The sequence below is a fragment of the Chitinophaga sp. Cy-1792 genome, assembly GCF_011752935.1.
Lineage (GTDB): Bacteria > Bacteroidota > Bacteroidia > Chitinophagales > Chitinophagaceae > Chitinophaga.
Genome location: NZ_VWWO01000002.1, coordinates 1,441,021 through 1,556,363, shown reverse-complemented (window position 1 = coordinate 1,556,363; position 115,343 = coordinate 1,441,021). Strand labels below are relative to the sequence as shown.

Annotated in this window: 96 protein-coding genes and 2 tRNA genes (2 of these 98 only partly in view); 43 read left to right on the top strand and 55 right to left on the bottom strand. The window is 45.1% G+C overall.

The window, feature by feature from the left end:
* From F3J22_RS20560 to F3J22_RS20535, 6 genes are all read left to right on the top strand, one after another.
* Positions 1-1,419 carry the 3' portion of a RagB/SusD family nutrient uptake outer membrane protein gene (locus F3J22_RS20560; protein WP_167019813.1) on the top strand. Its footprint begins 291 nt before the window's first position, so only the last 1,419 of its 1,710 coding nucleotides appear in the window; the start codon falls outside the window, past its left edge; the stop codon is at positions 1,417-1,419.
* 173 nt (positions 1,420-1,592) lie between these two features.
* The gene (locus F3J22_RS20555; RefSeq protein ID WP_167019812.1) at positions 1,593-2,651 is read left to right on the top strand and encodes an alpha/beta fold hydrolase; all 1,059 of its coding nucleotides are present in this window, start codon (positions 1,593-1,595) and stop codon (positions 2,649-2,651) included.
* A 369-nt stretch (positions 2,652-3,020) separates the two neighbouring features.
* Positions 3,021-5,339 (top strand): PSD1 and planctomycete cytochrome C domain-containing protein, encoded by a 2,319-nt coding sequence (locus F3J22_RS20550; RefSeq protein ID WP_167019811.1) that lies wholly within the window; start codon positions 3,021-3,023, stop codon positions 5,337-5,339.
* Between the two features lie 54 nt (positions 5,340-5,393).
* On the top strand, positions 5,394-6,848 hold the full coding sequence (locus F3J22_RS20545) for a DUF1501 domain-containing protein (RefSeq protein WP_167019810.1): 1,455 nt from the start codon (positions 5,394-5,396) through the stop codon (positions 6,846-6,848).
* Between the two features lie 13 nt (positions 6,849-6,861).
* Entirely contained in the window at positions 6,862-7,887 is a 1,026-nt protein-coding gene (locus tag F3J22_RS20540; protein WP_167019809.1) for a 6-bladed beta-propeller, read from the top strand.
* A complete protein-coding gene (locus F3J22_RS20535; RefSeq protein WP_167019808.1) occupies positions 7,884-10,043 on the top strand; it encodes a c-type cytochrome domain-containing protein in 2,160 nt (719 codons plus the stop codon). The genes F3J22_RS20540 and F3J22_RS20535 overlap by 4 nt, the downstream gene beginning before the upstream one ends.
* Positions 10,044-10,173: 130 nt before the next feature.
* On the opposite strand, the gene F3J22_RS20530 is transcribed toward F3J22_RS20535, so the two are convergent.
* The 7 genes from F3J22_RS20530 to F3J22_RS20500 all read right to left on the bottom strand — a co-directional run bounded on the left by F3J22_RS20530 (position 10,174) and on the right by F3J22_RS20500 (position 21,661).
* Positions 10,174-11,364, bottom strand: coding sequence for a thioredoxin family protein (locus F3J22_RS20530; RefSeq protein WP_167019807.1), 1,191 nt, complete (start codon positions 11,362-11,364; stop codon positions 10,174-10,176).
* Positions 11,365-11,382: 18 nt separating this feature from the next.
* Positions 11,383-12,837, bottom strand: a complete 1,455-nt coding sequence (locus tag F3J22_RS20525; protein ID WP_167019806.1) for a RagB/SusD family nutrient uptake outer membrane protein — start codon at positions 12,835-12,837, stop codon at positions 11,383-11,385.
* A gap of 14 nt (positions 12,838-12,851) precedes the next feature.
* The gene (locus F3J22_RS20520; RefSeq protein ID WP_167019805.1) at positions 12,852-16,403 is read right to left on the bottom strand and encodes a SusC/RagA family TonB-linked outer membrane protein; all 3,552 of its coding nucleotides are present in this window, start codon (positions 16,401-16,403) and stop codon (positions 12,852-12,854) included.
* Positions 16,404-16,521: 118 nt separating this feature from the next.
* Positions 16,522-17,667 carry a FecR family protein gene (locus F3J22_RS20515; RefSeq protein WP_167019804.1) on the bottom strand — a complete coding sequence of 382 codons (1,146 nt, stop codon included), beginning with the start codon at positions 17,665-17,667 and terminating at the stop codon, positions 16,522-16,524.
* A gap of 84 nt (positions 17,668-17,751) precedes the next feature.
* Positions 17,752-18,327, bottom strand: coding sequence for an RNA polymerase sigma factor (locus F3J22_RS20510; RefSeq protein WP_167019803.1), 576 nt, complete (start codon positions 18,325-18,327; stop codon positions 17,752-17,754).
* Between the two features lie 207 nt (positions 18,328-18,534).
* Positions 18,535-19,146: a tetratricopeptide repeat protein gene (locus F3J22_RS20505; RefSeq protein WP_167019802.1), complete on the bottom strand. Its 612-nt coding sequence runs from the start codon at positions 19,144-19,146 to the stop codon at positions 18,535-18,537.
* A 130-nt stretch (positions 19,147-19,276) separates the two neighbouring features.
* Complete coding sequence (locus tag F3J22_RS20500) at positions 19,277-21,661, bottom strand: ABC transporter permease (RefSeq protein WP_167019801.1); 2,385 nt, start codon at positions 21,659-21,661, stop codon at positions 19,277-19,279.
* A 250-nt stretch (positions 21,662-21,911) separates the two neighbouring features.
* Between F3J22_RS20500 and F3J22_RS20495 the strand changes: the two genes are divergently transcribed.
* Positions 21,912-22,604, top strand: coding sequence for a response regulator transcription factor (locus F3J22_RS20495; RefSeq protein ID WP_167019800.1), 693 nt, complete (start codon positions 21,912-21,914; stop codon positions 22,602-22,604).
* The gene (locus tag F3J22_RS20490; RefSeq protein WP_167019799.1) at positions 22,601-23,854 is read left to right on the top strand and encodes a HAMP domain-containing sensor histidine kinase; all 1,254 of its coding nucleotides are present in this window, start codon (positions 22,601-22,603) and stop codon (positions 23,852-23,854) included. The genes F3J22_RS20495 and F3J22_RS20490 overlap by 4 nt, the downstream gene beginning before the upstream one ends.
* A gap of 152 nt (positions 23,855-24,006) precedes the next feature.
* Here the strand turns inward: F3J22_RS20490 and F3J22_RS20485 are convergent, their stop codons facing one another.
* From F3J22_RS20485 to F3J22_RS20475, 3 genes are read right to left on the bottom strand one after another with little or no spacing between them, the layout of a single operon-like run.
* The gene (locus F3J22_RS20485) at positions 24,007-25,440 is read right to left on the bottom strand and encodes a metallophosphoesterase (RefSeq protein ID WP_167019798.1); all 1,434 of its coding nucleotides are present in this window, start codon (positions 25,438-25,440) and stop codon (positions 24,007-24,009) included.
* 16 nt (positions 25,441-25,456) lie between these two features.
* Positions 25,457-26,869 (bottom strand): hypothetical protein, encoded by a 1,413-nt coding sequence (locus F3J22_RS20480; protein ID WP_167019797.1) that lies wholly within the window; start codon positions 26,867-26,869, stop codon positions 25,457-25,459.
* 9 nt (positions 26,870-26,878) lie between these two features.
* Positions 26,879-29,674: a TonB-dependent receptor gene (locus F3J22_RS20475; protein ID WP_167019796.1), complete on the bottom strand. Its 2,796-nt coding sequence runs from the start codon at positions 29,672-29,674 to the stop codon at positions 26,879-26,881.
* Between the two features lie 482 nt (positions 29,675-30,156).
* Between F3J22_RS20475 and F3J22_RS20470 the strand changes: the two genes are divergently transcribed.
* Positions 30,157-30,825 (top strand): hypothetical protein, encoded by a 669-nt coding sequence (locus tag F3J22_RS20470; protein WP_167019795.1) that lies wholly within the window; start codon positions 30,157-30,159, stop codon positions 30,823-30,825.
* Here F3J22_RS20470 and F3J22_RS20465 read toward each other — a convergent pair.
* The gene (locus F3J22_RS20465; RefSeq protein ID WP_167019794.1) at positions 30,822-31,790 is read right to left on the bottom strand and encodes an AraC family transcriptional regulator; all 969 of its coding nucleotides are present in this window, start codon (positions 31,788-31,790) and stop codon (positions 30,822-30,824) included. The genes F3J22_RS20470 and F3J22_RS20465 overlap by 4 nt on opposite strands.
* Before the next feature lie 78 nt (positions 31,791-31,868).
* On the opposite strand from F3J22_RS20465, the gene F3J22_RS20460 reads away from it, so the two are divergent.
* The 5 genes from F3J22_RS20460 (at position 31,869) to F3J22_RS20440 (ending at position 35,921) form a co-directional block, all read left to right on the top strand.
* On the top strand, positions 31,869-33,014 hold the full coding sequence (locus F3J22_RS20460) for an NAD(P)/FAD-dependent oxidoreductase (RefSeq protein WP_205195473.1): 1,146 nt from the start codon (positions 31,869-31,871) through the stop codon (positions 33,012-33,014).
* Between the two features lie 36 nt (positions 33,015-33,050).
* Positions 33,051-34,226: a macrolide family glycosyltransferase gene (locus tag F3J22_RS20455; RefSeq protein WP_167019792.1), complete on the top strand. Its 1,176-nt coding sequence runs from the start codon at positions 33,051-33,053 to the stop codon at positions 34,224-34,226.
* A 117-nt stretch (positions 34,227-34,343) separates the two neighbouring features.
* Entirely contained in the window at positions 34,344-34,919 is a 576-nt protein-coding gene (locus F3J22_RS20450) for a Crp/Fnr family transcriptional regulator (RefSeq protein ID WP_167019791.1), read from the top strand.
* A 151-nt stretch (positions 34,920-35,070) separates the two neighbouring features.
* On the top strand, positions 35,071-35,430 hold the full coding sequence (locus F3J22_RS20445; RefSeq protein ID WP_167019790.1) for a DUF1801 domain-containing protein: 360 nt from the start codon (positions 35,071-35,073) through the stop codon (positions 35,428-35,430).
* Positions 35,431-35,435: 5 nt separating this feature from the next.
* Positions 35,436-35,921 carry a DUF4199 domain-containing protein gene (locus F3J22_RS20440; protein WP_167019789.1) on the top strand — a complete coding sequence of 162 codons (486 nt, stop codon included), beginning with the start codon at positions 35,436-35,438 and terminating at the stop codon, positions 35,919-35,921.
* 95 nt (positions 35,922-36,016) lie between these two features.
* On the opposite strand, the gene F3J22_RS20435 is transcribed toward F3J22_RS20440, so the two are convergent.
* The 13 genes from F3J22_RS20435 to F3J22_RS20375 form a co-directional block, all read right to left on the bottom strand.
* Positions 36,017-37,495: a S41 family peptidase gene (locus F3J22_RS20435; protein WP_167019788.1), complete on the bottom strand. Its 1,479-nt coding sequence runs from the start codon at positions 37,493-37,495 to the stop codon at positions 36,017-36,019.
* A 62-nt stretch (positions 37,496-37,557) separates the two neighbouring features.
* Positions 37,558-38,877: a DNA mismatch repair protein gene (locus F3J22_RS20430; protein ID WP_167019787.1), complete on the bottom strand. Its 1,320-nt coding sequence runs from the start codon at positions 38,875-38,877 to the stop codon at positions 37,558-37,560.
* Positions 38,874-40,187 carry a DNA mismatch repair protein gene (locus F3J22_RS20425; protein ID WP_167019786.1) on the bottom strand — a complete coding sequence of 438 codons (1,314 nt, stop codon included), beginning with the start codon at positions 40,185-40,187 and terminating at the stop codon, positions 38,874-38,876. The genes F3J22_RS20430 and F3J22_RS20425 overlap by 4 nt, the downstream gene beginning before the upstream one ends.
* Positions 40,188-40,221: 34 nt before the next feature.
* Positions 40,222-42,546 (bottom strand): Gldg family protein, encoded by a 2,325-nt coding sequence (locus tag F3J22_RS20420; RefSeq protein WP_167019785.1) that lies wholly within the window; start codon positions 42,544-42,546, stop codon positions 40,222-40,224.
* Positions 42,546-43,481, bottom strand: a complete 936-nt coding sequence (locus F3J22_RS20415) for an ABC transporter ATP-binding protein (protein ID WP_167019784.1) — start codon at positions 43,479-43,481, stop codon at positions 42,546-42,548. The genes F3J22_RS20420 and F3J22_RS20415 overlap by 1 nt, the downstream gene beginning before the upstream one ends.
* A gap of 29 nt (positions 43,482-43,510) precedes the next feature.
* Positions 43,511-44,296 carry a hypothetical protein gene (locus tag F3J22_RS20410; protein ID WP_167019783.1) on the bottom strand — a complete coding sequence of 262 codons (786 nt, stop codon included), beginning with the start codon at positions 44,294-44,296 and terminating at the stop codon, positions 43,511-43,513.
* A 6-nt stretch (positions 44,297-44,302) separates the two neighbouring features.
* Complete coding sequence (locus F3J22_RS20405; RefSeq protein ID WP_167019782.1) at positions 44,303-45,751, bottom strand: RagB/SusD family nutrient uptake outer membrane protein; 1,449 nt, start codon at positions 45,749-45,751, stop codon at positions 44,303-44,305.
* A gap of 10 nt (positions 45,752-45,761) precedes the next feature.
* Entirely contained in the window at positions 45,762-49,061 is a 3,300-nt protein-coding gene (locus F3J22_RS20400) for a SusC/RagA family TonB-linked outer membrane protein (RefSeq protein WP_167019781.1), read from the bottom strand.
* Positions 49,062-49,290: 229 nt separating this feature from the next.
* A complete protein-coding gene (locus F3J22_RS20395; protein ID WP_167019780.1) occupies positions 49,291-50,499 on the bottom strand; it encodes a FecR family protein in 1,209 nt (402 codons plus the stop codon).
* 63 nt (positions 50,500-50,562) lie between these two features.
* Positions 50,563-51,150, bottom strand: coding sequence for an RNA polymerase sigma-70 factor (locus F3J22_RS20390; protein ID WP_167019779.1), 588 nt, complete (start codon positions 51,148-51,150; stop codon positions 50,563-50,565).
* A gap of 70 nt (positions 51,151-51,220) precedes the next feature.
* On the bottom strand, positions 51,221-52,081 hold the full coding sequence (locus F3J22_RS20385) for an RNA polymerase sigma-70 factor (protein WP_205195465.1): 861 nt from the start codon (positions 52,079-52,081) through the stop codon (positions 51,221-51,223).
* The gene (locus tag F3J22_RS20380; protein ID WP_167019778.1) at positions 52,078-52,653 is read right to left on the bottom strand and encodes a carboxymuconolactone decarboxylase family protein; all 576 of its coding nucleotides are present in this window, start codon (positions 52,651-52,653) and stop codon (positions 52,078-52,080) included. The genes F3J22_RS20385 and F3J22_RS20380 overlap by 4 nt, the downstream gene beginning before the upstream one ends.
* 114 nt (positions 52,654-52,767) lie before the next feature.
* Complete coding sequence (locus F3J22_RS20375; protein WP_167019777.1) at positions 52,768-53,466, bottom strand: hypothetical protein; 699 nt, start codon at positions 53,464-53,466, stop codon at positions 52,768-52,770.
* A gap of 242 nt (positions 53,467-53,708) precedes the next feature.
* Between F3J22_RS20375 and F3J22_RS20370 the strand changes: the two genes are divergently transcribed.
* A complete protein-coding gene (locus F3J22_RS20370) occupies positions 53,709-54,134 on the top strand; it encodes an EthD family reductase (protein WP_167019776.1) in 426 nt (141 codons plus the stop codon).
* A 105-nt stretch (positions 54,135-54,239) separates the two neighbouring features.
* Here the strand turns inward: F3J22_RS20370 and F3J22_RS20365 are convergent, their stop codons facing one another.
* Both F3J22_RS20365 and F3J22_RS20360 read right to left on the bottom strand, forming a co-directional pair.
* Entirely contained in the window at positions 54,240-55,361 is a 1,122-nt protein-coding gene (locus tag F3J22_RS20365) for an agmatine/peptidylarginine deiminase (RefSeq protein ID WP_205195463.1), read from the bottom strand.
* A gap of 90 nt (positions 55,362-55,451) precedes the next feature.
* Positions 55,452-56,285 carry a GyrI-like domain-containing protein gene (locus F3J22_RS20360; protein WP_167019774.1) on the bottom strand — a complete coding sequence of 278 codons (834 nt, stop codon included), beginning with the start codon at positions 56,283-56,285 and terminating at the stop codon, positions 55,452-55,454.
* A gap of 223 nt (positions 56,286-56,508) precedes the next feature.
* Between F3J22_RS20360 and F3J22_RS20355 the strand changes: the two genes are divergently transcribed.
* On the top strand, positions 56,509-56,760 hold the full coding sequence (locus tag F3J22_RS20355) for an MBL fold metallo-hydrolase (RefSeq protein WP_167019773.1): 252 nt from the start codon (positions 56,509-56,511) through the stop codon (positions 56,758-56,760).
* Entirely contained in the window at positions 56,750-57,379 is a 630-nt protein-coding gene (locus tag F3J22_RS20350; protein WP_167019772.1) for a hypothetical protein, read from the top strand. Before F3J22_RS20355 ends, F3J22_RS20350 begins: the two co-directional genes overlap by 11 nt.
* A gap of 106 nt (positions 57,380-57,485) precedes the next feature.
* Here F3J22_RS20350 and F3J22_RS20345 read toward each other — a convergent pair whose 3' ends face one another.
* On the bottom strand, positions 57,486-57,872 hold the full coding sequence (locus tag F3J22_RS20345; protein ID WP_167019771.1) for a helix-turn-helix domain-containing protein: 387 nt from the start codon (positions 57,870-57,872) through the stop codon (positions 57,486-57,488).
* Between the two features lie 140 nt (positions 57,873-58,012).
* Here F3J22_RS20345 and F3J22_RS20340 point away from each other — a divergent pair, with 140 nt between their 5' ends.
* Positions 58,013-58,933: a ClpXP adapter SpxH family protein gene (locus F3J22_RS20340; RefSeq protein ID WP_167019770.1), complete on the top strand. Its 921-nt coding sequence runs from the start codon at positions 58,013-58,015 to the stop codon at positions 58,931-58,933.
* A gap of 278 nt (positions 58,934-59,211) precedes the next feature.
* Here F3J22_RS20340 and F3J22_RS20335 read toward each other — a convergent pair whose 3' ends face one another.
* The 7 genes from F3J22_RS20335 to F3J22_RS20305 all read right to left on the bottom strand — a co-directional run bounded on the left by F3J22_RS20335 (position 59,212) and on the right by F3J22_RS20305 (position 66,519).
* Positions 59,212-60,339: a TlpA disulfide reductase family protein gene (locus F3J22_RS20335; RefSeq protein ID WP_167019769.1), complete on the bottom strand. Its 1,128-nt coding sequence runs from the start codon at positions 60,337-60,339 to the stop codon at positions 59,212-59,214.
* Between the two features lie 658 nt (positions 60,340-60,997).
* A complete protein-coding gene (locus F3J22_RS20330) occupies positions 60,998-61,321 on the bottom strand; it encodes a hypothetical protein (protein ID WP_167018491.1) in 324 nt (107 codons plus the stop codon).
* A 233-nt stretch (positions 61,322-61,554) separates the two neighbouring features.
* Positions 61,555-62,001 carry a hypothetical protein gene (locus F3J22_RS20325; RefSeq protein ID WP_167019768.1) on the bottom strand — a complete coding sequence of 149 codons (447 nt, stop codon included), beginning with the start codon at positions 61,999-62,001 and terminating at the stop codon, positions 61,555-61,557.
* 311 nt (positions 62,002-62,312) lie between these two features.
* Positions 62,313-62,531: a hypothetical protein gene (locus tag F3J22_RS20320; protein WP_167019767.1), complete on the bottom strand. Its 219-nt coding sequence runs from the start codon at positions 62,529-62,531 to the stop codon at positions 62,313-62,315.
* A 45-nt stretch (positions 62,532-62,576) separates the two neighbouring features.
* Positions 62,577-62,987, bottom strand: coding sequence for a hypothetical protein (locus tag F3J22_RS20315; RefSeq protein ID WP_167019766.1), 411 nt, complete (start codon positions 62,985-62,987; stop codon positions 62,577-62,579).
* Positions 62,988-63,876: 889 nt separating this feature from the next.
* A tRNA-Lys gene (locus F3J22_RS20310) sits at positions 63,877-63,949 on the bottom strand.
* 152 nt (positions 63,950-64,101) lie between these two features.
* Positions 64,102-66,519 (bottom strand): glutaminase family protein, encoded by a 2,418-nt coding sequence (locus F3J22_RS20305; RefSeq protein WP_167019765.1) that lies wholly within the window; start codon positions 66,517-66,519, stop codon positions 64,102-64,104.
* Positions 66,520-66,633: 114 nt separating this feature from the next.
* Between F3J22_RS20305 and F3J22_RS20300 the strand changes: the two genes are divergently transcribed.
* The 6 genes from F3J22_RS20300 to F3J22_RS20275 all read left to right on the top strand — a co-directional run bounded on the left by F3J22_RS20300 (position 66,634) and on the right by F3J22_RS20275 (position 70,847).
* On the top strand, positions 66,634-67,155 hold the full coding sequence (locus F3J22_RS20300; RefSeq protein ID WP_167019764.1) for a hypothetical protein: 522 nt from the start codon (positions 66,634-66,636) through the stop codon (positions 67,153-67,155).
* 239 nt (positions 67,156-67,394) lie between these two features.
* On the top strand, positions 67,395-67,520 hold the full coding sequence (locus F3J22_RS20295) for a cytochrome c oxidase subunit 2A (protein ID WP_167019763.1): 126 nt from the start codon (positions 67,395-67,397) through the stop codon (positions 67,518-67,520).
* 12 nt (positions 67,521-67,532) lie between these two features.
* Positions 67,533-67,988: a cytochrome C oxidase subunit II gene (locus tag F3J22_RS20290; RefSeq protein ID WP_167019762.1), complete on the top strand. Its 456-nt coding sequence runs from the start codon at positions 67,533-67,535 to the stop codon at positions 67,986-67,988.
* A 3-nt stretch (positions 67,989-67,991) separates the two neighbouring features.
* On the top strand, positions 67,992-69,671 hold the full coding sequence (locus tag F3J22_RS20285; protein ID WP_167019761.1) for a cbb3-type cytochrome c oxidase subunit I: 1,680 nt from the start codon (positions 67,992-67,994) through the stop codon (positions 69,669-69,671).
* 2 nt (positions 69,672-69,673) lie between these two features.
* A complete protein-coding gene (locus F3J22_RS20280; RefSeq protein ID WP_167019760.1) occupies positions 69,674-70,327 on the top strand; it encodes an SCO family protein in 654 nt (217 codons plus the stop codon).
* Positions 70,317-70,847: a c-type cytochrome gene (locus tag F3J22_RS20275; protein WP_167019759.1), complete on the top strand. Its 531-nt coding sequence runs from the start codon at positions 70,317-70,319 to the stop codon at positions 70,845-70,847. The genes F3J22_RS20280 and F3J22_RS20275 overlap by 11 nt, the downstream gene beginning before the upstream one ends.
* A gap of 83 nt (positions 70,848-70,930) precedes the next feature.
* Here F3J22_RS20275 and F3J22_RS20270 read toward each other — a convergent pair whose 3' ends face one another.
* Positions 70,931-73,213 (bottom strand): family 20 glycosylhydrolase, encoded by a 2,283-nt coding sequence (locus F3J22_RS20270; RefSeq protein ID WP_167019758.1) that lies wholly within the window; start codon positions 73,211-73,213, stop codon positions 70,931-70,933.
* Positions 73,214-73,361: 148 nt separating this feature from the next.
* Here F3J22_RS20270 and F3J22_RS20265 point away from each other — a divergent pair, with 148 nt between their 5' ends.
* From F3J22_RS20265 to F3J22_RS20255, 3 genes are all read left to right on the top strand, one after another.
* Positions 73,362-74,159 carry an MBL fold metallo-hydrolase gene (locus tag F3J22_RS20265; RefSeq protein ID WP_167019757.1) on the top strand — a complete coding sequence of 266 codons (798 nt, stop codon included), beginning with the start codon at positions 73,362-73,364 and terminating at the stop codon, positions 74,157-74,159.
* Between the two features lie 79 nt (positions 74,160-74,238).
* Entirely contained in the window at positions 74,239-75,066 is an 828-nt protein-coding gene (locus tag F3J22_RS20260) for an AraC family transcriptional regulator (RefSeq protein WP_167019756.1), read from the top strand.
* A 65-nt stretch (positions 75,067-75,131) separates the two neighbouring features.
* Complete coding sequence (locus tag F3J22_RS20255) at positions 75,132-75,869, top strand: SDR family oxidoreductase (protein WP_167019755.1); 738 nt, start codon at positions 75,132-75,134, stop codon at positions 75,867-75,869.
* A gap of 187 nt (positions 75,870-76,056) precedes the next feature.
* On the opposite strand, the gene F3J22_RS20250 is transcribed toward F3J22_RS20255, so the two are convergent.
* The 3 genes from F3J22_RS20250 to F3J22_RS20240 all read right to left on the bottom strand — a co-directional run bounded on the left by F3J22_RS20250 (position 76,057) and on the right by F3J22_RS20240 (position 79,917).
* Positions 76,057-78,456 (bottom strand): glycoside hydrolase N-terminal domain-containing protein, encoded by a 2,400-nt coding sequence (locus tag F3J22_RS20250; RefSeq protein ID WP_167019754.1) that lies wholly within the window; start codon positions 78,454-78,456, stop codon positions 76,057-76,059.
* Positions 78,457-78,725: 269 nt separating this feature from the next.
* Complete coding sequence (locus tag F3J22_RS20245; RefSeq protein ID WP_167019753.1) at positions 78,726-79,148, bottom strand: MarR family winged helix-turn-helix transcriptional regulator; 423 nt, start codon at positions 79,146-79,148, stop codon at positions 78,726-78,728.
* A gap of 13 nt (positions 79,149-79,161) precedes the next feature.
* Positions 79,162-79,917, bottom strand: coding sequence for an SDR family NAD(P)-dependent oxidoreductase (locus F3J22_RS20240; RefSeq protein WP_205195461.1), 756 nt, complete (start codon positions 79,915-79,917; stop codon positions 79,162-79,164).
* Positions 79,918-80,134: 217 nt separating this feature from the next.
* Between F3J22_RS20240 and F3J22_RS20235 the strand changes: the two genes are divergently transcribed.
* The 5 genes from F3J22_RS20235 to F3J22_RS20215 all read left to right on the top strand — a co-directional run bounded on the left by F3J22_RS20235 (position 80,135) and on the right by F3J22_RS20215 (position 84,676).
* A tRNA-Lys gene (locus F3J22_RS20235) sits at positions 80,135-80,207 on the top strand.
* Between the two features lie 338 nt (positions 80,208-80,545).
* Positions 80,546-81,004, top strand: coding sequence for a hypothetical protein (locus F3J22_RS20230; RefSeq protein WP_167019752.1), 459 nt, complete (start codon positions 80,546-80,548; stop codon positions 81,002-81,004).
* Positions 81,005-81,445: 441 nt separating this feature from the next.
* Complete coding sequence (locus tag F3J22_RS20225) at positions 81,446-81,877, top strand: SMI1/KNR4 family protein (protein ID WP_167019751.1); 432 nt, start codon at positions 81,446-81,448, stop codon at positions 81,875-81,877.
* A gap of 571 nt (positions 81,878-82,448) precedes the next feature.
* Positions 82,449-82,889 (top strand): hypothetical protein, encoded by a 441-nt coding sequence (locus F3J22_RS20220; RefSeq protein WP_167019750.1) that lies wholly within the window; start codon positions 82,449-82,451, stop codon positions 82,887-82,889.
* 452 nt (positions 82,890-83,341) lie between these two features.
* Positions 83,342-84,676: a DNA/RNA non-specific endonuclease gene (locus F3J22_RS20215; RefSeq protein ID WP_167019749.1), complete on the top strand. Its 1,335-nt coding sequence runs from the start codon at positions 83,342-83,344 to the stop codon at positions 84,674-84,676.
* A 323-nt stretch (positions 84,677-84,999) separates the two neighbouring features.
* Here the strand turns inward: F3J22_RS20215 and F3J22_RS20210 are convergent, their stop codons facing one another.
* Positions 85,000-86,019, bottom strand: a complete 1,020-nt coding sequence (locus tag F3J22_RS20210; RefSeq protein ID WP_167019748.1) for a hypothetical protein — start codon at positions 86,017-86,019, stop codon at positions 85,000-85,002.
* A gap of 482 nt (positions 86,020-86,501) precedes the next feature.
* On the opposite strand from F3J22_RS20210, the gene F3J22_RS20205 reads away from it, so the two are divergent.
* Positions 86,502-87,440: a proline dehydrogenase family protein gene (locus F3J22_RS20205; protein WP_167019747.1), complete on the top strand. Its 939-nt coding sequence runs from the start codon at positions 86,502-86,504 to the stop codon at positions 87,438-87,440.
* 205 nt (positions 87,441-87,645) lie between these two features.
* Entirely contained in the window at positions 87,646-88,479 is an 834-nt protein-coding gene (locus F3J22_RS20200; protein ID WP_167019746.1) for a hypothetical protein, read from the top strand.
* A gap of 253 nt (positions 88,480-88,732) precedes the next feature.
* Here F3J22_RS20200 and F3J22_RS20195 read toward each other — a convergent pair whose 3' ends face one another.
* Positions 88,733-89,596 carry an SDR family NAD(P)-dependent oxidoreductase gene (locus F3J22_RS20195; protein WP_167019745.1) on the bottom strand — a complete coding sequence of 288 codons (864 nt, stop codon included), beginning with the start codon at positions 89,594-89,596 and terminating at the stop codon, positions 88,733-88,735.
* A 4-nt stretch (positions 89,597-89,600) separates the two neighbouring features.
* Positions 89,601-90,110: a VOC family protein gene (locus F3J22_RS20190; RefSeq protein WP_205195454.1), complete on the bottom strand. Its 510-nt coding sequence runs from the start codon at positions 90,108-90,110 to the stop codon at positions 89,601-89,603.
* Between the two features lie 180 nt (positions 90,111-90,290).
* Here F3J22_RS20190 and F3J22_RS20185 point away from each other — a divergent pair, with 180 nt between their 5' ends.
* Together F3J22_RS20185 and F3J22_RS20180 are read left to right on the top strand one after the other, a co-directional pair.
* Positions 90,291-90,635 carry a helix-turn-helix domain-containing protein gene (locus F3J22_RS20185; RefSeq protein WP_167019744.1) on the top strand — a complete coding sequence of 115 codons (345 nt, stop codon included), beginning with the start codon at positions 90,291-90,293 and terminating at the stop codon, positions 90,633-90,635.
* 125 nt (positions 90,636-90,760) lie between these two features.
* Positions 90,761-91,681 (top strand): phosphotransferase family protein, encoded by a 921-nt coding sequence (locus F3J22_RS20180; RefSeq protein ID WP_167019743.1) that lies wholly within the window; start codon positions 90,761-90,763, stop codon positions 91,679-91,681.
* A gap of 130 nt (positions 91,682-91,811) precedes the next feature.
* Here the strand turns inward: F3J22_RS20180 and F3J22_RS20175 are convergent, their stop codons facing one another.
* Positions 91,812-92,849 (bottom strand): ABC transporter substrate-binding protein, encoded by a 1,038-nt coding sequence (locus tag F3J22_RS20175; protein ID WP_167019742.1) that lies wholly within the window; start codon positions 92,847-92,849, stop codon positions 91,812-91,814.
* Between the two features lie 101 nt (positions 92,850-92,950).
* The gene (locus F3J22_RS20170; RefSeq protein ID WP_167019741.1) at positions 92,951-93,781 is read right to left on the bottom strand and encodes a helix-turn-helix transcriptional regulator; all 831 of its coding nucleotides are present in this window, start codon (positions 93,779-93,781) and stop codon (positions 92,951-92,953) included.
* An 87-nt stretch (positions 93,782-93,868) separates the two neighbouring features.
* Here F3J22_RS20170 and F3J22_RS20165 point away from each other — a divergent pair, with 87 nt between their 5' ends.
* Entirely contained in the window at positions 93,869-94,435 is a 567-nt protein-coding gene (locus F3J22_RS20165) for a Crp/Fnr family transcriptional regulator (protein WP_167019740.1), read from the top strand.
* A 76-nt stretch (positions 94,436-94,511) separates the two neighbouring features.
* Positions 94,512-95,261, top strand: coding sequence for an SDR family NAD(P)-dependent oxidoreductase (locus F3J22_RS20160; RefSeq protein WP_167019739.1), 750 nt, complete (start codon positions 94,512-94,514; stop codon positions 95,259-95,261).
* Between the two features lie 70 nt (positions 95,262-95,331).
* Here the strand turns inward: F3J22_RS20160 and F3J22_RS20155 are convergent, their stop codons facing one another.
* The 7 genes from F3J22_RS20155 to F3J22_RS20125 form a co-directional block, all read right to left on the bottom strand.
* Positions 95,332-96,759: a Gfo/Idh/MocA family protein gene (locus tag F3J22_RS20155; protein ID WP_167019738.1), complete on the bottom strand. Its 1,428-nt coding sequence runs from the start codon at positions 96,757-96,759 to the stop codon at positions 95,332-95,334.
* 195 nt (positions 96,760-96,954) lie between these two features.
* Positions 96,955-97,314 carry a TfoX/Sxy family protein gene (locus tag F3J22_RS20150; protein ID WP_167019737.1) on the bottom strand — a complete coding sequence of 120 codons (360 nt, stop codon included), beginning with the start codon at positions 97,312-97,314 and terminating at the stop codon, positions 96,955-96,957.
* Positions 97,315-97,442: 128 nt separating this feature from the next.
* Positions 97,443-97,949, bottom strand: a complete 507-nt coding sequence (locus F3J22_RS20145; RefSeq protein ID WP_167019736.1) for a cupin domain-containing protein — start codon at positions 97,947-97,949, stop codon at positions 97,443-97,445.
* 78 nt (positions 97,950-98,027) lie between these two features.
* Positions 98,028-98,597, bottom strand: coding sequence for a Crp/Fnr family transcriptional regulator (locus F3J22_RS20140; protein ID WP_205195447.1), 570 nt, complete (start codon positions 98,595-98,597; stop codon positions 98,028-98,030).
* A gap of 40 nt (positions 98,598-98,637) precedes the next feature.
* Positions 98,638-100,650 (bottom strand): serine hydrolase, encoded by a 2,013-nt coding sequence (locus F3J22_RS20135; RefSeq protein ID WP_167019735.1) that lies wholly within the window; start codon positions 100,648-100,650, stop codon positions 98,638-98,640.
* 149 nt (positions 100,651-100,799) lie between these two features.
* Positions 100,800-101,777, bottom strand: coding sequence for an NmrA/HSCARG family protein (locus tag F3J22_RS20130; RefSeq protein WP_167019734.1), 978 nt, complete (start codon positions 101,775-101,777; stop codon positions 100,800-100,802).
* Positions 101,778-102,035: 258 nt separating this feature from the next.
* Entirely contained in the window at positions 102,036-103,052 is a 1,017-nt protein-coding gene (locus tag F3J22_RS20125; RefSeq protein WP_167019733.1) for a hypothetical protein, read from the bottom strand.
* Between the two features lie 203 nt (positions 103,053-103,255).
* Here F3J22_RS20125 and F3J22_RS20120 point away from each other — a divergent pair, with 203 nt between their 5' ends.
* The 4 genes from F3J22_RS20120 (at position 103,256) to F3J22_RS20105 (ending at position 107,882) form a co-directional block, all read left to right on the top strand.
* Positions 103,256-105,094: a glycoside hydrolase family 35 protein gene (locus tag F3J22_RS20120; RefSeq protein WP_167019732.1), complete on the top strand. Its 1,839-nt coding sequence runs from the start codon at positions 103,256-103,258 to the stop codon at positions 105,092-105,094.
* 170 nt (positions 105,095-105,264) lie between these two features.
* Positions 105,265-106,710 (top strand): sulfatase-like hydrolase/transferase, encoded by a 1,446-nt coding sequence (locus F3J22_RS20115; protein ID WP_167019731.1) that lies wholly within the window; start codon positions 105,265-105,267, stop codon positions 106,708-106,710.
* Positions 106,711-106,893: 183 nt separating this feature from the next.
* Positions 106,894-107,526 (top strand): hypothetical protein, encoded by a 633-nt coding sequence (locus F3J22_RS20110; protein WP_167019730.1) that lies wholly within the window; start codon positions 106,894-106,896, stop codon positions 107,524-107,526.
* A gap of 38 nt (positions 107,527-107,564) precedes the next feature.
* Positions 107,565-107,882, top strand: coding sequence for a hypothetical protein (locus F3J22_RS20105; RefSeq protein ID WP_167019729.1), 318 nt, complete (start codon positions 107,565-107,567; stop codon positions 107,880-107,882).
* A 10-nt stretch (positions 107,883-107,892) separates the two neighbouring features.
* Here the strand turns inward: F3J22_RS20105 and F3J22_RS20100 are convergent, their stop codons facing one another.
* From F3J22_RS20100 to F3J22_RS20080, 5 genes are all read right to left on the bottom strand, one after another.
* Positions 107,893-110,274, bottom strand: a complete 2,382-nt coding sequence (locus F3J22_RS20100) for an ABC transporter permease (RefSeq protein WP_167019728.1) — start codon at positions 110,272-110,274, stop codon at positions 107,893-107,895.
* Positions 110,275-110,441: 167 nt separating this feature from the next.
* On the bottom strand, positions 110,442-111,410 hold the full coding sequence (locus F3J22_RS20095; RefSeq protein ID WP_167019727.1) for a dimethylarginine dimethylaminohydrolase family protein: 969 nt from the start codon (positions 111,408-111,410) through the stop codon (positions 110,442-110,444).
* A 125-nt stretch (positions 111,411-111,535) separates the two neighbouring features.
* On the bottom strand, positions 111,536-112,651 hold the full coding sequence (locus tag F3J22_RS20090) for a glycoside hydrolase family protein (protein WP_205195445.1): 1,116 nt from the start codon (positions 112,649-112,651) through the stop codon (positions 111,536-111,538).
* A gap of 63 nt (positions 112,652-112,714) precedes the next feature.
* The gene (locus tag F3J22_RS20085) at positions 112,715-114,247 is read right to left on the bottom strand and encodes a sulfatase (protein ID WP_167019726.1); all 1,533 of its coding nucleotides are present in this window, start codon (positions 114,245-114,247) and stop codon (positions 112,715-112,717) included.
* A 128-nt stretch (positions 114,248-114,375) separates the two neighbouring features.
* Complete coding sequence (locus tag F3J22_RS20080; protein ID WP_167019725.1) at positions 114,376-114,951, bottom strand: RNA polymerase sigma-70 factor; 576 nt, start codon at positions 114,949-114,951, stop codon at positions 114,376-114,378.
* 123 nt (positions 114,952-115,074) lie between these two features.
* On the opposite strand from F3J22_RS20080, the gene F3J22_RS20075 reads away from it, so the two are divergent.
* Positions 115,075-115,343 carry the 5' portion of a FecR family protein gene (locus F3J22_RS20075; protein ID WP_167019724.1) on the top strand. It continues 748 nt past the right edge of the window, so only the first 269 of its 1,017 coding nucleotides appear in the window; the start codon lies at positions 115,075-115,077; the stop codon falls past the right edge of the window.

Genomic DNA, 115,343 nt, shown 5'->3' with positions numbered 1-115,343 from the left:
GTGCCCAGCTATTTTATTCCCCAGGGCATCTGGACAGCCTATTACAAGATCATCACGAATGCAAACGTTATCATTGCTGAAGCCGGCAAATCCAAGCAGCTGAGTGATGCAGATAAAAATAGTTTTCTCGGACAGGCATTGTTCTTCAGGGCCTATTCCTATAATATCCTGGCCAATCTCTTTGGTGGTGTACCGATAGAGCTAAACGAACTTTCCGCGCCGCGCTATGATTATACGCGCGCCAGCAGGGATTCTGTTTATCTCCAGTGCAAAAAAGACCTGCAGCAGGCCATTACTTTATTGTCTGACATCAACCAGGTACCGGATGGAACTGTCAACAAACAAATCGCCAAACATGTGCTGACAGAAGTACTGATCTCTTTAAAAGATTATGATGGCGCCATCCAGAGCGCAACGGATGTCATCAGCTTTCCTGGCGTGTCGCTGATGACCGGCAGGTTTGGAAGAAGAGCTAATTTACAGGGAGATGTTTACCGCGATCTGTTTGAATACAATAACCAGAACTACAGTACCGGCAACCACGAAGGACTGCTGGTCATTCAAACTACGCTGAACAACTCCGCCTCCGTTGGCGACCAGACCGCCTGGGCAGTGGTTCCCAGCTTAACAGGGGTAAGAATTGTGGAATCGGTTACCAAAACTAAGATGTCGGTGCTCTTCAATGCTAAATTTGTAGACAGTACTTCTTCCAATGGTATTGGCTGGATAAGACCTACCTCGCATTTTTTCTATGAGATCTGGACACCGGGAGATATCCGCAATTCTCCCAATAATATAGTAAGAGATATCCGCATTTCCGGTGTACCATCCACTTCTCCAGACTATGGCAAATGGTACGTAAAAGATGGCTACAAGGATAAAGTACAACCGGCAGATTACAGGGATACTATCCGTAATTTCTATCCGGTGATCAGGAAAACGTCGCCATCAGCAGGAGACTTCGTTGCTGTTGCCGGACCTTCTGTGCTGACCAATACCACCAATCCTTTCGGCGGTATATTATTGAATGGCGCTTCCCGGTTGTTTATGCAGAAGTATATGGCACGACTGGCAGAAACCTACCTATTAAGGGCAGAAGCCTATCTTAAAAAAGGCGATAACCAGAAAGCAGCAGATGATATCAACGTTATCCGTAACAGGGCACAAGCCACACCAGCTACCGCCGCTGAAATGAATATCGACTATATCCTGGATGAGCGTCTCCGTGAGTTGTATATGGAAGAATTCAGGGCGGTAACCCTTACCAGGATGGGCCTGCTCTATGACCGTGATAAAAGGTACAATCCTAAATCCGGTTTGTCCATAGAGACCTACCACAACCTCTGGCCTATTCCTTCTACCGAGATCACCCAGAATACCGGTGCCGTGCTGACGCAGAATACCGGCTACACCAACTAATAATACGCATCAGGAATATACCGGCCCGTCTCTATGCTGTAGAGACGGGCTTCTTTTTTCCCTCCCTGCCATGCCGGAATCACCCCCTTATTTGTCCGGTTCAGCGGGTTCGGTAGGGATGACATGCCCGCTCCCAGGTACTTTTACATCATCACAGTAAAACACCCTTTATCATGTCATCAGCAAATACATACAACCGTCGTAACTTCCTCAGCAGCGCAGCAAAATTCCTGGTAGCATCAGAACTGGCCCTGTTCGGACTGCCAGTTGCGGCAAAAGCAAATACCGCTACAGCAGCAACAGAAAAGACCAATAACAGCAACAACAGTGGTGCATCTTTCCAGCATATAAAACAGATAAATGCCGGTGTACTGAATGTAGGCTATGCCGAAGCTGGCCCGGCGAATGGTCCTGTGGTATTGTTGTTGCATGGATGGCCATACGACATCCATACCTATGCGGAAGTGGCACCTATCCTTGCAGCCAAAGGCTATCGCGTGATCGTTCCTTATCTCAGGGGTTACGGCAGTACTACCTTCCTTTCTGAAAAAACAATGCGTAATGGCCAGCAATCAGCGATTGCTGCCGATATCATCGCACTGATGGATGCCTTAAAGATAGAGCGGGCTATCATCGGCGGCTGCGACTGGGGCGCAAGAACAGCGGATATTATCGCAGCCCTATGGCCGGAGCGAACCAAAGGGCTGGTATCCGTCAGCGGTTACCTGATCGGAAACAGGGATACAGCCGGCACACCATTATTGCCTGCGGCAGAACAGCAATGGTGGTACCAGTATTATTTTGCTACAGCAAGAGGAAAAGCAGGATACACACAGCATACCAATGAATTTGCAAAACTCATCTGGCAAACGGCCTCTCCGAAATGGAACTTCGATGAGGCCACCTTTAACAGAAGTGCGGCAGCATTCAGTAATCCGGACCATGTGGAGATCGTGGTACATAATTACCGCTGGAGATTAGGACTGGCGGATGGAGAAACCCAGTACGATGCACTTGAACGCAAATTAGCCACTGCTCCTGCTATCAACGTACCAGCCATTACGCTGGAAGGCGATGCCAACGGGGCGCCACATCCACCTGAAAATTCCTACGCAGGAAAATTTACCGGTAAATATCTTCATAAAACACTAACGGGAGGCATCGGCCATAATCTGCCGCAGGAAGCGCCAGCGGCTTTTGCAGCAGCAATTATGGAAGTAGACAGGTTCTAGTTTAATAACCATATACTATGCTATAATGGATTGGGCAATCCGATACCTTCGGTATCAGCAGGAAGCCCCGCGCTGCGCGCGGGGCTTCCTGCTGATACTATCTTTTGAGAGATCCTCCTGGCAGGCTTCTCTCTGTTTTCTGACTACCGTTCATCAAAAAAATATCCCCTTTCGCCTGAATTGCAAATTGAACCGTTATATTTGTTTATGTTCATACATATGAACTTATTGTTGGCTAGCTAGAAAGTGAGAAGAAAACATCAACCAGGGGACAAAATAACATAGCTCCCTCCGACACCAGGACCGCGATACCAGAACAGGACGAAGTATTATATTAAGATTCATAGTGAACAATCATCTACAGCTATTATGTTCCAGCGTTATGTACAGGCAGCAGCCTGCATCCTCACCCTTTGTACCGCCTGTAACCACCCGGCGGCAAAGGATAATTCGGCAGAAACAATGCCGGAGATCGTGGATTACAACTTCCACATCCGGCCTATTCTGTCCGACAAGTGTTTTGCATGTCATGGCCCCGATGCCAACAAACGCGAAGCAGGGTTACGTCTCGATATTGGCGACAGCGCCTACAAAGCGCTGCGCGATGCGCCTGGCGCCCATGCCCTGGTACCGGGAAACCCCATGGCCTCCGCGGTATTCCAGCGCATCAGCTCCACAGACACCTCCATGCGTATGCCACCCCCATCTTCCAATATGGCGCTCAGCAGTTTTGAAGTGAAGCTGATAGAAAAGTGGATCAAACAGGGTGCGAAATACAAGCCTCACTGGGCTTTTGTAGCGCCGGTGTCGCCAGCGATACCAGTGGTGACAGACCCTAAATGGGCCCGCAATGAAATAGATGCCTTTACGCTGGCGAAAATGAAGGAAAAAGGGCTCTCCCCCAATCCCGTTGCCGACCAGGAGCGACTGCTCAAACGCCTCTCCCTTGACCTTACCGGACTACCGCCCACGGCTGAACGAATGGAGCGCTTTGCCCGCGATACCAGCGCCAATGGCTATGAACGAATGGTAGATGAACTGCTGCAGGACAGCGCCTACGGCGAAAAAATGGCTGTCCACTGGATGGACGTAGCCCGCTACGCAGATTCTCACGGGTACCAGGACGATAACTACCGCAGTATGTGGCCATGGCGCGACTGGGTAATACACGCTTTCAATACCAACCTCTCCTACAAGGATTTTGTGACCTGGCAGATCGCCGGGGATATGATGCCCAACGCTACCCGGGAACAACTGCTGGCATCCGCCTTTAACCGCAACCATAAAATTACGGAAGAAGGTGGTGTGATAGATGAAGAATACCGTATCGAATACGTGACAGACCGCACCAATACCTTCGGGAAAAGTCTGCTCGGCGTAACCATAGAGTGCGCCCACTGTCACGATCATAAATATGATCCTTTTTCACAAAAGGAATACTACCAGCTTTTTGCCTTCTTCAATAACGTAAAGGAAGTAGGACTGGAATCTGTTGTTGGCGGCCCTGAAACCTATGCTAAAAAGCCTTTTATGGAGATTTCAAAAGAAGATCTTCAGGGTGTACTGCATTTCCTCAACAAGCAGGATACCAACCGGCTGATTGTATCAGTGATGGGCGAAAGAGATACCACCAGGAAAACGTATATCCTTGGCCGTGGCAACTACGACAACCCTACCATTGAAGTAATGCCAGGCACGCCAACGGCTATACTGCCTTTCAGCAATACGGCTTATCCGGCTAACAGGCTGGGCCTCGCCTACTGGTTGTTTGACGCTAAAAACCCACTGACAGCACGTGTATACGTGAACCAGTTATGGCAGGAATTTTTTGGCAGAGGCATCGTGAAAAGTACCGGCGACTTCGGCATGCAGGGCGACCTGCCTACCAATCCCGCCCTGCTCGACTGGCTCGCAGCGGACTTTGAGCAACATGGCTGGAATATAAAAAGACTGGTGAAACAATTGGTGATGTCGGCCACCTACCGGCAGTCTGCCGTTATCACCCCGGAAAAATTGAAAGCCGACCCGGAGAACATCTATCTTTCCAGGGGGCCGCGTTTCAGGCTGCCGGCAGAAACCGTGCGTGATATTGTACTACAAAGCAGCGGGCTACTGGTACACGAGGTTGGTGGGCCCAGCGTAAAACCTTACCAGCCTAAAGGACTCTGGGAGCAGGCTACCTCCGGCCGCGGACAGCTGGCCACCTACCGGCAGGACCATGGCAAAAGCCTATACCGTCGCGGACTGTACACCTTCATTAAAAGAACAGTACCACCGCCTTCCATGATGATATTCGATGCCAGCAACCGTGATCAGTGCGAAGTGAAACGCGCTGCCACCAACACACCACTGCAGGCACTGATGATGCTCAACGACCCTACCGTCCTGGAAGCCTCCAGGGTACTGGCTTCCAGCCTAATGCAGCAGGGCGGCGCCACCCAGCAGCAGATTCAGCAGGCCTTTCATCTGATTGTTTGTCGCACCGCACAACCATCCGAAACAGCCACCCTGCTGAAATACTACCAGCAACAACAGGACTATTATAAAAAGCAGCCCGCAAATGCTGCCAAACTATTGCACCACGGAGAATACCCGATGGCAACGAACCTGGACCAGGCCTCCTGGGCGGCCATGATGCAGGTTATCACCACCATTTATAACCTGGAAGAAACATTGTCCAAGACATAAGCTGGTGATGATCTTATTCGCTACACCATCATTTTCTATTAAAAAACTGACACGATGAAAAACGAATTCCTGGAGCATCACCTGAACATGAACCGCCGTAAATTCCTGTCGCGGCTAAGTTTAGGCATCGGAAGCGCGGCCTTAGGTTCTTTGCTGATACCTGGCCTGTTTAACAGCAGCAGTGCGGAAGAGGCGCCCTTCATTCCCGGCATGCCACATTTTGCACCCAAAGCCAAAAGGATTATTTACCTCTTCCAGAACGGCGCACCTTCGCAACTGGAGAGCTTCGACTATAAACCCAAACTACGCGAAATGATGGGCCAGGAGTTGCCGCCATCTATCCGGATGGGGCAAAGACTTACCGGCATGACCGCCGGCCAGTCGTCGTTTCCGCTGGTAGGCTCTCATTTCGATTTTAAACAATATGGAGAAGCCCGTGCATGGGTAAGCGATATCTTCCCGCATACGGCTAAAATTGTCGATGATATCTGCATCGTACGATCTATGTTTACCGAGGCGATCAACCACGACCCTGCCCTTACTTTTTTCCAGACAGGTGCACAGCAGGGAAACCGTGCCAGCTTTGGTTCCTGGATGAGTTATGGCCTAGGCAGCGAAAACAAAAACCTGCCGGCATTCTGTGTGTTACTCTCGCGCGGTAAAGGCAATGGCCAGGGCGTGTATTCCAAACTATGGTCCAATGGCTTCCTCGACAGCATTCACCAGGGCGTACAATTCAGCAGTGGCGATAACCCTGTGTTATACCTCAATAACCCTGATGGTATCGACATGGCTAACCGCCGCCAGATGCTCGATCAGTTGGCAGCACTCAATGATCAATCGTACAAAGACTTTGGTGACCCTGAGATCAGCACCAAAATCCAGCAATATGAGATGGCCTACCGTATGCAGACAGCAGTTCCGGAACTCACCGATCTCTCCAAAGAATCTGACGATATCATCAAACTATATGGCCCCGAATGTCTTGTTCCCGGCACCTTTGCAGCCAATTGCCTGCTGGCAAGAAAGCTGTCGGAAAATGGTGTACGCTTCGTACAGCTCTACCACCAGGGATGGGACCAGCATGGCAACCTGCCTAACGACATGGCCGGGCAAGCCATGGACGTAGACCGCGCCTCTGCTGCACTCATCACAGACCTTAAGCAACGCGGCCTGCTGGATGAAACACTGGTAATATGGGGCGGTGAATTTGGCAGAACAAATTATTGCCAGGGTAAAATAACAACAGACAACTACGGCCGTGATCACCACCCACGCTGCTTTTCCATATGGATGGCCGGTGGTGGCGTAAAACCAGGTATCGTATATGGAGAAACCGACGAGTTTGGCTACAATATCACCAAAGACCCCGTGCATGTACACGATTTTCATGCCACCGTACTACATCTTATGGGACTCGACCACGAAAAGCTCACATTCAAACACCAGGGGCGCCGTTACCGCCTCACAGATGTTGCCGGGAAAGTTATACCGGGACTGATGGCCTAATAAATAAATATTAATGGAGAGAAGAAAATTCATACAGTCGTCAGCGTTAGTTGCTGCATCATTCTATATTTCCCGCGACCTCTTTGCGCGTCCGAAAGGCCCTGTTTACGGCCACCAGGGCATGCGCTACACACTGGACACCAGCTGGGGAAACCTCGACAGCAGCCGCCATCCGGTGAAAGACTGCCACGAGATGGTACAGGACAAAAAAGGCCGCATCATCCTGCTCACCAATGAAACAAAAAACAACATCCTCATCTACAATAAATCCGGTAAACTACTGGAATACTGGGGACATGAATTTCCCGGTGCACACGGACTAACGCTCAGCAACGAAAATGGCACAGAGTACCTGTTCATCACCGATACAGATAAACACCAGGTGTATAAAACCACGATGGACGGGAAAATCCTGATGACCATCGACTATCCCGTCGAAACAGGTTTCTACAAAAAGAAAGAAGAATTTGTACCGACAGAAACGACGATAGCCGACAACGGCGACATTTACATCGCCGATGGCTATGGCGCGCAATACATCATGCATTACGACCGCAATGGCAAGCTGCTGCATACTTTCGGTGGAAGAGGCGAAGGAGATGCACACCTGGATAATGCCCATGGCATCTGCATCGACAAGCGCAACGGCGCTCCTACCCTGCTTATCACCGACCGTACCCGTAACTGCTTCAAGCGTTTCAGCATGGATGGACAATTACAGGAAGTAATAGCATTGCCAGGTGCATGTGTTTGCCGGCCGGTGATCAAAGGCGATCATCTGTACGCTGCCGTATTACGCTCTCCTGATATGAATATCAGCGGCAGCGGTTTTGTTACCATTCTCGACAAAAACAACCGTGTGGTATCCAACATAGGCGGTACTGCGCCGGTATATAACGGACAGCAGCTGCAACCGATGCAACAGGCGGAAAAAATCTTTGTTCATCCGCATGACGTATGCGTGGATAATGATGAAAACCTTTACGTGGCACAATGGGCCGCCGGTAAAGTGTATCCATATAAACTCAGGAGGGTATGATGAAATGGAATCGTATCCGATGGCAGGATGCCGGCAGTCAGCTTCTATTTGCTGCCAATAGCTTTGCACTGGTGTTATTTATTGCAGGCAGCAACATCGCTGTACCAGCCTGGTTACAGGTGATGGGGCGCATGCACCCGCTGGTACTACATTTCCCGATTGTATTACTCATGCTGGGCGCCCTGTTATTGTTCATACAACTCCGTGACCCCGCTGTCAACCAGTGGAAAATACAGTTCACTTCCTGGCTGCTCCTGGCGGCGGCGCTCAGTACATGCGTTACCGTTATCATGGGGCTGCTCCTCGCCCGGGAAGATGGGTATACCAGCGATGGAAATATCCAATGGCATAAATGGGGCGGCATGACCGTTTTATGGGCTGCTTCGGCGCTGTACTGGCTGCGTGGATATGCAAAGGCCTGGCTACCGAAAACCGGCGCCATACTAACGGTTATATTGCTGCTCCTGACCGGCCATTGGGGCGCCGACATCACACATGGCAATAACTTCGTGCTTGCTCCGGTGACACCGCGCAATAGCACCGTGCCTTTCGGGAAAGCCCTCGCCTATGAACATCTTGTAAAACCCATCCTGCAAGAGAAATGCATGAATTGCCATAATGCCGGCAAAGCAAAAGGTGGTCTCTCCATGGAATTACCGCAACAGCTGCTGGCAGGCGGCAAAAGCGGAAAATTGTTTATTCCGGGCAACCCTGCGGTAAGCCTGCTGATAGAACGCCTGCATCTACCTACAGATGATAAAAAACATATGCCTCCTGCCGGTAAGTCGCAGCTCACCGATGAAGAGGTTAATATCCTTTATTACTGGATCAGGGATGGTGCAGATTTTAAAGCAGCTGTTGCGTCACTGCCAGCGCATGATAGTCTGCGAATGCTGGCCACCACCCGCTTACAGCCATCTGCTTCTCCAGAACCAGTATATGATTTTGCTGCCGCAGATGATAAACTGGTACAAAAGCTGAGTAATAATTACCGCGTCGTATATCCGATATCGTTACATGCCGCTCCGCTGGTAGCGAACTGGTACAACAAAGACAAATTCAATATTCAGTCTGTCAGTGAGTTGTTACCGCTGAAGGCGCAGCTGATAGAAATGCACCTGCAGAAAATGCCGGTACAGGATGCTGACCTGGATATACTAGCTCAATTCAAAGAATTGCGGGTGCTCAACCTGAGCTTCACCAATATTACAGGGAATACACTGGCAGCACTGGCTAAGCTGCCTCATTTGAAAAGTCTTTCCCTATCCGGTACGCCGGTAACACAGCAACAGTTGCAGCAGTTGAAGTCTGCTCCTGCTTTACAGGAGCTTTTCCTGTGGAACACCAGCCTGTCGGCAAATGATTTCGCGCAGGTACAAAAAAACTTCAGTAAGGTAAATATCGTAAGAGGGTTTACCAACGACCAGGGGGAACAACTGAAACTCAATCAGCCTGTAGTACTGAATACAGCAGCGGTTTTCAGGAATACCATGACGTTAAAAATGCAGCATCCGGTAAAAGGAGTTGAAATACGTTATACTACTGACGGCACCCCACCTGACAGTACGCAGTCGCCGGTATTTAAAGATAGCCTGGTGATTACGGATAATATGACCATACGTGCTATTGCCTGCAAGAAGGGCTGGTATGCCAGTGATCCGCTGCAGCTGTCGTTCAGCAAAACGACTTATGTTCCGGACAGTGTGCTGCTGCTCAATCAACCGGAAGGTACCTATCTCGCCGAAGGCGGCAAGACACTGATTGATGGACAGAAAGGCGGTACAGACTTCGGCAATGGTAAATGGATCGGCTATACGAAAAACAAACTGGAAGCAATGGTTAGCTTTCCACAGCAAGTACCTGTCAGATCAGTGACCATAGGCACTATCCATAACATTAATTCCTATATCTTCCTGCCACAACAGGTGGAAATATGGGGTGGCAGTGATGCACAGCATCTACGGTTGCTGAAGAAGGTGATTCCTGCTCCGAATAAAAAAGATGATCCTGTTACGGCCATGAATATAGATTGCACGTTTGCGACTACGCAGGTATCTTGTATGAAGATAGTGATGACACCAGTTGTTATTCCGGCCTGGCATCCGGGAAAAGGCAAGCATGCGTGGGTCTTTGCAGATGAATTTTTATTCAATTAAAAAATGCGGAGGTCTCTATAATAATTTTATTTTTTGCAACCGATACCTTCGGTATCGGTTGGTCTGTTCCGCGCTGCGCGCGGTGGGCTATCACCCGTTAATATATGAGACCTCCGCTTCTATATAAGTATTACAACGCTTCCAGCTTAGCGATCAGCTTATTCACCAATCCCTCTATTTTGGTGGTACCTGCAAGGCTATACGCAATTTTTGCAGCAGCGAGTCCTTCTTCTTTTTTCCTGGTAGTCAGACAAAGCTGCGCCAGTGTACTCTGGGTACTATATTCTCCCGGTTGCAGTACTACTGCACGTTTCGCCATTTCATAGGCGATCTGCTGTACGGCAGGCTGTCCTTCACCTTTATACTCTGCCCGGCGTGCAAGGAAACTAAGTTTATCCGCATCATCTTTCAGCAGGCCTTTCAGGGACCTGGCTGCGAGTTTATTGAAATCGGCATAACGCTCACGGGCCAGCAGGTATTCTGCTTCCTGCATCACACCATCTTTCTGGCGACTCAGCATTTTCGATCCGGTGAAATATTTCACGCGGCGAAGAAATGCACTGTCGTTATTATTACGTACATAGCTATACAACTGATAGGCGACCATTCTGTCTGACAGCGAGTCGATAGCGCCTTTGGAGGCAATCGTTTTGAAGTCGCCCTGGTGTTGCATAAACCATGCACCCAGTCTGTCTTCTGCACTATACGCTGTTTTCTGTATGGCTTTCCAGCCAACAGGAGTGGCCAGGTATTTCTCCGGGAAGGTGGCATTGATTTCTGTTCCCAGCTGCGAAGCGGCCTGGCGATCGTTATCCTGCAATACATCGAAGTAGTCGAGCATGAACTGCATTTCCCTGTTACCGGCATCATACTTTTCACGCATGGCAGCGAGGCTCTTCGCCGGGTTACCGGCATTTTCTCCTACTGCCATAAATTCTGCAGCCGTCATGCGGGAGCCCGACCTGTATACCAGTTTACCTGTGGCATCGATAAACAGGTAGGTAGGAAAAGAACTTACGTTATACTGTTTGCGGAGTTCAGGCCCCTCACCTTTCTCCATATCAAAACGTGCGTTGATAAATTTCGCGTTGTATTGCGCTGCCACTTCCGGCAGCGTAAATACGTTCTGGTCCATCCATTTGCAGGGTGCGCACCAGGAAGTATAGCAGTCAATAAAGATCAGCCTTTTCTCTGCTGCGGCTTTTGCCTTCAAGTCGGCAAAACTCATATTATTAAACTGGATACCTTCCTGTGCCAGGGCGGAAACGCTGATCAGCAGCAGCAACAGCGGCAGGAATATCCGGATATTCTTCATCTTCATAAAAATATTTTATAGCGATTATCTTTCGTACAATGGCATGTCGTGGTTAAACTCCAATACTTTTGGTGGTACCGGCAGGATATATTTATTATCGTTAGGCGCCAGTGTATAGGTTACCGTTCCACGTTTATGCGTCACCGTTTTAGCGAAACGGGGATCTTTGTTCAAACGTTTCAAGTCGATCAGGCGGGTGCATCCTACCAGGCACATTTCACGGCGGCGCTCATCCAAAGCCAGTTGCAGGGCCTCGTCTTTAGAGGCTGCCACCAGCGGCTGATTATTTTTGATACGCTTGTTACGGATAGCATCCAGGTATTTAAGCGCCTGGTCTTTATCGCCAACACGTGCCTCACATTCTGCCGCTACCAGGTAAATCTCGCCGCTGCTTAATCCAAGATTAAAATCTATATACGGCGCATACAGATGACGGCCCGGGAATTTCACTACATCCAGTCCGAAGGCACTTTGTCCATGACAGAAAAACAGCTGCCAGCGCATATCCGTGGCATTAGCGGGCAGATTACGGCCAAAAGCCTGCTGCAGGTCGTCGCTTGCATATACTGCTGCATTCACGGAAGAAGATGAGGCACTTCCAAGCTTTACCCAAATGCTTTCAGAACTGAGATTGGCGTCCGGGAAACGTTGGGTGTTATCGCTGGTCAGGCAAACGCGCCCGAAGGTTATACCATCGATATTGGTATACAGCGTGTAGTCGAGCAGGTTATTATTGAGTGCCAATGCCGACCTGGCATTACTCAGGGCATCATCATACCTGCCCATATACAGGTACATGCGGCTCAGGAAGGAATAACCCACACTTTTAGACGGACGAAAGATGTTCTTAGGCTTTGTAGGTAAGTCTTTCAGCCCTTCTTCCAGGTCAGCTTTGATTTTATCATATACTTCCTGTACGGTATTTCGTTTATACGATGCGTTTATATCTTCGCTCAGCACCAATGGAATACCGTAATCAGTAGCAGCGGTGGCGGGATCATAATGTTTTGCATAGGCATTGACGAGGTTGAGAAATTCCAATGCGCGTCCTACCAACGCTTCCGCCCTTAATTGCTTTTTATCACCATCGGTAGCATCCGGTACTGCCATGATATTATTTATCACGATATTGTAAGTATAGATATGGCTGTAAGCGGGCTCCCACAGCGGATCCATGCTGCCGGCAGAAAATACGGCGCCCGGCTGAAAGGAATATAATGCCTTTTTATAGTCGGACATATCCAGGTAGCTGGCGCCTACTGTCACATCATTATCCTCTCCTGCTGCTGCATCATCCGTCAGGTAGTTGGGGTATGCAGCGGATACTCGTACCAGGTCCATGCTGTTCATCAGCTTGGCATAGTCTTCATAATACTGCGGTATCGTGTAGCCTTTGGGTTTAATATCGAGAAACTTATGACAGGAAGAAAGTCCCGCCACAACGCTAATAGAAATCAATAATATTACTATCTTCTTCATAGATCATTACTTTTTTAAAAATTCGCAGAAAGGCCAATGGTATACGTTGCCGGTGGAAGAATACCACGGGTAGAAGATAACGTAGTACCATCCCATACTTCAGGATCAAGATGCTGAGGATTGTTAGTCCAACGCCATGCATTCTGGACCTGACAACTTAGCTTCACGTACTGGAATGCTGCTTTGTGCACGAGCTTTGCAGGCAGTATATAGCTCAGTGTTATGTCTCTTAACTTGACATAGTCTGCTTTACGGACATGCTTATCTGCTGCATCCCATAGGAAGGTAGTTACATACGAAGCACCGCGCTGGTAAGCCGGGCCCATATCAGGATTCTTTTCATCCCCTGGTTTCTTCCAGTAATTAAGCGTATTGCGCTCCATGTTATACGTATAGTTCAGCTCCGGCAACATGTTGAGATAGGTGGTTTTCACGTCTCTCATCACACTACCACCATAATAGGTGAACATAAAGAACAGCTCAAATCCTTTGTAACCAATGGTATTCAGCAGGGAAGCGGAATATGGCGGCACGGAAGTTCCTTCATACTTAAGATCCTTAACAGTGAGGTCCTGTAAAGACTTCACGATCTTTCCGTCAGCTGTATATGCCTGCGGGCGGCCGTTTTCATCAAGGCCGGCATAGCGTATGCTGTACAAGGACCCCATTGGTTTACCGATCCTGTTCTGTGGGCCGTTCAGGTAGTAGTAGATATCGTTCAGTGAATTTTCTAAATTGGTAAGTTGATTTTTATTGTAGTTGAAGTTGACCGTTGTATTCCAGTAATAATCTTTTGTACGCAGTATGCGGCCAGTCAGGTTCAGGTCTACCCCACGATTAAACATACTTCCATAGTTAACGGTAATAGCGTCCCATCCGATGGTTGGGTCAGCGGTCAGGTCACCTAACAGGTCTTTGGTACTTTTATTATAGAAATCAATGGAACCGCTGAGCTTTTTCTCCAAGACAGAGAAGTCGATGCCGATGTTGGTCACATTCGTTTTTTCCCAGCGCAGGCCTGAATTTGGCGGACTTACAACATACGACTGAAATTCATTTGTCCAGTAGTTTGTTTGTTTATCGTCTTTTGTAATCAGGTATGGGCCGCCTTTTTTGGCGATATTACCATTGATACCATAGGTTGTTCTGACAGCGAGCCTGTCGAGCCAGCCATAGGCATCTTCCTTCACTACATACAACAAGCCGGCAGACCATAGCGGTTTATACTGATAGCGGGGGTCGGTGCCAAAAAGGTTAGACTGGTCCATGCGGATACTTCCGGTGGCAGTAATTTTCCGGTCGAAGGTATAGGAAGCATTTCCATAGAAAGATACAAACCTGTCGTCCGCAACAGAGAATCCTTTTTCAGCGCGGGCCAGATTGAATTGTTTGAACAGGGCCTGTGTATTATAGATATAGGTGCTCAGCAGCAGTTCATCTACCGGCTTATAGTTCAGGTTATAATCATCATAGCCGTATTTGTAAATATCGGTGCCGGTTTTAGCGATCTTTCTTCTTTCTGCACCGGCGATGATATTCACTTCATGTTTATTGCGGAAGATATTGGCATAGTTCAGCTGGCCGCGCATGGTATAGGAGTTCATGTCGTTGCGGATTTCGCTTACCTGGCCACCAACAGGGATATAGTTGATCACCTTGCCGGTATTATCTATCACCGTGGCGTCGTTGATCTGTGTTTTTACGGTGAGTGCGTCTTTGGAAAAGTACTGTTTCGTATATCCTTCTGTTCTTTCCGTCTGGTAGCGCAGTTCCAGGTTCAGGTGCGGCGCCAGGCTGAACTGTGCACCGATGTTCAGGTTCGTATATTTCGTATTGGCATAGCGGTGAGTCCTGCCAATTTCATTCAGCGGACGATAGGTTTCATCCTGGAGCCTCAGGCTATTCAGGCGATCAATCTCATACTGTGATTTGGCGCCAATCCATTGTGCGGGTGTACCATCGGCATTGCGTAGCATATAGTAAGATGCCTTAGTTCTGTTTAGTCCGCCAACAAGGTTATTATACCCGGAGAATCCATTATTATAATCTTCACGGGTATAGCTTCCCAGTAAGCCAACGTCCATTTTAAACCATTTGGTCAGGTTGAACTGGTTACGGAGATTGTAGCCATAACGGGAAGGGTTACCCTGTGTTTTTTCATATGGGCTATTGCCCAGATAATTTCCGGAGAGATTAAATTTATATTTTTCTGATCCCCCGGAGATGCTGATGTTATGTTGATGTTGCAGACTTACCTTACGTACGAGTTCGTCCAGTACCTGATCGTAACGATCCTGGTTTCTATAGACGTCGAGCTGTTGTTGCAGCTGTTCTTCTGAAATGGTACCGGCTTTACGTTTATACAACAACGCATATACGTCGTTCATGCCTTTACGTGGATCTATAGCGCTCGGGCTGCCGGAGTTATAGTTAAACATTTCCTGCTGAAAATCCACCAGCTCTCTGCTGGACATCAGGTTCATATAGCTTCTGCCGGGCAATGGCGTCATTTTAAGGGTACCATTGTATGAAATGGTAGTGGCGCCTGTTTTACCCTTTCTTGTAACGATAACGATTACACCGTTTGCCGCTCTTGCACCATAGATAGAAGCTGCGCTGGCATCTTTCAGGATATTGACACTTTCGATATCAGCGGGGTTGAGCGCAGCCATGGAGCCTTCATAAGGCACACCGTCTACCACATATAACGGGGCACTGTTACCATTTACAGTAGATACGCCACGTACCTGCGGGGTGCCACGATAAGTGGTGAGTCCGGGGGCCATACCTTCGAGGCGCTCCATGATATTGGTCTGGAGCTTGCCGTTCAGATCATCAGCCGATACAGTGGAGAAGGAACCTGCGGCACGTTCCCGCTGGATGGTCTGGTAACCGGTACTCACTACCGCTACGGCATTGAGCTGATTCACCAGGCTTACCATCACGATACGCATAGGCTGTCCGCTGGCGTCCAGCCTGATTTCCATCGGGCGGAAGCCCAGGCAGGAAACCTGGTAGGTATGGTTACGCCAGGCAGAAGTAATTCTGAAATTCCCTTTATCGTCAGAAAACCAGGTCATGCCGGTTTCCTTATCGCGGATAGTGGCCGCTGGTACTGGTTTTCCCTGTTCGTCGGTCAGTACGCCGTTTACCGGCGCCAGGCTATCCGTCAGCATGGGCACAGCGAGTACACGTAACGGTACCTTTGCGCGGGAAAGGGAAATATTATTTCCTACGATCTCCCAGGAGATCGGTTCTTTCCCGAACAGCAGCGACAGGAAACTGTTTACGGGCATAGCATGGACATCTACCGTAACAGGTCTGATACCCGACAGGATGTCTTCGTTGTAGAACAGGACGAGTCCTGTCTGACGTTCTACTCTCTCAAAAACTTTCTTCACCGACAGGTTACTGCAGGAAAGCGTAACTGTCTGGGCGGCAGTTCTGGCATGGACCTGTAAGCATCCAGCAAGAAGGAAGCCGGCAAGGAATCTCATAAACAACACGTTTTTGCGCGACAATAGCATTACACCGGGAGAATATTTCTCCCTTGGCCTTAATTTCATAGATTTGTTAAGGTTTTGGTTAATAAAAGCTGTATCTGGTTTTTATACCTGGACTCCGCCGTTTCAGCTCTCACCCTGGAACGGCTTTGTTTTTTCAGGCAAAAAATTTTATGTGTATTTATTTCATAATAATTAGCCTGTTGTCTGTTAGTCTGAATTTGAGTTCTGCTCTGCTGAGGATATGTAACAAATCATGGAGGGAGGCATTGCGAGTTACCTTTCCGCCGAAATGGATATCAGGAATTCCATTTTCATATATCACGGTAATGTTATACCATCTTTCTATCTGGCGCATGGCTTCCGGCAGTGACATGCCGTCGAAGCTGAATACACCTTCTTTCCAGGCAACAGACTGGTAGAGGTCAGCGGTTGTACTGACCTGGAGTTTATCACTGAGTGTGGCCTGCTGTCCGGGCTGTAATGTTTGTGTTTCGTTGTCGGCGGTTACTTTTACTTTTCCGCTGATCAGTGTGGTAGCCTGTACCTGCTCATTTTTATATGCCTGTATATTGAAGCTGGTACCAAGTACCGCTACTTTCATATTATCGGCGACTACCGTAAAAGGCTGGTGTGCGTTGGCATTTACTTCAAAGTAAGCCTCACCAGAGAGCGTGACCTCTCTGTGGCCATCGGTGAAGGCTGTTGGGAAACGCAGGCTGCTGGCAGCGTTGAGCCATACTCTTGATCCGTCCGGCAGCATCAGCGTGTATACGCGGCCGTTGGGGGTGGTCATGGTATTATAGACTACGGTGGCGTTATTGGCGGTAGCATCGTATTGGAGCTGGCCATTTTTTATGACCACCTGTGTACCTGCCTGGTTAGCTACGACGCCGTTGCCCATACTATCCAGCACTACCTGGGAGCCATCGTCGAGGGTGAGGATGGCGCCGGCATGGCCGGGAGCTATGTCTTTTGGCGCTAATTCAGCCACAGGCAAATGTTTGGGTGAAGCTGGCCATAGCAGCCATGTGCCACCAATGAGTAGTGCCACTGCCGCAGCGGCCGCCCACCAACGGTAAGGCCTCATCGTGCGGGAAGGAGTAATCTGATGGCTGCTGGCCAGGATCTGTTGTAAGACAGTCTCCAGCTGACTATCATAAGGCTTTATAGTGGCCGGATCAGTTGTCATGCTGCTGAAAACAGCCACGAAAGCCGCCTCATTGGCATCATCTGCCATCCAGAGACGGAGTTCTTCCTGTTCCTGTTCATTCATATTTCCTGCTATATATTGCTGTAGCAGGTAATTTATCCGGTCATACTGCATGAATAAAAAATTAGCCTTCCACTACTTAACCCTGGTAGTGAACTGCTTGTACTTATCTCTTTAAAAAAAAATTTCAGCGGATTTTCAGAGGAAAAACGATGGCAGGTATTTACCTGCATTACGGAGCTTTTCTCTTATTTGTTTGTTGGCGGTGCTGAGCGCATTCCGGACATAGCTATGCGATAGCTGTAGTCTGGTGGCTATTTCTAAACTGGTAAGTCCTTCGTACCTGTTTAACAGGTATATCTGCCGGCGTTGATCCGGTAATTCATTGATGGCACTGTTGAGTATTTGCTGCGACTCTTTAAAGGCGAGCATTTCTTCTGCTTCGTTTTCGTTGTTCAGCTGTTCGGGGGCCGGTGGCAGATGTTTCTCCCTTAGCAAACGCTTTTGCAGCAGGGTAAAGCATCTCCGGGCCGCAATCTGTTTAATATAGGCCAGCAGGAATTCAATAGCAGGTAGCCGTTCCCGTTGGAGCCACACACGCATAAATGTTTCCTGTAATACTTCAAGCGTGTCTTCTTCCTCTTTTAAAATGGTGAAAATATGCGCACGGATCAACGGGGCTGTTTCCCGGAAGAATACCGCAAAAGCCTGTTCATCACCGCTGGCGATGCGCTGAAGCAGGTCATTATCCTGATATGTAAGAATAGTAGGCAAATCCTATATCTGGCAAATTGTTGGCTGCTGCAGCGTATTACTGATGACTGATTGCTCACTGCGGTTGACTTCCTGTTGGTATGTACCTCCTGATTAGTTGCTGACAGCACTTATAACACGACAAATATAGGGAATGGATTAAGAAAAGTAAAGGATCTTGAAAAGTTCGTAGGGTGGTAAGGGTTAGCACGCCTTATGAAACGGGCGTCACCAGCTGCTTAACTCGTTCAGCTGCTCCTCGGCCTGCTCGTGCCCGAAGTGCTTTGCCTTCTCAAAATAGTACCTTGCCCAGCGGGTAGATTGTTTGACACCATCCCCCCACTTATAACAAAGTCCCAGGTTATATAAGGCTTTGGCATCATTTTTCTGCCCCGCACGTTTATACCAGTAAACAGCTGTCTGCTGGTTTTCCTTTACTCCTTCGCCATAAAAGTAGCAGTAGCCTAAATCCCGCTGTGCTTCGGTATCTCCCTGGACAGCTGCCAATGTGTACCATTTGACCGCCTTTTTGTAATCCTTCGTTCCCAGATCTCCGTTTTTATAAAAAAAGCCAATATTGAATTGGGATTCCATATGCCCTTGCCGGGCAGCTTTCAAATACCAATTGAAGGCCTCCTGAAGGTCTTTTCTGACTCCATTTCCGTGGTCGTAGCAGGTACCTACATAAAACTGGGCCCTTTTATGGCCGCTGCGGGCAGCTTCCATCCATGATGCAAATATGTTGTTCCAGTTTTTTCTTTTGGTGGTGGAGTTAAAAGCGAGATTATATCCCAGATAAAAATATCTGTCTTGCTCAATTTTGCTGAGATACCTGATCATCTTCTTAAAAATATAGGGATTAAATATATAGTTGTTCCAGGGTCTACAACAAATATACAAATAATTCTACATACGCAAGGCGGCCATTAGCCGCCTTGTCAACTCACTGAAATATTACACAAAAAATTATTTATGACTCCTGCCGCAATGCCAGTGCCGGATTCAGCAAGGCAGTGCGGTATACCTGTACCCCAATCGTCAAAAAGCATACAACGGCCAGACTGCTGATACAAGCCACATAAATGGCGATGCCCGGTGTAGCATGCCAGGTGAAAATATGCAGGAATAAGGATCCCAGCACGGTGCCCAGTGGCAAACCTATTAGGGTGGCAATGATGATCAGCTTCACAAAACTCCAGGACAACAGCCGCATCACCTGTACAATGCCTGCTCCCATTATCTTGCGTATCACCACCTCTTTGGCGCGCTTTTCTGTGGTATGGGTTACTACGCCCAGCATACCCAATGAAGCGATCACAAAAACGATCATAATGATGATACCAAAGAGTTTCAGGTCTTCATTCTCCATATAGCGGTCATACAGCTGTTGTTCGTACCAGCTGTACTGGAAAGGTTCGTATGGGTACAGGCGCTTCCAGATATTTTGTAAAGATGCCGTGATGGCCTCCTTCGGCGTTCCAGCCTGTACCAGCAGGGATAATGTTTTGAAAGCAGCAGGATCATATTGCAGCACCAGTGGCACCACCGGCATTTCGTAGCGCATGAAGTTGAAATTCTTTACTACGCCGGCAACGATTTTTTCGGTACTGTCGAGCAGGATCGTTTGTCCGATACTGCTTTTAGCATCGGTTAACCCCAGCGACTGTACGGCCTTTTCATTGATGACTACAAAATGTCCTTTAGCGGTATCCATATCATTTTCCGGCAGGTTGCTACCTGCTACAAAAGAGAGTTTCATATTACGGATAAAGCCGGCATCTACCGAATAGGTATAGGCATCCAATGGGTCCATGCCTGCTTTGGTGCGGCTGTTGCGCGTGAGCTTCGTACGGGCCGCTCCTTCGTTTAATGGCGCCGAAGTGGCACCGATACTGCTTACCCCAGTCAAATGAGCCACCTCATTATGTAGCAGCCGGTAGTTGGTACCATCTGCCAATGGTATATTGAGGATACCTTTACGGTTGAAATTGTCATTATCTGTAGCCATATAACGGAACTGGCTATACATAATGGCGGTAAATACCATGAATACGAGGGAAACTACGAACTGGGTTACGATAAGGGCTTTACGTAATCCTATCTTCCCGAAACCCGCAGGCCCGAGTGTTCCTTTAAGAATGGCCACCGGCTTAGCCGCCGACATGATCCTGGCCGGGGCAGTACCCGCTATCAGTCCGGTGAAAAGTGTAAAACCTGCGAACGACAGCCATAATACTGCAGGATGCTGCACTTCCCAGATCATCCAACGGGCATGAATAAACGATTTCATGGTGTACAGTCCAAGTACACCTATCAGCAATGCACAAAAGGCAATCAGCGTGCTTTCTGTCAGAAACTGCATGATCAGCTGCCAGCGGGTAGCGCCGGCCACCTTACGTACACCAACTTCCCGGGTCCTGCTTAAAGAACGTGTAAGCGTCAGGTTGATATAATTAAATATGGCCAGGGAGATGATCACCAACACCATAATCGCATTTACCAGGAGCTTAAACCAGGGTTCTACACCGGGATTATTGATCAGCCCCCGGAAATCAGGAGAGATATCCTTCAGCCGCTGGTACTCAAAATGGTGATCTTTATAGGCAGTAAAATCAACATGTTTTCTATTATCAGCCCGTACCTCCGCCAGGATGTTGTCCAGCTGGGAAACCGGCGTTCCTTTGTTGAGCAATACGTACGTATAGGCGTTATAGTTTAACCAGTCGTCCTGCGCCTGGGTGGGGTTAAGCAAGGGCCAGGTAGCCATCGATGCTACGATATCCGCATCCAGGTGGGTTTGTTTATTGCCTAGTGGTGCAAACACACCACTCACCGTAAATACGCCCTGGTCTTTCGTTTCGAGGGTTTTACCCACCGGATCGGCATCACCGAAGAATTTTTCGGCTGTTTCATGCGACAATACAACTGTATAGGGCGCAACAGCAGGTTGCCCCTTTTCCAGCGGAAAACCGAATACCTTGAAATAATCCGGGCTTACATAATGTCCCCAGGCAGGCAAAGACTTCACCCGGTTACTGAAAGAACCACCAAACCCACGGATTACCTGGGCCACGGCTGCTATCCCACTCTGCTCTGTCATTAGCTTTTCAGCCAATGGCTGCGGCGTACTGGCCAGTGAATAGGTTTTATCATCTTTGGCAGTAACGTCCGTGAGTATACGATAAGTGCGGTCCGGGTAAGGGTGAAACCCATCCCGCTCAAAGCCCGCCTGTATCTGAATGATGATCAGCAGACACATCGCCATAGCCAGGCCCAGGCCGATAACATTTATCACTGAAAACAACCGGTGCTTCCAGAGATTCCGCCATGCTATTTTAAAGTAGTTGCGTAGCATAATGCCAGTATTTACAAAAGGTATTTCCAAAGAAAATGCCTCCATATAATGCCATTCTATCTAACTAATTAAAAATTAAATAAAAACGCATATGTCCATTCCCGGTACAAAAGGATGTTCGCTATCGGACATTCCGGCATTGGTTTCTCCAGAAATTCTACCATAAAATTTCATGCTAACTTAACATATTCCTACTGCTTATTTACCCAATTTTGTATTTGCTGCAAATGCAGCTTTACGCCTACACACCATGAGATTACTAATAATTGAGGACGAGCAGTCGCTGACCAAAAGTATACATAGTTACCTCCAGCAAAGCAACTTTTTTTGTGATGTTGCCTATAACTACAACGAAGGACAAGACATGCTGTCCAGTAGCGACTATGACTGTATTGTACTGGACATCAACCTGCCAGGTGGCAGCGGGCTGGATTTACTACAAGTGATGAAAAAACGAAAAATCGGGGCCGGCATTATTATTATCTCCGCCAGAAATTCACTGGATGATAAAATCAACGGCCTGCAACTGGGAGGGGATGATTACCTGACCAAGCCCTTTCATCTTGCCGAACTGACTGCCCGCATCAACTCTATCATCCGCAGGAAAAACTTCGATGGAAACAATGCAGTCACATTCGATAAAATAACAGTTGATCTCCTCGACAAAACAGTAAAAGTAGGTACAACAGATATTCATCTCACTAAAAAAGAATTTAAACTACTACTCTACTTCATCAGCAACAAAAGTCGTATCATCACCAAAGAAGCCATCGCAGCGCATCTTTGGGAAGATTACGCCTCGCTGGGATATAGTTACGATTTCATCTACACACATATCAAAAATCTCCGGAAAAAACTCATGGAAAAAGGTTGCCCGGATTATATCAAGGCCGTTTATGGCATGGGATATAAATTCATCGTGGATGAAACGCTGCCCGCATGAAGCTGATCGTACATTATAACCGGCATAACTTTATCGTTCTCACCCTGCTCTTTATTCTCTCCGGTATTGCCAGCTATACGCTGACGAAAAAAGTGTTGCTGTATGAACTGGATGAGAGCCTGGGTTATGCCATGGAGCAGACTAACGCTTACGTACAAACGCACCATGCCCTTCCGGCGCCTTCTCCGTACGACAATACACAGGTTTCGATCGTACCATCCAACGAACCTGTTGCAGCGCCCAGAATTACCAATGTAGAAAATGGCATCAGCGTTAAAGGCAGGAAACATATCGGACATACCCTCACCTTTTTTGTCGCCCTTGATCAGCAACACTACAAGATCATCATCAGTAAGCCTGTGGAAGGTATCAGGCACATCACCTATACCGTCATGCTGCTAACCATGGCCATGATACTGGTGCTGTTACTGATGCTGGCCATTGTAAACCGGTTTGTTGTATCGCGTTTGTGGCGGCCGTTTTACAGTACGCTCAACAGCTTAAAAAATTTCAGACTGAATAACACCAGCGCAGTAGAGTTCAAAAAAAGTAATATCGAGGAGTTCAGTATTATGAATGAACAGCTGCAACTGGTAACAGCCAATGCCAGCAAGGAATACCGGCTACTGAAGGAGTTTACGGAAAATGCTTCCCACGAATTCCAGACACCATTGGCTATCATACGCTCCAAGCTGGATGTACTGATTCAGCAGGACAACCTCACCGAAGAACAAACAGAACTGGTGGCAGAAGCCTATAGCGCAGTTACACGACTCTCGGGATTAAGCCGGTCGCTATTGCTGCTTACAAAGATTGAAAACAACCAGTTCAGCGATCAGCAGGAGCTTTCACTGCACCACACGGTACAACGAAAAGTTAGTCAGTTTGAAGAGCTCTGGGAAGATAGTGATATTTCGTATAGCCTGGTAGTATCACCGGTTTTTATAAAGATGAATGGTGATCTGCTGGAGATCCTGCTCAATAATATTTTCAGCAATGCCAGCAGGCATAACAGGCCAGGTGGAATGATCCGTATCGTGCAGGAAAGTAATGTACTGCATGTCTCCAATACCGGCAACGGCGGGGCTTTAGACAGTGAAAAGCTTTTTTCCAGGTTTTATAAAGATGCAGTCAATAATGACAATAATGGTTTAGGCCTATCTATTGTAAAGCAGATATGTATCGCCTCAGGTATCTCTCCCTATTATGAATATAAGGAAGGACTCCATACCTTTTCATTTCATTGGTAAAATAAGGATGTCTCAACCATAACCTGACTGGCGCCCCCGCCGTCTCTATTTAATAGAGAGAACCCAACAACCGATCTCTACTGAGCAGAGATCGGTTGCAAAGGCAAAAAATGTAGGCTATAATGGAATTCCCGTCGAGACACCCTCATTCATTATTTCGTAATGGTAAAGGTATCCAGTTCCTTTCCTTCTTCAGAAATCTGGCGGAAGGTCAGTTTACCGCCATTGACATCTGCCACGGTGAAAGAGTGAATGGAAGAAATAAACTTATAGGTAAATTTCTGCCATGAGTCAGTATCTTCCTGTTGATCTTCGTTGTAGAGTTCCTGTCCGCCGGCGCCTGTTACCAGGTATATAATGCCTTGTGGTTTTGTTTGCGTATGTCCGTCGAAGTTATGGTCCAGTGTCCATTTGCCAGGCACTACGCGGCCACGGATGGTTTTATTATCTTTCCCTCCTACGAGTAAGGTTCCTTTTTTCTCCGGTGCGAAGTGCATCGGGAAACTGCGCTGATAGTTATGTACGTGGCCATTCAGCACAACATCTACCTGACCCGCTTCCAGGATGGGTGATAACAACCGCATCTGCTGTTGTTCGAAATGGTCTCTGGAAGAGCTGAAGCCCGGATGGTGAAATACGACGATCTTCCAGGTAGCGTCTTTCGCTGATTGCAGGTCGTTGGCCACCCATTTCAGCAAAGCGCTGTCTGTCCAGTCTACATAGGTATCTGAATCGATAAAAGTCCAGTGTATGTTACCATAGTTAAAGGAGAAATTGCTCATTACCGGGTAGGCTTTGCCAGCAGCGGTTTCGAACGCTTTTTTATTCTCCGGCGTTGCTTTGATGAAAGGTACTACGGCACTGCCTTCAGCAGCCTGTAATCCGTTCAGCGGCTGATCCCAGAAAGCATAGTAGGCCAATGCATCCGGGTAGCTGTTGAGATCCCTGGTATCGCCGTCGTGGTTGCCCATTGCCGCTACGAACGGAATGGAACGCATCAGTGGTGCACCTTCGGTGTTAGCAGCATCTGCATTATATACCGGCCAGAAATTAGTTCTGTATTCAGATATTAACCCTCTCTCATAAACGATATCTCCCGGTACCACCACCAGGTCAGGTTTAGCTTCATAGGCGCGCAGTGCCAGCGCTTTTGCGCTGGGTGTGCCGGCACCGATATCACCGAAAGCCACGAAACGGAAAGACTGGTCTTTTTCTTTCGGCGCTTTACCTGTAGCGGTGAATACCACCTTTTTATTTTTCAGTACACGGTAATCGAAATCATTACCGGCAGGAAGGCCGGCCACCAGTGTTCTGTATACGAAGTGTGTACCGATATTGGCCACCGCCACGCGGGTAGCTTCCGGGCGGGCAGCTTTCTTCCAGCTGGTGGTACCGGCTGTTTTCAGTTCCACATCCCAGGCCGCGCTGCTGTCGGCGCTGTGCCAGAGCAGCTCCATAGATCCCGGAGCAGGCTGGTAGCCTATCTGCAGGTAAGGTGGTGCAATAAAAGGTTTGTTGTCCTGGGCTTTGATACCCTGGGTATACAGGGCTAATCCCAGCAATAAAAAACATGTATTCTTCAGCATGATCAATAATTTAAAATCAATGTTTATTTCCGTAACCGTTTAACTGATAGCAGCCCATATCTTTTCCCGGCGGCGTAATTTCTGTAGCGCCATATACTGGGTCTACCGGCACGTCTGCTCTTGGGGAAAAGCCGATATAACCTTTACCGATACAAGGAGAGGTTGGCTTCAGGTGGAAATCATAGGTCCCTACAAAGGAAATATCGCGGAGATTGAGTCCTGCCGGCATCGGGCAAGGTCCGTTCACGAACTGCGGGTTATTGGCACCGAGGATAGCGGCATTGGCCGTATAGGCGGTACCAGGTGTCCAGCCGGCAGGTAAAAACGTTGCCGGTGAAGGGATGTCGGTAGCTGGTGCTTTACTGATACATACGCTGATAGCCAGGGACGGATAGATGTTATTGGCCACAGCAGCAGAATCCGCGTACGTATAGTTGTAACCGTAGCTCAGGTTGGCGGTATCAGCGATAGGGTTCTGTACCACGCGTACACCGAATTTACAGTTAACGATCAGGTTATTGTAAGCCATACCACCAGCGCCCTCTTCAAAGTTGACAGAGCCGCCACGACCTGCAGAAGACCTTCTGTAGCCGCAGTTGATGATCGTATTGTTATACATTCTCATGTTGCTGTTAGGCACGCCCGCAATAGCGCCGGCATTCGACAGCTTAGGGCCGTTGGTAGCCATGCCGATACAGAGGTTATAGGCAAAGTCGCCTCTTAACCCTGCTTTACCATTCATCGCCTCACCACCGGTATAACCACATTTTTCAAAGGTATTACGCATGATAGACACCTTACCGCCAAGGATACGCAGCGGGTCGTCCACACTGCCATAAATCCAGGAATCTTCCATTACAAAAACACCGTTCGGGTTCTGGAAGAACAGCGGATAAGGACTGGTATATATCTGACGGATACCACTCGCTGCCGGAATAGCGGCACCACCGAATTCGATACGCGTCCATTTCATCACCATCAGCGGACAGGTAGGCCCGCCGATGATACCGATCCATTTACCACGCAACGCAGGGTCTGCGTTGGGATCAGCGCCATAGGTATCCGTTTTCTGTATACCAGGATAAGTGAAGAGGTTAGGTTTCTGCTGGGTACCCAGTGAAATCAGGGTGCCACGTACGCCCAGTCCGTAGTTGCCCATAAACTTGATGGTCACCCCTTCCTGAATGATCAGTGTGTCATGTTCGTTCACAAAGATATCTCCGCATACGGTATAGGTTTTACCTGCCAGCATAGTGCCTTTGATGGCGTTGTTCAGCGGATCGGAGCCCAGGCAGGCGGTATCGCTCACAGGTGCAGCGATAGCCAGCGGAGCTTTATATAATTCTTTATTATCTGCCACCTTGTTACATGCAGCTGCACCAATCAGCATAGCTGCGAGAGGAATGATATTAAAAATGCGATGTTTCATACAGCTGTATTAGAGTTTGTATCTGAAGCCAAATAAGAAGGATGTTTTATAATAGTCTTTCTGCACAACAATTTTGCTATCAGGGCTTGACTGCTGGCTCAAAGGCACGCTGGTTTTGGCCAGGTAGCTGTTGTAAGGCAGGTGCATAGCCATAACGGTAGGTGTATTCGTCAGGTTATTGATTTTACCGTAGAAGGTCAGTCTCCTGTACAGGCGTTGCTCGAAAGACAGGTCCAGCTGCGTAGTTGGTTGCAGCCAGTAATGCAGTCCGGCGTAGGTATTCAGGATAGCGAGTCTTTCGCCGGTATACACCATCGCCACCTGGATGTCCGTACCTGTTTTCGTGTTTTTGTACAACAGGGAAAGATTGCCGATATGGTTGGCCTGTCCCTGCATAGGCCTGGTTTCAGCGATATATTTATCGGTGATACCTAACTGCGGGTCTCTGTACTTATACAGCATGCTGTCGTTGGTAATGCTGGAGTGCGTATAGGTATAGTTGGCAGAGATACCGAAGGAACCGATGTATTTAACGAATACCGCTTCAAAGCCGTAGTTGGTAGCCGCAGTACCGATGTTCACCGGTTCAAAGACCTGTGAGTTGTAACCAAATTTTCTTACCGACAATTCGATCGGGTCATCTATTCTTTTGTAGAATACGCCCAGTAACAGTTGCTCTGCTTTGCCCGGGAACAGTTCATATCTGAAGTCGAAGTTATGTGCGGTAGAGTGCTGCAACCCTTCAGGGTTACCTCTTTCCTTGAACAGCTCGTAGTTGTCCGGGCCATCAGGGATCAGTTCAGAGAACTGTGGCCTTGCGATGGCTTTGTAATAAGAGAGACGTAATGTCTGGTTATGCTGCAGCTGATATTTCAGTTGCAGACTAGGCAGCAGGTCGGTATAGGTAATGGTACCGTCTTTGTAGTCGGCAGTTGGAGGCAGTTGTGTATTGTAATGCTGGCGGGTATGTTCTACTCTTAAACCACCCAGTGCTTCCAGGGCTGTTGTCAGTTGCCATTTGCCCTGCAGGTAAGCTGCGGTGATATCTTCGTTGAACGTATAGTTGTTACCGTTCAGCTGTGCGGTAGCGTCTGTACCGATGAAAGTAAACTTAGCTGAGTCCACGGAAGTATATAACTGGTTGTTACCATTGATACGCAGCGGATTCAGGGTATAGTAGTTGTAGAAGTTATCACGGGTTTTGTGACGGTATAACACCCCTCCTTTCAATTCAAAAAACCGGTTCAACAATCTTGTTTCTTTGGTATAGTTGGCATAAAAGGACAGGTCCTTATCGCTGTTTTGCATCCAGCTGCGGTTCATGGCATTCAGGATATCGTCGCCGTTGAGTTTCACTTCTTTGCCTGTTCTGTCTACACTGAGTCCGCCGTGTGCGAAGGATGTCTGATCAGGAATTGAATTTTTTGCGATGGAGTAAACAGCAGACCAGTCCAGTTTTGAAGACCCTGTCAGCTGATGCTCCCCTTGCAGTGTAGCGTTGTAGATAGATTGATATTGCCAGGTGCTTCTGGTAGAATAAGAGAGCGTCTGGTTGATGGCGTTGGTAGTATCATACGACAGACGAACCTGTCTGTCGTCCAGGTGGACATAGGTAGAGAACAGGGAGATTTTATTCCGTTGGTTGAAGTGGTAGTCGACTTTACCGCTTACGCCTATACGTTGTGTCAGGGTAGAATATTTTCTTTCTCTCAGGTATTCGAATGAAGGGATGTTATCGACATTTGGCGTGGTGGCGGTGCTGAACACGGAAGTGGCGGTACCGCGGTATTGGTTCTGGTAGCTGCCGGAGAGGATGACGCCCAGCGCTTTATTTTTACCAAAGCGGTTACCGATGGTGATGCCGGCAGTGGTATTGATGGGGCCTGATTTAGGCGTATAGTTCATGTGACCGAGCGGGAATTCAGCTTCCTTTGCTGCATAGGTAGCACCGTTGATCTGGTTGGGAGAACGTTTGTTCATGGTGCTGGTAGAGAAGGATTGAAAAGGCTGGTCAGCGAAGATATTATTATATCCTCCGGAGAAGTTCACCTGGAGTAATTGAGAAGCGGGCGCATCTTTCATGACCAGGTTGATGGTACCGCCGATGGCATCCCCTTCCATCGAAGGTGTCAGGCTTTTACTTACTTCCAGTCGTTCCAGCAGTTCCGATGGAAAGAGGTCCAGCGGGATGAAGCGGCTTTTATTATCCGGGCTGGGGATTTTGATATTATTTACCAGCGTGTTGATATAACGCTTATCCATACCCCTGATAATTGGGTAGCGACCTTCTCCTGAGCTACCTTTTTCAATGGTAACGCCGCTTACACGCTGAAGGGCGTTGGCGACGGTGATATCCGGCAGCAGTTGCAATGTTTTGGACGACAGGATATTCACCACCTGGTTGGATTTCTGTTCCAGGTTCCTGGCGCCGGACTCCCCATGCTGGCTACCGAGCACCGAAATACCGGAAAGGTCGCTTTGCAGGGGTTTTGCAGCCATGTCAACTACCTGGAAATCATTGTCTCCTTTGACATGCACCGGGCCTGCCTTGATAACAGTATAGCCGTAACAGGTAGCCATCAGTTCATAATCTCCCGGTTTCAGGTTTTTGAACTGGAATGTTCCGTCCAGCTTCACAACAGCTTTCGCGGAGGCGCCTTTCAGTACCACGGTAGCGCCTACCAGTGGTTCACCGGTGGTGGCATCCGTTACACGACCTTTGATCGTTTGCGCGGAGGCCTCCAGCGCAACAGTTGCAAGAAATGCTGAAAAAAATAGTTGGGTAAAATTTTTTGCAGTGGCCATAAATAATTTTTAGCTCTGCAAATTTGAATAGGAATTTCCTTAGAACACAGTGTAGACAATGGATTTCACGGAAAGGTAATTATTAAATCATAGTAGGTTAACAATTTCACCAGAATGTTGACAGAATTAAAAAGTATAGAAATATAAGGGTAACGTTAAATGGTTAACACTACGCAACTTAGGACAACCGGAGCATTTATTTCTCTCTAATAATATGTAGAAAAAATTCTATATCAATGATTTAAAATCTGCTGGATAAATTCTTTTAATTTGTCTGTTCCTGCAATTTGAATTTATGATTTTTTCTCCCTAAACTTGAATTAATTGCATTTCAGCTAATGCAATTTTATATAGTGAACAATAGTTAAAACCAGTTACCTGGCAGGCATTCCTGCACACTTAATTTCTATTCATTACATCATATGTTGGCAGCGTTATGGCGCATGGCTGTATGCATGTACTGACTGGTAATGCTCTTTTTTATGCAAGTAAAAATCATTCTCCTGTTCCTGCTCTTAGTAGCGGGCCTGCCATCATTTGCCCAAAAGGAAGATGTATCGGTAAGATTGGCAATTGTCAGAGACTATACAGACACCGCCAATTTAAAACGGACCTTTCTTGGTCTGACCATCATTAATAATACAGATCGCGACCTGTATATTCCGGGAATCATCGCTGGCAGGTCCAAACGGTTCGATAACTCCGGCATCGATCTTCCGCTCCGGATGTACAAAAACGAACCGGATACAGTGATAGCCTGTACTGTCGTTGACTGGTCACGCATTCCTTTTGTTGAACAATTGCACCAGGTAGAAGCAGAAAAAAACATTCAGGCGTACCAGGTTTTAATGCCATATATTGCCAGCCTGCAGGTTAGCAAAACGGCTAAATATTATCTCCAGATGCTACAGCCATTTTTTCTGAAAGCCCACAGCTCCGCTGTAAATGCAAACGTATATAATATTTCCAAAGTCACCTACCAGGGTAAAAATCCAAAGGAAATTCTATTGAGAGGCAATTTTACTATATACTATCAGCATAACAAGCCGGTAGATTCTCTTTTATCCATGCTGCCTGATAACTGGAATGGCTATATGAAATATGCACCTGACAGTATTGTTTCCAATGTGCTCTATTTCGATGGTTATTAGCTGACCGGGGATGCAGCATACTTCTTTGGCTTAATACCGATATGCTTTTCAAATACCCTTGAAAAATGACTGAGATTGGTAAATCCAAGGTGGTAGCCCACTTCGGATACGTTCATTTTTTTCTCTTTTAATAAAATTGCTGCTTCATTCATTCTGGCCGACTGATAATACTCGAAAACGCCCTTGCCAAATATCTGTTTAAAAATCTTTCTTAATTTGGGTTCGCTCATACCTGCTTCTCTGGCCAGTTCAGCAATTTGTGGCGATGTATCCAGGTGCCGCAGCAAATGATCTTTGATGGCATATATCGCCTTTATATCATCCATGTGTATACTACCCGATGGTACTTCCTCCCGCTGCATCAACATGGCAACCACATAACACAATAATTCTTCGCATTTCAATCTATAAAAATGGCTTTCCATTTCCACCGGAATGGGCTGTGCCAGCATCTCTCCTGCTGTTTTAATAATCTGTGATGTCATACCCGTTTCCATAATGAAGTTTTCACCGGCGGTCAACAGATCTGAAACGATAGGATGGGAAATACTTCCAAACATTTGATGTAGCTGTTCCCTGGATATTGCAATCGTTATACTGCCAAAAATGGTATTGGCAGGCATTGCCAGCACAGAGGAAACGGCATGTCTGCAAATCATGATGCTGGCCGTTTCAGGCATTAACGACCTGTCTTGTTGCTTCAGCGCCGGAAACACCCCACTCAACAGGAATACCATATCCTCCTGCCCTTCTGCCAGTTTATTTGTTCTTTCGATGATCACATCTTTTTTCAGATGGTAATAACGGATCATCATACGTAAATCTCTCCCCCATGAAAAACCGGTGATATAGCCGGATCCCTTACTGGCAGGGATATAGATAAACCTTCCCTCAACAGTAGCACCAATAGCCCGGGCAAATTCCCTGGTTATCCCTGATCCTGTATCTACAATGGATAATTTCATTTACGACTATTTTTATATCAAAAACGGTTATTTTATACATAAATGTACATCTACCTTTGCAATTATAAATCACACAATATGTTAACTGACAATAAAAATATTGCTATAATAGGTGGTGGCCCGGGCGGACTATTACTGGCAAGATTGCTACAGATGAAAGGCGTTTCCGTTAAGGTGTATGAAAGAGACGAAAATGAAGCGGCACGGGTGCAGGGCGCCACGCTCGATCTCCACTACCACGGTGGTTTACGGGCGATGAAAGCGGCAGGTCTCTTACCCGCTTTTAAAGCGTACTACCGGCCAGGCGCTGAAAAAGGCCGTGTTATAGACAAAGATGGCAACATCCTGTACGACGAGCATAATAATCCGGCCACCGGTACTGATTTCGACAGTGAATATGCCAGACCGGAAATAGACCGCGGCGATCTGAGAAATATCCTGCTGGCCGCTCTTCAACCAGGCACAGTAGCGTGGAATAAGCAATTTCAAAGTATGTCGGCAGCCGGCAACCAATGGCTGTTACAATTTAAAGATGGCAGCACTGACATGGCCGATATCGTTATCGGTGCGGATGGCGCTAATTCCAGGATAAGGCCTTATCTCCTCACAACACCTCCCGTTTATGCAGGCACTATCATTTTTCAGGGCAATGTACCTGATGCTGCCAATACTATTCCGGAAGTGAACCAGTTATTAAAAGGCGGGAAAATCTATGTTTATGCAGATGAGAAATTTCTGCACATATCATCCAAAGGTGATGGTAGTATAGATTTTTATGTCAGTATGAAAAAACCGGAAGACTGGCGACCAGATATCTCAGATAAAGCTAAGTCCTGTGCCTGGTTTACCACTGAATTCCCTGGCTGGAACCCGCTCTGGCTATCGCTCGTTGAAAACATGCAGCTACCTATGCTCATGCGTCCGCAATACTGCATGTCGTTGGAAGAAAATCTGCCCTCTTTCGCAAACCTTACCCTGCTGGGCGATGCAGCACATGTTATGCCGCCATCCGGAGAAGGCGTCAACCTCGCCATGCTGGATGCGCTGGAGTTATGCGGGCACCTCACCGGTGATAAGGATAACGATTTAAAGGCTGCCTTAGCAGCATATCAGCACGCGATGCAACATAGGGCTAAAGAAGAAGCCATATTGTCCATGGAAATGTTGCACTGGATGCATGAGGAACATGCCGGGCAGGTATTCCTGGAGAAATATTGCGGGTAGCCAAAATATTGCTGCCTGACGTTCGTCATCAATAATATGTCGAACGTATTATTCTTAGGTATGCCCACACACGGGCACATCAATCCTACATTAGGACTCGTACATGAATTAACCCGCCGCGGCGAAAAGGTATATTATTTTGCATCGGAATATTTCCGCGCGAAACTCGAAGCGGCCGGCGCCATTTTTTTCGCCTACAATGAAGACCTCGATATATTCAAGGGTGGCGGCAAATCCAGCTCCGGCGGCGGTTTATTGAGTGTAACAAGCAAAGCTCCTTCCGTTATTGCAGATATATTAACCCAGACGACGGGGATAAAATTCGATTACCTTATCCATTCTGCGGCATTTCCTTTTACAGCGGCCATGGTGCAGATGCTGGGAATACCTTCCGTTTCTTCGCTGGCCGTCTTTGCAGGACTGGACCGGTTCAGGAACATGCCAGCCAGTATACTCCCACCCGATATATCAGAAAATTACAACGCGGTATCGAGGCAGTTGAAAGAAGCCTTTGGCATTACCATGCCGGAGAATCCGATGGAAATGATGCTCTATAACAGTCCGTTAAAACTCGTATATACCTCCCGATATTTTGCCCCACCATCAGCTTACCTGGATGAGAGCTGCCGTTTCGTTGGGCCACCGGTTTTTGAAAGACAGGAAGATCTCCATTTCCCATTTGAAAAACTGTCTGGCAAACGTGTGCTGTATATCTCCCTGGGAACCATTTTCGGCGTATATGACACCAGTTTGTACGAACAGTTCCTGGCAGCTTTCAGGGATTGGAACGGAATAGTTGTAATGACAGCCCACGGTGCCAGCCTGGATACCATGGCGTTTCCGGACCATTTCATCGTGCGGGACTATGTACCACAGAATGCATTGCTCAAACACACGACTGTGGCCATCACCCATGCCGGCATGAACAGTATGAGTGACCTGGTAAGCAATGAAGTGCCGTTTGTCTGTCTGCCGTTAGGCGCAGACCAGCCCTTACTGGCGGCACGCGCTGCATCGCTGGGCGCTACTATCAACCTGGATGTACAACAGCTTACGCCCGATCTGCTGAAAAATGCGGTAAATGAAGTCATAGCCGATCCCGCATATTGCGAAGCGATCCAAAAGATCAATGCATCATTTAAAGCCGCTGGTGGGTATAGGAAAGCGGCAGATGAGATATTTTCGTTTATGGGCAAGGCAGGAAATAAATAAGTCTGGCCGGGGATTTAAACGTGTGTCGTATTCTCCCCACTTTTTGTCGGCTTAGCCTTCATCTATTGCTGGTATTTCCTGGAGATTTGTATTATATTTTAATACAATCAGCGATTTATGAGTAAGGAGATTTTCTTTCAGCAAATCCGGAAATACTACCCCATATCAGCCGAGGCAGCAGCAGACTGGGATGCATTGCTGCGGCCACGAATTTATGGGAAGCATGATTACCTCATCAAAGAAGGTCAGGTACCGGGCAAGGTATCTTTTATCTGTAAAGGGCTTGCCTATCAATCCTACTTTCCGGATGAAGGTGAAATGATAATAAAATATTTCTTCCCGGAAAACAGGTTTGCAGCCTCTGTGGTAGCCACCATGACCCAAACTCCCAGCCGATTCTCTATTATAGCGATAGAAGAAACGGAAGTACTGGAATATGATTTTGCCAGTTTCAGAAAACTGGTAGAGCGTCATAACGACCTCGCACTTTTTTATATTAACTATCTCGAAAAACACTGGGTAATCGAAAAAGAACCACTGGAGATTTCCTTTCGCACGGACACTGCCGCTAAGAGATATGAAGGTTTCCTGGAAACCTACAAGCCCATCCTTTCCCGTTTAAAAAAATATCATATAGCATCTTACCTTGGCATAACCGCCACACAGTTAAGCCGGATAATTGCAGGAAAGTAATTCCTCCATTTCAACATTTGTAAATTTTTTTGTCCCCACTGCCAGCTAATTTCGTTCTTACCTGAACCGGACAGCTTTCTGGAAGTCTGTACTGACCTATATTATTTTCAACACGGCAATTCCGGTTATTGCTGACATAAACGATTTTATTATGGCAAAGACAATTAAAGCAGATGATTTCTTCTCCGACCTCAATCATCCGAAAAAACAAGAAATGAAGGCTCTCCGACAACTCATCCTGGAGGTGGACCCTTCCATTACCGAAGAAGTTAAATGGGGTGGTCCCAGCTTTTACTACAAAGGCGACATAGCGACCATCAGTCCCCGCGTTAAAGAACAGGCAGTACTGGTATTTCATCAGGCTGATATACTGACAGGCCATCCTATACTCGAACCTGCTCCTAAAGGAAAGGCCTATGCCAGGTTTGGCAGCATGGCAGAGGTAAAAGCCAAAAGTAATGACCTGAAGGCGGTTATAAAAGAATGGATGCAAATAATGGACAAAAAATGAGACCTATGGCAACCTATAAAATTGAAGGCAAATGGGCGGTGATATTTTTTGCTATGTATCTTGCATGGATTACATTGGAAAAGACACTAGGATTTCATTCTACCCGAATCGCCTATCAGCCTGTGGTTTCGGTAATGGTGCTGATCCCTTCATTTCTCCTTTATCGCTCCGCCATCATAGACAAAAGAAAGAAATATTTTCATGACAGCATTTCCTTTAAGCAAGCGTTTAAATCAGGCATGATATTAACCTTCTTCGTCATCCTGCTTAGTCCGCTTAGTCAGATGATCGCCATGAATCTATTATCGCCGGATTTCTTTACAAATATGCGCAATTTTGCAATTAACACGCAGGGAATGAGTGAGCTGGAAGCTAATACCAGGCTGAACATCCGTGCTTATATTATCGCAAGTATTTTCGGTGGCCTGATTACCGGACTGATTTTTTCACTGCTCATCGCTGCATTTGTCAGGACAAAAAAATCAACGTAGCTGGCATAAAAAAGCCTCGAAAGAAATTTCTTTCAAGGCTTTTTCATCTAAGTATTGGTTATCAGGAGGGGGGGCTGGGGTAATAATTTCGGCTTTTACTTTCCGGCTTTGATGAGATCCATCGTATACTGAATCTCCGGATCTTTGCCGGCACGGATATACTGCTGAAACGCTTCAAACGTCAGCTCCTTATCGGGCAGGCAACCCCGCCCGTTATCCTGTTTAGCCTTCATAAAATATATTTCACTCATAGGTACGGTTAACTTACTTTTTGTTTTAGGCAGTGTATAGGTATTGAACCATGCTGCGGTCGTAGAAGCCTCACCGCTGCCGGTTTCGGAGCCTACCAGTATGCCACGGCCATTGTTCTTCACCAGAGCAGCAAAATAGGTGGCCGCACTTACCGTTCCTCCGCTGGTCAACACATAGACGTTACCTTTAAAATTATTTTTATCCGGTGGATAATTGGATATAGAACCTTCTGTCAGCCGTGCATTACCATAGTAAAATCCGGCGGCACTATCGTAATCGAAACGTTGCCTGAGGAAGTTAGCGGTTTGCGTTACCTCTTCTTCACTCATCTTGGTACCATATCCATTCAACAGGTTTTCGGAATCGTGCAGTTCGATGTTTTTTGTCCGGTAATTGAAAACATTATCGAACGGACGTAAGGCCACAAAGGAATACAGCAGTGCCGACATATTCGGATTACCTCCACCATTGGAACGGATATCGATAATAACGTTATTGATATTGCGTTTCTTTACTTCTGCAAAAAAATCACTCAACTCCTTATACATCGCATTTTCCTGCAGCATGAATGTGAGTACGGTGAGGATTGCGGTAGATTCCTTGTCCTGGTATTCTTTGGTAACATAGGCACGTTTCAGGAAGGAATTAAAAGGCAGCTCTCCCAGGCTTCTGTTATGGTACCCGGTTTTAGCGTCAACGGCTTTTAATTGTATGGTATTGGTAGTTTTAGCGCCATATTCCTTATATACGACCTCATAGCTGGTAGATTCGGGAAAGACAAGGCTGATGAACAAGCTCAGGTTTGTTGTTGTGCGCTCCGCCCCTGTTTTGATAAAACCATCGCTATAGGTAGCATAGTTGATTTCACTCAGAATTTTGGTGGCAGGCATCTTATTAATACTCAGGATCTCTGCACCAAATGGGATTACTTCTCCTTTGGCATTCACAATGATCCTGTCTTTAAACGTAGTGGTAGCCAGTGGAAAATGGTTAATACCATAGAAAATACCAATAACACGCTCCTCCTCGTAATCCAGCTTCAGGTGCACATCATTGAATAACTGTACAGGCGAATACCGTAAAGCACTTAACAGAGAAGGGTCCTTATCCAGGCGGTTCATCAGGGAGTCCATCTTTCTGTTAAAGGTGGTAGTGTCGGTAAATTTGTATGGATTGGGATGTTGTTTCTTCAACAGCTCCACCGCATATTTAAAATCGTCTTTCAGGTCTTGCCTGGAAAAGCCCGTAAATGGCTGTACCTGAGCCATGGCAGTAGTGGAAAGTAGGGACATAAGTATCCCTGAGGCAAATATTTGCTTCATGCTAATTGTAGTTTTAATAAGTAGAAATCAGGCGGCATGCAGCCGCGGTTTAATCAGGCAGGTTACCTTTTATTGATCAGCGCAATAATACCTTCGTTTTCGATAATCATCATGCCCTGGCGGTCTTCGGTAATGCCTTCCTGCAAGGTATAGGTATACCTCGGCACATTTCCCTCCAGTACGGTAGGCATATACCTGAACTGCACGTTGGGTAAATCTTTCAGTGCTTCACCAACTTCTATAATATGGGTAGACACTATAAACAGGCAGTTATTGTATTCGGCAAATCCTTCTGTCACTGCCAGTGTACCGTCAAAGGCATCTTTCACATTGGTACCTTTAAACAATTCATCAAACATCAGCAGGAGGTGTTCGCCGGTAGCCGCTGCCAACGCGGCGTCCTTCACCCTTACCACTTCTGCGTAGAAATGGCTGTACCCCATCGCAATGTTGTCCGCCACATTGATACTGGAGAAAATGCCTTCCCGTACGGAAAAAACCATTTCACCGGCGGCAACCGGAAAACCGATATGCGCCATATACATACTGATACCAATGGATTTCATCCAGGTCGACTTCCCCGCCATATTGGCGCCAGTAAGGAACACGACATTACTCCCCTCCTGCATGGTCAGGTCGTTGCCGACAGCCTTCAATATACAGGGATGCCTGAGGTTTCGGGCATGTAAGATATTTTCTTCTTTCTCCACAGCCCTGGCATAACAGAAATGTCGTTCACGTGATACATTACTAACGGCGATGTATACATCTGTTTCAGCAATGAACTGCAACACATCTTTCATGGCGGCGTTGTACCTGTTGCGCAACAGGAAATCATATTCAGCTACCGTTTGGGTCGACATGTTCTTGTAGATGTCGCTGTCCACGATTCTGCGGATATCTTTTTGCTCCATGATAGCCAGCAAGGCCTGCACACGGCCCTGCAACGGACCATTTTCCATTTTCAGCAATGTGAGCAACCCATAGCATTTTTTCAGTGTAACGATCGTTGCCTGGAGCTGCAGTAACGTATTTTTGAAACGACCATCTTTTGTGAGGGCAGCCAGGAACTTCTGCAGGTGCAGGTCTGCCGTCACCGCCCATTGCGATTTATCTGCGGTAGCGTCAATATATTCCCGCATCAGCGCTACCTGGTCAGGTTCAAAAGGAAATGTAATAGCCCGGGCTTCAAAAAATCCAAACACTGCTACCCTCGTGTTGATGGCGGCAGCATCATTTAACGGATGCGCAAACATGTCATCCATCAATTTCTCCCCGATACGGGTCCTGACTTTATTGAATAAAAAGTATACTGATCCCTGCCGGAATTTCCCCATCAGGTTCAGTTCCCCTACTGACTGACGATCTATTTTAAAACTCATAATTGCTTTTTTAACCGTTTTCCGCCTTTGTTTCCCTTCCGGAGAATATCCAGTATACCTTCATTATTGATAATGATCATACCGTGCTTATCATTGGTAACACCTTCCTGTAAGGTATAGGTATATTCAGGCACCGATCCGTTCATTACCGTAGGAAGAAAATAAAACGCGGCACTCTCTTTTTTCCGCAACTCATCTGCCGCTTCAATGATATGAGAGGAGATGATGAATTTACTGTCTGTCCGGTTGGTAAAGGCCGTACAAACTGCCAGGGTACCTTCCAGGGCATCCTTTACGTTCGTACCCCTGAATAGTTCATCGAAAAGTACAAACAGTGCTTTCCCTTCGCTGAGTTCCTGCCCGATTTTTTTCACCCGTAATACTTCCGCATAAAAATGACTGGCACCGATGCCCAGGTTATCCGGCAGGTTGATAGTAGTGTATACACCATCCATCACCGAAAACTCCATAGCAGCAGCAGCTACCGGGAAGCCCATATGAGCGATGTAAACAGCAGTACTAAAAGAGCGCAGAAAGGTAGACTTTCCCGCCATGTTGGCGCCGGTAAGGAATACCAGGTTACGGGAAGGTGTCATATGAAGACTGTTGGCAACAGCATTCTTTAAAAGTGGATGGTAAACCCCATCCACTTTTAAAATACTGGTACCTTTCGGGTGTACCACCGGGAATACCATATTATGCTTACGTGTAACCGCTGCAACAGAAACATATACATCGATATGATAAATAAACTGTAGCAACTGTAATACCTTCTGTTTCTCTTTATTGCGTATCAGCACATCAAAGGCGGTAACGGCGGCGAACGAAATCCTCGCATTGGGCTTTTCGTTAAACACCGGTATAAATGCAGGATCATTCAACAGGCCGGCAGCTGCCTTTCGTTCGTCCTCCAGCTCTTTCACCGAGGCTATTTCCGGGGATTCCAGGTACTGTCTGAGCCTGTGAAAAAGATCAATTACTGAAATAATCCCATGCTGTATTTCCTTCTCGCTGAGGGAGACTTTTGTGCCACCATCCGGGTTATCATCAAAAGAGATGTATTTCTCCGCCTGGTCCAGCAAAACACCATCGAAAGGAAAGGTGGCATTCATTTTCACAAAAGCCTCGATTGTATTGATCCGTCTAATGATGGCATCCCTGTTGTTCAGCGGTTTTCTGAACATGGCTTCCATAATGGTTTGACCGCCACGGGTAAAGGAATGGTTATATATATCGTATATACCTGGAGTGTCGGCCTTCGAAAACAAGCGCAGGTCATCTATCGTCTGCGTATCTGTCTGCAAATACATAATTATACTTTTTATAAAACAATTAAGTCTCCCGCTATTTGCGTTTTCTTCTTATCAATATCACGATACCTGCGGCAAGGATAAAGGCAGGCACTATATATTGCAAGGTCATCTTCATTGTTTTCGCCGGGGCTTTTCTGATGGTCAGCCATATATCCTTCGGCAGCGCGAAATTGTGATAAACAGGATATTCATTATCTACAGCATAGCTGTAGAATGCATTGCCATAATCCTGACCATCCCCTCTGATAACAGACATCATATCTGCATCGCTGGAAATGATAATCTTCTGCATTTTGTTACCGATTTTCCGGGTGAGCTCCAGTCCCACCGCATAAGGTGCTTCTGTTCTGTAGTCACCTTCCGCTGCATTGAATACCGGTGCTGCGGAATCGACCACCAGCAGGCCTTTTTCCACCCAGGTACCCGGTTCATTTTTTATGGTGGTAATCTGTTCTACCTTAAATCCGCTGGTATCTGAATACGTCAGGGCACTTGCCCCGGTAATAGCGGTATAGCAGGCATTTACAATACCATTTTTGAAATAGAAAAATTTCTCCTCATCTGCCATATCTATCCCTTTCCTGGAAATCAATCCACCAAATTTAGTTGGCAAGTCATGCGGGTTAGGTCTCACGATAGTACCTTCCTCTGCATTCACGCCTACATGGTTCAGGATAGCGTTCATGATAAATTGTTTGCCGGGTTCTGTATAGAACATAGCATTTCCACCGCGGTCGATATACTGTTTTACGCTGTCAATGATAGTTTTATCCAGTATAGATTTAGGATCAGAGATGACCAGCACGTCTTCAGAACGGAATGCGCCGGCACCTACGGCTGTAATAGTATCGAAATTCAGGCCCAGGTTGATCAGTGCTTTCCGGTTTGATTTATTGACAGTATGATTGCCATATTCCCGCTCACCAGACTTCAGTGGCGAACGCTCAAAGTGGCCCGACAAAAATTTAAAAATAGGAGTAGTATCATGCATTAAACGCAACAGTGTACCGGAAACATTCTTTTCACTTGGAAAAATCTCCGGGTCCTGGTAGGTTCTCAGCCACTCCTTTTTCCCTTTATACTCCACCTGCATGAGCAAACCTTTGGCCTCTTCATCCAAATCCACGATTTGCTTTATTTCCGCCGGTGTTTTGTATAAAGAGAGATCTGTTTTGTTCATTTCTGCGTACTTCTCTGCTATTTCTACCAGCGACTTACCAGGGAACATTTGATATATAGAACTATCTCCCTTGTTAACATCATAGTAATACACATATTCAAACTCCATATTATTGTAGAAGCGGCGGTACTTCGCCCAGAAGTTCCACAAATAGCTGTTACGCGCATTTGGCAACCCATCTTTCAGGTTATAACCTAACAGGTTGGTATAAAGCGTTACTTTAACCGGCGACCCATCCAGTTTTTTCAATACACCCTGTGTATTTTCATGCAGTGTATTGGTTTTACCTCTGGTTACATCCCAATAGCCAATCAGTCCATGACGGGAAGAAACGACGAGGATCACTACCGTTATCACGAATACCGACAGGTACCTGCCAGCTGATACACGCCACGACTTCGACTCTGTAACAGATTTGGTCTTAATGATGGTGAAAATGATAAACAGGGCAATAATACTGACGAAGTAGAGGAGGTCTTTGGTGGTAATCAGACCAGCTAACAAATTTTCTGCTCTTCCGGAACTGGAAAGGAAATAAGTTATATCCCTTAAATAGTCTGTACCCTGGAATACCAGGCCCAATGCCGAGAGCCCTACCAATACTACAAAAGTACCAATGCCAGCCACAATCGGATAAGTTGTTAAACTGGAGATATACATACCTATTGCCACGTACATAGCCGCCAGCAGGAAGAAACCCAGTAACATAGAAAGTATATGCAGCAACTCTACATCCTTAATGGAAAAAGTCAGGATGGTTAATTCTACCATGAATATCAGGATCATAATGCATACGAAGCTGTATACGCCCAGGAACTTGCCCAGGATGATCTGACGTGTTTTCAAAGGTGATGAATGCAACAGTTTAATGGTACCACCGGCATATTCCCTGTTGATCACGCCCATTGTCAGCAGTGGAATGAACAGAAAGAAGATCATCATTACCGTGTCGATCCCCTTCCCGATCACTATTTTTGTCAGCGGCAAATTGAGAAATCCCGGGAAAGCATTTCCCTGCAGTTCCAGGAAGGCATCCTGCTGTACTGCCATATCCGTCAGGTTTCCCATAATGATGCCCGCGCTGGACATCAGGAATAATATCAATACAAACCATGCAATCGGAGAAAAGAAAAAATACCGTAATTCCGCCCGCGCTATATTAAAAACTGCTCTCATTAGTGTAGGATTGAAGAAGAATTTGATGATAATTGTTTAAACACATCGTCCATACCGGAAGACTCTGTGTGAATAGCCGTGAGGCGCCAGTTTTTCTCTGTACTTTTTTTCACTATTCTTTCCGCCAGGTCTTCGTTGGGAAGAAAATAGATCCTGCAACGGTTATCGGGCAGCATCTCTACTTTCTGTACATCTTCCAGCGCCAGCAATTCTTCGGGTGCAGGCATATGCAACATTCTGGCCACCATGGTATTGGGTTGCAGGATATTATTGAAAGCATCCAGGCTGTCGGAGAATACTACCTGACCGGCTTCGATCATGATGATTTCCTTTGCGAGCAGGTTAATTTCCGATAACACATGCGACGACAACAATACCGCGCGGTCCTGTGCTATTTCACGGATCAGCTTCCGGGCTTCGATGATCTGGTTAGGGTCCAGGCCATTGGTAGGTTCATCGAGGATCACCATTTTGGGCTTATTAATGATAGATTGCGCGATGCCTACCCGCTGACGATAGCCACCAGAGAGGTTTTTAATCAGGCGTGATCTCATCTGTGTAATGGTAGTTTTCTCCAGCACCTCATCCACAGCCCCTTTGATCAAACGTCTGTCCATCAGCCTGAGCTGCGCGGCATACTCCAGGTACTCCTGAACAGTGAAGTCGAGGTACAGCGGTGCCTGCTGCGGCAAAAAGCCAATCTGCTTTTTATATTCGACAGGATCGTCCTTGAAGTTTAATCCATTGATAGATACATTGCCATCCGTTTGCAGCAAGGTGCCACAGATAATATTCATGGTAGTGGATTTGCCGGCACCGTTAGAGCCCAGCAGTCCTACCACACCGGTATCATTGATCTCAAAATTTATCTCGCGTATGGCCCATGTACTGGCATACTTATGCGATAGGTTTTCCACCTTTAATATAGGTTGCATATAAAGTTGCTTAGAATTAAAAATTGGGTTTAGAAATGACCGATACTTTTTGCCTTGGCGACAAAATTGCCTTCAGCCGTCCAGGTTCCTGTTACGATCATTGTCCGCGGTCTGAACAGCCACATGGTATTCTGCACAGTAGATCCCGGAGGGCTGTTGGTTTCTGTCATAGTGGCCAGCACCGTGCCTGTTGCGTGATCTCTTACCTCAAAACGGAATTTCTTTACAGATACATTCACAGGAACCTTTTTAAAATCCGACAGTGCCTCATAAGCGAGATCGGAGACCATGGTTTCCGCTACAGGCTCCAGCTGAACAACATCTACTGATCTGTTTTCAAAAAGATTGATAACCCGCAGATAAGCCACACTATCGTTTACACTATGATGTGGCAATTGCTCTTTTACCGTTTTCTGTTTCACCTTGCCGGGACTACCATAAACAAAGTGTGTAAAGATGCCGCCAGCCTCCAGTTGGAGGCTGGTTTTCACAAAAGGTGCATTGAGTGTATCGTAATTTCTATATAGCGTAACCGGCTGGTCCATTTTATCAGTTGCATAATCGAAAGAGCTGCAGTTATTGATAAAAGCCAGTTTCCCGTATAAGGCGGGTTGCGTTTTGCCAAAGTAGGCAGATAAAACCGACAGCGTATCATTGATCCCATTGACAATCGTCAAAGATGCGGGATAGATTTCCGGCCGTTGTTCTTTCTTACAGGAAGTTGCTAATATCAGCATCATTCCGGCGAAAACAGTTGTCTTCAAAATTTTATTATAGCTGGATTTAAACATCTTACTCAGTTTAATAGTGATCATGTTTACCTAATAACCTTCATTCTGGGAGAGATTGTTGGCATAGCGTATTTCCTCCGGAGGAATAGGATAAAGCAGTTCATGTGCGCTCCATGGCTGTTTATAAGATATCGCACCAAGAATATCTGTAGCCTTGTTCGTTCTTTTCAGGTCCATCCAGCGGTGCCCCCATTCAGCAAAAAGCTCTATGCGTCTTTCCTGCGCAATGGCATCAATTGTCTGCTGGTCTGTTAAGGTATACGGCAGATCATTCAATCCGGCACGTCGTCTGATAGTATTCAGGTCATCAATAGTCGCGTTTTTATTGGCGGCATTCCGTAGCATATTTGCTTCTGCACGTACCAGGTACATCTCTGCAAGCCGCATCACCACATAGTATTCAGACCTGTATCCATTAAAAGCAAAGTTGCTCCTGTTAATTTTATACTTTGCCGCGAAGGAGCCCGGCAGCCCACCATCCACAGGCAGGGTCCATGCTGTTTTCCTGTTATCGCCTGTTTCAAAGGCATTCAGCAACATGGGCGTGAGATATCTGTTCGACAGGACAAATTCTTCCGGAGTGGCATTACCTCTCGTTATCATTGTATTGTTCTGCTTTAACTGGAAAATAACTTCCTTACTGGCGATGGTGAACACATTATTCAGCGGTTCCAGTTGAAACAGGTCTGTACGGCCGATCACTGCATTCGCATGTTGCCAGGCCTTTTCATAATCTTTGGTATACAGATACACCCTGGCCAGCATTGCTTCTACATACCATTTATTAATCCGGATACGCTCCACATTATTACCTTCATAATTTTCTGAAAGATAACCGGACGCCTCTTCGAGGTCGTTGATGATCTGCTGGTAAACAGCAGCCGGTGTAGCGGAAGGGAGGCCCTGCGTATCATTATGATCAATAGATAATGCCAGTGGAATTTTTTCGAAGATGTTTACCAGGTAGAAAAAACTCATAGCCCGTACTGCCAGTGCTTCGCCCAGCACTCTTTTACGGTATTCCGGCGTATATTGCTTGGAGGTAGCAGCTCTTGTACCCTGTATCAGGGCATTGGCATTGAAGACACCCTTAAATGCCGACCGCCATATTTTTGTAGAATAGCCCAGGTTCTGTAATGTAATTTTGTTGGTTGTTTCCACATAATACAGGTAATCTCCACCCAGTGCAGGATGATACAATTCATCAGCAGAATGCGCGGCTGCCACCGTAATTCCGCCGGCACTATACAGATCAGCGCCCAGCATATCCTCAGAATTGGATTCGTTTACACCCCCGTTAATCAGATAGGAATACAGCCCGTTTAACGCGATAGATGCCTGTTCATCACTCTGGAATACCTGGTTGGTAGTAATGGAATTTATCGGATCTTTTATATCCAGCATTTTATTGCAACCAGCCAGCAAGAGGCCTGACAATAAAATACCGGATCCTATTATATTGAAAGCAGTTCTTTTCATACGATTGATTTTAGAAACTTAATCTCAGGTTAGCGGCAATCCTTCTGATCTGCGGCGTCAGACCTAATTCAACATCAGATACCCTGTATTGCGAGAGTTTAAAAATCTTGGAAGAATTCAGGGATACACTTCCCTGCTTCATACCTACCCGCTTTACCCATGCAGCCGGCAGCAGGTACGACAGACTCAGATTATCCAGGCTGAGATAAGATCCTTTCACATAGTAGCCATCAGAACCTGACAAGCTATTACTGTTCGTGGTGGTGTATTTAGGATACAGCACTTTATCTCCTGGCTGCTGCCAGTGGCTGTTTACAATTTCATCGTACAACACCCGGTTACTTCTGGTTCCATAACCCATGTCACTCAGCTGGTCTGCTACCAGTGAATTTTCGTAGCTAAATTGTGCATCCAGCGACAATACGCGTTTAAAATCTACCCTAAAGCCCATTCCTCCGTAATACTTAGGATTCAGGTCAATAATTTTGTAATGGTCGTCCACTTTGGTATCTGGATAATTAACACCGCCACCTCCTTGTTGTCTGATACCATCGCCATTGTAATCTTCAAATTCAGGTACTCCTGTCATAGGGTTGATGCCTATATAGTGAGAATATGCCCTTGCTGTTACAGAAGCCCCGATTTTATACATATCCTTGTAGGGAGAATTTTCCAGTCCCGGAAAAGCGACCAGCGTGTTGGTATTCCTGCTGATATGGAAACGTGCAGTTACGCCCCAGGTATCTGTGTTAATGATAGTTCCATCCAGCATCAGTTCTACTCCCCTGTTGCGGATAACTGCAGGCCAGTTGCCCATTACAGCTGAAAATCCGGTAAATTCAGGTGTGGTAATACTTGTTAGCTGCTTCCCATCCAGGTTGTTGTAGAAGTTACCCTCAACATTCAACCTGTTGTTAAAGAATCCAAGACGGGCGCCTACTTCAAACTTGCTGGAGCTCGACCAGCTATATTGCTGGTTGACCGGTTGTACGAGGGTGTAAATTGTCTGATCGTCATAGTCAGGCAGCTTGGTATACACACCATTGTAAGTGTTTGACCAACGGGAGAGGTACTGATAATCTCCTATGTTTGCATTCCCCATGACGCCATAGGTAGATCTGAGCTTGGCAAATGACAGCCATTTCAGGCCGGCGTTCTTAAACCATTCTTCATTAGACAGAATCCACGATACCCCTGCTGATCCGAAGTTGCCAAATCTCGCACCACTACCAAAACGCGAAGAGCCGTCTCTTCTGCCGTTAAGGCTGATGATATATTTATTTTCCCAGTCGAAGCCTATGGTCGCCAGCAGTGAAGCCACTTTCAGCTGGGCGTAGTTATTCGATGACTGTAATACCTGCGCATTTGCATAGCTTTTAATGAGATTATCATTAGAAAACATCAGCCCCATGATAGAGGTTGCATCCTGGTCTGCGTAGCTATAGTCGGCCGCCAGGGAAGCATTTAATTTAGCGCCGCCAAACAGTTTAACATAGTTGATATTGGGCCTTATCAGCAAGCTTTTACCTAAACCTATACCATACATGGCGAAGCTGATAGGATTGGTAATCGGGTCTTTGCCGGCAACAGGTAAATAGTACCCGGATTTATTGCTGAAAAATTCACCGCTCACACGGACACCAGCTGTCAGATCTTTGATGATTTCATAGGTAAAACCCACATTCATCTGGCTTTTCAAGGTCTGATTCTCTCCCCAGTTATTTATACCCTGGAATGGATAATTGCTGGTATTCTGTATCCTGTAAGGAATAAAATTATATTGGCCGGTGCTGTCATAAATCCAGGGTGCATTGGGAGGAAGGGAAAAATAGTCAATCGTGGCAGCAGATTCATTATTGGAATAGCTGTTATTGGTAGAAAGATCTACCATCAGCTTACCATTAGGACTGCGGTGGTTGAATGAAACTCCTAATGTCAGGCGGTCATTACCCCTGCCACTGTTGTACATTTCCGTGGTGGAGGTATACCCTACGCTCACACGGTAGGTATTCTGCAGCAATCCACCTTCTACAGACAGCTGCACATCATCAGACTGTGCATTCTTAAAGAAGGTTCGTTGCCAGTCGGTGTAGCTTTTCTGGTCCCAGACAGAGAGATCAGGAGTTCTGTCGGGCGCAGGCAGTGCAACATCATTCATCAAAGCCTCCTTTCTCATGGCCAGGTATTGTTCTGTGTTCATCAGGTTCATATAGCGTTGCACGCCTGAAAACACTTTGGAGTAGCTGACATTAAACCGGGTTGGACCGGGTTTGCCTTTCTTGGTCGTAATAAGGATTACACCGTTTGCTCCCCTGGAACCGTATAACGCAGTGGCATCCGCATCTTTCAGCACATCTACGCTTTCAATATCCAGTGGATTAATCATATACAATGGATTTTCAGAAATGGAATAACCACCATTAACAGGCATATTTCCAGCCGGATTTACAGACAACGTAGCAATCGGCAGCCCATCCACTACATACAGTGGGTCGGAGAACATATCCTGGTTCAATACGTTCCTACCGCGGAGTTCTACTTTCCTGTTGGATGCGGTGTTGGTTACCTGTCCGATGCGCAGGCCCGGTACGCGGCCGGCGAGTGCGTCGAGCACATTCACGACCGGCTGCCTTTCAATATCGCTGGCTTTCACCGTGGAGATATTGGCTGTACCGGTTCTTTTGTTGGTAGTACCCAGCACAGTGATCTGTACTTCATCCAGTTTATTTTGGGAGAGTATCATCTCCGTACTATAGGATTTAGCACTCATCATCTGGTCTGTGATGGTAAAAAAATGGTCTACGTAACCGATGTAGCTGATACGTACCTGGTCGCCCACCTTTGCCGGAAACTTCACGGAGCCACTGCCTGCCGTGAGATAGTTACGCTTGTCAGACAGATTGCTGATGGTAGCACTGCCCAGTGGCGTGAAACCAGAAGAAAAGACAAAAACATTTATCTGCTCCTGTTTTGTTTTCGCTGTATCAGCTGGCTGGTCAACGGATACAGGGCGGGCGTCTTTCTGAGACACCAGGATATTTTTATCGACGATTTTGTAGGTCAGCGACTGATGCTCAAAAACTTTGGTGAGAAAGGCGCCCAGGTCTATTCCCCGGGCGCTGATGGTGACAGGTTTCGCCACAGATAAGGCGGATGCTTTGTAAAGAAAAACATAGTCGGTTTGTGATTCTACGGCAGCAAAAACTTTTTCCAAAGCAACGTTTTTGCCGTTAAAATTGATGTTCTGAGAAAAGCCTCTGGCAGAAACCTGTAACAGAGCGGCGGTAAGGAGGAAGAATGTTAGCTTCATGACTAACAGCGATTTGGTTGAGCCACGTTTCCATATATAGGGAACCCGTATGCAATAAAAAATATTTAGCATAGCTTTGCATAGGCCGTCCCGGTCAGCTGGGACGGCATGTTTAAGTGAAAAAATAAACAGTCCTTAACCTGATTGTAGTTATTACATTGCTTGAACATCCGCCGGAAGTGTCGCGAGCACTTCCGGTTTTCATTTAAGCAACTATTTCTAAGACGCGCTATTTTACATATAAAGTATTCCCTTTCAATTCGAAATTAACGTCCATTGTTTCCAGGACTTTTAACACATCAGACAAGTTGGTATTGCGGTGCATTTTTCCTTTAAAGATTACATTCTCTGGTTTTCCAATATATTGTACATCGATATTGTACCAGCGTTCCAGCTGGCGCATGACACTGTATAAATCCTGACCATCAAAATTAAAGAGGCCATTTTTCCAGGCTATAATATTACTTGCATCAGGCGTTTCCGTTATAGTGAGTGCTGCTCCTGCGGCTCCATCCGGTTTGCTCAAAACCCCTGTCTGACCAGGCACGAGTACCTGGGCCTTAGGGGCATTCATAGTGCCGGGCAATGGCGTTACTTTTACAGCGCCGGTAAGTAATGTAGTGCGGACAGTATTTTCGTTATCATATGAGTTGATATTAAATGAAGTCCCCAGTACTTCGAGTTTTAGCTGGTCAGCTTCCACTACAAAGGGTTGCCAGCTTTTACTGGCTACTTCAAAATAAATCTCTCCTTTAATTTTCACCCTGCGTTCCCGTCCCTTGAAAGCGACAGGATATTGTATGGATGAACCGGCATTCAGCCAGACTTCCGTTCCATCCGGAAGAATAACATGGTACTGACGGCCATTAGGAGTGGTTACTGTATTATAGGCCGTTTCATCTGTGGCAGAAGTGGCATCGTATTTCAGTTCATTGTTGGCCAGGGAAACCTGCGTACCGTTTTGGGTGGCGATCCTGCCTTCACCCAGACTGTCCAGCACCAGTTGCGTACCGTCTGCCAGGGTGAGGATAGCGCCATTTTTACCTGGCAGGATATCCTGCTGGGTCGATTTTTGGCTGAACCACCTGGTATTTTGTCCGGGATGAGTCAGAAAGAAATAGGTAGAGATGCCAAACACCAGCAGCAGCACGGCTGCAGCCCATTTCCAGCTATGGTGTATCATCCTTCGTATATTCGACCGCGTAGGTTTATCAGCAAGAAAACGCGCCAGGGCGGCCTCTTCATCAAAGCGCGCCATCGCCCGTACCTGTTGCTGTTGTACATCAGCATCGTTCAATTCCATCCATAACTGCCGGTTTTCATCACTGGCCGCGATCCATTCATCCAGCTGCTCCTGCTCCGTGGCCGTCAGCAGGCCCTGTTGGGAGCGGGAAATCAATGCTGCAATGAAAAAAGGATCGTTTGAAGAAGACACCATGTCCTAACTGTTTATATTATTACAACATGGTATCCCGATCGTACTAAAGGAAAAGAAAAAAAATTATGATTGGTGGGAAAATAACAGGAATAAAGTGATGACAGCCGGCGACAAACGCATTCTCAATAGCTTCATGCCCCTGGTTTTCTGATTTTTTACTGTCTGAAGGGAAATCGAAAGCGTGGCCGCAATTTCTTCGTTTTTGAGTCCTTCTATATAACTCATGCGGACGATCTTGCCGCATTGCTCGGGCAGATTGCTTATTTCCCGGTAAATGACCCTGAAAACCTCTGTGCGGATGATTTCCATATCTTCTGCTGTTCCGGACGTTTCCTGCTCTGAGAGAAATTTCGCCTGGCGTTCGCCACGGTGCTGCGCTCCTTTAAGAAAATTAAGGGTAGCATTACGGGTAGCTTTGTAAAGGTAATCCTTCAGATGCCGGAGATCTTCGAAGGTATTGGGCTTCTCCCACAATTTCTCGAAGACATCCTGTACAATATCCTCCGCATGACCGGGCTCGCCGATGATAGATTCGGCGTAATGGCAAAGCGCACTGTAATACTCCCTGAATACATAAGAATAGTGTACTGTATCCCCTGAAGTCAATCCCTGCAATAGTTGGCACTCATTATTAGTAGGTTTCCGCGACAAAATAGCAACCCGATTTTAGTTGAAACGTAAAAATAATTAAAAAATCGGGCTATCATAAAAATTGGTAATGCTACCTGGCCAGTTCTGCTAATTTATCTAGTCTGGTGAGCTTTTCAGGATTTGCTATCGCATAGATATGGGTAATTTTCCCGTTTTCCACCACAAAGCTGGCTACGGCAAAGCCACCATTGGCCTCAATACTGGCTCCCGGTTCACCATTAAGCCATAAGGTGGCTGCGGTCATCTCCCGGTTGGCCCGCAGGAGCAGATTGGCTATCACCGTATTTCCATGAACCGGCGCTTTAGCTGCAGGTACAATCCCGCCACCATCGGCCACCAGTGTAACATCCGGTGCCAATACTTCCAGTAGTTGCTGCAGCTGGCCGGTACGTAATGCGGCCAGGAAGCGCTCTACCACACGCTGTTGCTCCGTTCTGCTTACCGGTTCACGCTGTCGCCTGGTGGCCACATGTTCCCGCGCCCTTTTCGCGATCTGCCGGATGGTAACGGCAGGCTTATCAATGATATGGGAAATCTCGTCGTAGGATATATTAAAAACCTCGCGCAATACGAATACAGCGCGTTCTACAGGTCCCAGGCTCTCCAGCACAATCAGCATGGCGATGGAAACATTCTCAGACAACTCCAGTTTATCTGCCACCTCAGGGTTAATCAGGAGTGGCTCTGGCAGCCACTCTCCTACATAGTCTTCCCGGCGGCGCGACAACGTCCGCATCCAGTTAAGCGCCTGCCGCGTGACCATACGTATAAGGTATGCACGCGGCTCAAGCACCTGGGATTGATCGACCTTATCCCACCGGAGCCATGTTTCCTGGAGTACATCTTCGGCATCTGTCGCCGAGCCAAGCATCTCATAGGCGACGGTGAACAACAGGTTCCGGTGGGTAATAAAAGGGTCCTGGTTTATCATTTCAATACTACACCGGATTTGCCGGTACGTTTAGTCAAAGGAATTTCGCAGGCATCTGAATAGCCCTGGGAGCTGATACCATGGGCGGTATTTACCCTCGTAGATAAATTAGCAAATCCAATGAGGGCTGTCAGCTCCACCAATGCTGCCGGACCTAACTGTGCCAGCAGTCTTGCCGACAATTCATCGGTCACTGCGACCGGAGTGCTCGTCATTGCCTCCGCATACTCCATCACGGCGCGTTCCAGTGGTGTAAATACGGTTGACTCCCTCCAACATGGCACCTGGCTGGCTTTGTGCAGGTCCAGGCCTTTGTTGATAGCCTGAAAATACCCGATATCCAGGCACCAGCTGCAGCCTATCATGGCCGCCACTGCCATATGTGCAAATGACTTGAGATGCTCGTCACAGGCATCCCATTCCATTACCCGGCCTCCCATTTCCAGACTAGCGGCACCTACTTTAGGGTTGTGCCATACCACTTCCACTGGTTCCGGAATGCGGCCAAACTGCCTGATCATATGCTCCCTGAGCTCAGCAGGAAGGGTGGCTTTCGGAATACGATGTGTCATAATAAATTCCTCCTTGGGTTTTGTTATATACATAGAGACACCGGTGGAGGAAGTAATGTGACAAGGCTGGCAGAAAATAATAAATTTTTTTACAGATATGCAGATACCTGCTTTTTATTCTTCTCCGGTGAGCACTCTCCGAATAGCAGGGATCTGATCTACTTCTCCCGGTACTAAGTCCAGCTGCTCAATAGAAAGATTTCTGGCATAGCGGCAAAACATCAGCAATAAAATTGCTTCAGCTACTTCAGCAGAAAGCGCGAAATACTTTTTCAACTGTGCAGGATTATATCTCAGGGTAATACCATCAAAACCCCAGTCCCATCTTTCCGAATTACCCAAACCACCTTCAGACAGCTTTCTGTATAAAACAGCTACGGATTCATGGTAGTGCTTTACGGCTTCTTCCATCTCAGGATAAAAGGCTTTAGCGAACCGTGAAGAAAGAATACCGGTGTCCTTATCCATTATTTTATGCCAGTCAACAGTTGTTATTTCCTGTTGCCAGTCATACTCCTCCATTTTATAAACGGAATAGTAAATAGCGCCGAGTCCTAACTCCAGCGCATGTTTCAGTGTCGAAAATGCTTGCCGGTAAAACCCTAAGGACATGTTCATTGATGCTGCTTCCAATAGTTCACTGACAGTAGTCAGCATCTTGTTTTCGCTGGTATTTGTCAATATCTGTGCGAATGTAAAAACACAGGAAGACATACGATGGGCCTTTTCAAACAACTCCTCTTCCTTTACTGACTCCTTAAATATTGCCTGGGATTCACTGTTAATGCGGTTCAAATACTCATTAATACTCATAAAATTCTGCTACGGGTTAATAATAAAAAGTTAACGATTAAGATATGGTCTTGCAATCTCTAAAATCAAATTTACAGAAAGTGGTTAAATATCTGGCATTTGTTATATTGAAAAAGTTGGAAAATTACGTATAGCCGTAGACATAGAATTTATTTTGAAAACGGGAATCAGACCCTTTCGGATTTGATTCCCGTTAATATTCAAAATAAATTAAGTACTTTTTAGCTCAAATCTAACTAATCATGGTACTTAGACTTACCCTATCATTTTTGCTGTTAACCACTTCTTTTGTTGCATTTAGCCAGGAAAAGCGTTCCGGAAAATTCGAAAAACACAATACTATGGCTGAAAAGGGCTTAATTAAGATATCCGTCATGTACCCATATGCAGAAGGCAAAACCTTCAATATGGAATACTATGAGACTAAGCACATGCCTACGGTAGCAGGCTATCTAGGCTCAAATCTTGTTAAATATACTATTGAGAAAGGGCTTTCGAGTGGCGTTCCTAACCAACCTTTACCTTATATGGCTATCGGCACTTTTTATGTAAAAAGTTTAAGTGAATACCAGGCAGCCATCGCTCCAAACAGGGACGCGATTCTTGCAGATTTTGCAAACTATACCAATGTGACGCCTGTTATCCTGGTAAGTGAAATTGTAAAATAAGGCAAACTATAACAGGGCCCGGTATGAAGATCAAATGGCCGGTTGATAACCTCCGGCATTTGCTCAGATCTGCAGTGGTTGCACCGCTTGCATGTCTATGTAACACTATTTAGTCGAACTTATTTGCAATGGTTGTTGCTGGGTGACACAATGGATCATACCTCCGTTGGCAAACAGATTGCGACAATCAATTCCTACCACTTTTTTGTCCGGATAGAGTTGCTGAATAATTCCCATGGCAACTGCATCATTGGGATCATTATAATTCGGTACCAATACTACCCTGTTGGCGATATAATAATTAATATAGGAGGCTTTTCCCAGGTTCTTGCCATAGGTAGTCATCACTTCATTTTGGGTAAGCGGTACCTGCACGATTTTATAAGGAACAGACGCCTTATTGGTAGCGGCGTATAATTTGCTTATATCCGCTGTTGGCACCTGCCAATAATCCAGGTCATTCGCATTCATGGTGATAATCGTGGAAGCATTTGCAAATCGTGCAAAACCATCGATATGCATATCTGTAATATCCAATCCTGCCTTACCTTCCAGCCAGATAAACCTGGTGATGCCCAGGTATTTACTGAAGATATCTTCTGCCTGTTGTTGGGTCATACCCGGATTCCTGTTTGCATTCAGAACAGAACTTTTGCATGCCATCAGCACTCCCTGTCCATCAATTTCTACACTACCACCTTCGTTAATCATTGTGGTATTGAGGTCGATTGATTTTATGTGGATATCTGCAGCGATTTTCCCGGGAATAGCATCACAATTCCTGTAATCCGCTTTTCTTCCCCAGCCATTAAAACCCCAATCTTCAATCAGGATCTGGCCATTATTATCTTTTACAAAGATGGGACCGTTATCCCTGATCCACACATCATCAGTCGGAAAAATCCGAAAATCTACATTATTCAAAGGCACGCCAGCCTCTTCCAGTAAAGCACTTATACGCTCCTGTTCCGTCTTGTCATAGGCGATGAGATGAACCTTTTCGCTTTGTACCAGCGCTTTTGTCATGGCTACCCAGGTAGGATCCAAACGATTCCGGTAGGTTTTACCGTATTGATATTGGTGAGGCCATTGAAGCCATGTACCTTCATGCGGACTGGATTCTTCCGGCATAGTATATACGATAGTAGTGTCAACAGGCTGCTGGGTACTAACCTCTTTGGTACATGAAAATAACATGGACGGTAGCAGAAGCAGTAGGCTTTCCATTTTACGCATAATTAAGTATGTAAGATGTATTTTAGAATACAGCAAAGCTATTGCAATGAGCAGCCGCATTGTTGTCCGAAATTGACAATCTTACCTAAGTGGTAAAAGTATGCCTGTCAGCTGATCCTCAATAGCCTCGGTATTGTCTGGATGCCTGATGTAATGTTCAATGATGGACGTATGGCCAAATTCCAGGTCTGACTCCAATATCCAGCCTGCATAAATATTCTTGTACGTTTCTTCTATTGTCTCATAGGATCCTTTATGAATAAACTGCGCGTAACGGCCACCTAGTATCATTTTTGAAGGAAGTATCCTGTTAGGCGGCTGTTCAGTGGCGCAGGCATCATACCTGCACTTCAGTTCTGATGTGATTAATGGTTCATCTGCTATGATTCCATAGTATGCAGTGGAAACAGGAAATTCATTTTCCAGGAATCGCTCCCATAATTGTTCAATCATTGTATACTCATATGGCAAAAAAGCGCTTTCATAACAGACCTTCACAGGTGGGAAATAAATAATCTCAGGTTGCAGGGAGCTTTCAGACTCAACGGGCTGGATGCCGGCATCACTGAATAAAAGCGTTTTACTCAGTTTCGCTTCTTTTGGGGAGCAGTGGAAGCATTCTTTAAATGCCTTTGAAAAGGAAGCCAGGCTTTCAAAACCAACCTTAAACGCAATATCAGTAATGCTATCTTTCGTGTATAGCATTAACTTATAGGCATTCTCCAACCTGATACGCTTCTGATAAGCACCTATCGTTTCGTTGCAGGTGTATTTGAAGATGCGCTGAATATTTCTGTAGGAATAGTGAGAAACCGCTTCCAGTTGCTTTATGGAAATATCCTGGTCATAATGCTGCTCAATGAGGTGAAGCACATTGTAAACGCATTCCAGATTCACTGACCTGTTTTCATCCATATATCAGGTGCTATTTGGTACAAATTTCAGTAAAACCCTGTAGAAAATCATGCATTTGCATTTTTTATATAACATTTAGGGAGATGCATACCTGTGGGTTAATATCTCTGCCTGATGTGGCGACAAAATCATAGTCCGTTATTAACCAGCTAGCTGTTGGTACAGGTGATGCGGGGTTGATTATCTGTTAAAACAAGCATTACAAAAAAATCCCTATATTCAGGTGCCTGCTAACGGACTTTATTGGCTAAAGCTGGCGATCGACAACAATGTGAATTTGAGTGGCACTGTACAAAAAGCGGTGCTGATTGATGCCGGAATTGGGAATGCCCAGGCGGATAAGATCAAAAAATACATGAAGAAAATGGGTATTAGCAAACTGAATTACACCGTCCTGTCCCATTATAACCAGGATCATTTCGGTGGTTTCGCAAAGTTGTTAAGGACCTACAAAACCATTCCGTATGAAGTTTAACAATCGACCAGCACCCGATCTTTATGCCCCGTATGCGACAGAAGCTAATCCGGCTTATTTCGAAAAAATCCATGACGTAGAATGGCGTGGGCAATTACAATCTTCCACAGGTGGCAGAAAGTTCAGGATAAAATTCTACGGCGAACTGTTCACCTGGGAAGTGAAGCAAAAAGAAGCCCACCTGGAAGCGCACCGCCGCAATTATGGCAACAACTTCAACGGCCTTATTGCAAATACAACGGAGGCCCCCGAGCTAATTTATGCAGAAGATGCGGTCACCGGGGAAACAATACTACTTTTTGATGGTAGCAAACATGGCTATGACAACCTGTTTAACAATGAATGGGACCTTCATAAAATGCCTCCACGCAATGCAGATAAAGTATATAAAGATGCAGCAGGTAACGAGATATTTGAGGTAGTGGTATGTACCTTCAACAATATCGATTATGAAGATGAAGCCGAAGGATTCTTACAAAATAATGGACTTATCAGGTTATTGGATGGCAGAGAGGTAGATATCCCTTACCTTCAGCGCAACGGCTTCGATGGTATTTCAATCCTATTATACGATGATGAACGGAACATGGTAATGGTGCATCAAAGAGAGCTGGCGTAGTATCCTTTTAGATTCGTTTTGTATAATTTATTTTTTAATGGTAAAAACAAGAAAGCCGCGTAAAAACTGTGATTCAAGCGGATTTAATATCTTTTGACTGTTATGTCTACTGTTCTTTGGATAATGACACGGGCTTTTCATAAAGGGCGCTTCTATATGCCGTTCCCCATTTTGCGATTTCATCGATGATAGGCTGTAGGGTTCTACCGTATTCCGTCACTTCATAAGCTACTGTAACGGGTTTGGTATGTAGTACCGTGCGGCTGACCAGGCGGTTCATTTCCATATCCTGTAATTCTTTGGACAACATCTTCGCTGCTATACCATCTACTTCACGGAGTAATTCCATAAAGTGCATCTTACCTCCTTCCAGCAGGGTTCCCAGGATATGAAATTTCCATTTGCCGGAAAGAATCTCCATCGTGTCTTTAATGGCCGTAATCCTGATTTTACAAATACGGGTATTATTTACCGTCTGATTTTTCTTCGTCATAATTATTTTCCCTCACACTATTAGGCCTTAAAAATAGGTAAACTCCTAATGGTTACCAATTGGATAAGTAGTTTCCTCCGGGTAACCTATAGCAATAATAAACTAATGTGGTAATAACTTTGACGGCAAATGAATAAAAAATGTCAGACAATACCATAAAACCTAATCCGCTACTGTGCGACCCTGTTACCGGCACCTGTGAGTTACCGGCATTTGACAATAAAGAATTAGCGGGTACTGCTGCAATACCGGGAACAAAACCGCTCAAGGTCGTTTACTTCACCGACCCGATCTGCTCCAGTTGCTGGGGAATTGAACCGCAGCTTAGAAAATTAAAACTGGAGTACGGCAATATCATTTCTATTGATTATCGCATGGGAGGACTACTCCCTGACTGGAGCTATAACAGCGGGGGGATCAGTAAACCATCGGATGTAGCACACCATTGGGATGAAGTAAGTGCATACTATGATATGCCTATTGTTGGAGATGTATGGCTGGAAGACCCACTAGCCTCTTCCTATCCCCCATCTATTGCGTTTAAGGCAGCTCAGCTGCAGGATAATGAGAAGGCAATTTTGTTTTTGAGGGTAATCAGGGAAATGGTTTTCCTGGAGAAAAAAAATATCACCAGGTGGGAACACATTGCTGCCGCCGCGCAATATGCACAGCTGGAAATAGGCCAGTTTAAATCTGATTATGAAGGATCCGCAAAATTATCCTTTGAGGAAGATTTGAAATTAGCCAGGGAATATGGCGTCCGGGGTTTTCCTTCCCTGTTTTTTGAAGCCAACGGGGAGAAAGAATTTGTTTATGGCGTGCGGCCTTATGCGCAATACGAAGCAGCAGTGCTAAAATTGCATCCCAATGCCGCTAAAAGCGCTTACGACAAAAATACAGCAGCACTTTTCTCTAAATACCCATCGCTTACATCCAAAGAATTCAGTGAACTCGCAGGCATACACAAAAGTGAAACTTTCGAAATACTGCATGATTTGGTATTGCGTGGCATATTAGAGGAATTAACTACCAGGAATGGGAGTCTGTGGAAGTGGAAATAGTCAGATTTAAAAATCGTTATTAATTCGAATAGTGACAAAAAATTGCTGCTATTGAAATTATTTGTAAAACCAATGAAGTTTAATTTTCTATTCAGGTGAATAACTTTAATGGAGCAGGACATAAAAAGTACGGGAAACCCGAATCTAACAACCTGTCTCAGTAGAGACAGGTTGTTAGATTTGTCAGTATTGAAATGGTTATAATCAATGATCTAATGCAGAGACATAAAAAAGTTCAACTTAGCGATACGGTTGGGACCTCAACAAATGCCGAAACCTTATGGCAGCGTAGACAAAAAACCTTCAATGTCTGCCAGGGTGGGATTAATCAACAATAACTTACTATCAGGCCCTACAAGAAATTTCATTGGTATCGCATCTATTTTTAACAGCTGCGCCACTTTGCCGGCTCTCCCTTTAAGATCAGATAGATTGGTCCATAGTATATCATTTCTTTTTATCGATTCTATCCAGGACTTTTTTTGCGTATCAAGTGATATACCCACAATTTCGAATCCTTTGGTCTGATACTGATTGTAAATATTTTTTAAGTGTGGCAGTTCCTCCAGGCAGGGGCCGCACCAACTCGCCCAAAAATCAAGTAAAACATATTTTCCCTTAAACGCGGATAAGCCCTGTAATCGCTGGACAGTATCCGGCAAGGAGAAATCCGGTATTTTTTTTCCTATCTTGATTAAATTATCATAGGCGAATAATTCATAATTTAGCCGTTTGCCTAATTCAGTTTGCCTGAGTTTTTTTGAAAAAACTGAGTAGTACTTCTGGGCAGTGTCCTTCGGTATGAAAGTCGAAATTTCATTGAATTCAGATAACAGACCATAGCTATCAGGATGCTCCGAAATTAGTTGATAGAGAATTGCTTCATTTCTTCGATTGATCATACGCTCATACGCATTTACCAGCTCCATCGACTTTGCGGAATCCTTTAGTGCGGCAAGGCTGTCAATAATTCGGTTATCATTTCTCTTTGTGGGTCGATAAATACTATCCAGGTAGTAATTATAATAGGTTGTTTGGGGTGACCCGACAATTTTTCCTGCGTGAATAGCATCTTTCTGGCTTTCAATTTTAATATCTTTATTTTCGCCTATAAACGAAAACCTGGACTTACTGACAGACGGCACCTCAATAGACAAAAATTTCAGATCGTCAAGTTTGCCGGAGAAGACAAAATAGTCGTCCTTGCTAAAACAGGAATCGTAGATTATCACTTTAAAGGCACTAGTAAACGTATAAGGCTTATTTGTCAAAAATACCTTTGTATTTCCTATTCCCTTTATTCTTCCGGAAATTGTATAACCTCCACCACCTTGTGCACAGGCATTTACAGACAGAATACCTATCAAAATTGCCCCAATTAATAACCCAATCTTACATTTATTCATTTTTCATAAAATTATTATTCTCGTAAGTGGCAGCGCATGGATTGAATCTACCGGGGATCATGCTACTATATTATTACGGGCATATAGTTTATGCATAGTAACGCAGAGATAAGGTGTGGTTATTAATGCATTCAAAAAAACGTGGACCAGAAATACTACAACTAATTTCATAGCATCTATATAAAGGATCAAACCACTGATAGGCTATTTTATTTCGGCTTGAATGAAAATAGATCCTTTTTCAAGGGTAACAAAATAATTCTATAACAAGAAAAATATAATGAACCATCATCAACTCTTCCTTTGACCCAGGCACTCTTGCAAGCAACTAAACTATTCACTTATTAAAGTAAACTTGGTTCTTTACAAAGAAAAGTAAATTTTGCGCCTAAACGCAAACATTATGGAGGAAGTAATAGCGTAAATGCAAAAACCTGTCTCTACTCTGTAGATACAGGTTTCCAGTGATCCTGTTGGGACTATATCAAGGCTTATAAACCGTCGCTTTCAGGGTATTAAAAATGTACTGTATCCTTTTTTGTATCCTTATGGATTAGCTTACTTTGTATCGGATTGGAAAGAACTTATAACTGGAAGTACGCTCACTCCAAAGTTGTATTTTATGCCAAAACACGGCGGAATCATCCCATTAAAAGGTCTATGCATCCTTGATTGCATATTCAAAGAGCCTGTAAGCTAAATCCTCATCTGTTAATTTAGAATTTGATTCAATAGATTCCATAATCGTATCAAGAAAATATAAGAAATCAAAAAGATTCATGTAATCACTTCCGTTCGAATTATAATTAAGGCTCCCTTTAGTTTCTTCTATAGAAAAGAATCCAAGTTTATTATGAAACCCATAGGGTGCCTCCACATAAATCTCTATAACCTCTGATTCCTTATCCAATGAAAGATTTTGGCAAAATTCCTGATAGGTTCCGCCGTTTCTGAAATAGATCACTAATTCCAGTAGCGTCATTTTATTAATTTTTATCCTCCCAAAATATAACAATTACGTCGCAGCGCAAAACGATTGAAAGCAGCAATAAGAGGCAGGTCAAAAGTAAAGAAGGAAATAATTAATTTACTATTTTTCCATGGCTTTAATTTCCCTTCGAGGTCAGTCTTCTATTACAAAAAAATAATTTTCAGGATTTTCTACGAACAATTCTGAAAAAGAATATGGTGTATAATGCGGATTTTTGAGCACCTCTATTCTGTACTGTTGGGAAGCGCAGACCAGCCTGCTGCAGGAGGCTTACCTGTGTTGATGGGCACTTTAAATCTCAGTAATATTTCAGCATTGGAGGGGTCTTTTTCTGAAAACAATACGAAATATTTTCCATCCTCGGTTACAATATCCATATCCATAGGGTAAGATTGATAACGAGAATATTTTAATCCATTAACATAGTATACATAACTCACACCAGGGTTTGGACTTCTAATGTTTTTGTACCTTCCTGTGGTGTAGCCTATTGTATAGTGAGCATATCCATTTCGATCTTTCTTTAATCTGGAAAGTCTATTCAAATTAAAAAAGACGAAGACAAGGAAAATTGCAACAGTTATTATTACAAATTTTACTTTTTCCCAGTATATCTCATTACTATTTTCTTTGTAGAAAAAACTTAGAAGATATTTAACTATAGCATTCATATTCCTAATTTCATTTAATCTTGCCCCTATTTGTCAACTTTTAGCGGGTCAGCAGCTTTATAATTGATAGTACCAGAAACCACTGTAGCAGATGTGGACTTTGCTGCAACTGCGACTTGCGACTTAATAATATATTCCCGCCATAGCTTTTCATACTTGGGTTTGTAGCTTAAACTTTTGAAGCTAGATATCTGAGCTGGCTTATACTTATTTGATAACCCCTGAAGAGCACAATCCCTACTCGTTTCAACATTGGTAATTCGATGGGAGGCATCATACGGCCCCCCATTAAAATGAACCAATTCTTTCTTCTATCTCATCCATAACCACACCCCTTCAGTCACCTTAGACACTTCTTCTATTTTTAAATCTTGTAACTTTTCTTCAGGGGAATAATTAACATTATCAGTAGAATCACTTCCAAATACAGGTATTTGTGAATTATTAATCATCACAAGAATAATTGGTTGGGGAAGACTGAAGAACATTAGATATTGCAACTTCACATCTGTTATCACCAAACTTTTCATACGTCGCATTTGTTTCAATGGAATTAGAAGAAAAATATAATTCTTTTATGAGTTAATTAACTTATTAAACACTTCCGGATTTGACGCCCATTCCCAATCAAACGATCTCATTGCCTTGAGGATTAACTCCTTTTCTGAACCTCCTCTTATAGATTGAAGTGCTGTTTTTACCTTATTCTTCATTTCTTCTTTATCGTCATTTTTCATTATTAATAATGGGCCAAAAAAGAAATTAGATTCTTTAGAAATTTCTTTCAGCCGGGCTGATAAATATTTTGCTATTCCTATGGGATTTCCAACCAGAATATGAAAGTATTCAAGATCTTCCAAACTATCCCCAGGATCCTCTTCAGAAAAATTATAATAAATATTTAGTTCATAAAAAAAATCGTTTTCGTCAGCGGAATTTTCAATTTCGATGTAATCCCAATAGAAGTCGTGAACATAAATCTGCATACAAATGATATTTAATTTATTTGTTATCCTGAGCGCTTCTTTTCAACACTATAATTATATTTACGGTTTGCTTGGACATGAACATCACTTCGATTTGGTGCATTCTGTGTATTACTCCATTTTATATCTTACAAAGAGCTTAGAATCTATTTAAATTCTTCGAATTTAATCTCTGGCAATGCCAACTGCGATTAATGGTGGTATCAACAGTGTAGCTTCCTGTGGCTTCTTATTATGGAAAACAACAGGCTTAACAAAAATATTGGAGGGCTTTCCATACTGGTAAACCTTTACCGGAATAAAAGCCTTACAGCCAACAGTGACCCAACTGAAACCACGATCGATTTTCTGCGTTCAGGCATAGCAATAGATTGCCCGTAACAAATCATTGCTGTCAATAGGATTACAAGAAAGAAGAATAACTGTTTCAAAAGGGAATAAGTAAATAGTTATAGAGAATTAACAATCTAAAAAATACGCATATAGACGCGGTTCATAATCCGAAACAGAATTGCATAAAGTATAAGATCAGTTATTATGACTATCGACAGTAAATATTAAGGATAGGGGTAAGGTTAAACAGTCTAATTGCTACAGGGGTATTATCACTTAATTTTCCTCTACCGCTTCAATCATAATCCTAAGTTATAAATTAATATTTCACAGTTTTCAGTTTTTTTTCCTTGAAAAGAAGATTTAAAAAACATATTGAATTTCATCAATTTCACACAAAAAGCATTCGGGCACAAGGATAAATCACGAAAGGAGGTACCCGAACAGGTACCCGATTAGTTTGTGCGACTTAGTACAAATTTGTTGGAGAAATATCAGTAGTGCTACTTTAGCAGATGGATTTAAATGAAAAAAGGCGACCTTAAGTCGCCTTCTGTGATCCCGCTGGGACTCGAACCCAGGGCCCATACATTAAAAGTGTATTGCTCTACCAACTGAGCTACGGAATCAATCACCCCTCGTTTGTAACGGGAGTGCAAAGATAGAAATTATTTAATTCTTACCAAATTTATTTCATTCATTTTTAAGGTTTTATCTCAGAAGGAATAATTGTATGTCTGGTAACACCCTGCAATAAAGGGTTTCAGAGCCCAAAATACGCCTATCTCCCGTTGAGCTTCGCATCCAGCATCTTCATATAATACCCTCCCACCACACTGCGCGCCTGAAATCCTACCTGCTTTCCATCTGTGGTTTCATGCCAGTCGCCAAGAGGAACGCGTGTAGGCGTTTCCGTTGCATAGCGGTAAACAGGCTTTATCAGTGATTCAAATTCATCGCGGTTACCTGTCAGCACTGCGGTCCAGAGGATCCAGTCAGATTTCGTATAGGTACGCCTGCTGTCCAGCGGCAAACCATAACGCTGCTGATGTCCCAGGTACCAGGCCGTTTCCTGACGATATACGCTCTCCGGGAAAATATTGAAACCCAGCACACGGTCCCATACCAGGTTGTACTTCTGACTCCAGGTGCCGGGCTGACCGAATGCCAGCACCGCATGATCACCGTCGGCTGATAGTAACACCCACTTCGCTGCCATCACGGCAGCGCTGTCGGCATAGCGTGTAGCCGTTGCCGTATCTCCCAGCATTTCCGCCAGCATAGCATAGGATTTAATACCCACGATAGCCTTCAGGGATAGGTTCGCATTTCGCGCCAGATGACCGGCAAAGTCGTCGGTACATAACTGATTGGCAGGATCGAAACCAGCCCCCAGCAGGTAATCCGCCCAGGTGGTCAATGTTTTCCAATGCTGCTTAGCATAGTCTGCATTACCGGAAACTTTTGCTATTGCTGCCGTCACGATCAGCATATTCCCGGTTTCTTCTACCGGCATATCTTCATCATATACCTGCCCGCCCGCTATCGGGAAAGTACCCAGGTCATGCGCTGCAAAAGGCTTCGCAAACTTTCCGCTCTCCGAATAATAGAAGATACCATTACACATCCCCTTCATCAGCTCAGGGTTATACAACAAATACAACGGCGACGATGGATAAGTCAGGTCCACCGTATTGATACAGCCATTGCTGAAATTCTCCTTAGACAAAAACAATGGCTCTCCCTGCGGCCCACGTACCAGCGTATGCGCTGCAATACTCTGCCTGTATGCCAGCTCACAAAGCTTTGCATACTCCTCGCCTCCTGCCTTCACGGCATCGGTATGCAGCTGCGCATCGAAGTTGTCACATAGTTGCATGATCCTGCTGTAATCATTGGCAGCGGCCACCAGTTCCTGGTCAATGGTCACCACACCGTTCCTACGCCACCAGGCCTGTAGCTGCTGACCAAAATAATCTACGGCTTTTATATCATCATACCCTATTAAAAATACCTGCGAAACCGGCGCCGCTCCTACTGCTCCCAGCGCTGCTGTAAATTGCAACATGGTATTGGGCGCTGCCGGCACCTTCTCCTTGCCGTTGCCCGACAAGGCCGCTACTTCGTATTTCAGTCCGGGCGCGGTTTTCGCCGCTACATACATATATCCCCAGTCTATACGTATATCATCCCCCTTCTTCTGCAATACCGGCTGGGCAACAGTCCCGGCTTTTAATACGGCTAATCCACCGGTGGTATAACGTGTAGTCGTTACCGTTGCAGCTTTATCTTCCAGGCATAAATCTTTGGAGGCGGCAAAGGAAACACTTACCTGGTGCGACTTCCCATCATTTGCCTTCACCTCGTAGGTGACATAGGTGACAGGGCGCGACATTAGCGGCAAACTATCCATCAGCAACGGCGACCTGAATTTCAATTGTACATCTACCCCGCCGGCACGGAAATCATAGGCGGTCTGTGTAGCGCTGATACGCACCGCACGCTGATCCGCAACCCGCGTATCTGCCTGCACATTTTTTTGTTTGGAAGAAAGTCCTGCAGCGAGATATGCTCCACCAGCGGTATTGCGGACATGTATTGCCAACAGGTTCCCCTTGCGTTTCAGCAGCCCTTTATCGATATTAACCGGAAAATAATCAAAACGACCATTCCAGCCATTCTTACTAAAAATCTCTTTGCCATTCAACACCACCGTGATATTATCATCGTGATGCAGCTTCAGGAACAAAGGACCATCGGGCAACTGCGCCAGGTCGAAAGTACGGCGTACGTAGAGGTCCGGACTATTCCATGATGTTTCCTTACCACCAGGATGATCACTGAAAGGCATAACGCCTTTGTCCCATCCTGCATCGCTGAACGCGGTACTTGCCCAGTCGCCACCAGGCGTGCTGGTAGTATATCTTACTTCGCCTTCGGCAGATAGTAAGTCCTGGTAATAATCTGGCATCCTCCCTAATACCCTGTATGGGACACCATCGACGGTAACGCTGCCAGTAAGCGGCTGCGACATACCGCTCCAGTGATGGGTAGGACCTGCGGTAAGAGTATCATTAAATGACCATACACTAAAGTACGGATGATGGGTAACCAGCGGATAAGCCGGCGCCTGCTGCTGTTGGGCTTTCAACACTAACGGGCACAGCAGGCCACAGCAGATATGGACGATTGACTTCATAACGGGAACGTATACTTGTTAAAGATTTCAGAAAACTAGGTAATTATAGTGGAGATTAATAACCGTTTATCCAAAAAGAATATAATTTGTGTAAGGCCCATTAAAAAACCATTGATGAAACCAAGGTTACCAATTCTTATTCTATCGCTTCCGATATTTGCTGCCTGCGAGCGCCAACAAACAGCCGTAGCCCACCGGCACTGGTATGAGCATACCAAAAGTACTATACTGGAACAGGCCGGTATGGCGCCAGACAGTATCGCCTACTCCTACAATGAAGATAGTACCCACAAGGTAGTGGAACAGTATCATGATAAACACCTGCTCTCTACCAGGGGATTCGATCACGATATACTGCGCTATGAAATTTTTTATAGTATAGACAGAGATTTTGAGTTCCGCCGCGAACGCTGTGAAAATGGTAATCCAGCCTTCGAAGGGCTCTTTTATAAAAATGAAGGCTATGGCATCACTACCTGGTTTGCCGGCAACCGCCTGAAAGAACAGGGCGTGCGGTTCAAAAATAACCGGGTAGGCATCTGGAAACTATGGACCAAAGAAAATATGGAACCGGAAGAAAAAAATTACGGCGGTGATGCCGCCATCGAATCATTCCCTGTACTGAAACATCCATAAATAAAAAACGCAGACCCTGCGTATCGCCTTGGAGGCCCTGAGAAGCCTTTTTAGTACGGTACCGGATCTGCGTGTATCTTAAATATCACTATTAAAATGCTTCAGATGGAGCGCAAAAATACATAATTACCCCAAATTCTCATATATATATTTCCCGAAATAAGAGAAATCTCCCATATAAACAATTCCCTGCTGCTGATGGTTATTACTCGTAACGTGTAAAAACCAAAACCGAAAGTATGCAACAGCAGGAAAACTCCGAAAAATTCGTTCCACGCGGGGCCATCGCTTTCTTCGCCCTATTGATAACCCTCGGACTGATCATCTGGTTCGGTATCTACTTTCTTATGTTATCCAGGATCTAAAAACACGGGCTTATGATCGACATTTTTGAGAAAAGAATCATTATCACCTCCCTGATCGTGATGGGACTCTTCATATTCTCCCTGTTCTACGCACTGGGCGCCAAAAAGGCCGATGTTACCGAATGTCTGCCCTACGATAAAACCTACGAAACGGCCCGGGTGGAACAGCTGGACAAATCGACCTACCAGATCTTTTATGTAGCCAGGATGTGGACCTTCGAACCCGCTATAGCCTATATCCCCGTTGGCAGTGATGTAGACCTGTTCGTTACCTCCCATGATGTGGTCCATGGCTTCGATATCTACAATAAAAATGTAAACCTAATGGCTGTCCCCGGAGGCGTAAGCAAAACCACGATCCACTTTGATAAACCCGGCGTTTACAAGGTGGTATGCCACGAATACTGCGGCACCGGCCACCAGAACATGCAGGCGGAAATTATTGTCAACTATCCGAAAAAAAAGTAAACTATGCAGGTAAGCAGGTTTTTAAGAAATACAATTCTTGTAGAATTATTTGTTCCGGTATTATTACTCACCATCGGTATCTACCACGGCCTGATGCAGGTGATCTACCGCGCAGGGGTTATCCATCAGTCGGCTGTAGCCAAACTGGACTATTACCAGGGCCTTACCCTTCATGGCGTTATCAATGCCATTGTGCTGACCACCTTCTTCGCAGTGGCCTTCGGACACGCTACCATAGCCTATTATCTTAAACAGGAACCTGGCAAAAAAGCTACTGCCCTGTCGATGTGGCTGATGGTTATCGGTACGCTGCTGGCGGCATGGGCCATGTTATCCGGGAAAGCCTCTGTGCTATATACTTTTTACCCGCCGCTGAAGGCCCATCCCGCTTTCTACATTGGTACAGCCATGCTGATCGTAGGTTCCTGGGTGGCATTTTTCGACTGGTCTGTTATTTATGTGAGATGGAAACGCGAACATAAAACCATCAATACGCCGCTGGCTGTAATCGGCACGCTGGTCAATTTCACCATATGGTTCGTTTGTACACTGGCAGTTGCCTATGAAGTACTGATTTTACTGGTGCCCTGGAGCCTCGGCTGGACCGCCGGCGTTAACGTGCCCCTGGCACGCACCCTCTTCTGGTTCTTCGGCCATGCGCTGGTTTATTTCTGGCTCCTGCCCTCCTATATCATGTTCTATACCATGCTGCCAAAGCTGGCCGGTGGCAAGCTATACTCCGGCACCGCCGGCAGAATCGCATTCTTCATCTTCCTGCTGCTGTCTATCCCCATCGGGGTACACCACCAGTTCGGAGACCCTTCCATTGGCCGCGGTATTAAACTGACACAGTCCTTACTGACATTCGGGGTGGCACTGCCCAGCTTTATCACCGCCTTCACCATAGCGGCTTCGCTGGAATATGCCGCACGCCTCCGTGGTGCCAAAGGCATTTACAACTGGATATGGAAACTGCCTTTCTTCCGGAAAGACGTCTTCCTCTTCGGCTACCTGATCAATGGACTCATCCTGTTCATCTTCGGTGGACTCACCGGCCTGGTAAATGCTTCTTACTCCCTGAACAACGTGGTTCATAATACCTCCTTCATACCGGGGCATTTCCACCTGACCGTGGCCGGCCCCGTATTCCTGGCCATCCTTGGGATGTCCATCTTTCTATGTTCTCAGCTGACAGGCAAAAAAATCTTTCTGCCGGTCATCAATACCATCATCCCCTATCTCTGGACAGTAGGCGTATTAATATTCTCTGTGGGCCTGATGTGGGGAGGATTGATGGGAGAACCCCGCCGCACCAATATGGGGCTCACTTATCTGAACCCCGCCAGCGACCAGTTTCATCCGTATTGGGTGATATCCAGTATGCTGGGCCTTGCAGGTGGCGGCATCATGTTTGTGGCCGGGTTCCTGTACTTCATTGTATTCTTTGGCACCTTCTTCCGCAAGCGTACTATGGAGCCGGAGATAGCATTTCCGGAGAGTGAGTCGCTGCACGAAGAGAAGCGCATTCCCGTACTGGATACCTTCCGGCCATGGCTGCTGCTGATGGGGCTGATCATCTTCCTGGCCTACCTGCCCGCTATCAGCGATGCGCTGAATAATACAGGCAGGAAAGCACCGCCTTATATTCCTACTGACCCTACTCCTGTTGTACAAAAACAATAAGCATGGATATCAGACGCTCACATATGACCGGTTCGTGGAAAGTCTTTCTGACAGTGCTTATTGTCGTTCCATTACTTGTTTACGGCATCGTACGCGTGCTGGAACATAAATTCGGTCATCTACCCGTATACGCAGGCAACACCATCATCAACAGCGATGAGAAAACGCCGGCAGCCATGCCAGCATTCAACTTCCGGGATCAGGACAGCCTGCCCGTTACCAATGCGGTGATGCAGGACAAAATTGTGGTGGCAAATTACTTTTTTACCAGCTGCCCGAAAGTTTGTCCGCAGATGATGGAGCAGCTCCAGCGCGTACAAAACGCTACCGGTGATTCTGTACTGATTTTATCGTTTACGGTAGATCCCAAACGCGATACACCACAGCGATTGCATGCCTATAGTTTGCAATACGATGTGCTGCACCCCCGCTGGAGATTATTGACGGGAGATAAAAAAGCCCTGTACCTGTTTGCCCGCAAGGGTTTATATATCACCGCCACAGACGGCGATGGCGGGGAAACGGATTTTATCCATAGCGACAGGCTGGTACTGCTAGATAAACTGCAACGTATCCGTGGATTCTATAACGGTACGGCTGCCAGGGAAGTAGATCAGTTGTTGTCTGACATAAAAAAATTACAACATGAAATGTAGGCGTATATTCATTACCGTTATCTGGTGTTGCCTTTTAAGCACCGCATTCGCGGCAGATCCCAAAGATGGTAAAATGCTGTTTCAGGCGAGATGTGCTTCCTGCCATAATGTGAACCAGAAGCTGACGGGGCCGGCATTGGCAGGTGTAGACGAACGGCATCCGGAAGCATGGATCATCAGCTTTGTAAAAGGATCACAGGCCATGGTGAAGTCCGGCGACAAAGCTGCCCTGGAGGTTTTCAACCAGAATGCGCAGATCGTTATGCCTGACCATCCCGACCTGAACGACGACCAGATACGGGATATACTGGCCTATATCAAGGACGAGGCCAGCAATGCGCCTAAAGAGGAAGCCCCATTTTCCAGGCCCGGCGAGAAGCAGCCCAACCTGATGCCGCTTACCATTTATAACATGCCGTTTATGATCGCCTATGTAATGCTGATCGTTGTAATGATCATTCTACTGGTATTCCTGGTGAATATCAAGAGTTATGAGAAACATGTCAAAGATGATAAATAAGATTTTATGCAGATAAAAAAATAGCCGCCTCTACGTGTAGAGACGGCTATTTTGCTTATGAGAAACGGGCTACCGTTATTGCATTAATGTTTGTACCAGGAATCAGGCACCGGCAGGATTTTACCGCCATTCAGACTGTATTCCAGCTTGAGGGTGAAACCACCACCGCCTTCCACGAAAGACACCAGTACGGGGTGTAATCCTTTCTGTAGGGCCGCCTGACCGCTTTTCTGCATAGGAGCATGCCAGCCGTCGTTATTAACTACCTCGTTATCGCCGATGTAGAGGATACCTCCGTCATCAACAGTCAGATAGAAGCTGTAGATGCCAGTTTCAGGCACATCGATGTAACCGTGCAGTTTAGCACCGAAAGGTTTGCCACCCTGGCCCAGCTCCACAGGAATGAACATGTTGGGCGTGGTCATGGTGCTGTCTTTGTCCTGCTTGATTTTGGTAACGCTCTTGAAAGTTCCTTTGAAGTAATCCAGCTGTAAACCGTTCTGTACACCGTTTGTACTTACCGGCTGCAGGTAGTTCTGCTGGCGGTATTTAAGGGTGTAGATGTCTCCCCTGTTGTTATAACGGGAGAAGGCAGCCAGCTTAATCGTTTCAGGACGGGTAACTTCCAGGCTGCCGGTCAGTTCAGTGGCGTTGGCATCAGGAATGCTGCCATCCGTGGTATATCTTACGGTAATACCTTTCAGCGCAGGTTTGATAACTTCCAGTTTACCTTTATCTACAAACACATTATCCTCTGTAAAGCCTTCCAGATCCGGCATTCTGTAATGAACACCCATATCATCCAGGAGGGTATAATGGGTATTGAGACGCTGCAGGTAGCTGTCGTAGCGCTGCTGATGTGTCCATAAAACCTCTGCCAGCGCGGTCATACGAGGCATCACCATGTAGTCGGCGCGTTTTTCAGAAGCAATCCATTCTGTCCACAGGTTGGCCTGTGCACCGATGATGAACTTCGCTTCTTCTGCGGTGAGTGCTTTAGGCACCGGTTCGAAATGATATACGTTGGAGATGGAATTTCTGTCAGGAACCCCGTCGAAGTACAGTGGGTTACCTGGCGTCATGATCACCTTATTACCATGTTTTGCCGCTTCTATCGGCGCTTTAGGCACCCAGGAGCGCCAGTACATCAGCACGGCGGTAGGACTGATACCACCTTCCAGGATTTCGTCCCATCCGATGAGCTTTTTGCCTTTGGAGTTAAAGAATTTCTCCATACGTTTTACAAAATAGCTCTGCAGTTCTTCTACGGTTTTTAGGTTATTGGCCTTCATCACTTCGGCGCACTGCGGTGCTTTCTCCCAGCTGGTTTTTTCTACCTCATCCGCACCCAGGTGGATGTATTGGGAAGGAAAAAGGGCTGCTATCTCTGTAAATACATCTTCGGCAAATTTGAAGGTGCTTTCGTTACAAGGGCATATTGGCGTGGAGAAGGTTTTCCCCCAGCCGTTTTCTGTGCTGCAGGCCAGGAAAGGGTAAGATTTGATGGCCATCATCATATGGCCCGGCATATCTATTTCCGGAATGATCTCTACGTGACGTGCTGCCGCATAGGCAATGATATCACGCATCTGTGCCTGGGTATAGAAGCCACCATACAGGGTTTTACCATTTTTATGGATAATATGCTCTGTATCCAGTGCCATGTCAGGGTTGTCTTTCGACTTCTCTATACAAACAGAATCCTGGTTATTATATTCTCTCCAGGCGCCGTTTTGCGTCAGCAGCGGGTATTTCTTTATCTCGATTCTCCAGCCCTGGTCATCGGTAAGATGCAGGTGCAGCTTATTCATTTTGTAGAGCGCGAGACGGTCGATGTATTTCTTCACATAACTGATAGAGAAGAAATGTCGGGCTACGTCCAGGTGCATACCGCGCCATCCATACATAGGATGATCTTTAATATGAGCGGCAGGCAGGAAGAAAGCGCCTTTTTCACGGGCATCCAGTGGCAGGAGCTGGCGGATAGTTTCGATACCGCGGAAGATACCGGTGCTGGTGCGGGCAGCAAGGGTAACGCGTTCCGGGGTGATATCGAGGGTATACTCCTCTTCTCCGGTGATAGATTTGTTCTGCACCAGCACAATGGTGCCATTGGCCGCCTTAGCAGCTACAGACAAGGCTTTGCCGGTATACTGTGTAAAGATGCCCTGCAGTTGTTTGAGCTCATTGGCAAAAATAGCCGGACTCACAACATGCGTGTTTTTGTTAATATAAAAATTCCCGGCTCCGGTGCTGATCTCCTGTGGGTAAGGAATCAGCGGATATCGTGCGGGATCAGTATCCTGTGCGGAAGCATGTAAAGCGCACAGCATAGCAGCAACAACAACCTTAAATGGTTTGATCATAGTTCAAAGAAGTTAGCATGTTTCCAAACAGGCAAATTAAGCCAAAAAAACCAGCGTAAAGTGGTGTGATATTGCTTAATTCTGCATCTATCTTGACTTTACGATTAGATTTTAAGAATTGTCAAAAATCAGGTTTCTTTGCAAAATCATGTCAGTATATATTACATCATTAAATTCCGGTAGTAATGGAAATTGCTATTATGTGGGCAACGACAAAGAGGCGGTGTTGATTGATGCCGGCATTTCCTGCCGCGAAACAGAGCGCCGCATGAAGCGTCTGGGGCTGGACATGAGCCGGGTGAAAGCCATCTTTGTTTCCCATGAACACTCTGACCATATCAGAGGTATAGCCGTATTATCAAAGAAGCACAAGCTCCCCGTATATATCACTGCCAATACCATGACCCACGGCGGTGTGGTCATTGAAGAATCGCTGGTGCGCCGCTTTAATGCCGACGAACCTGTTACCATCGGCCATCTTGAAGTTACTGCTTTTCAGAAATTCCACGATGCCGTAGAGCCACATAGTTTTGTAGTGAGTTGCAGAGATATTAAAATTGGTGTATTTACAGATATCGGCGCCCCGTGTGAGCGACTGGTACACCATTTTAAACAATGCCATGCCGCCTTCCTGGAAGCCAATTACGACGAAACCATGCTGGAGCAGGGCCGCTACCCCTATTTCCTGAAAAACAGGATCCGCGGCGGTCACGGACACCTTTCCAATACACAGGCACTGGAACTCTTCCGCGAACACCGTCCCGCACATATGACCCACCTGTTACTGTCGCACCTTTCCAAGGATAACAATAATCCCGAACTGGTGCAACAGCTCTTTGAACAGGAAGGTACTGCTACTAAAATCATTGTAGCCTCCCGGTATGAGGAAACCAGCGTATTTGAAGTACCCGTAAAAAGCGTATATGCACTTACGTTAGATTTCTAAAGGGGCGGCTAAAAAGTATCTGCCGTTCCTTTTGTACCATATTTACCTACTGCATGATCATTCATAAAGTGTTCCAGGTATGAGTATAAAGATTGTTTCAAACGATAACCCTTATCCTGCTGCTGATATGCAGCAAAAGATCCTGCAACCCAGAAGACTTTCTGCTTACTTCATTGTATTGATTGACAGCGGCACCATTACCTACAACCTGGATTTGCAGGACATCACGCTCACCGACGGACAGCTCCTTTATGCCATGCCTAACCAGGTTTTTATTCCCCCTGCAAAAACTGCTGATCTTACCTATTTCAAAGTATTATTTGATGAAAACACCTTAGCACTTCTCCCCCAGCAATTTCCCTTTTTAGTTAATCCTTTAAATACACAAACCATCACTTTTGATGATGCTGCCAGGAAGAGAGTGCGCAACGTTTTTGAAATAATAAATCAGATTCTCTATATAGACGAACATCCGACAGACACAGAAATAGTATTATCTTACCTCAACTCCCTGTTAACAGAGCTGAATAGTGCTTATTTCAAAAACGCAGCACCGGCAAATATCCTGAATCCCAATCTATCCAAGTTTATTGAATTCAAGCTAATGGTAGAAACCCATCTTACAACACAACCATCTGTAAATGTAATCGCCGAAAAACTGGCGCTAACTCCCAACAGTTTATACCGGATTGTAAAAGAATATGCAGGTGTTTCGCCAAAAGACTTTTTCACTAACCGCTTAATGATTGAAGCACAGCGGAAACTACAGTACTCTTCCCTTTCTGTAAAAGAATTGGCTTACGAGCTCGGTTTTAATGATCCCGATTACTTTTCACGATTTTTCAAAAAATGTACGGGAAAAAGCGTGAGTGCGTTTATAAAAGGCCAGCAAGATTCGTCAAGGTAATAAATCGATTTGTCCATCTTCCCTCTTTTTCAGCCACCTACTTTTGCTTCATTAATTTAAACAAAATGAAATCAGCATTAGTAACAGGTGCAAACAAAGGCATTGGCTTTGAAGTTGCACGTCAGCTGGCGCATAAAGGGATCTATGTATACCTCGGCAGCCGCAATTTAGAGAACGGTATAACAGCAGTAAATAAACTATTGGCAGAGGGGCTAACCAATGCAGCAGCTATCCAGCTTGATATTACAGATGACGAATCTGTAAAAAATGCCCGTACAGCGATTGGCAGAAAAACAAAAACGCTGGACATACTTGTCAATAACGCCGGCATTTATGGTGGCTATCCGCAGTCGGCATTGGATGCCACCATCGCACAGTTCAAAGCAGCTTACGATGCAAATCTTTACGGGGTAGTACGAGTTACACAGGCATTTATTGATTTATTGAGCGCATCTGCTGCACCACGTATTGTAAATGTAAGTTCCAGCCAGGGCTCCATTACGTTGCATAGCGACCCTTCCTACAAGTATTATGACTACAAAGGTGCTGTTTATCTTTCTTCAAAATCAGCCATGAATATGTACACCGTTGTGTTGGCATACGAGCTAAAGGATAGCCACTTCAAAGTAAACGCCGTCTGCCCGGGATATACAAAAACAGATTTCAATGGTCAACGCGGGCCTGGCAGTGTTGATGTTGCCGGAGCACGCATTGTAAAATACGCGTTGCTCGACAAAGATGGGCCAACAGGAAAATTCTTTAGTGAAGAAAATAATCCGGCAACAGGAGAAATACCCTGGTGATATTTAGTAAAACGAGGATGTCAAAAGTCATTTTACTGGCGGTAGCAAACCGTCTCTACTCAGTAGAGAGAACTTAACAACTGATCTCTAGGCTGTAGAGATCAGTTGTTAATCCATCAAACAAAATCTGAAATGGAATTGCTATTGAGACATCCATGATATTCTTCTTATTAAAACAATATTAATATCAGATGATCCTATAAGATTTCCCTGCCTGTGTGTTGATGTTTTTAAACCCATCAGCTGTTTTTACTTTACAGATACCACCGTTGCGGGAAAGAATAGTTACGCTGTCGATCTTCTTATTATGCCATTTCATATCTACTACAAATCCGCCTCTGGCCACCAGGCCTTTCACTTCTCCGGCAGGCCATTCATCTGGTAAGGCTGGTAAAAACTCAATATATCCCTGGTGGCTCTGCAGGAGCATCTCTGCTATACCGGCACCACCACCGAAATTACCATCGATCTGGAAAGGCGGGTGAGCGCCAAGGAAATTGCTGTAAATACCACCGCCACCATCGTATTGGGCAGGTGCATCATGTCCGACGTGACGCAGTAATTTCTTCACGGCATCATAGGCGCGCTCGGCATTCTGGAGTCGTGCCCAGAGCGCGATACGCCAGGTAATGGCCCATCCGGTACCATCGTTGGTCCTGAATTCCAGCGTTTTTCGGACAGCATCGGCCAGCTCAGGTGTTTGTGAAGTGGTGATCGTATTACCCGGAAATGCGCCAAATAAATGCGACAAATGGCGATGGTGCGGCTCTACATCTTTCCAGTCGTAATACCATTCCTGTAAGTTGCCTGCCTTACCTACCTGGTAAGGATACAGCTTTGCCAGCGCTGCCGCTACCTGCGCTTGCATGGTGGCATCCGTATTCAACACACGGGTGGCATTTATATAATCATTGAACAACTGCCGGATCATGGCCAGATCAGCAGTACCACCGTATAACACATGCCCTTCGTAGCCTTTGTCCGTAATAAAGGTATTTTCGGGAGAAGTAGATGGAGCGGTTACCAGGTTACCTTTTTTATCTGCAGTAAGAAAATCCAGGCAAAACTGCACCGCGCCTTTCATAATCGGGTAGGTCTGCTGCAGGAATTTCCTGTCTTGTGTAAACTGGTAATGTTCCCAGATATGGGTGGACATCCAAACGCCGCCCATAGCCCAGTTTGCCCATTGCGGGCCACCTTCCCCATAATCACCGACAGGATTGGTGAGTGCCCAAATATCAGTATTATGATGCAAGGCCCATCCACCGGCATTATAGAAGTTTTTAGCGGTGGATGCACCCGTAACGGTTAGTCTTTGCAATAAATCAAAAAATGGCATTTGCAGTTCCGACAGGTTACCACTTTCCACTCCCCAGTAATTCATTTCCGCATTGATATTAGTGGTATAGTTGCTGCTCCATGGTGGGCGGGTCAATTCGTTCCAGATTCCCTGCAGATTCGTCGGGATACCACCAGGACGGGAAGCACTGATCAGTAAGTACCTGCTGAACTGATAGAACAATGCCACCAGGCTATTATCCGTTTTCCCTGCTGCGATACGGTTTAGCCGATCTACCGTGGAGAGCTTTTCATTTTCTTCTTCACCAAGGTTGATAGATACTCTATCGAACAGGCTGCTGAAATCCTTTGTATGCCTGGATTTCAAAGCATCATATTTTTTAGTGCCGGCAGTGGCAAGATATTGTTGTGCCAAAGCTTTTTCATCCAGCCCATTAGTGCCGGGGTTCTTATCGAAGCCGTTGTAGCTGGTAGCCATGGAGAGTAGTAATACCACTTCGCGGGCGTTACTGATATGCAATGTGCCATTTGCAGCGGATTGTTGTCCGTCGGTTTGGGCTACTTTCAACGCGGCCATAAACCGCATACCATTGATGGTATCGTATACGATCGCATTTTTAATATTTCCTCTGTAGCTGGGTTCGGCGTGTATTGGCGACCAGCCAGTTAGCTGAAGGGTATTATTCTTTGCACTGCCGGCGGCTTTGAGCTGACTATCGAAGTTACAGCTGAAGTTAAGTTTATCCTTTCCGGTGGCGGTGAATTTAATAACGATGACCTGGTCCGGATGCGAGGCGAATACTTCCCTGGTATATTGCGTTCCATCGATGGTATAGGTGACTTTCGAGATGGCATGTTGAATATCCAGTTCGCGTTTATAGTTTGTTACGGCTCCTTTGTTATCGAAGGCGAAGCGCAGGTTTCCCAGCGGCGCATATGATTCCGTGTATGGCCCTTGCATGAAGTGTACCAGGCGTTCCGCCTCCTTGTAATCTTCATTGAAGAGCGCTTCACGCACAGGCTTCAGATAATTTTTTGCATTGGGATTGATGGTGTCCGCATGGATGGGATTACCAGACCAAAGGGTCGCTTCATTGAGTGATAGTTGCTCTTCTGTTACGCCTCCATATACCATGGCCCCCAGCCTTCCGTTGCCGACAGGCATAGCTTCTTCAAAAACAGTAGCTGGTTTGGTATACCAGAGCTTCAGCGCATTGGACGTTTGGCTATACCCGGTATGATAGGAACATAAAAGTATCACTGCCAACCGGAAAGATGTCTTTTTCATTATCATATTATTCTACGTGGAATTTTTTAAATGCTGTTTCTATGAATAGCGGCGCTTACAGGCAATCCCTGACGACATAAGCATATTCGTTTATCCGAAACCGATAGTATTTTACCAACAACAGGAGCACTATTGCTCACCGTTTAAATATAGAAATAAAAAGCGTAGATATTACACCTATTTGATGAAAGGCAGGAATTGCGGGGTATCAGATAATAGCCAGGGCAGAAACATGTTTGTTTCTGCCCTGGCTATAAATAAGAATTGAATTAACTGATTTTTTGAAGGAGCCTGATTAGCTCGGTCGTTTCTGCGTCTGTCAGGGCGCTATACACCTGATCGATTTCTTCGAGTCTGCTGTTCATAACGGCGAGCAGCTGTGTGCCCTCAGGGGTGAGTGTGACAGCTATCAGGCGTTTATCCGTTTTACTGGTTTTCTTTTTTACCAGGCCTTTAGCCAGGAGTCTGTCTACCAGCCTGGATACGCCAGCATTTTTTTCCACCATTTTCTCCAGGATGGCGGAGGTAGATAAAGCCTCCGGCGATTCAGCCAGGATAGACAGTACGTTATACTGTTGGGATGTCATTCCAAACTCCTTAAAATAGTCCTGGGACTTAGTATAGACAGCGTTGAAAGTCTGGACCAATACGATGCCCAGTGTTCTTCTTAAGGTAGTTTTACTTTTTTTCATTTAGCCGTAATAGTTATTGAATCAAATAGCCGCCATCAACGGGCAGGTAGGCGCCTGTACAGAAGCTGGCATCATCAGAAGCCAGGAACAGGAAGGCTTTCGCGATTTCTTCCGGTTTACCCAGGCGTTTCATAGCGTGTTTAGATTCCATATACGCTCTGTAATCGTTGCCGCCGGCGCTGTTATCCAGCAGTAACGGTGTTTCTATATATCCTGGTCCGATGGCATTCACGCGGATATTGTTAGTTGCATTTTCCAGTGCAGCTACTTTGGTGAGGCCTACCAGGCCGTGTTTTGAAGAAACATAGGCACTGATACCCTGTTCTGCTACCTGGCTCATAATGGAGCCCATATTTACGATGGCGCCACCCGTTGCCTGATTACGCATTTGTGCAATCTGGTATTTGAGGCCATAGAAAATGCCGCTGAGATTAATATTAATGACACGTTGCCATTCCTCTATTGATTTTTCGTGTATAGGGGAAGCATCAACAATGCCGGCATTGTTGAGCGCTATATCGAGGCTGCCAAAAGCTTTCACTGTTTCATTTACTGCCTGTTCCATTTCTTCCGGCTTCGATACGTCACATTTAAAAAACCTGACTTCTCCCCCTTCCTTTCTTACTTCTTCCAGCGCTGCGGCATTCTCTTTGATATCGACGATCATTACTTTGGCGCCTTCACGGGCGATCAGTATGGCGACAGCTTTGCCTATTCCTGAGTTTCCACCTGTGATAAAGGCCACCTTATTTTCGAATCTTCTCATCATGACACAATTTTTAAAGGTTCAACGATTACCAAATTTAATGATTAGTCATCAATGTCGTATCATTAATTTAAAATTTCTATCTATTTTAACAGCTTATTAAAAACAGCTGATGATTACGGTGCAGGAAAATTTTAAAAAAAACTTTTATAAAAACTTGATTATTAAATAGTTTCCCCTATCTTTGCGTCCCAACAATGAAACACAAACATCATTAAATGATTCCGTAGCTCAGTTGGTAGAGCAATACACTTTTAATGTATGGGCCCTGGGTTCGAGTCCCAGCGGGATCACAAAAAACCTGCGCTAGTCGCAGGTTTTTTGCTTTTACGCTATTACTTCCTCTATAATGTTTACGTTTAGGCACAAAGTTTACTTTTCTTTAACTCATCCCCACGTTAACAATACGAATATGCAAAGCAATTTCTAAACGCCGTATTTTAGCCGCTGGTTTGGAAATGAAGTATTAAATTTTATTTTTACTGCTAATCGTTTTAGGGCTATATTCTGCCAGAAAATCCGATAGAATAGTACAACTAGTGGATCATTTTAGGTTTTTAGCAGGTTCGAAATTTCCTAAAGCTGTAAACAGGTTAAGAAGTTTAATGAAGTTATTAAATTGTGAGTACAAATGGGGAGTTTTAGTATTAATCAGACTGGCCCTAAAGATATTCGGCCGCCACTATCTTTCAAGGTGAGAGAATATTTTGAGAGTTTTATTGAAGAAAATATACTAACCCCTAAAAAAATTATTATACATGATACTTGGAATATTTGTCTTACGCTGACATTTTTTAAACAAGGGAGATTTGGTCCTGCAGGAGTTCATGTATATTCGCCTACAATTGTCAAAGGAGATAAATTAAAAGCTTATCCGATTCAGATTCCTATTCAAGAAATTGCAGATTCGAATCAACCGATGGTGAAAATTGTGGAACTTTTTTATGAAGGGTTAACACTTTTTTTTACAGGAAACTATAAGCAGGTTGATGCTCAATTTATGCAAAGTCTTTGGAATAAAATAGATATGGAATATCTATTATCATTGCCTTATCCTGCAAAAATAAAAGAGCAAAGATATTTATACTAAATATGTGGGAACGTTGCTTCGGATTGGCATTTAAGTGGGCCACCAGTTATTTTATTTTAGTTTCAAAGAAAATTGATAGAGAATGGAATAAATCATATGATTTGGAAAATTTAGTAACCATTGTCCTGAGGCAATAACGAAGGCTCCAATACGAAAGGAAACTGTGATGAATTAAAAAGAAAGATATCAGATCGGCCTGTTTGATACTATCCATAAAACGTCAGACCTTGTGATACTATCACCATTTTTCCTTAAATTCAGAGAAAGGTTAAACCATGGGAAAACCTATTAATCGTACTGTCTCCTTTTTTTGATTTTTGACCTTCCACTTAATGCTGCATTCAACCGGCTTGCACTTCAACAAGTGCTAACAAAATTCCGTTTATAAGATTGGAACATAGTAGTATACAACATTTTGAAATAACTTACAGCGCATTATGAATGGATATAAGAAATATTAATATGAATATCGGTTTTAACAGTTATTTAGTTCATTTTTCGCCAAATCAGCCGCTTGAAAATGCATTGTTTCAAAAAATATTGAAAGCAATTCCTGTTGATCTTCCCTTGGAATATGTGGAATTTATGCGTGAATATAATGGAGGAGAAGGGAGGATTGGTCAGGATGGAAAATACGTACGTTTTTGGCCACTAGAGGAATTAATAGAGGCTAATGAAGATTATTTAGTTCGCGATTTTGCACCTGGGTTATTTTTTATAGGTTCAGATGGAGGCGACACTGCATTGGGAATCAGATTAAGTGCGAAGTCGTTTATTGAAGTCCCTTTTATAGGAATGGCTGATGATGAAGCAATTGACCGTGCTACTGGTTTTGAAAATTTTTTGTCTTATTTGGAATCTGTCCATTATTAATGACTTGAGACCACTTAGAGCCTTTACCTCCAGCATTAACTGGAAATTTCATATTGAATACTATTGTTAAATTAATAAACTGGTGAGAACTTTCGCCAGCTTTTTTCTGATCTCAAAGCGATGGGAAATGCTCGGGTAGTACGATTGAGCCATTGTGGCTAACGCTGGATTTATGTTGTGAGTCCCAGCGGGATCACAACATAACAATCAAAGGATATTAAAGCCGCTTGAATCGTAGGATTTAAGCGGCTTTTTTGCTTTTGCCAATAAAAGGTAAATCATACAAAACGAATCTGAAAGGATACAATAAATAATTTTAGATTTACTGTATCCTTTTTCCTGGTAGACCTTTGTTGGGATTGAGCTTGAAGCATTCGTTCTTACTGTGATGCTTTCAGGATAAGAAAAAATAGATTATCATGGTAAATCAATTAATCGGGCAATTGAATATGCAAAGCCAACTGGTAAGGAAGCGCTAATTTTGCGCTATAATGGTGCAGACCAGTATACGAAAGATTTGATTGAAAAGAGAGGAAGAAAAGTTGTTGTTGGACTTGGAAAAAATTAAAATATGGGAAATTTTATTTCAATATCAGGACATTTAGTTTGTTATTCTGATGAGCAGTTGCCAGTGTTTCGCGCTGCACTTGAAGAGTCGGTGAATGTAGCATATGATTATGGCTTATCAAGGGATCAGGCTGACCTTTACATGAAAGGGTGGCGTATTCTGGACAATTTTATGAATTATAGAGACTATGCAGCTTATAGTGGACATATTCGGAGTTTTGCAATAGATTACCTCCAGTACCAAATTTTGTTTTGCCTAAAACAGGTACTTAAGGCTAATTTAGAAAACACCTATATTACTGGAATGTTTTATGTAGTAAATGATGACGAAGAAGAGAGATTGATTTGGGAAATTCATAACAACAAATTTAATAGTTATAAAATACAAGAGCTTGACGGCCGATCCCAATTTGAATTTTTAGAAAGCATAGAAATTGAAGCCTAGCAATACAGCGCTATGATTTCAAATATAGTGCTGATATCTTTGTTTGCAATATTGGTGAAATCAGGCTGCTACTACTGCACAGAAATATCTTAGAACGATAAAAAGGTAAAACCGAAAATGCTGAAAGATCTCGAAGCCGTTTAAAAAAAGGCAAATCATTCGGGCACCTGTTTATTATGTAATATATTAGATGAGCCACTGTGGCTTACCTTGGGCTTATTTTTGAGATCACAGCGGGATCACAGCAAAAAGGCGACTTAAAGTCGCCTTTTTGCTGTGATCCCGCTGCTGAAATAGCTGTTTTCTTCTATCTCCCCAGTGTAATAGTCCTAAATAGGCACTAACATTATTGTAGTTATTTGCATGCAATATGATTTCTAGATTAAGAATTTATTACTGCGATAAAAACTACACTTATTACTGATAGTTTAGGTGCTTTCAAAAACAAAACTATGAGCACTAAATTTGTACTACTGGCAACACTTGTAATCATTTCCCTGGCATCATGTCAGAAAGATACAGTTATACAGCCGCAATCTAACCAGGTCACAACTAATATTGCAAGAACAGAAAGCATTACTACCTTAAGTGAATCATTCGAAACCGGTAGCAAATCAGCTTATGCAGCGGCAAATGTGAGCCTTACATCTGGCAGTTGGTATTTTGATGATGCTTTAATTGGAAACACATCATCTGATCCCAGGAATGGGGTTGCTTCTGTAAGAATTAGAAATACCGGACAAATTTCCATGAATTTCAATGCCGCTGGCGGCGCTCAAACCATTAAAGTCTCACATGCTGTTTATGGTAGTGATGGAAGTAGTACCTGGCAGCTATGGGTAAGTACCGATGGAGGATCAACGTATACCCAGACAGGAGGCACCATCACCACAAGTTCATCTTCATTGCAAATTGCCACCTTTACAGTAAATATTGCAGGCAGTTACAGATTGTCTATACGGAAAATATCGGGTGGCTCGAATCGTATTAACATCGATGATGTAATCGTAACTACTGGAGATACGGACACTACAAGTGCTGACGATAGTAATCTGTTACTGGGCAACCCTTCCAATGCACAGCCCAGCATCGTTTTAACGCAGAACTACCTGAAGGATCAGAAATATTATATCGAATCATACAATAGTGTACGAGGTGAGCCTAATTGGGTAAGCTGGCATATTGCTTCAGCTGATCTTGGAAGCGCTGCCAGGCAGGATAATTTCAGGGCAGATGCAACATTACCTTCAGGCTGGTATCAAGTTGGCGCCAACTCCTATTCTGGTAGTGGCTTTGATAGGGGGCACAATTGTCCTTCAGCAGACAGAACTTCTACAGTTGATGCCAATAGCGCCACTTTCCTTATGAGTAATATGATACCTCAGGCGCCCCAAAACAACCAACAGACGTGGGCGAACATGGAAAATTACGTTCGCTCTCTGGTTACTGCCGGTAATGAGGCATATGTGATCATGGGAAGCTATGGTACCGGAGGAACAGGTTCAAATGGAAGCGCAAATACAATCAACAATGGAAATGTTACCGTGCCAAGTAATGTTTGGAAGGTGGTAGTGGTACTGCCAAATGGAAATGGCGACCTCGCCAGAATTTCCAGCTCTACCCGGGTAATTGCAGTAAATACGCCGAATATAAATACCTTGAATACTGACTGGAAAACTTACAGAACCTCAGTGGATGCAATAGAGGCGGCAACAGGATATGACCTCCTGTCAGCAGTTCCGGCAAACATTCAAGCTGTGATAGAGGCTAAAGTTGATAATCTCTGATTAATGAATTCCTCAAATGGGAAAACCGCTCTTATGAGCGGTTTTTTTATATCTCCATTTTAGTTATTAAATCATATATATAGGAGCAACCACAATTACTTACGGCAGAACTTCGCAAAGCGTTTAAATCATTGCGTTGATCTAAAGAGTGAACTTTTTATTACTACTGATAGCTATAGTTCAAGAACATAATACAACACATCTTCGGTAACACCATCAGGTCAGTTGACTGATTCGCGATGACTGTATTGAAAGCCGGAGCGTTCGTTGGCAGCTTTCGGTATTACCAATTTACGCCTGCATGGCCCCCTTTCCTTTACCTATCACACATCTATCACATCGCTGGAATTATATATGAAACTATTTGCCTCCAATCCTCCTTTTAGCCGCACGCCACCAATAAAAGCATCCTTACCTGTAAATCCAGCCCGGAATGTTGCGATTTCTTCCTTCGGGAAACGTCCACCGATATACAGCGATGGTATATGATAGAGCCCTTTTAAAGATTTATCTGTTGGTGCTTCAGCATCTGTGGAGACGACCTGTAATGTTTCATGCTGGCCCAATGGATGAAAGGTAGCTATTCTCATACTGCTCAGGCGTAATTTCTTCAATTGTTGTAAACCAGCCACAAAGTCAATTGACTTGAGTTTGGCGCACATGGATATATTCAGCAGCTTCAAGGCCCGGAGTTGCTGTAAACTAACAGCCGCTTCTTCCCCAAAACCATTCATGGCATTCAAATTCAGAACGCTCAACTCCGCTATGTCTGATATTACTTTATAATCCGGTAACTGTGTGGCGCCCATATTTAGATTCTTTATATACGGTATGTTAGTCAAAAATGCAGCATCCTTTAACTTCCCAACGCATACACCCAATGAATCCAGGCCATTTGACCAGACAATTTTATTTACGTCTTTTTGTATGCCGTTTAGACTAAGTCGTTTCAAGCAGGAGAGATTCGCTATTGGTAACAGAGAAGCCGTACATTTTAATGGCGCCACTAAATCCAATGATTCCAGCAATGGCATCTGCTCCAAAAAATCGATATCTTTCCAATTACCGATCCCGCCGATTGACAGATACCGGACGTGGGAAAAGATACGCCAGTCTATCCTGGAAATATCTGCATGACTATAAAAAGTTAACTTCAAATGAGGGTAGTTGTGCATTGCTTCCGCCACAGCCATCAACGATGATTCGGGTAAATTATCATTAATCTGCAGTACTTTTTTATAGGTCATTAACTCCGCATTATCCAAATCGGAAATGTGAGCGGCTTTCAAAACAGGGACAGTCGGATCAAGATCCCTTCCTAACGCAAGAATATAATTACCCATACATTTTTTTTCTTCTGGTTTAATCGGTTAAATGCGGAACGGTGACCATTGGGACTTTCAATATTCCAGTGGACGCACGGAAAGTTTGAAAGCACACGTATGACATACTTTTCTTTATTACACTATAATTTAGGTAGTAATGATTGGGTAATATGCCAGTCTCTATAGGATTTTACAAATAAGCCGAACCGGAGTAGCGAATGTAGGGATAATGTGCTAAATTTTGATGTTACCATTGTTGTTCCTCTTTAATTTCAGGCGGGTCGCCATATTGAGCCGGTGAACTGTTATCCACGCTTAATCTTTCACGGTTCCTGGATAATGGGGGAATACCATCGGATAATTTTATTTTACCAGGATTTGAAGAAGTATATGAAAATTTATACGCTTCGTTTATTAAATTGCTATGGACATTAGTGAAAAGGACACTCCGGTTTCTCAAATAATACCATTAAATCTCATTAATAAAATACAAAAAATCTATGGACCACTTATTAAGTATAGGCTCGGCAGCGCTGAAAAAAGCTGCGTTAGATGAACGTGCCAAGGAATTTCTGTTAGGGAATGACGTCTTATTTAATGTATTGAAAAAAGCAGCTGACCGATATATTGGTGGTGAAAACATGGAAGAAACTATTGCCAAGGTGGTTCAACAGAACCAACAAGGATTTAAATGTTCCATTGAATTTATGGGCGAAAGCACCAGGAATGAACAGGAGGCTATCCAGGCCACCGATGAATTTATTAAGATTGCGCAGGAGATCCGCCAACAAAATCTTCATTCCACGGTTTCTCTTGACCTCTCCCATATCGGACTGGCTGTTTCGGAAGAGCTGTGTTTTGACAACCTGATGGCAATATGTTCACAGACCGCCCAACATACAACAGAGGTCATCATTAGCGCGGAAGGGACAGACCGGACGGATGCCATTATAAAGACCTATAAACGGGCCGTGAAGGAATACCCCAACGTGGGCATAACACTGCAGGCCTATCTTTACAGGTCAAAAGAAGATTTCACTGAACTGTTGAAAGAGCCCGGCCGCATCAGGATCGTAAAAGGTGCATTTGAAACCGCGCCCCATCTATCTATGCCCAGAGGAGAACAATTAGATGAAGTATACCTTGACTATGTTGCTCAATTATTCACTGCCGGCCACCTCTGTTCAATTGCTACCCACCATGATAAAATACAACAAAGAGCAAAAGAGCTGATTCATCAATACAATCCGGACAAAAGCCGCTATGAATTCGAGAGCCTGTATGGTATACAGACACCCCAACTGGAAAAATTAAAAGCAGAAGGATATCCTACCAAATTATATTTCGTATATGGAAAAGAGTGGTATCTCTATTTATGTAATCGGCTGGCAGAATACCCGTTAAATATCTTCCAGGCATTGAACGATGTCGTGAGTTAAAATAATGAATACTGTACCGCATTTCCATTTTGCTTGACAGGTTGATTTACCCGCCTTGTCCTTCCTTTTAGTAACTACGCTGCTGCCGGGTCATGGCCAGCAGGCCATTTCAAGCTATCAAAAAAAACATACCATTCTTTTGATTAATACTTATTCAATAAGTACCTATATTAGCGCCCACAAAAAAAATAAAGACTTATAACCTATGAAAATGCCAGGAATGCAGTATAGCATCTTATCATGTGTTGTCGCTATGCTCTGTTTGAGTAGTTGCAGTAAAAAAGACAAAGGCGATACACCTGACGATAAGCAAAAATATGTAAGTACCATTGCCTATCAGTATGGCTCCAATAATGCCACAACAGAAGAATATTTATTCTCCTATGATTCTCTTAAACATGTAATGTCGGGAACAATGTTTAAGGATGGTTTTGATCTTCAATATCAAAATGATGCTATTTATACAAATGGAAAGTTAACCGGTATTAACGGATCAAGCCACGGTGCACAGCTATACACCAAAGCAATTGAGTATAACGCAGCAAACAGAATTTCCGCAATAAAGTGGATGGATGTCTCCAATCAAATTTTTCAGGTAGACTCATTATTTTACGATGATAAAACCCAGCCACAAAGAATATACACGTACAAGCGCAATGCCGGTGGCAAAATGTATTTGTTCGAGAAACAAACAGGAACATATGATAGCAACGGAAATGTTGTCAACTTCAAATCAGATAGCCTGGACAGTAATACGGGCGCTTATGTAACTTATTATAAGGAAGATTACGTGTACGATGATTATCCTACCTATTACACAAACGGTATATTACCATTTATGAATAATGTAAGATTACCCATGTATTCAAAAAACAATCCCAGAGTATCTGTAGAATATTGGGGGGTTAATTTGATTGGCACCGCCACTGCTGGCATTAGTTATACCTATGATGAAGATCGCTACCCTACCAGGCAGTTTGGAAATGTAGCCTATATAGGCGTTGCGCATAATACCGTCATCAGCTATACAAAGTTTTAGTTTCAGTTGGAGATGAGATAGCCAAATATCCAGCTCCGACGGGATCACAACAGGAATATCAAAGGAAACTAAAGCCGTCTCTACTGAGTAGGGACGGCTTTTCCGTTTTTACCAACAAAAGGTAAATCACACAAAACGAATCTGAATGGATACATAAAAAAATGTATCCTTTTTCTAGCAAAGTATTACCAATAAAGCGTTTAGTGGCTTAAAAAACCTATGCCCGGGAAGAAAGAAAAGGGCGCTGGCAGACTTAGTACCGGACACCGGTTAAATGTTCGCAATAATCCCATACGATCTGCTCATTTGTAATCGAATCGTATTTCTTGTTCACGACAGCCATCTTCTTATCCACGAAGTAATGCCCGGTAATCCCCTGAACCTCCGGGGCACTGGCCAGGTAGATCAGTGTTTCAGCACCTTGCTCGGCCGTTTTAAAGAATCTGCGGGCCAGCTTCATCATCCCTTTAAGAACGAAACCCAGGTCGCTTTGCCGGGAGAAATTGGTCGCCACCGCTCCCGGGTGCAGTGTATTAACCGTTATATGCTGATACTTATCCTCCACCAGCTTCCTGGATAACCATTGCGAAGCAAGGATCAGGTATAGTTTAGCGTTGCCATAAGCAGTTAACGGCGCATAATTTCTATGGCTCTGCAAATCATTGAAATCCGGCCTGGCATCCTGGCGGTGAGCAGAAGAAGATACATTCACTATCCGGGCCGAAGAGCTTTCTTTCAGCAAATCAAGTAGCAGATTGGTTAGCAGCCAGGGGCCCATCAAATTAATAGCAAAAGTACATTCCAGACCTTCGGCAGTCTCCTCGCGCTCCCTCCCCATCATGGCCCCGGCATTGTTGATGAGCACATCCAGGTGGTCGTACCGGGACCTGAAGTCTGTGGCCATTTTCACCGTATCACTCATCAGAGACAAATCTCCAATCAATATATCAACGTTCCGATGACCGCATTCAGCCAGGACCTGGCGCCGTACCTGATCAACCCGTCCGTGATCCCTTCCATGAAGGATGACTGTCGCACCTTGCCTGGCCAACGCAATAGCCGTATATTTTCCGATACCGGAACTGGCTCCGGTGATCAGGACTGTTTTACCTAACATCATATTACTTTTTAGGAGATAATTGAATAAGTTCGATCAGGTTGCCTTCAGGGTCTTTCACATAGGCGAACCTGGAACCAGGTTGTACTGCAGGACCAGGGGCCGAGACCTGAGATGCACCCACTGCTATCAGTCTGCTAAAAGCAGTATCTACATCCCCCACCGTCAGTGCCCAATGTCCATACCCCAAAGTAGCGGAGGCATCCAGCGGATCAGAGAAGTCCTTGGGCCGGCTTGCGCCCTGGCGTTCAATCAATTCAATTCCAAGGCCATTTTTCGCACGCAACAGGACCGTTCTCACTTTTGCAGCAGGAAGATCGAAATGCTGTTCTACAGTCATATCAAATGCTTTTTCATACCAGGCCTTTTCAGCATCTAAATCACGAACAGCCAGACCCACATGATTTGCCGTAGCTACAACAGCAATCCCATCACCGGATTGCCGGGCCCACACCTGCGAGCAATATAACAGTGCTATTCCAATCATGCCATTTTTAAAAATTGTTGTTGTCATAAATCTGATTTTTTGATAGATCAAATTTATGGTACATTTGATATACATTATATACCGGTATACTAAAGTATATCACCATATATGAGCGTATAATGAAATGGCGCTGTTCAAACAGCAACAATTCATTGGTATAAAAAATGACTATATCCGAATTACTAATTCATTAATAAACACTATTGCATGTCTATTAAAAAGGAAATGCCCATAGCTGAAAAAATAAAGTACATCCAGGATACCCTGTATGTCATCAGTGGAAAATGGAAGCTACCTATCCTGATGTCAATGTATAATGGCTGCAAAAAGTTCCGGGACCTGGAACGCAGTGTAGAAGGGATCACCACCAGGATGTTATCCAAAGAATTAAAGGAGCTGGAAGCCAACAAACTTATTACCCGAAACGTATACGACACTTACCCCATAACAGTAGAGTATACAGTTACCCCCTATAGCTACAGCCTCAAACCCATGGTTGATGAAATGATCCAATGGGGAATTCAACATCGAAAAAAGGTCGTAGGTAAATGAGCATGATGTACAACAATACATTGGCAAATAGCTTTGGGTGAGTTAAAATAATTTAATCAGAAACATAAATTGGCATAGACTTCGTGGGATAACGGAAACACCTATATTCATCAATTGAAAAAATAATGAGCTTACAATTATCAGAAGTGCAGGCCTTTTTGAATAAAAAATTGAAAAATGTTGGTCTGGTTAAACATATTGCGGATGGTTGGTGGTCAAATGCATTCTATTTCAGCTCCCAGGATAAGGAGTATATAATCCGTTTCAGTAAGCATCAAAGGGATTTTAGAAAGGATGAATTTGCTTTTACTCACTTTAACCAGCCACCCCGTATTTCAATACCTGCTATTTTAGAAATAGGGAATTACAACGACACAATTTTTTATTGTATTTCGCAATTTATTGAAGGAATCACCTCTGACAGTGCAATGGAAATGGCTGGTCCGGAGGACAAACTGCTCTTGTCAAAACTTACTATCCGGCAATTGATTAATATCCATCAGGTAGATATAGGCACATCAACGGGATGGGGATATATAAATGAAAATGGTATCGGGATCTTCAATAGCTGGCAGGAATTTCTGTTGTCATTTCATAATAGCAAAATGAATGTTACCTGGCAAACTTTAGCAGAAAAATCATGGCTGAACGCTCCCCTCTTTGAACATCTAATTAAAAAAATGAGCGCCTTTTTTCCATATCTGCCGGATCAGAAATATTTGCTTCATGGTGATTTCGGATTTGACAACCTTTTAATAGGCAAAGACCATTGCGTTACAGCTGTACTGGATTGGGCGGAAATGTTATATGGAGATCCTCTTTACGATCTGATACACCTAAACGAGCCCTGGTCGTATGATTCGAATCCGGATTACTTCGGGATCTGGAAAGAACTGAACGGATCGCATGAAATGGAAATCAATTTAAAAGAGCGGTTGGAATGTTATCGGATTCATTATACATTATTTCATCTACATATTCATACTGTACGTGGTGAGGAAAAAGAGTACCGATGGATTGAAGACTGGGCAAAAAACAATCTTTAAAAAAACTGAATGTATTTATTAATATGCTTTAATTATAAGAAAAAAAGATATTTCTTGCAATCCATCGCATAAACAACAATGGCGGTCCATCAACTGAACCGCCATTATTTCCCCGGGACTTTCCATGTCTTTACAACGTATTGTAATATACCCTCATCAGGCTCGGATCTTTCAATGGCGACTCCCCTTCTACTTTTCCAAATATTTCCGTGAACAGGGAACGTAATTCATGGATGTGATTGCGGTTTCTCATCCATTTAATAAAGTCAAGGGGATCTGTATTTTTATAGTGCTGAATTGGCTGTAAGCCACCCAGCTCCGTAACATCGGTACGGGTAGACCAGGAGCCCCTTCCGGATTGGAATTCATAACTTGCCAGATATGCCAGAAACAGTCGGGCAGCGGCTTTGTTCTCTGTCAGTTTAAACATGGCCGCTCTTTGTGGCCAGGTGATAAAGAAATCATCTTCCGGGATAAATGATTGTGAAGGCTGATCAGGGTAGGTCGGGTAACCGACGATATTCCCTAAAAATCCTTTTTGTCCTACCAAAGCTGCCGGCGCAGCTGTTCCACGCACAAAAACCGGATTTTGCTTTTTCAGTTCCTGCAGAAATTTTACACCGTATTTCTGAATAATGTGATCAAAGACATACAGCACCGCATCATCGTCATGCGGAGGGGTTAATACCAGTTTATCTTTAAAAATCGGCGTCAGAAAATCCTGATAGGTTTTAGGTACAAAACCCACTCCTTCTTTTGCATATTGCGGTAAAAAAGCGAAGATAAAGGCGCCCATAAAGTATCCGTCAGGATCTGAATATCCCTCCCTGATATGCTGAAAACCGGCCGGCTTAAACGCTTCCAGGACTTCCATCTTCTTCCAGTTCTCAAAATCATTCATCGTCTGGAGCATCACTACATCTGCCTCCAGGTAACCATCATTGAGTTGCTCGTAAACTTTTAAATCATGGTATTTAGATAAATCGACGATAATCTCAATATCAATTCCCGGAAAACGGTTTTTAAATTGGTGGTATAACTGGTCTTGCTGATTGGGGGCATCGCCACCTGCCCAGATCAAAAACTGTTTTTTGGTTGTTTGCTGTTCTTCTCTGGCTAAAGCATACAGTGCTTCCAGCTCGGCAGTCTCGTTTTGATACTTTTGCATTCTTAGGGTATTAAAAGGTTAGAAAAGAATGATTTTCCAACACAAATTTCCTGCATTGTGTCATCCTGCCGGTAATAACATTCGGAAGAACTGTTATGTTTTTAGGAAATCAGCTCTTCCATCTTTTTTCTGAATGCCGTGGGGGTTTGTCCTGTCCTTCTTTTGAAAGTATGGGTAAAATAGGTCTTTTCCTTAAAGCCCAGCTCATAGCCGATCTCTGCGACCGTCATTTCCGAGGTCATGAGGAGATTTTTGGCTTCCGTCAGCTTCCGCGTCTCTATAATTTCCGAAAGGCTCTGTTGCAGAACCGCCTGGCAGATCAGGTTGAGATTACGTACACTCATAAATAGCTTTTCTGCATAAAAACTCACATCATGGGCCTCCTTATAATGGGTTTCCAGCAACTGGAGGAAATTCCGGAAGGTAGCACACTGGATTCTTTTGGATTCGCCGGTATTCAGTTGCTGCTTATTCCGCTCAGACTCAATAATGGCAAAAAGCGCCATTAATAGCTGCCTCAGCACAGAAAAATCATATCCCGGCTGGCTATATTCCTCATACATTAATCTGCATAAAACATCCATCCGCTCAAAACAGTTATCCGTTTTCATGGTGAAGTTTGCATTATTATGGAACGAAGAATACAACTGGAAGGTAGTACCGGCAATAAACTCGCTCTGAAACCTGATAACCCATATTTCACAACGGCCATTTTTAAGTTTGGGTTTGGCCCGGTGCGTCTTACCCTTTGTAATAAAGCATACGAAGGGAGCATCTATCAGAGCGGTTTCAAAGTCTATAAAATGCTCAAGTTGCCCCTGAGTGCCTATTAGCAGCTCCTCATAACGATGTATATGCGGCTCATTAATCTGGCCCGCGATTTTTTGTGCCTCCGTAATATCTACTTTATAAATCTTGATAAGCTCATTCATACAGATCCTGGTTTGCGCTGTCAAAGTTGGTAAATTATCTAAAAATGGTCTTTATCTTGCTAAAAAATAATAGCACTAATATTTCCCATGCAGCATATCAGCGATTTTATTTCCAGCTACACCGATATCCCTGCAGACGAACTGGAGCAGATAATCTCCTGTTTTTCTTACCAGGTAATAGAAAAAGATACTATCCTCCTGCGGAAGGGGCAGGTTGCCGATACTATTTCCTTTATTGCCGCCGGCTGTTTTCGTGTATATGCAATAACAGAGAAAGAACAGGATATTACCACCTGGATTGTATTTGAAAACACGGTAATAACCGAACCCACCAGTTTCCTTACCCGGCAGCCTTCCAGGTATTATATTCAGTCGCTGGAAAGAAGTGAAGTATACAGCATTACCCACGAACATCTCCAGCAATTATACAGCGATATACCTGGGTTCCAGGAATTCGGTCGTAAATTGATGGAGAAGCTACTGGTCAGCAGCATGTGCAGGGCAACTTTCCTTTTACTGGACACGCCACAGGAGCGATATGACCGGCTAATGAAACAGGAGGAATACATGCAGCGCATCTCTCTGAAGCACCTGGCATCGTATATTGGCGTAACCCCTACTTCTTTAAGCAGACTACGTGCACGTATACACTAAATGAATACCTTTTCTTGCCCAAAGACAATTTTACCTGTTGGGATTTGGGAGAGATTTGAGGCATAAAAACATGGATATGTCCTCATCTGAAATTATACTTATTACCGGCGCCAATCGCGGACTCGGCCTGGAAACGGCCAGGCAACTACTTAAAAAAGGGTTTACTGTTATCCTCTCCTGCCGTGACAGCCATAAAGGAAATGAAGCCCTCCAACAACTACAACAGGAAGGACTAAGCCCCGCATTTATCCCCCTCGATATCAGTGATCCGAAACAGGTACAGGCAGCATATGCATGGATTAACAACCAGTACGGCCAACTGGATGTGCTGATTAATAATGCAGCTGTCACCAATGTTGTCAATACCCATAGATCAGAACGAGAGTCAAATACTCTTCTCAGCGGAGATGTAGCTGAATTCAAAGCTATTTATGATATTAATGTATGGGGAACCCTGGAGCTTACAAAAGCCATGCTGCCATTGTTGATGAAAAGCCTTCAGGGCCGTATCATTAATCTCAGCAGTGAACTTGGCAGCATTCAACTGCAGGCAGCAACTTCATCGCCTGTTTATCACGTAAAAAAGTTTGGGTATAACAGTTCAAAAACACTTGTCAATTTAATAACCATCTACCTGCAGGAAGCACTCCGCGAAACGAATATCTCCGTATATGCCGTTAGTCCCGGCTGGGTAAAAACAGAGATGGGCACTGCCGCTGCTATGCTGGAAATCCCGGAAGGAGCAGCTATCATTGTAAAAGCAGTTACTGATAAAGTAGGAGCAGGCAGCTTTTTTACACATCATCTGCAAATGATTCCATGGTGATTTATTATAAATTTTGTTGGATAGACATTCCTACAATATATAATAAAAAAGGGGGCCTGGCCCCCTTTCCTTAAACTTTATAGTATTGCTCCCAGCCCTTCCTTGGTGGAGGACCAACCAGCAGTTCATTGGCATGCTTGCTATTGGTAATGATTTTCTTCTCACGATCGAACTGTATTTTCTCACCTGTCCACTGCGCCAGTACACCCAGACAAAATACCTGGCTGAGTGGCCCTGCAATAGCAAACGGAGATCTTGTCTGCTCCTCTCCTTTACAAGCCAGCAGGAAGTTCTTAAAGTGGTTGGAAGGACTCTGCGGCACTTCCGGCAGTTTACCCGCCATTTCTTTTGCTTTCTCTTCCGGAATGATAGACAGCGTGCTGCCATGGGAGCCGCCTTTAAACGTCAGTTCCTTGCTGTAAATGATCTTACCCGGATTCAGCTTGGATGGCGCGATAGGTCCGTTACTTGGAGGTGGAATATTAGGGTCCAGTCCCTGTACGCCGTAACCTGCAGGAATTGGCGGCAGGTTGTCTACGCCGTCGTACCAGGTGATATCCAGGGCAGGCATATTTCCTCTTTTAGGGAATTTAAATGCCAGCGTAGACGACATCGGATAGAAGAAATTATTATGGCCGGTAAGTTTCACCGGATCAACTTCGTATGGTAAGCCAAGATCCAGGAACTGGTGGGCCGTATCAATGATATGTGCGCCCCAGTCGCCCAGTGCGCCCATGCCGAAATCGAACCAGCAGCGCCATTGCCCGTTTACAAAATCCTTGTTATAGGAATGTCCCTGTGTGGTCATCTGCCAGATATTCCAGTCGAGGGTAGCAGGCGCCTGTTCTGCAGGCGGGAAGGCGGTAATATTTGGATCCCAGCCATGCCAGCGCCGCGGTGAGTTCATATGGGCGGTGATAGCCGTTACATCTTTAATAATGCCAGCATCTTTCCAGGCTTTAAACTGGAAATAATTGGCTTCAGAATGTCCCTGGTTACCCATTTGGGTCACCACTTTAGGATTTTTGCGGGCAGCCTTCATCATCAGCTCTACCTCATTGAAGGTACGTGCCATCGGCTTCTCCACATATACGTGCTTACCAAGACCAATAGCCATCATAGTAATCGGGAAATGGGAGAAATCAGGTACACCAATAGATACTGCATCTATTTTGCTACCCATTTTATCGAATAGCTGGCGGAAGTCCTGGAACCGAGGTACGTCCGGGAACATTTTCATTACTTCCAGGGTATGCGGTGCACCCATATCTACATCGCAGAGGGCCACCACGTTTGCCAACCCTGTTTTATAAAGGGCCTGGGCGATCTCTCCACCCCTGTTACCTATACCGATGAAGGCGATATTTACTTTTTCATTGGGCCCGATTTTGCGGGTATATGGCTTCGCTGCGGCCATCAGCAGGCCGGGAGTAGCAGTGGCCAGGGTGGCCAGCGCCGCATGCTTCAGAAAGCTCCTTCTTGAGTTATTGTGATTCATCGCGTGGATTTTGATTGCTTCCTCCAAAATATAAAATTGGCTTTGCAATCGAAAGCATTAACTCAAAAAAGCTAAAAAACTTTACATGAATGGTAAAATTGACTCAGTGGGAAGGAAATACCGCAATATGCCAATATCATAGAGGTAATACAGAGAGATATTGGTCTTTGAGATCTAGTCAGGATAAGCACAGGGTTACTTTTTCTTTGTACTCTTCGTTTTGGAAGATTTAGCCTGGCTATTAAAATCCAGACAACACTGCAGCCAGAATTCAAAATCATCCTTTCTTTTAAACCCGATCGGGTCCACATAGCAATAGCCTTTATACTCCTTACCGTTCATGATCATGGGCTCATAACCAAGTCTGAGCGACAGCTCTTCTGTCATGGCAGGATCAAACCGGCACATCAGCTGGTCTCTCGAAACATTAACACACATCTTGCCATTGATCATAAAGGCCAGTCCTCCGAACATCATCTTCTCCTCCAGCTTCAGCCCGGGGATCTTACTTAAATATTCCCTGACACGATCTGCCAGCTTGCTATCGTAAGCCATAGTTATCGCTTTATTATCTAAAAATAACTAATAAACAGATAACTATTATTGACCGGGATTAGTTGTGTGGCATAAAAAACCGCGACACAACCTATCAGACTGCATCGCGGCTCTTTCCTTACCTGTACTCATTTTCCGGGCAAAACATTATTGACATCTACCGGAAAACTATCGTACTTATTATAGAGCTTCAGAAATTTATTCGGGTCTACAGGTTGCTCGCTGAGAATATCCACCATTCCCCGGAAGAAACCTTCTCTTTTCTCTGCCGGATTGAAGATAAGTGTGAGCACCACTTCCTCATTTGTATCGTTGGCAAAGCCATGTGGGGTAAAACGTGGCACATAGGCCACTGATCCCGGTTCGAGGTGATGTATTTCCCCGCCTGCATAAACCGTCAGTATTCCTTTCTGTGCAATAAAGGTTTCATCCATAAAACGATGGTAATGGAGCCGGGCTCCAACGGTATGCGGTGGCAGTTTGATCTCATATATGCCCAGCTGGTTGTTGGACATCTCACTGGTCACTTTAAAGGTAAAGGAAGCACCGGCGAGCTCCAGGCGTTCGCCCTCGCCAGGATGGAAGACGGTAGCCTGATTGATGAGTTGATCTTCCAGGTAATCTGTCTTTTTCATAAGCTGTATGTTTTATGAAAACAAAATTCGGACAGGAAGATCTCAAAAACATTTACATATGTTGATACTTCAAAAAAATTACAGCTCAGCACGTATCCGGCTCAGTTGCGTAGGCGTAATACCCAGATAGGAAGCGATTTCATGTTGCTTCAGGCGATGTTCCAGTGCGGGAAACTGCTCCAGGAAAGCGACATAGCGGCTTTTCGCCGTATCATAACGCAGGGATATTTCCTGTGGTTCTTTTTCCAGCACCCAATGAAGCTCGAGATAGCGGATATATAACGCGGCCATATCCTTGTAGAGCGTCGTCAGCTTTTTAAATTCATCGAAATTATACTCCAGCACCGTAGTTTTTTCCAGTGCACGGATCGTAAACTGGCTGGGACCATGCACCAGCAATGCACTTACAGAAGCTGCCAGGTACGTCTCCGGGAAAAAGCGCTTGATAACGATATCACCATTGGGGGCGGTATAATACTGCGAAAACAGCCCTTGTTCCACAAATGCTACCACACGGGGCACCTGCCCTTCCGCTACCAGGGTTTCATGACGTTTATAGGTACGCCTTGTAATGATTTTCCCCCATGCCTGCCGGCTTTCTTCCGACAGCGGATGGTATTTGGCGACTTTTTCCCAGAAGATGTCCATGTTTATTTAAAAAGTTTTTCTGTCAGATCTACATTCATTATCAGGGTGTAGTCTTTTTTCCTTCTACCAGAAATCTATGCATATTTTCAAGTAATACATCAGATGTATTTGAGTTTGTAAAAATAACATATCCCATTTTCAAATCTTTATACACTTCAAACCGGCATTTAAAATCCCCGTTATTGCCACCATGACCAAAGGTTTTGCCAAAAGGTGTTTCTCTTATCTGAAGACTCATACCCATATAAGCAGGGCCATCCAGATAGTGCGCTTCGCTGGCAGGATAATCCGAATGTCGGGATAGTATGCTGTCGTAAGTGGCCGGTGTCAGCCCTTTCTGTTCCAGCAGGTACAACATGAATTTTGTAAAAATACCAGCTTCGGTATACATGGAATATGCCATGCCCGGCTTTTCCGGCAGGTCATTCGGGGTAGGTATTTTATCTATATGACCATAAGCCGCCACATTTTGTAAGGAATCATTTTTTGAGAAAAATGTATGGTACAAACCTATCGGGCCAAGTACTTCTTCCTGTAATACCTGCTCTACTTTTTTCCCGGTGATTTTTTCCACCACCAGCTTCAGGTACTCAAAGCCTTCACCGGAGTAGTTATAGGCGGTACCGGGTGTAAACTTCAGGTCCAGTTTGCCATCTTTATTCATCCATCGCCAGTTTGGAAAACCGGTGCGATGTGTGAGTACATGTCTGGCGGTCATCAGCTTATACCGGTCGTCATATTCAATATCTTTATTAGGCAGGTATTCATATAACGGCCGGTCCAGATCAATCACGCCACGTTCTGCCAATCTTTCCACTGCAAAGGCAAATACCGGCTTTGTAACAGAAGCCGCTTCAAACAGGGTATTGTCGTTTACCTTTTCTCCTGTCATGGTATTGGTGACACCATATACTTTATGGTATACCATTTTTCCATCTTTTATTAGGGCAAGAGAAACACCTGGTATCCCATAGTATTGCTGGTAGGTTTCAATAAAATGGTCTATCCTGCCGGCAGTGGCAGCGGAAAAGTCTTGCAGTACGCCTTTCTCCGGGATCAGGTCCGGTACTACGGCAGCGGATATACGAAAATCAGGCGCCACGACTTTTTGTCCCGGCTTTCCTGTAACGTTGACCGATACCGGTTGCTCAACGGCATATATTTTATCCGCTGACTGATAATAAGGATCTGGCAGGGCGAGCTGATACTTTCCGGCAGGCGCCATCACGGTGTAATTACCCAGACTATCCACTGCTGCTGTTATCCATAGGCCGGGATGATCAACAGCAATAAGGCGCAGCAGGCCTGGCAACTTCACGTCCTGCGGGCTGCTCCAGGTTATTTTTCCCGTAATGGCAGACAAATCTTTACCGGCAGGGAGGAACACGATATCACCCAGGCTATTCGGATTTCTGTACTTAGCCTCGCCCTTTCCCCATGCAGACCAGGAGAAGCTGCCGTCGCTATCTTTATCATATACATGAAAATCAAACCCTATAGATTTACCTACTGCCAATTCATTGCCTAATTTCATCCGCCATTCGTAAATACGGGTATTTCCATGACGCACCATCGCTACTTCCATCATATCCCAGCTGGCTTTGCTGGCAAAGGCATCATAAAAAGCATTGTTAACCGTACGAAGCGTGTTACTGTACATGAATGAAGCCACACCTGATCCACTGATCAGGTGGCGTGCATCCAGACTCACTTCCAGGCCGTCCTGGGTATCCCAGCGCACTGTTTTGGAAGTATCTTCCACATAGTCATCGTCTGTAATGGTAAATGCAACATAGAGTGATTGATTGGCGAGATTATAACCCACCTGAAAATAGCCGGAAAAATCAGCATCGTTTTTAGGTTTCGTATCCGAAGGCGTGATGCCTATTTTATAGGTACGGATATTTTTCGGCCAGTCGGAAAGATCCCCGTCTACCTTGATATTCCCAACGGGATAAGCATAGGCAACGCTGCCATTATGGGCAGAGAGGTTTTCACAAAAAAGCAGGCATAATACAAATATGCCGATTGATTTAATAGCAGCTGCTGACATATATGGCAGTTTGTGGTCAGGGGTAAGTTATTCGGTTATAAAGACACCCGGACCATTGAAAGGTTGCATCTGCGTTACAACTCCAGACAGTCTTATAATAGGAGAAGCCATCCCTATAGCAGGAGGCGGCTTCCGGTAAATGCAATACTTTAATAGGAAAGTTTTTCTCCCTGCCAGGCGGTATGGATCAGAAACTGTTCCCAGTTCAGTATGGCAGGATTTATTTTCCTGCTCCAGGAAAGGTCACGGTCTGCCTGATAATAGCCGTATTCCACTGCATATTCCACCATGCCGGTCAGTTCCTGCACCAGTGTTTCATTGGCAGCAAAGCCCGGGAAGCAGGCCAGCAGCTCTTTGCGGGAATACGCTGATGTATATACGGCCTTTTTTCCTGTCACCTTTACAAAGGTATCTACCATTTCCTGCGGCGTAATCATATCACCAATAACCGGCAGTGATTGTCCGGCGTAATGGTCCGGATTGGAGAGAATTTCCAATACAGCCGGGCCGGTAGCTGTGAGCGGATCTACAAATGGTGCGCGGAAGTGCTGTGGCAGATAGACAGGAAATACAAGGGTATCTCCTTTTACCACCGGCGTATAAAATTCCATCAGGTTGGTATAGAAAAAGGCCATCATGATAAACGAACTTTTGATGGGCAGCGTACGGATATAGGCCTCTACCTTTCCTTTATCCGTAAAATGCGGTGCGAACTTTTTACCATTGGTCAGTTTATCTACATTTTCAAGACTGCTGAAAATGACATGTGGTACGCCTGCTTCTACTACAGCATCTGCCAGTTCTTTTCCCAGCTGGAATTCATGTGTGGCAGGAGGCGCAATATCGGGCGTCATCAGGAATACGGAATCAGCACCTTTGAACGCCTCCACAAATGCCGGTTTATGTCCCAGATTGAGTGGTATGTTTACCAGTTCTGCGCCCATGCGGGCTAACTGCCGGGCTGCTGCTGAATCGGTGCGGCGTGTGATGCCGCGTACCCGGTACTTACCTGATGCCAGCAATGTGCGCGCAGTACTAAGTCCCTGTTTGCCTAAAACACCCACAATGGTAACGAGTGGTTTATCCTGTGCCGTAGCGGTATCGTCCTGGTTGGAATATGTTGTCATATGAGTTGAATTTTATGTACTATAATTTTTATAGTTACAAAACTATTTATAGTAAAATTCAAAATCAATAACTATCAGAATAGATAGGTGTATGATTCGGGTTCCATGATTTAAGTAAAAACTACATTCGCGCATCGATTACACCAAACAAACCTACAACGGCTACCATCAGAATGAGAAAAGCTCTCTGCCACTTATTGGCGGAGAGCTTTTTTTATAAATTATACAAAGCATGTAGCGTAGAAAATCAGAACAGGTCTATTTATTTTGATCGTCTTGCGGGGAAGGTAAAGTTATAGTGGGCAGCGCTGCTCCTATTGCTTTTGAAACCTGGTAATGCGACCAGTTTTCAATTTCCTGCTCACCATAAATAATCATTCTTACTTCGATGTCTTTGGTATCCATATCTCCGACATACATACGGTGGTGCTCAGGAACATTTTCATAAGCAATGCGGAGCTGTTCTTTATTTTCAGCGGTTGGATGGTTCAAATAAGCATCATATGCAGCAATACATATTTTAACCGTAGATGGTTCTTTTTTTAATTCCCTGATAATATCTTTAATCTCCAATATTTTATCGTGTGCATCTATGTGGTACTGACACCTTGTGGCCGTAAATTCACCCAGGCCATATATATGTACTTTTGCATTTTGCGGGAGTGCTGTAACAATTACACCTTGGGCAACCAGTGCCTCAAAGTCTTCCAAACTCATATTTACAGGCACTTCCATACGATCCAGTTTAATAGTAAGATCAGGAAATACGATCACTTTGATGAGATGGTATACATGCTCTTTACAATAAAACATGTTCAGACTTTCACCGGTAAGTCTTGGCGGGAAAAAATCATGTGGAGTCCTGGGTACTTCCTTGTAATTAGTACCCTTTCCGGTTTCTCCTACACTAATACCCTTCACGATCTTTTCACTATATTTAAAAATATTCTCCAGCTTAGGGTTTAATAATTCTATCAGCGACCATACATATTCAATATAGCTATCCTCATTATACAACCAGGTACCATTACTGATATCCCAGACACCCAGGCCATGAATGTCTATCGCTTTATTTTCAGGAATGCCTACGGCTACCCAGTCATTTTTTACATGATTTTTAAAATGTTCAAAATCCTCAAATTGCCAGCATTCTACTCTCCCATCTGCATAAACATCAATATCTACAAAATAATAGCTGCCGTTATGAACGAAACCGGGGATAGAAAAGCCTTCTACTACTACTTCTCTGAAAATATTTACTGTTGGTATTATCATTATATTCCTGCTTTAAATTTTAGGTGCCTGCCACAGACTTCAAATAGTTGCATCTGACCTGACTTACTAAAGTATTATTTTTATTTCATATAGATAAAACTGTAATCATCCTACCAATAGCAAACGATTGAAATTACCAGTTGTCAAAAAAAATGTATAAAATACATTTATCGCCCTATCTTATTGTTATAATTATCAGAACAATGAAGAAATTCCTGCTGCTAGGCAGCATATTGTTAATGGGATACCTTGCCAAAGCCCAGCATACCTTTGCATTAGGCGATTCTACTTTTCTGCTGGATGGCAAGCCGTTCCAGATGATTTCCGGAGAGATGCACTACCAGCGTATTCCACGGGAATGCTGGCGCGACAGGCTGAAGATGGCGAAGGCGATGGGGCTTAACACCGTTGCCACTTACGTGTTCTGGAACCTCCATGAGCCAACGCAGGGGCATTACGATTTCTCCGGCAACAACGACGTAGCTACCTTTATTAAAATGGCCAAAGAAGAAGGCCTTTGGGTAATATTGCGTCCTAGTCCATACGGCTGCGCAGAGTGGGAGTTTGGCGGCTATCCCTACTGGCTGCAAAACCTTCCCGGACTCCAGGTACGCAGCATGGAACCACAATATATTGCTGCCTACAACAAGTACATTCATGCCATAGGTAAACAGGTAGCCGCCATGCAAATCAATCATGGTGGTAATATCATCATGACCCAGATCGAAAATGAATACGGTTCCTATGTAATACAGATGGCCAATGAAAAAAGTGCCTACGCCGCCAATACTACCTACCTTGATGAGAACCGCAAACTCTTTATCTCCGCGGGTTTTGATGGCTTACTGTATACCTGTGATCCCGGATCTGATGTAGAAAAAGGACATCTGCCCGGTTTATTGCCGGCGGTAAATGGTATCGATGACCCGGCGAAGGTAAAAGCCATTGTACGTGCCAGCCACAATGACAAAGGGCCTTATTATATTGCTGAATGGTATCCTGCCTGGTTCGACTCCTGGGGACAGCCGCACCATACCGTTCCAAGTGAAAAATTTGAGCAGCGCCTGGAACGTGTGCTGACAGCCGGTATCTCGATCAATATGTATATGTTCCACGGTGGCACCACCCGCGGTTATATGAATGGCGCCAACTACAGCGGCAATCATGACTACGCTCCGGAAGTCAGCAGCTACGATTACGACGCTCCATTGGATGAAGCCGGCAATGCTACACCTAAGTTTATGAAATTCCGGGAAATCATCAGCAGACACCTGCCTGCTGGTACTACGCTACCACCGGTACCTGCCGCAAAACCTGCCGCTGCCCTCCCAACGGTGACGTTTACACGTAGCAGTGATCTGTTCAGTCAGCTGCCGGCGCCAGTAAAAAGCGTAGATCCGTTAACGTTTGAAAAACTGGACCAGGCATATGGATTTGTTTTATACAGAACAACCATAGACGGAGGCCGTAAAGCCTCGCTGCAACTGAAAGAGCTGCGCGACTATGCCATCATATTCATCAACGGCAAACGCAGCGCCGTACTGGACCGCCGACTCAGCCAGGACAGCACCGGCATCGATCTTCCCAATGGAAAAGTAACACTGGATATACTGGTGGAAAATCTCGGCAGAATAAACTTCGGTAATTATCTCCTTGAAAATAATAAAGGTATTACCCATGCCGTACTACTGGATGGCAAGCCTGTTCATAACTGGCTCCAGTATAAACTGCCTTTCGCTGATATGCCTGTCGCAAAAAACAACTCGGCTGCTTCGGAATCACCGGCTGTTAAAACCGCCGTTTTCACGCTTGAAAAAACAGCAGATACCTACCTGGATATGAGTGGCTGGGGCAAAGGCGTGGTTTGGGTCAACGGCCACCACCTCGGCAGGTACTGGAAGATAGGACCTCAGCAAACACTTTATGTACCGGCAGCCTGGCTGAAGCCCGGGAAAAATACAATCGCTGTACTGGAGCTGCTGACCCCTGGAAAAAACACACTGACTTCCCTTGACCATCCTGTTTTGGATAAACTGCAATAGTCCTGTTTCTTTCGTATATACATGTAATATGGCAGCCTGTCCGGGCTGCCATATTACATTGACCAAAATTATAATTAACATTTTGTCTGCCTGATCCTATCATATTCGGATAATATAATACCAAATTCTTTACATAGTATGCATTAAGTTAGCCAGATCAACTGTCGCTTATGCATATACGAAAATCATGGCTTACTGCACTGGCATTCCTGTGTCTTGCCACCGGCCTGCAAGCCCAATCCAAACGCTATAACGTGCTGGTACTTTTTACGGACGACCAGCGGTTCAGCACTATTCACGCACTAAATAATCCTGATATCATTACGCCCAATATGGACCAGCTGCTGAAATCCGGCACCTGTTTCACACAGGCACATATTATGGGTTCCCTCGGTGGTGCGGTATGTGCTCCCAGCAGAGCCATGCTCCTCAGCAGCAGAAGCGTTTTCCATGTACATCAGGATGGTGGCGTAATACCACCGGCAGACATCACCTTCCCTGAATACTTCCGTGCCAATGGCTACCAGACCTTCGAGACTGGAAAATGGCACAGCGATTATGCCTCCTTCAACAGGTCTTTCGGAACCGGCGAAAATATTTTCTTCGGCGGTATGCATACAGAAAAAGAAGGCGGCCATATCTCCCCGAAGCTAACACACTATGATACTACCGGCGCTTATAAACAGCGGTTTCAAGGCGAAAAATTTTCTTCGGTCATGTATGCCGATGCAGCCGTACAATTCCTGCAACAGCAGCATACAGCGCCTTTCCTGATGTACGTAGCCTTTACCGCGCCACACGACCCACGTACACCGCCGGCAGAATACCTCAGTAAATACGATACATCTAAAATTCCGCTGCCGGCAAATTTCATGACCAGGCACCCTTTCAACAACGGTGAAATGGATGTCAGGGATGAAGTGCTGCTGGGATTCCCCCGTAACCGCGACAGCGTTAAGATGGAAATTGCGAAATACTACGCCATGATCACAGAAGTAGATCACGAAATAGGACGCGTAATGGATGCCTTGCGCAAAAGTGGTCAGCTCGAAAACACCATCATTGTCTTTGCTGGTGACAACGGCCTCGCCGTCGGGCAACATGGCTTACTCGGCAAACAGAACCTCTATGATCATTCCATGCGGGTACCGTTAATCATTGCAGGGCCAGGCATTCCAGCCAATAAACGCATAAATGCCTATTGCTACCTGAACGACGTGTTCCCTACCCTATGTGATTTAAATCATCTCTCCACGCCTGCCAGCGTAGAAGGACAATCGCTCGCCAAAGCCTTTAGCAGTAATAATTTCAAAGGGAGAAAGGAAATATTCACCACCTACTCCAACCTGCAACGTGCCATCACGATAGACAGTATGAAATATATTCTCTATAATGTTAACGGCGCGCATCCGGAGCAACTGTTCGACCTGCATAATGATCCGCTGGAACAGCACAACCTCGCAGCAGCACCACGCTACCAGCAACAGGTAGCGGCTATGCGCAGCAAGCTATTTGAAACGATGAAGTTTTACAACGACTTCTGTGACCCTACGAAACCAGGATGGGGATATCCGGAAAAACTGAAATGGGCAGATGCTTTGAAGATCAATCCGTGATCATCTGGATAAAAAAACAATCTCCCGATTACTAAAAAATATAAGCAGAAAGAGGCGCTGATAGCGCCTCTTTCTGCTTATAAAAGGTATTCGCCAAAAATCACCTGCTAAAATTTCTGTTATTTTATCTAGCTTTAGCTATTATTTATTATCTCTATTACCTACGCATTAAGCGAGAATCCTATGTTCGTATTTTTTCTCTATGGCCGGAGATGGGCCCGTATCAAGAAAGCAACCAATCACGATCATGCTTGTAGCAACTGTAACGAATTCAACATCGGCATAAATATTTACAGGCAGTATTTCCATTTTCTCTTTTTACCAATCATTCCACTTGGTTGTAAAGACACCAAAATGTTTTGCAAAACCTGCGGCGAACGGAAATATATCCCTGAATTGCAGCAGCAATATGAAAAGAAAAGCAGGACACCCTTTTACCTGTATGGAGGTCCATTGCTGTTTCTGGCCATGTGTATCGCAGCTCCAATAACAATAAACATTACGCATAATAAGAACACCCGGCTGCTTTCCAATCCGGCAGTTGGTGACGTATATACCATCCGGCAGAACGAAAGCACAGCTACCACTTATTACTTTCTTCGTGTATGCGAGATTAAGGGAGATAGCGTTTATGTATACCACAACAAACTCGCCTATAATGGCGTGGTCAGCAAGTTAAATCCGGAAGATTACTTCACTAAGGAGGAAGAACTTTCCTTTACCAGACAAGACCTAAAAGAAATGCTGGACAAAGGAGAAATCAACGATATTGATCGTGATTATGACTCCTATACAGGGTTTAATCTGGTACAATAACCTTTGCTATAATCTTCTGAACATAAAAATTTATCTCTATGATTTTACTACGTGGCAAACTGACGGCGCATATCCACAATGCTACTAACCACGATCATGTGTGCGAGAACTGCGGGGATGCTGATCTGGATGTTAATGTATTCAGAGAATATACACACCTGTTCTTTCTCCCACTATTTCCAAGCAGCTATAAGGATGTAAAAATCCAGTGCAATACCTGTGGTGAGAAAAAATTCATCGGACATCTGCAACAACAATATGAAAAGTCAACAAGAACACCACTTTACCTGTATACGGGATTAATATTGGCGATCAGTTTGATTTCATTGCCATTTATTATTGCGTTGTTTCAATAATCCAACAGGGCTACTGCGTTTTTAAACTCCGCGAAGGATTGGCCATGGCAGCTTTCAGTGCCTGATAGCTAATCGTACAGAGTGTAATCATCAACGTTAGTATGGCAATAACCAGGAAAGTCCAGATGGATATTTTCATGCGATATTCATATCCATTTAACCATTGTTCGATAAATACCCATATCAAAGGTGCGGCTACAACAAAGGAGACAACTGTCAGTACGAGGAATTCCCCGGAGATAGTAGCCCAGAGCTCCAGGACAGTAGCACCCAATACTTTCCGGATACCAATTTCGCGCGTCCGCTGATCGGCCATGAAGGTAGCCAGTCCGAAAATGCCCATGCAGCTGATAAAGATAGCCAGTATGGCAAAGAAGAGCGTTAGCCGGCCTGCTTTCTCTTCTGCTTTGAATTTGTTGTTAAATTCATCGTTGATGAAACGATAATCGAAGGGTGCATTCGGATTGTATTGCTTAAATATTTTTTCAACTTTAGTTAATGCCTGATGTGGTGTTAAGGCTGGATTTAGTTTTATGGTGATATCAGAAGCATTATTATAATCCATCATAAATACGATAGGCGCTGCCTGCGCAAAAGGCGATTCCATAATCACATCTTTTATCACTCCTACCACAAGATAAGGTTTCTGATTGAAGCGGATCATCGTATTTACCGGGTCTTTCAGGCCCATAAAAGCCACAGCACGCTCGTTGAGGATAATAGCGCTGGAATCTGTCGCGAAGCTGCGCGAAAAATCTCTCCCGGCAACAAACTTCCAGCCTACTGTGCTGCCAAAATCATGTGTCACCCATGATACACCCAGACTATGATTGAGTCCTTCCTCTTTTCCCGGCCAGTCAAAACCAGAGAGGTGCGAAAAGATGGTCCCTGCCGGATTGGAGGCTTCCGCCATATTAACGGCAGCTCCGGAACTGATTAAATCGCGGCGCAGGAGGTCATATTTCCCGTATAAATCCGGGGTGGTCATGGCTATGTTGATCAACCCGTTTTGCTCATAGCCCAAGGGCCTTTCCCGCGCATAGTTAACCTGTTGAATAATCAGTACCGTACCTGTCATCAGGGCAACGGATATGGAGAATTGAAATATCACCAGCAACTTACGCGGGTATGCCGACTGCTTCCCGGGTTTAAAAGCACCTTTAAGGACCTTGATGGTATTAAAGGAAGAAAGATAGAATGCTGGGTAACTACCGGCGAGAATGCCGGTTAAACCTACCAGGAGCAGCACCGAAGTCCAGAAGTACAGGCTGATAAAAGGAAAGTGAATCTCTTTTTCCGCCACCTGGTTAAACCAAGGCAACGTACAATACACCAGTACCAGCGCAATGATCATGGAAATGGCGGCCATCATGACGGCTTCTCCCAGGAACTGCAGGATCAGCTGTTTTCTGCCGGAGCCAATTGCCTTTCTTATGCCCACTTCCTTCGATCTGTTTTGCGATCTGGCCGTATTCAGGTTCATGAAATTTATACAAGCAAGTACCAGTACGAAAAAGCCTACCAGGCCAAATATCAGCAGGTATTTAATAGCGCCGCCCGTGTTTACGCCATGGTCGAATTCATCGTACAGGTGCCATTTGAGCATAGGGTGCATGAACACTACGGCATTGTCGTTTCTGTCGGGGCGGTTGCGTAGCATATACTTAATGGCAGTAGCGGCCTTTTCAAAATCGGCATTGGGTGCCAGTTTCGCATATAGGGTGAAAGAGTTGTCGTTCCAGTAGTCGGCAGCACGCTTCACCCATGACTGGTCTGCCACCAGGTAACTCCATGGCAGGATAAAATCTACCCCATAAAAGCTGGTATTACGGGGGAAATCTTCATAAACACCTGTTACTTTTACGGTGTTCTTATTATCGACTTTCAGGAGCTGGCCCACAGGGCTGGCTGAGCCGAAAACCGCCTGGGCACTGCTTCGGCTGATAAGCACGGTATTAGGCTCCTCCTGTTCTTTTGTGCTACCACTTAATAGTTGCAGCGATAGAATGCCTGTAATGTCTTTTTCAGCATACATTCCATTGCGGGTGATCTTCTTACTGCCATCACTGAAGATACGTCCCCAGGCACGCCTTGACAACGCCACATAGCTAAAGTAGCTGCCGTATTTTGTACGTAGTTCATTGGCTGCCGGAACAGGCATTACTGATTCAGTAGAGATTTTATGAAAAGCATTGTTGTTCCAGTGGTGCATCAGCTGTACATTCCGTGAAGCAGCGGGAAACTGCCTGTCGAATGATATTTCGTCGGTAATCCATAACCCTATTAGGATAGCCACTGCCATGCCGAGCGCAAGGCCAAGGATATTGATAACAGTAAATCCCTTGCTTCTGAGCAGATTTCGGCAGGCTATACGAAAATAATTACGCAACATATGCTACAAGTATTTATTTACTATCGGCATTACAATAGCATACCAGGATTTTTTGGTTTGATTATCAATATCTTGAGAAAAGGGATTTTGGTGATGCTGTTCAAATATAAGACACCCGCTGTTCAAAAGCGAACATCGGCAGGCAAAAATAGGTGGGCGTGTAAGGATCAGCCCTTTCTCAGGAGTGGTTGCGTACTACAGCGGAAAGAACCACCGAAGCTTCTGCTGATACTGAATTCGATGTATTCCACTTTTATACCGAATGCGGCTACCTGTTCACCGATAAAGGAAAATGCCGGATCGGTGATATATACTTCCGGGGATACGGGCAATCCGTTTGTAGCCAGCATGGTAGCATGTTCCATGGTCACCCTGATCTTTTGCCAGTCTTTAAAATACGCCGGTAAACCATCAATAAACGCTTCTTCACAAACTACCATCAGGCCGTTGCGGATGAGCCCCAGGGCGCAGTCGAGGTGAAGGATATTGGGCGACAACCGCACCATTTCCACTTTGTAGCCATATTTTCCCATAAACTTTTTCAGCCAGGCGGCGCCGGCAGCATTGGACGCCAGGCCTGAGTTGCCTACCAGGATGGTATCTCCCAGTACGATGACATCCCCTCCTTCCAGGAAGGGGCCTTCGCCTAACGTGGTATCGTCAGGAGCGGCAATAGCCGGCTGCGGGGTAGCCACATAGGTACAATCTGCCGGCAATACTTCGGTGTTCATGATATTGCGTACCGGCAGCACTTCATGGCGGCGGTGCAGAAAACGCATGGAGCCTTCTATCACACAGTTTCCTATCGTAAAAAAGGGGTCACGTACAAAGAAATTAGCGTAGCCATCATCGCCGGCAGCCTGCTTTTCTGCTGCTGTCAGCTTCCTGGGATGCAGTACTTCCACACCATATTTTTCCAGTACCTGCCGGAGGTCCAGGCGCTCCTGCTCCCAACGCCGCTGCTTTTCCGGATGAGCTTCGCTGAAGTCCATACCAATATGTGCTTCCACATCGCTGACAGATGCCGGCGGCAAAAACCGAAGGTCATCTTCCCGTACCTTTCTCGCATAACCGAATTCTGACGCTGCCAGCACTACCCTTTTCAGGGTTGCATACTCATTCTCCACATAAATCATATGTCTGTGTTTTCCAGTAAATACAATAATGAAGGAAGAAATGTTCAGTGCAGCACCTCCATAAATAAGCCTCCCGGAAGAGTTCCGGAAGGCTTATGCTTTTTAATTACGTATAGTCTTATAAGTTAGTGCTTCAATGGAATGACCATATTCCAGGTTTTATCTACCTGGTAAGGCCGCAGCCCTGAGCCAGTGGCCGCGAACAGATGGGTGGGCTTTCCGTTTTCAAACAGCAGGAATGGCCGTTCAAAATTCGCCTGGTGCGTAACAGTACCATCGTCCCATTTAACAGTACGGGAGTACGCTTTCACAGGATCAGAAAGTTTCCAGTCTACCCCATTTTTGGAAGTAGCATGAATACCGCCACCTTCTTCACCACATATCCTGCCAAAACGGTCTTTCATGATCAGTTCATAATGGTCTTTGTTCCACCATACAAACGGATCTTCCACATCGCTTTCATTCTCTTTTGTACTTTTAAAATCGAACACAGGGGCATCTGAAAGGCGCTCATATGGCCCTTCATATCCATGTTTCGACAGCGCGGCGCCCAGCATCAGCGGTGGTTCAGGACCATGCGGACTGGATTTATACATCAGGTAGATGTCACCATCAGGGCGTACTACCGGCGAAGGATTGGAAATGATAGAGGCATCCCATTTACCGGGGCGCGGGTTCATCAGCGGATGACTGATCCTTTTCCAGGGTCCTTTTACGGAGTCGGAAACAGCTACAGCGGCGCGTTTATGCATCCAGGCCTGCTGCGCAACACCGTTGGCCCAGATATCCGTTGCATCTTCGGGCATCGGGAAATCATAGGTAACGCCAACATAATACAGCAGGTATTGACCTTTGTATTTTGTGATACGCGGATTAAAAGTACACCTGCCATCAAACCATTCCTTTCCCCTCGGCGACATCACCACTTCTGCAAAAGTATAAGGCCCTTCGGGCGTATCAGCCACAGCCCTGACGATTTCTGAGTTGGTCACCCATTTACCAAAGCCCACTGCTTTCGGCCAGCGGGAGGCGAACATATGGTAGCGGCCATCTTCCCCCTTCACTACGGAAGGATCCCAGATCCAGTAATCATCCATCATAAAGCCACCGTTCTTAACCGCCGGCAGGAGTTTATCTGCGAAAGATGGCCCCTGAAACAGGGAGCCGACATCCAGTGAATTTACCATAGCCGGCAATATCAGTCCACCGGATAATTTTCTCACAAAATCTCTTCTTTGCATATACTATCTTCTTTAATAAAGATGATGAAATATATTCTGTTATACTTCGTATAACCTTTACCGTTATTTAACCTCCACTTTCATCAAAGCGGCAGCTTCTGTATCGTCGTACTTCGTAATTAAATCCGAGAGCTGCTTTTTCAGCTTCGCGGTAATAGCCTCATAGCCTTTCTGGCCATAGAGATTGTGCATTTCAGATTTGTCCGTATCCAGATCAAATAACTCCCACGCATCTACGCGTTCGTAAAAGCGAATAAGTTTATAGCGCTGTGTTTTGATACCAAACTGCGGCGACACATGATGCACGGTATTTTCATAATAATGATAATACATGGCTTCTCTGCCTTTTTGCTTTGTATGTTTCAGTAATGGCAACATGGATTCACCCTGCATATCAGCCGGCACCTTCATACCTGCTGCATCCAGGATGGTAGGCGCAATGTCGAGGTTCATCACAAAATCCTTATTGACAGTTCCCGGCTTTAAAACACCCGGATAACGCATCACCATCGGAGTTCTGAACGACTCTTCATACATCCAGCGCTTATCAAACCAGCCATGTTCTCCCATAAAAAATCCCTGGTCAGACATATAAATAACAATCGTATTTTTTGTCAGCTGGTGTTTATCCAGGTATTGGAGTGTTCGGCTGATATTGCGGTCCAGGGCTGCTACTGTACTATAGTAATCGCGCAGGTAACGCTGGAATTTCCATTCAACCAATGCTTTACCGGAAAGATTTTTTGCTTTCAGCTCCTCCCGGATCTTATTGTAATAGGTATCGAAAGCGCTGCGCTGTGAGGGCGACATACGTTTAGTATTATTCCACTTATCTTCTTCTTCCTGGTTGGTGAACATCTTCAGGTCATAACTCATGGTCATGGTTTTATCGATGGTCATATCCTGTACTGCTGCTGCCTTCCTGGAATTATAATCATCGTAGAAGTTGGCTGGCAACGGGAAAGTAATACCATCATATCTGCCCAGATCACAGGTATCAGGGAACCATTCGCGGTGGGTGGCCTTATGTCCTATCACGAGGCAGAAAGGTTTTGTAGTATCGCGCTGATCCAGCCAGTTCTCTGCCTTATCTTCAATGATGTTGCTAACATATCCGCTGGCACGTGAAATGGAGCTATCCATTTCTATAAAATCGGGATTGTAGTATTGTCCCTGTCCGGGTAAGATTTCCCAGTGGCTGAAGCCCTGTGGTTTGGTTTCCAGGTGCCATTTACCGATCCAGGCGGTCTGGTAGCCATTTTGGGTCAGCTCTTTAATGAAGGAGGGCTGGGAGCCATCGAAGCGGGAGTGGTCGTTATCCTTAAAACCATTTTTATGAGAATATTTTCCGGTGAGAATGGTAGCTCTGCTTGGGCCGCATAGGGAATTCGTAACATAGGCACGGTCAAATCTTGTTCCTTCCTGTGCGATCCTGTCTATACCGGGCGTTTTAACCAGTTTGTTGCCATAGGCGCCAATGGCCTGAAACGCGTGATCATCAGAAATGATAATGATCACATTGGGTCTTTGCTGTGCGAATGCAGTGGAGGTAACTGCAAGAGAGAATAACACAGACATCCAATTTCGTAGTCTCATTGCTTACTGTTTTATTGACCGGAAAAATAGAATGCTTTTTTTATAATTATGCTATTTTTTTGATCAGCAACATCAACGGCTGTTGTTGACTTTTGGATAGGCGCTGCTGTTAGGGGTTCCGACTGGTTTTATAACTGTGGTAATTTTTGTGTGGTTGTTTGCAATTGCGTTGCGGCAAGGATTTTACGTACGGCAATGGCCATCTGTGCTTCTACCGTTTTTACGGACAGATCCAGCAGTGTGGCTACCTCTTTATATTTCAGTCCATCTTCCTTAATCAGTTTAAATATCAGCCTGCAACGTGGTGGCAGGCTGGCAATGGCGTCTGCCAGCTGCTTCATCATCTCAGCAGATATCATAAGCTTTTCAGGATCGGCGGTAATTTTCAGGTCCTCTCCGATGGCAGTGCTGATATCAGTGGTATACTTTGCCTGTTCTTTGCTGAGTTTTGCAATGGCGTCATTCTTTACACTGGTATACAGGTAAAGGTCCAGGTTATGAATGGCAGGAAGGCGGCTTCTTTTTGTCCATAGCATTACCAGGGCATCGTTGGCAATTTCTTCCGCCAGTTCCTTCAGCTTCACAATAGAATAGCTTAACCTGAAAAGGCGTATGAAATAATGTTGGTACACCAGCTTAAACGCCTGCTGGTCATCACACACGACGATCCGTTCGATCAGATCACTAATCTCGATTTTGGTCATTACGTCTGTAATTTACGTATAAAAGAAGCTCGCATGATGATGGTAAATTACCCTTACCTGATCTGATTTTGTTTTTTTTGAAATTCTTTAGGGGTTTCTTACAGAATACCACTCCTTAATTGCATGGAAAATGAAAGAGTCCTGTTTTTACTAACCCGAAAATTAGCCGGAGAGGCTACGCCACTGGAGCTGGACGAACTGTCTGCGCTGCTGCAGGCAGATCCTTCCCTGCAATATAGTGTTTCCCTGCTGGAGCAGCTGGAAAGCGAAGCCGTATTGTCGCCGGCGGAAGAGGACCAGTTATTGCAGCAGCGACTGTCGCAGTTAACATTAGATGAAACAGTACCTGCAAAACAGTACCCTATAAGATCTATCCTCAAATGGGCCGCAGC

Excerpts from the sequence above, each read along its gene's own strand:
- F3J22_RS20555 (WP_167019812.1), top strand. The coding sequence starts at position 1,593 with ATGTCATCAGCAAATACATACAACCGTCGTAACTTCCTCAGCAGCGCA.
- F3J22_RS20550 (WP_167019811.1), top strand. The coding sequence starts at position 3,021 with ATGTTCCAGCGTTATGTACAGGCAGCAGCCTGCATCCTCACCCTTTGT.
- F3J22_RS20545 (WP_167019810.1), top strand. The coding sequence starts at position 5,394 with ATGAAAAACGAATTCCTGGAGCATCACCTGAACATGAACCGCCGTAAA.
- F3J22_RS20540 (WP_167019809.1), top strand. The coding sequence starts at position 6,862 with ATGGAGAGAAGAAAATTCATACAGTCGTCAGCGTTAGTTGCTGCATCA.
- F3J22_RS20535 (WP_167019808.1), top strand. The coding sequence starts at position 7,884 with ATGATGAAATGGAATCGTATCCGATGGCAGGATGCCGGCAGTCAGCTT.
- F3J22_RS20530 (WP_167019807.1), bottom strand. The coding sequence starts at position 11,364 with ATGAAGATGAAGAATATCCGGATATTCCTGCCGCTGTTGCTGCTGCTG.
- F3J22_RS20525 (WP_167019806.1), bottom strand. The coding sequence starts at position 12,837 with ATGAAGAAGATAGTAATATTATTGATTTCTATTAGCGTTGTGGCGGGA.
- F3J22_RS20520 (WP_167019805.1), bottom strand. The coding sequence starts at position 16,403 with ATGAAATTAAGGCCAAGGGAGAAATATTCTCCCGGTGTAATGCTATTG.
- F3J22_RS20515 (WP_167019804.1), bottom strand. The coding sequence starts at position 17,667 with ATGCAGTATGACCGGATAAATTACCTGCTACAGCAATATATAGCAGGA.
- F3J22_RS20505 (WP_167019802.1), bottom strand. The coding sequence starts at position 19,146 with ATGATCAGGTATCTCAGCAAAATTGAGCAAGACAGATATTTTTATCTG.
- F3J22_RS20500 (WP_167019801.1), bottom strand. The coding sequence starts at position 21,661 with ATGCTACGCAACTACTTTAAAATAGCATGGCGGAATCTCTGGAAGCAC.
- F3J22_RS20495 (WP_167019800.1), top strand. The coding sequence starts at position 21,912 with ATGAGATTACTAATAATTGAGGACGAGCAGTCGCTGACCAAAAGTATA.
- F3J22_RS20490 (WP_167019799.1), top strand. The coding sequence starts at position 22,601 with ATGAAGCTGATCGTACATTATAACCGGCATAACTTTATCGTTCTCACC.
- F3J22_RS20485 (WP_167019798.1), bottom strand. The coding sequence starts at position 25,440 with ATGCTGAAGAATACATGTTTTTTATTGCTGGGATTAGCCCTGTATACC.
- F3J22_RS20480 (WP_167019797.1), bottom strand. The coding sequence starts at position 26,869 with ATGAAACATCGCATTTTTAATATCATTCCTCTCGCAGCTATGCTGATT.
- F3J22_RS20475 (WP_167019796.1), bottom strand. The coding sequence starts at position 29,674 with ATGGCCACTGCAAAAAATTTTACCCAACTATTTTTTTCAGCATTTCTT.
- F3J22_RS20470 (WP_167019795.1), top strand. The coding sequence starts at position 30,157 with ATGCAAGTAAAAATCATTCTCCTGTTCCTGCTCTTAGTAGCGGGCCTG.
- F3J22_RS20465 (WP_167019794.1), bottom strand. The coding sequence starts at position 31,790 with ATGAAATTATCCATTGTAGATACAGGATCAGGGATAACCAGGGAATTT.
- F3J22_RS20460 (WP_205195473.1), top strand. The coding sequence starts at position 31,869 with ATGTTAACTGACAATAAAAATATTGCTATAATAGGTGGTGGCCCGGGC.
- F3J22_RS20455 (WP_167019792.1), top strand. The coding sequence starts at position 33,051 with ATGTCGAACGTATTATTCTTAGGTATGCCCACACACGGGCACATCAAT.
- F3J22_RS20450 (WP_167019791.1), top strand. The coding sequence starts at position 34,344 with ATGAGTAAGGAGATTTTCTTTCAGCAAATCCGGAAATACTACCCCATA.
- F3J22_RS20445 (WP_167019790.1), top strand. The coding sequence starts at position 35,071 with ATGGCAAAGACAATTAAAGCAGATGATTTCTTCTCCGACCTCAATCAT.
- F3J22_RS20440 (WP_167019789.1), top strand. The coding sequence starts at position 35,436 with ATGGCAACCTATAAAATTGAAGGCAAATGGGCGGTGATATTTTTTGCT.
- F3J22_RS20435 (WP_167019788.1), bottom strand. The coding sequence starts at position 37,495 with ATGAAGCAAATATTTGCCTCAGGGATACTTATGTCCCTACTTTCCACT.
- F3J22_RS20430 (WP_167019787.1), bottom strand. The coding sequence starts at position 38,877 with ATGAGTTTTAAAATAGATCGTCAGTCAGTAGGGGAACTGAACCTGATG.
- F3J22_RS20425 (WP_167019786.1), bottom strand. The coding sequence starts at position 40,187 with ATGTATTTGCAGACAGATACGCAGACGATAGATGACCTGCGCTTGTTT.
- F3J22_RS20420 (WP_167019785.1), bottom strand. The coding sequence starts at position 42,546 with ATGAGAGCAGTTTTTAATATAGCGCGGGCGGAATTACGGTATTTTTTC.
- F3J22_RS20415 (WP_167019784.1), bottom strand. The coding sequence starts at position 43,481 with ATGCAACCTATATTAAAGGTGGAAAACCTATCGCATAAGTATGCCAGT.
- F3J22_RS20410 (WP_167019783.1), bottom strand. The coding sequence starts at position 44,296 with ATGATCACTATTAAACTGAGTAAGATGTTTAAATCCAGCTATAATAAA.
- F3J22_RS20405 (WP_167019782.1), bottom strand. The coding sequence starts at position 45,751 with ATGAAAAGAACTGCTTTCAATATAATAGGATCCGGTATTTTATTGTCA.
- F3J22_RS20400 (WP_167019781.1), bottom strand. The coding sequence starts at position 49,061 with ATGAAGCTAACATTCTTCCTCCTTACCGCCGCTCTGTTACAGGTTTCT.
- F3J22_RS20395 (WP_167019780.1), bottom strand. The coding sequence starts at position 50,499 with ATGGTGTCTTCTTCAAACGATCCTTTTTTCATTGCAGCATTGATTTCC.
- F3J22_RS20385 (WP_205195465.1), bottom strand. The coding sequence starts at position 52,081 with ATGATAAACCAGGACCCTTTTATTACCCACCGGAACCTGTTGTTCACC.
- F3J22_RS20380 (WP_167019778.1), bottom strand. The coding sequence starts at position 52,653 with ATGACACATCGTATTCCGAAAGCCACCCTTCCTGCTGAGCTCAGGGAG.
- F3J22_RS20375 (WP_167019777.1), bottom strand. The coding sequence starts at position 53,466 with ATGAGTATTAATGAGTATTTGAACCGCATTAACAGTGAATCCCAGGCA.
- F3J22_RS20370 (WP_167019776.1), top strand. The coding sequence starts at position 53,709 with ATGGTACTTAGACTTACCCTATCATTTTTGCTGTTAACCACTTCTTTT.
- F3J22_RS20365 (WP_205195463.1), bottom strand. The coding sequence starts at position 55,361 with ATGGAAAGCCTACTGCTTCTGCTACCGTCCATGTTATTTTCATGTACC.
- F3J22_RS20360 (WP_167019774.1), bottom strand. The coding sequence starts at position 56,285 with ATGGATGAAAACAGGTCAGTGAATCTGGAATGCGTTTACAATGTGCTT.
- F3J22_RS20350 (WP_167019772.1), top strand. The coding sequence starts at position 56,750 with ATGAAGTTTAACAATCGACCAGCACCCGATCTTTATGCCCCGTATGCG.
- F3J22_RS20345 (WP_167019771.1), bottom strand. The coding sequence starts at position 57,872 with ATGACGAAGAAAAATCAGACGGTAAATAATACCCGTATTTGTAAAATC.
- F3J22_RS20340 (WP_167019770.1), top strand. The coding sequence starts at position 58,013 with ATGTCAGACAATACCATAAAACCTAATCCGCTACTGTGCGACCCTGTT.
- F3J22_RS20335 (WP_167019769.1), bottom strand. The coding sequence starts at position 60,339 with ATGAATAAATGTAAGATTGGGTTATTAATTGGGGCAATTTTGATAGGT.
- F3J22_RS20330 (WP_167018491.1), bottom strand. The coding sequence starts at position 61,321 with ATGACGCTACTGGAATTAGTGATCTATTTCAGAAACGGCGGAACCTAT.
- F3J22_RS20325 (WP_167019768.1), bottom strand. The coding sequence starts at position 62,001 with ATGAATGCTATAGTTAAATATCTTCTAAGTTTTTTCTACAAAGAAAAT.
- F3J22_RS20320 (WP_167019767.1), bottom strand. The coding sequence starts at position 62,531 with ATGAAAAGTTTGGTGATAACAGATGTGAAGTTGCAATATCTAATGTTC.
- F3J22_RS20315 (WP_167019766.1), bottom strand. The coding sequence starts at position 62,987 with ATGCAGATTTATGTTCACGACTTCTATTGGGATTACATCGAAATTGAA.
- F3J22_RS20305 (WP_167019765.1), bottom strand. The coding sequence starts at position 66,519 with ATGAAGTCAATCGTCCATATCTGCTGTGGCCTGCTGTGCCCGTTAGTG.
- F3J22_RS20300 (WP_167019764.1), top strand. The coding sequence starts at position 66,634 with ATGAAACCAAGGTTACCAATTCTTATTCTATCGCTTCCGATATTTGCT.
- F3J22_RS20295 (WP_167019763.1), top strand. The coding sequence starts at position 67,395 with ATGCAACAGCAGGAAAACTCCGAAAAATTCGTTCCACGCGGGGCCATC.
- F3J22_RS20290 (WP_167019762.1), top strand. The coding sequence starts at position 67,533 with ATGATCGACATTTTTGAGAAAAGAATCATTATCACCTCCCTGATCGTG.
- F3J22_RS20285 (WP_167019761.1), top strand. The coding sequence starts at position 67,992 with ATGCAGGTAAGCAGGTTTTTAAGAAATACAATTCTTGTAGAATTATTT.
- F3J22_RS20280 (WP_167019760.1), top strand. The coding sequence starts at position 69,674 with ATGGATATCAGACGCTCACATATGACCGGTTCGTGGAAAGTCTTTCTG.
- F3J22_RS20275 (WP_167019759.1), top strand. The coding sequence starts at position 70,317 with ATGAAATGTAGGCGTATATTCATTACCGTTATCTGGTGTTGCCTTTTA.
- F3J22_RS20270 (WP_167019758.1), bottom strand. The coding sequence starts at position 73,213 with ATGATCAAACCATTTAAGGTTGTTGTTGCTGCTATGCTGTGCGCTTTA.
- F3J22_RS20265 (WP_167019757.1), top strand. The coding sequence starts at position 73,362 with ATGTCAGTATATATTACATCATTAAATTCCGGTAGTAATGGAAATTGC.
- F3J22_RS20260 (WP_167019756.1), top strand. The coding sequence starts at position 74,239 with ATGAGTATAAAGATTGTTTCAAACGATAACCCTTATCCTGCTGCTGAT.
- F3J22_RS20255 (WP_167019755.1), top strand. The coding sequence starts at position 75,132 with ATGAAATCAGCATTAGTAACAGGTGCAAACAAAGGCATTGGCTTTGAA.
- F3J22_RS20250 (WP_167019754.1), bottom strand. The coding sequence starts at position 78,456 with ATGAAAAAGACATCTTTCCGGTTGGCAGTGATACTTTTATGTTCCTAT.
- F3J22_RS20245 (WP_167019753.1), bottom strand. The coding sequence starts at position 79,148 with ATGAAAAAAAGTAAAACTACCTTAAGAAGAACACTGGGCATCGTATTG.
- F3J22_RS20240 (WP_205195461.1), bottom strand. The coding sequence starts at position 79,917 with ATGATGAGAAGATTCGAAAATAAGGTGGCCTTTATCACAGGTGGAAAC.
- F3J22_RS20230 (WP_167019752.1), top strand. The coding sequence starts at position 80,546 with ATGGGGAGTTTTAGTATTAATCAGACTGGCCCTAAAGATATTCGGCCG.
- F3J22_RS20225 (WP_167019751.1), top strand. The coding sequence starts at position 81,446 with ATGGATATAAGAAATATTAATATGAATATCGGTTTTAACAGTTATTTA.
- F3J22_RS20220 (WP_167019750.1), top strand. The coding sequence starts at position 82,449 with ATGGGAAATTTTATTTCAATATCAGGACATTTAGTTTGTTATTCTGAT.
- F3J22_RS20215 (WP_167019749.1), top strand. The coding sequence starts at position 83,342 with ATGAGCACTAAATTTGTACTACTGGCAACACTTGTAATCATTTCCCTG.
- F3J22_RS20210 (WP_167019748.1), bottom strand. The coding sequence starts at position 86,019 with ATGGGTAATTATATTCTTGCGTTAGGAAGGGATCTTGATCCGACTGTC.
- F3J22_RS20205 (WP_167019747.1), top strand. The coding sequence starts at position 86,502 with ATGGACCACTTATTAAGTATAGGCTCGGCAGCGCTGAAAAAAGCTGCG.
- F3J22_RS20200 (WP_167019746.1), top strand. The coding sequence starts at position 87,646 with ATGAAAATGCCAGGAATGCAGTATAGCATCTTATCATGTGTTGTCGCT.
- F3J22_RS20195 (WP_167019745.1), bottom strand. The coding sequence starts at position 89,596 with ATGTTAGGTAAAACAGTCCTGATCACCGGAGCCAGTTCCGGTATCGGA.
- F3J22_RS20190 (WP_205195454.1), bottom strand. The coding sequence starts at position 90,110 with ATGACAACAACAATTTTTAAAAATGGCATGATTGGAATAGCACTGTTA.
- F3J22_RS20185 (WP_167019744.1), top strand. The coding sequence starts at position 90,291 with ATGTCTATTAAAAAGGAAATGCCCATAGCTGAAAAAATAAAGTACATC.
- F3J22_RS20180 (WP_167019743.1), top strand. The coding sequence starts at position 90,761 with ATGAGCTTACAATTATCAGAAGTGCAGGCCTTTTTGAATAAAAAATTG.
- F3J22_RS20175 (WP_167019742.1), bottom strand. The coding sequence starts at position 92,849 with ATGCAAAAGTATCAAAACGAGACTGCCGAGCTGGAAGCACTGTATGCT.
- F3J22_RS20170 (WP_167019741.1), bottom strand. The coding sequence starts at position 93,781 with ATGAATGAGCTTATCAAGATTTATAAAGTAGATATTACGGAGGCACAA.
- F3J22_RS20165 (WP_167019740.1), top strand. The coding sequence starts at position 93,869 with ATGCAGCATATCAGCGATTTTATTTCCAGCTACACCGATATCCCTGCA.
- F3J22_RS20160 (WP_167019739.1), top strand. The coding sequence starts at position 94,512 with ATGTCCTCATCTGAAATTATACTTATTACCGGCGCCAATCGCGGACTC.
- F3J22_RS20155 (WP_167019738.1), bottom strand. The coding sequence starts at position 96,759 with ATGAATCACAATAACTCAAGAAGGAGCTTTCTGAAGCATGCGGCGCTG.
- F3J22_RS20150 (WP_167019737.1), bottom strand. The coding sequence starts at position 97,314 with ATGGCTTACGATAGCAAGCTGGCAGATCGTGTCAGGGAATATTTAAGT.
- F3J22_RS20145 (WP_167019736.1), bottom strand. The coding sequence starts at position 97,949 with ATGAAAAAGACAGATTACCTGGAAGATCAACTCATCAATCAGGCTACC.
- F3J22_RS20140 (WP_205195447.1), bottom strand. The coding sequence starts at position 98,597 with ATGGACATCTTCTGGGAAAAAGTCGCCAAATACCATCCGCTGTCGGAA.
- F3J22_RS20135 (WP_167019735.1), bottom strand. The coding sequence starts at position 100,650 with ATGTCAGCAGCTGCTATTAAATCAATCGGCATATTTGTATTATGCCTG.
- F3J22_RS20130 (WP_167019734.1), bottom strand. The coding sequence starts at position 101,777 with ATGACAACATATTCCAACCAGGACGATACCGCTACGGCACAGGATAAA.
- F3J22_RS20125 (WP_167019733.1), bottom strand. The coding sequence starts at position 103,052 with ATGATAATACCAACAGTAAATATTTTCAGAGAAGTAGTAGTAGAAGGC.
- F3J22_RS20120 (WP_167019732.1), top strand. The coding sequence starts at position 103,256 with ATGAAGAAATTCCTGCTGCTAGGCAGCATATTGTTAATGGGATACCTT.
- F3J22_RS20115 (WP_167019731.1), top strand. The coding sequence starts at position 105,265 with ATGCATATACGAAAATCATGGCTTACTGCACTGGCATTCCTGTGTCTT.
- F3J22_RS20110 (WP_167019730.1), top strand. The coding sequence starts at position 106,894 with ATGTTCGTATTTTTTCTCTATGGCCGGAGATGGGCCCGTATCAAGAAA.
- F3J22_RS20105 (WP_167019729.1), top strand. The coding sequence starts at position 107,565 with ATGATTTTACTACGTGGCAAACTGACGGCGCATATCCACAATGCTACT.
- F3J22_RS20100 (WP_167019728.1), bottom strand. The coding sequence starts at position 110,274 with ATGTTGCGTAATTATTTTCGTATAGCCTGCCGAAATCTGCTCAGAAGC.
- F3J22_RS20095 (WP_167019727.1), bottom strand. The coding sequence starts at position 111,410 with ATGATTTATGTGGAGAATGAGTATGCAACCCTGAAAAGGGTAGTGCTG.
- F3J22_RS20090 (WP_205195445.1), bottom strand. The coding sequence starts at position 112,651 with ATGCAAAGAAGAGATTTTGTGAGAAAATTATCCGGTGGACTGATATTG.
- F3J22_RS20085 (WP_167019726.1), bottom strand. The coding sequence starts at position 114,247 with ATGAGACTACGAAATTGGATGTCTGTGTTATTCTCTCTTGCAGTTACC.
- F3J22_RS20080 (WP_167019725.1), bottom strand. The coding sequence starts at position 114,951 with ATGACCAAAATCGAGATTAGTGATCTGATCGAACGGATCGTCGTGTGT.